The organism is Pseudomonas sp. LAIL14HWK12:I1, assembly GCF_003202095.1.
GTDB lineage: Bacteria > Pseudomonadota > Gammaproteobacteria > Pseudomonadales > Pseudomonadaceae > Aquipseudomonas > Aquipseudomonas monteilii.
This window is the reverse complement of sequence record NZ_QJKG01000002.1, coordinates 224,312-337,495: the sequence shown is the minus strand read 5'-3', so window position 1 is coordinate 337,495 and position 113,184 is coordinate 224,312. Positions and strand designations below refer to the sequence as shown.

Annotated in this window: 103 protein-coding genes, 1 other RNA gene and 1 pseudogene (2 of these 105 only partly in view); 48 read left to right on the top strand and 57 right to left on the bottom strand. The window is 63.4% G+C overall.

Annotated elements, in window-relative coordinates; all coding sequences use genetic code 11:
* Nucleotides 1–268, bottom strand: the start of a protein-coding gene (locus tag D906_RS06505; RefSeq protein ID WP_019098657.1) for a glutamine synthetase family protein. 1,091 nt of this gene lie to the left of the window's left edge; 268 of the gene's 1,359 nt are visible here — the first part of the coding sequence; the start codon lies at nt 266–268; its stop codon lies off the left edge, out of view.
* 574 nt (nt 269–842) lie between these two features.
* Between D906_RS06505 and D906_RS06495 the strand changes: the two genes are divergently transcribed.
* Complete coding sequence (locus D906_RS06495; RefSeq protein WP_016712594.1) at nt 843–2,219, top strand: glutamine synthetase family protein; 1,377 nt, start codon at nt 843–845, stop codon at nt 2,217–2,219.
* Nucleotides 2,220–2,308: 89 nt separating this feature from the next.
* On the opposite strand, the gene argA is transcribed toward D906_RS06495, so the two are convergent.
* Together argA and argE are read right to left on the bottom strand one after the other, a co-directional pair.
* Nucleotides 2,309–3,607, bottom strand: a complete 1,299-nt coding sequence (gene argA / locus D906_RS06490) for an amino-acid N-acetyltransferase (RefSeq protein WP_013974710.1) — start codon at nt 3,605–3,607, stop codon at nt 2,309–2,311.
* A gap of 123 nt (nt 3,608–3,730) precedes the next feature.
* A complete protein-coding gene (argE, locus tag D906_RS06485; RefSeq protein ID WP_019098659.1) occupies nt 3,731–4,873 on the bottom strand; it encodes an acetylornithine deacetylase in 1,143 nt (380 codons plus the stop codon).
* Between the two features lie 114 nt (nt 4,874–4,987).
* Here argE and D906_RS06480 point away from each other — a divergent pair, with 114 nt between their 5' ends.
* The gene (locus tag D906_RS06480; RefSeq protein ID WP_019098660.1) at nt 4,988–6,355 is read left to right on the top strand and encodes a CYTH domain-containing protein; all 1,368 of its coding nucleotides are present in this window, start codon (nt 4,988–4,990) and stop codon (nt 6,353–6,355) included.
* A 101-nt stretch (nt 6,356–6,456) separates the two neighbouring features.
* Here the strand turns inward: D906_RS06480 and D906_RS06475 are convergent, their stop codons facing one another.
* Nucleotides 6,457–6,927, bottom strand: coding sequence for an Lrp/AsnC family transcriptional regulator (locus D906_RS06475; protein ID WP_019098661.1), 471 nt, complete (start codon nt 6,925–6,927; stop codon nt 6,457–6,459).
* Nucleotides 6,928–7,053: 126 nt separating this feature from the next.
* On the opposite strand from D906_RS06475, the gene D906_RS06470 reads away from it, so the two are divergent.
* From D906_RS06470 to D906_RS06460, 3 genes are all read left to right on the top strand, one after another.
* On the top strand, nt 7,054–7,359 hold the full coding sequence (locus D906_RS06470) for a hypothetical protein (RefSeq protein WP_027614822.1): 306 nt from the start codon (nt 7,054–7,056) through the stop codon (nt 7,357–7,359).
* Nucleotides 7,360–7,455: 96 nt separating this feature from the next.
* Nucleotides 7,456–9,129 carry a GspE/PulE family protein gene (locus D906_RS06465; protein WP_019098662.1) on the top strand — a complete coding sequence of 558 codons (1,674 nt, stop codon included), beginning with the start codon at nt 7,456–7,458 and terminating at the stop codon, nt 9,127–9,129.
* Nucleotides 9,130–9,217: 88 nt separating this feature from the next.
* The gene (locus D906_RS06460; RefSeq protein WP_019098663.1) at nt 9,218–9,532 is read left to right on the top strand and encodes a DUF2388 domain-containing protein; all 315 of its coding nucleotides are present in this window, start codon (nt 9,218–9,220) and stop codon (nt 9,530–9,532) included.
* Between the two features lie 94 nt (nt 9,533–9,626).
* On the opposite strand, the gene gcvP is transcribed toward D906_RS06460, so the two are convergent.
* From gcvP to D906_RS06410, 10 genes are all read right to left on the bottom strand, one after another.
* On the bottom strand, nt 9,627–12,500 hold the full coding sequence (gene gcvP, locus D906_RS06455) for an aminomethyl-transferring glycine dehydrogenase (protein ID WP_027614821.1): 2,874 nt from the start codon (nt 12,498–12,500) through the stop codon (nt 9,627–9,629).
* Nucleotides 12,501–12,692: 192 nt separating this feature from the next.
* Complete coding sequence (gene gcvH / locus D906_RS06450) at nt 12,693–13,076, bottom strand: glycine cleavage system protein GcvH (RefSeq protein ID WP_027614820.1); 384 nt, start codon at nt 13,074–13,076, stop codon at nt 12,693–12,695.
* A 51-nt stretch (nt 13,077–13,127) separates the two neighbouring features.
* Entirely contained in the window at nt 13,128–14,210 is a 1,083-nt protein-coding gene (gene gcvT, locus D906_RS06445; RefSeq protein WP_025752162.1) for a glycine cleavage system aminomethyltransferase GcvT, read from the bottom strand.
* Between the two features lie 123 nt (nt 14,211–14,333).
* Nucleotides 14,334–15,956: an iron ABC transporter permease gene (locus tag D906_RS06440; RefSeq protein ID WP_027614819.1), complete on the bottom strand. Its 1,623-nt coding sequence runs from the start codon at nt 15,954–15,956 to the stop codon at nt 14,334–14,336.
* Between the two features lie 162 nt (nt 15,957–16,118).
* Nucleotides 16,119–17,120, bottom strand: coding sequence for an extracellular solute-binding protein (locus D906_RS06435; protein ID WP_025752158.1), 1,002 nt, complete (start codon nt 17,118–17,120; stop codon nt 16,119–16,121).
* A gap of 117 nt (nt 17,121–17,237) precedes the next feature.
* Nucleotides 17,238–18,455, bottom strand: a complete 1,218-nt coding sequence (locus D906_RS06430) for a 2-octaprenyl-3-methyl-6-methoxy-1,4-benzoquinol hydroxylase (RefSeq protein WP_174244656.1) — start codon at nt 18,453–18,455, stop codon at nt 17,238–17,240.
* 9 nt (nt 18,456–18,464) lie between these two features.
* Nucleotides 18,465–18,947, bottom strand: coding sequence for a DUF4442 domain-containing protein (locus D906_RS06425; RefSeq protein WP_019098102.1), 483 nt, complete (start codon nt 18,945–18,947; stop codon nt 18,465–18,467).
* The gene (ubiH, locus tag D906_RS06420) at nt 18,944–20,143 is read right to left on the bottom strand and encodes a 2-octaprenyl-6-methoxyphenyl hydroxylase (RefSeq protein WP_019098103.1); all 1,200 of its coding nucleotides are present in this window, start codon (nt 20,141–20,143) and stop codon (nt 18,944–18,946) included. The genes D906_RS06425 and ubiH overlap by 4 nt, the downstream gene beginning before the upstream one ends.
* Nucleotides 20,140–21,474, bottom strand: coding sequence for a Xaa-Pro aminopeptidase (gene pepP / locus D906_RS06415; protein ID WP_019098104.1), 1,335 nt, complete (start codon nt 21,472–21,474; stop codon nt 20,140–20,142). The genes ubiH and pepP overlap by 4 nt, the downstream gene beginning before the upstream one ends.
* Nucleotides 21,475–21,495: 21 nt before the next feature.
* Complete coding sequence (locus tag D906_RS06410; RefSeq protein WP_019098105.1) at nt 21,496–22,050, bottom strand: YecA family protein; 555 nt, start codon at nt 22,048–22,050, stop codon at nt 21,496–21,498.
* Nucleotides 22,051–22,231: 181 nt separating this feature from the next.
* Between D906_RS06410 and D906_RS06405 the strand changes: the two genes are divergently transcribed.
* The 4 genes from D906_RS06405 (at nt 22,232) to D906_RS06390 (ending at nt 23,618) form a co-directional block, all read left to right on the top strand.
* Nucleotides 22,232–22,414 (top strand): TIGR02449 family protein, encoded by a 183-nt coding sequence (locus D906_RS06405; RefSeq protein WP_029886233.1) that lies wholly within the window; start codon nt 22,232–22,234, stop codon nt 22,412–22,414.
* On the top strand, nt 22,411–22,731 hold the full coding sequence (locus D906_RS06400) for a cell division protein ZapA (protein ID WP_019098106.1): 321 nt from the start codon (nt 22,411–22,413) through the stop codon (nt 22,729–22,731). Before D906_RS06405 ends, D906_RS06400 begins: the two co-directional genes overlap by 4 nt.
* Nucleotides 22,732–22,748: 17 nt before the next feature.
* Nucleotides 22,749–22,928: non-coding RNA, 6S RNA (gene ssrS / locus D906_RS06395), on the top strand.
* Nucleotides 22,929–23,009: 81 nt separating this feature from the next.
* Nucleotides 23,010–23,618, top strand: a complete 609-nt coding sequence (locus D906_RS06390; RefSeq protein ID WP_025752146.1) for a 5-formyltetrahydrofolate cyclo-ligase — start codon at nt 23,010–23,012, stop codon at nt 23,616–23,618.
* A gap of 18 nt (nt 23,619–23,636) precedes the next feature.
* On the opposite strand, the gene D906_RS26595 is transcribed toward D906_RS06390, so the two are convergent.
* On the bottom strand, nt 23,637–23,792 hold the full coding sequence (locus tag D906_RS26595) for a hypothetical protein (protein WP_019098108.1): 156 nt from the start codon (nt 23,790–23,792) through the stop codon (nt 23,637–23,639).
* 179 nt (nt 23,793–23,971) lie between these two features.
* Between D906_RS26595 and D906_RS06385 the strand changes: the two genes are divergently transcribed.
* From D906_RS06385 to D906_RS06370, 4 genes are all read left to right on the top strand, one after another.
* Nucleotides 23,972–24,421 carry an EVE domain-containing protein gene (locus D906_RS06385; protein ID WP_025752145.1) on the top strand — a complete coding sequence of 150 codons (450 nt, stop codon included), beginning with the start codon at nt 23,972–23,974 and terminating at the stop codon, nt 24,419–24,421.
* Nucleotides 24,422–24,516: 95 nt separating this feature from the next.
* Nucleotides 24,517–25,476, top strand: coding sequence for an HlyD family secretion protein (locus D906_RS06380; protein WP_019098109.1), 960 nt, complete (start codon nt 24,517–24,519; stop codon nt 25,474–25,476).
* Complete coding sequence (gene rbbA / locus D906_RS06375; RefSeq protein ID WP_025752138.1) at nt 25,473–28,193, top strand: ribosome-associated ATPase/putative transporter RbbA; 2,721 nt, start codon at nt 25,473–25,475, stop codon at nt 28,191–28,193. Before D906_RS06380 ends, rbbA begins: the two co-directional genes overlap by 4 nt.
* Nucleotide 28,194: 1 nt before the next feature.
* Nucleotides 28,195–29,307, top strand: coding sequence for an ABC transporter permease (locus D906_RS06370; protein ID WP_019096508.1), 1,113 nt, complete (start codon nt 28,195–28,197; stop codon nt 29,305–29,307).
* A gap of 57 nt (nt 29,308–29,364) precedes the next feature.
* On the opposite strand, the gene D906_RS06365 is transcribed toward D906_RS06370, so the two are convergent.
* Nucleotides 29,365–29,769, bottom strand: a complete 405-nt coding sequence (locus tag D906_RS06365; protein ID WP_016712618.1) for a flagellar basal body-associated protein FliL — start codon at nt 29,767–29,769, stop codon at nt 29,365–29,367.
* A gap of 169 nt (nt 29,770–29,938) precedes the next feature.
* On the opposite strand from D906_RS06365, the gene D906_RS06360 reads away from it, so the two are divergent.
* Nucleotides 29,939–30,916 (top strand): NADPH:quinone oxidoreductase family protein, encoded by a 978-nt coding sequence (locus D906_RS06360; RefSeq protein ID WP_016712619.1) that lies wholly within the window; start codon nt 29,939–29,941, stop codon nt 30,914–30,916.
* Nucleotides 30,917–30,948: 32 nt separating this feature from the next.
* On the opposite strand, the gene D906_RS06355 is transcribed toward D906_RS06360, so the two are convergent.
* From D906_RS06355 to trxA, 5 genes are all read right to left on the bottom strand, one after another.
* Nucleotides 30,949–31,599, bottom strand: a complete 651-nt coding sequence (locus tag D906_RS06355; RefSeq protein WP_019096507.1) for a gamma-glutamylcyclotransferase — start codon at nt 31,597–31,599, stop codon at nt 30,949–30,951.
* 246 nt (nt 31,600–31,845) lie between these two features.
* The gene (locus D906_RS06350; RefSeq protein WP_019096506.1) at nt 31,846–32,814 is read right to left on the bottom strand and encodes a CDP-6-deoxy-delta-3,4-glucoseen reductase; all 969 of its coding nucleotides are present in this window, start codon (nt 32,812–32,814) and stop codon (nt 31,846–31,848) included.
* Nucleotides 32,814–34,280 (bottom strand): 4-hydroxy-3-polyprenylbenzoate decarboxylase, encoded by a 1,467-nt coding sequence (ubiD, locus tag D906_RS06345; protein WP_016489755.1) that lies wholly within the window; start codon nt 34,278–34,280, stop codon nt 32,814–32,816. Before ubiD ends, D906_RS06350 begins: the two co-directional genes overlap by 1 nt.
* Before the next feature lie 122 nt (nt 34,281–34,402).
* Nucleotides 34,403–35,662, bottom strand: a complete 1,260-nt coding sequence (rho, locus tag D906_RS06340; protein WP_003253661.1) for a transcription termination factor Rho — start codon at nt 35,660–35,662, stop codon at nt 34,403–34,405.
* Between the two features lie 227 nt (nt 35,663–35,889).
* The gene (gene trxA, locus D906_RS06335) at nt 35,890–36,216 is read right to left on the bottom strand and encodes a thioredoxin TrxA (RefSeq protein ID WP_016712622.1); all 327 of its coding nucleotides are present in this window, start codon (nt 36,214–36,216) and stop codon (nt 35,890–35,892) included.
* 256 nt (nt 36,217–36,472) lie between these two features.
* Between trxA and ppx the strand changes: the two genes are divergently transcribed.
* Nucleotides 36,473–37,975, top strand: a complete 1,503-nt coding sequence (ppx, locus tag D906_RS06330; RefSeq protein ID WP_016712623.1) for an exopolyphosphatase — start codon at nt 36,473–36,475, stop codon at nt 37,973–37,975.
* On the opposite strand, the gene ppk1 is transcribed toward ppx, so the two are convergent.
* Nucleotides 37,962–40,211 carry a polyphosphate kinase 1 gene (gene ppk1, locus D906_RS06325; protein WP_016712624.1) on the bottom strand — a complete coding sequence of 750 codons (2,250 nt, stop codon included), beginning with the start codon at nt 40,209–40,211 and terminating at the stop codon, nt 37,962–37,964. The genes ppx and ppk1 overlap by 14 nt on opposite strands.
* 213 nt (nt 40,212–40,424) lie before the next feature.
* Here ppk1 and D906_RS06320 point away from each other — a divergent pair, with 213 nt between their 5' ends.
* Nucleotides 40,425–41,069 carry a DedA family protein gene (locus D906_RS06320; RefSeq protein WP_161751315.1) on the top strand — a complete coding sequence of 215 codons (645 nt, stop codon included), beginning with the start codon at nt 40,425–40,427 and terminating at the stop codon, nt 41,067–41,069.
* 501 nt (nt 41,070–41,570) lie between these two features.
* On the opposite strand, the pseudogene D906_RS26750 reads toward D906_RS06320, so the two are convergent.
* Nucleotides 41,571–42,197 (bottom strand): annotated as a pseudogene (locus D906_RS26750) (sterol desaturase family protein); the annotation flags it as partial.
* A 112-nt stretch (nt 42,198–42,309) separates the two neighbouring features.
* On the opposite strand from D906_RS26750, the gene elbB reads away from it, so the two are divergent.
* Nucleotides 42,310–42,969 (top strand): isoprenoid biosynthesis glyoxalase ElbB, encoded by a 660-nt coding sequence (gene elbB / locus D906_RS06310; RefSeq protein ID WP_025752119.1) that lies wholly within the window; start codon nt 42,310–42,312, stop codon nt 42,967–42,969.
* Between the two features lie 65 nt (nt 42,970–43,034).
* Here the strand turns inward: elbB and D906_RS06305 are convergent, their stop codons facing one another.
* A complete protein-coding gene (locus D906_RS06305; protein WP_019096503.1) occupies nt 43,035–43,487 on the bottom strand; it encodes a YaiI/YqxD family protein in 453 nt (150 codons plus the stop codon).
* A 169-nt stretch (nt 43,488–43,656) separates the two neighbouring features.
* On the opposite strand from D906_RS06305, the gene D906_RS06300 reads away from it, so the two are divergent.
* Complete coding sequence (locus D906_RS06300) at nt 43,657–46,512, top strand: class I adenylate cyclase (RefSeq protein WP_027614817.1); 2,856 nt, start codon at nt 43,657–43,659, stop codon at nt 46,510–46,512.
* 32 nt (nt 46,513–46,544) lie between these two features.
* Here D906_RS06300 and rnk read toward each other — a convergent pair whose 3' ends face one another.
* The 3 genes from rnk to cyaY form a co-directional block, all read right to left on the bottom strand.
* Nucleotides 46,545–46,955 carry a nucleoside diphosphate kinase regulator gene (rnk, locus tag D906_RS06295; RefSeq protein WP_016712630.1) on the bottom strand — a complete coding sequence of 137 codons (411 nt, stop codon included), beginning with the start codon at nt 46,953–46,955 and terminating at the stop codon, nt 46,545–46,547.
* Nucleotides 46,956–47,101: 146 nt separating this feature from the next.
* Nucleotides 47,102–47,326, bottom strand: coding sequence for a DUF1289 domain-containing protein (locus tag D906_RS06290; protein WP_019096501.1), 225 nt, complete (start codon nt 47,324–47,326; stop codon nt 47,102–47,104).
* A 1-nt stretch (nt 47,327) separates the two neighbouring features.
* The gene (cyaY, locus tag D906_RS06285; RefSeq protein ID WP_016712632.1) at nt 47,328–47,660 is read right to left on the bottom strand and encodes an iron donor protein CyaY; all 333 of its coding nucleotides are present in this window, start codon (nt 47,658–47,660) and stop codon (nt 47,328–47,330) included.
* Nucleotides 47,661–47,850: 190 nt separating this feature from the next.
* Between cyaY and D906_RS06275 the strand changes: the two genes are divergently transcribed.
* The 6 genes from D906_RS06275 to D906_RS06250 are packed head-to-tail and all read left to right on the top strand — an operon-like array spanning nt 47,851 to nt 52,470.
* Nucleotides 47,851–48,063 carry a lipoprotein gene (locus D906_RS06275; protein WP_016712633.1) on the top strand — a complete coding sequence of 71 codons (213 nt, stop codon included), beginning with the start codon at nt 47,851–47,853 and terminating at the stop codon, nt 48,061–48,063.
* Nucleotides 48,064–48,072: 9 nt separating this feature from the next.
* The gene (lysA, locus tag D906_RS06270) at nt 48,073–49,320 is read left to right on the top strand and encodes a diaminopimelate decarboxylase (protein WP_019096500.1); all 1,248 of its coding nucleotides are present in this window, start codon (nt 48,073–48,075) and stop codon (nt 49,318–49,320) included.
* Nucleotides 49,321–49,324: 4 nt separating this feature from the next.
* Nucleotides 49,325–50,155, top strand: coding sequence for a diaminopimelate epimerase (gene dapF, locus D906_RS06265; protein WP_025752112.1), 831 nt, complete (start codon nt 49,325–49,327; stop codon nt 50,153–50,155).
* A gap of 13 nt (nt 50,156–50,168) precedes the next feature.
* Nucleotides 50,169–50,879 carry a DUF484 family protein gene (locus D906_RS06260; protein ID WP_016712636.1) on the top strand — a complete coding sequence of 237 codons (711 nt, stop codon included), beginning with the start codon at nt 50,169–50,171 and terminating at the stop codon, nt 50,877–50,879.
* The gene (xerC, locus tag D906_RS06255) at nt 50,879–51,778 is read left to right on the top strand and encodes a tyrosine recombinase XerC (protein WP_019096447.1); all 900 of its coding nucleotides are present in this window, start codon (nt 50,879–50,881) and stop codon (nt 51,776–51,778) included. The genes D906_RS06260 and xerC overlap by 1 nt, the downstream gene beginning before the upstream one ends.
* Nucleotides 51,775–52,470, top strand: a complete 696-nt coding sequence (locus D906_RS06250; RefSeq protein WP_025752109.1) for an HAD family hydrolase — start codon at nt 51,775–51,777, stop codon at nt 52,468–52,470. The genes xerC and D906_RS06250 overlap by 4 nt, the downstream gene beginning before the upstream one ends.
* Nucleotides 52,471–52,650: 180 nt before the next feature.
* Here D906_RS06250 and sutA read toward each other — a convergent pair whose 3' ends face one another.
* From sutA to glnK, 3 genes are all read right to left on the bottom strand, one after another.
* Nucleotides 52,651–52,980: a transcriptional regulator SutA gene (gene sutA / locus D906_RS06245; protein WP_016712639.1), complete on the bottom strand. Its 330-nt coding sequence runs from the start codon at nt 52,978–52,980 to the stop codon at nt 52,651–52,653.
* Nucleotides 52,981–53,410: 430 nt separating this feature from the next.
* Nucleotides 53,411–54,742 carry an ammonium transporter gene (locus D906_RS06240; protein ID WP_019096449.1) on the bottom strand — a complete coding sequence of 444 codons (1,332 nt, stop codon included), beginning with the start codon at nt 54,740–54,742 and terminating at the stop codon, nt 53,411–53,413.
* Nucleotides 54,743–54,788: 46 nt separating this feature from the next.
* Entirely contained in the window at nt 54,789–55,127 is a 339-nt protein-coding gene (gene glnK / locus D906_RS06235) for a P-II family nitrogen regulator (RefSeq protein WP_002555808.1), read from the bottom strand.
* Nucleotides 55,128–55,497: 370 nt separating this feature from the next.
* Between glnK and D906_RS06230 the strand changes: the two genes are divergently transcribed.
* The gene (locus D906_RS06230; protein WP_026020301.1) at nt 55,498–55,764 is read left to right on the top strand and encodes an accessory factor UbiK family protein; all 267 of its coding nucleotides are present in this window, start codon (nt 55,498–55,500) and stop codon (nt 55,762–55,764) included.
* The gene (locus D906_RS06225; RefSeq protein ID WP_019096450.1) at nt 55,765–56,118 is read left to right on the top strand and encodes a gamma-glutamylcyclotransferase family protein; all 354 of its coding nucleotides are present in this window, start codon (nt 55,765–55,767) and stop codon (nt 56,116–56,118) included.
* A gap of 1 nt (nt 56,119) precedes the next feature.
* Here D906_RS06225 and D906_RS06220 read toward each other — a convergent pair whose 3' ends face one another.
* Nucleotides 56,120–58,138 (bottom strand): DUF4034 domain-containing protein, encoded by a 2,019-nt coding sequence (locus tag D906_RS06220; protein WP_019096451.1) that lies wholly within the window; start codon nt 58,136–58,138, stop codon nt 56,120–56,122.
* A 257-nt stretch (nt 58,139–58,395) separates the two neighbouring features.
* Here D906_RS06220 and D906_RS06215 point away from each other — a divergent pair, with 257 nt between their 5' ends.
* Nucleotides 58,396–59,886: a YifB family Mg chelatase-like AAA ATPase gene (locus D906_RS06215; RefSeq protein ID WP_019096452.1), complete on the top strand. Its 1,491-nt coding sequence runs from the start codon at nt 58,396–58,398 to the stop codon at nt 59,884–59,886.
* Here D906_RS06215 and D906_RS06210 read toward each other — a convergent pair.
* The 3 genes from D906_RS06210 to D906_RS06200 all read right to left on the bottom strand — a co-directional run bounded on the left by D906_RS06210 (nt 59,883) and on the right by D906_RS06200 (nt 61,819).
* Nucleotides 59,883–60,320 carry a DoxX family protein gene (locus tag D906_RS06210; protein WP_016712654.1) on the bottom strand — a complete coding sequence of 146 codons (438 nt, stop codon included), beginning with the start codon at nt 60,318–60,320 and terminating at the stop codon, nt 59,883–59,885. The two genes, D906_RS06215 and D906_RS06210, sit on opposite strands and share 4 nt — an antisense overlap.
* A 141-nt stretch (nt 60,321–60,461) precedes the next feature.
* Nucleotides 60,462–60,830 (bottom strand): response regulator transcription factor, encoded by a 369-nt coding sequence (locus tag D906_RS06205; protein WP_174244657.1) that lies wholly within the window; start codon nt 60,828–60,830, stop codon nt 60,462–60,464.
* The gene (locus tag D906_RS06200) at nt 60,827–61,819 is read right to left on the bottom strand and encodes a response regulator (protein ID WP_016712656.1); all 993 of its coding nucleotides are present in this window, start codon (nt 61,817–61,819) and stop codon (nt 60,827–60,829) included. The genes D906_RS06205 and D906_RS06200 overlap by 4 nt, the downstream gene beginning before the upstream one ends.
* A gap of 240 nt (nt 61,820–62,059) precedes the next feature.
* Here D906_RS06200 and D906_RS06195 point away from each other — a divergent pair, with 240 nt between their 5' ends.
* Nucleotides 62,060–67,105, top strand: a complete 5,046-nt coding sequence (locus D906_RS06195; RefSeq protein WP_028614244.1) for an ATP-binding sensor histidine kinase — start codon at nt 62,060–62,062, stop codon at nt 67,103–67,105.
* Nucleotides 67,106–67,162: 57 nt separating this feature from the next.
* On the opposite strand, the gene ycaC (D906_RS06190) is transcribed toward D906_RS06195, so the two are convergent.
* Both ycaC (D906_RS06190) and D906_RS06185 read right to left on the bottom strand, forming a co-directional pair.
* Complete coding sequence (gene ycaC / locus D906_RS06190) at nt 67,163–67,789, bottom strand: isochorismate family cysteine hydrolase YcaC (RefSeq protein ID WP_016712658.1); 627 nt, start codon at nt 67,787–67,789, stop codon at nt 67,163–67,165.
* Nucleotides 67,790–67,861: 72 nt separating this feature from the next.
* The gene (locus D906_RS06185) at nt 67,862–68,224 is read right to left on the bottom strand and encodes an AraC family transcriptional regulator (RefSeq protein ID WP_016712659.1); all 363 of its coding nucleotides are present in this window, start codon (nt 68,222–68,224) and stop codon (nt 67,862–67,864) included.
* A 137-nt stretch (nt 68,225–68,361) separates the two neighbouring features.
* Here D906_RS06185 and D906_RS06180 point away from each other — a divergent pair, with 137 nt between their 5' ends.
* Both D906_RS06180 and D906_RS06175 read left to right on the top strand, forming a co-directional pair.
* Nucleotides 68,362–69,333, top strand: a complete 972-nt coding sequence (locus tag D906_RS06180; protein WP_016712660.1) for a GlxA family transcriptional regulator — start codon at nt 68,362–68,364, stop codon at nt 69,331–69,333.
* 156 nt (nt 69,334–69,489) lie between these two features.
* Nucleotides 69,490–71,277, top strand: a complete 1,788-nt coding sequence (locus tag D906_RS06175; RefSeq protein WP_019096455.1) for a monovalent cation:proton antiporter-2 (CPA2) family protein — start codon at nt 69,490–69,492, stop codon at nt 71,275–71,277.
* A 38-nt stretch (nt 71,278–71,315) separates the two neighbouring features.
* On the opposite strand, the gene D906_RS06170 is transcribed toward D906_RS06175, so the two are convergent.
* On the bottom strand, nt 71,316–71,576 hold the full coding sequence (locus D906_RS06170) for a HigA family addiction module antitoxin (RefSeq protein WP_027614815.1): 261 nt from the start codon (nt 71,574–71,576) through the stop codon (nt 71,316–71,318).
* A gap of 553 nt (nt 71,577–72,129) precedes the next feature.
* On the opposite strand from D906_RS06170, the gene D906_RS06160 reads away from it, so the two are divergent.
* Entirely contained in the window at nt 72,130–72,423 is a 294-nt protein-coding gene (locus tag D906_RS06160) for a hypothetical protein (RefSeq protein WP_027614814.1), read from the top strand.
* A gap of 95 nt (nt 72,424–72,518) precedes the next feature.
* Here the strand turns inward: D906_RS06160 and ycaC (D906_RS06155) are convergent, their stop codons facing one another.
* The gene (gene ycaC, locus D906_RS06155; protein ID WP_019096456.1) at nt 72,519–73,148 is read right to left on the bottom strand and encodes an isochorismate family cysteine hydrolase YcaC; all 630 of its coding nucleotides are present in this window, start codon (nt 73,146–73,148) and stop codon (nt 72,519–72,521) included.
* Nucleotides 73,149–73,283: 135 nt separating this feature from the next.
* Here ycaC (D906_RS06155) and D906_RS06150 point away from each other — a divergent pair, with 135 nt between their 5' ends.
* From D906_RS06150 to D906_RS06140, 3 genes are all read left to right on the top strand, one after another.
* A complete protein-coding gene (locus tag D906_RS06150) occupies nt 73,284–74,195 on the top strand; it encodes a LysR substrate-binding domain-containing protein (protein ID WP_016712663.1) in 912 nt (303 codons plus the stop codon).
* Between the two features lie 93 nt (nt 74,196–74,288).
* Nucleotides 74,289–75,551 carry an OprD family porin gene (locus tag D906_RS06145; protein WP_027614813.1) on the top strand — a complete coding sequence of 421 codons (1,263 nt, stop codon included), beginning with the start codon at nt 74,289–74,291 and terminating at the stop codon, nt 75,549–75,551.
* Between the two features lies 1 nt (nt 75,552).
* Complete coding sequence (locus D906_RS06140; protein ID WP_027614812.1) at nt 75,553–77,151, top strand: MFS transporter; 1,599 nt, start codon at nt 75,553–75,555, stop codon at nt 77,149–77,151.
* 70 nt (nt 77,152–77,221) lie between these two features.
* Here the strand turns inward: D906_RS06140 and D906_RS06135 are convergent, their stop codons facing one another.
* The 4 genes from D906_RS06135 to ycaC (D906_RS06120) all read right to left on the bottom strand — a co-directional run bounded on the left by D906_RS06135 (nt 77,222) and on the right by ycaC (D906_RS06120) (nt 81,287).
* Nucleotides 77,222–79,063 carry an amidohydrolase gene (locus tag D906_RS06135; RefSeq protein WP_161775520.1) on the bottom strand — a complete coding sequence of 614 codons (1,842 nt, stop codon included), beginning with the start codon at nt 79,061–79,063 and terminating at the stop codon, nt 77,222–77,224.
* A gap of 307 nt (nt 79,064–79,370) precedes the next feature.
* Nucleotides 79,371–80,189, bottom strand: coding sequence for an alpha/beta fold hydrolase (locus D906_RS06130; RefSeq protein ID WP_016712667.1), 819 nt, complete (start codon nt 80,187–80,189; stop codon nt 79,371–79,373).
* A 39-nt stretch (nt 80,190–80,228) separates the two neighbouring features.
* Nucleotides 80,229–80,537 carry a hypothetical protein gene (locus tag D906_RS06125; RefSeq protein WP_019096460.1) on the bottom strand — a complete coding sequence of 103 codons (309 nt, stop codon included), beginning with the start codon at nt 80,535–80,537 and terminating at the stop codon, nt 80,229–80,231.
* 120 nt (nt 80,538–80,657) lie between these two features.
* Nucleotides 80,658–81,287: an isochorismate family cysteine hydrolase YcaC gene (gene ycaC, locus D906_RS06120; protein WP_019096461.1), complete on the bottom strand. Its 630-nt coding sequence runs from the start codon at nt 81,285–81,287 to the stop codon at nt 80,658–80,660.
* A gap of 202 nt (nt 81,288–81,489) precedes the next feature.
* Here ycaC (D906_RS06120) and D906_RS06115 point away from each other — a divergent pair, with 202 nt between their 5' ends.
* A complete protein-coding gene (locus D906_RS06115; RefSeq protein ID WP_025754249.1) occupies nt 81,490–82,917 on the top strand; it encodes a mechanosensitive ion channel family protein in 1,428 nt (475 codons plus the stop codon).
* Between the two features lie 45 nt (nt 82,918–82,962).
* On the opposite strand, the gene D906_RS06110 is transcribed toward D906_RS06115, so the two are convergent.
* Together D906_RS06110 and D906_RS06105 are read right to left on the bottom strand one after the other, a co-directional pair.
* Nucleotides 82,963–84,249, bottom strand: a complete 1,287-nt coding sequence (locus D906_RS06110; RefSeq protein ID WP_019096463.1) for an FAD-binding oxidoreductase — start codon at nt 84,247–84,249, stop codon at nt 82,963–82,965.
* A 151-nt stretch (nt 84,250–84,400) separates the two neighbouring features.
* Nucleotides 84,401–85,891, bottom strand: coding sequence for an aldehyde dehydrogenase family protein (locus tag D906_RS06105; RefSeq protein ID WP_016712672.1), 1,491 nt, complete (start codon nt 85,889–85,891; stop codon nt 84,401–84,403).
* Between the two features lie 136 nt (nt 85,892–86,027).
* Between D906_RS06105 and D906_RS06100 the strand changes: the two genes are divergently transcribed.
* Both D906_RS06100 and D906_RS06095 read left to right on the top strand, forming a co-directional pair.
* Nucleotides 86,028–86,918, top strand: coding sequence for a LysR family transcriptional regulator (locus D906_RS06100; protein WP_027609979.1), 891 nt, complete (start codon nt 86,028–86,030; stop codon nt 86,916–86,918).
* Nucleotides 86,919–87,058: 140 nt separating this feature from the next.
* A complete protein-coding gene (locus tag D906_RS06095; protein WP_027609978.1) occupies nt 87,059–88,453 on the top strand; it encodes a VOC family protein in 1,395 nt (464 codons plus the stop codon).
* A 51-nt stretch (nt 88,454–88,504) separates the two neighbouring features.
* Here the strand turns inward: D906_RS06095 and D906_RS06090 are convergent, their stop codons facing one another.
* Nucleotides 88,505–89,431, bottom strand: coding sequence for a LysR substrate-binding domain-containing protein (locus D906_RS06090; protein ID WP_019097523.1), 927 nt, complete (start codon nt 89,429–89,431; stop codon nt 88,505–88,507).
* A gap of 157 nt (nt 89,432–89,588) precedes the next feature.
* On the opposite strand from D906_RS06090, the gene D906_RS06085 reads away from it, so the two are divergent.
* Nucleotides 89,589–90,977 carry a NorM family multidrug efflux MATE transporter gene (locus D906_RS06085; protein WP_019097522.1) on the top strand — a complete coding sequence of 463 codons (1,389 nt, stop codon included), beginning with the start codon at nt 89,589–89,591 and terminating at the stop codon, nt 90,975–90,977.
* 43 nt (nt 90,978–91,020) lie between these two features.
* Here D906_RS06085 and D906_RS06080 read toward each other — a convergent pair whose 3' ends face one another.
* Nucleotides 91,021–92,685 carry a bifunctional diguanylate cyclase/phosphodiesterase gene (locus D906_RS06080; protein ID WP_019097521.1) on the bottom strand — a complete coding sequence of 555 codons (1,665 nt, stop codon included), beginning with the start codon at nt 92,683–92,685 and terminating at the stop codon, nt 91,021–91,023.
* 296 nt (nt 92,686–92,981) lie between these two features.
* Between D906_RS06080 and rep the strand changes: the two genes are divergently transcribed.
* Together rep and D906_RS06070 are read left to right on the top strand one after the other, a co-directional pair.
* Nucleotides 92,982–94,991 (top strand): DNA helicase Rep, encoded by a 2,010-nt coding sequence (gene rep, locus D906_RS06075; protein ID WP_016712678.1) that lies wholly within the window; start codon nt 92,982–92,984, stop codon nt 94,989–94,991.
* 64 nt (nt 94,992–95,055) lie between these two features.
* The gene (locus D906_RS06070; RefSeq protein ID WP_003253535.1) at nt 95,056–95,628 is read left to right on the top strand and encodes a xanthine phosphoribosyltransferase; all 573 of its coding nucleotides are present in this window, start codon (nt 95,056–95,058) and stop codon (nt 95,626–95,628) included.
* A 121-nt stretch (nt 95,629–95,749) separates the two neighbouring features.
* Here D906_RS06070 and D906_RS06065 read toward each other — a convergent pair whose 3' ends face one another.
* From D906_RS06065 to dadA, 5 genes are all read right to left on the bottom strand, one after another.
* Entirely contained in the window at nt 95,750–97,606 is a 1,857-nt protein-coding gene (locus D906_RS06065) for an acetyl-CoA hydrolase/transferase C-terminal domain-containing protein (RefSeq protein WP_019097520.1), read from the bottom strand.
* Nucleotides 97,607–97,728: 122 nt separating this feature from the next.
* Nucleotides 97,729–98,133, bottom strand: a complete 405-nt coding sequence (locus D906_RS06060) for a cytochrome c5 family protein (RefSeq protein WP_033693936.1) — start codon at nt 98,131–98,133, stop codon at nt 97,729–97,731.
* Between the two features lie 154 nt (nt 98,134–98,287).
* Nucleotides 98,288–98,836, bottom strand: a complete 549-nt coding sequence (locus tag D906_RS06055) for a cupin domain-containing protein (RefSeq protein WP_019097519.1) — start codon at nt 98,834–98,836, stop codon at nt 98,288–98,290.
* Between the two features lie 109 nt (nt 98,837–98,945).
* Nucleotides 98,946–100,019, bottom strand: coding sequence for an alanine racemase (alr, locus tag D906_RS06050; protein WP_016712681.1), 1,074 nt, complete (start codon nt 100,017–100,019; stop codon nt 98,946–98,948).
* Nucleotides 100,020–100,163: 144 nt separating this feature from the next.
* Nucleotides 100,164–101,468: a D-amino acid dehydrogenase gene (dadA, locus tag D906_RS06045; protein WP_027614811.1), complete on the bottom strand. Its 1,305-nt coding sequence runs from the start codon at nt 101,466–101,468 to the stop codon at nt 100,164–100,166.
* Nucleotides 101,469–101,624: 156 nt separating this feature from the next.
* Between dadA and dadR the strand changes: the two genes are divergently transcribed.
* Nucleotides 101,625–102,113 (top strand): transcriptional regulator DadR, encoded by a 489-nt coding sequence (gene dadR / locus D906_RS06040; RefSeq protein ID WP_003258963.1) that lies wholly within the window; start codon nt 101,625–101,627, stop codon nt 102,111–102,113.
* 2 nt (nt 102,114–102,115) lie between these two features.
* Here dadR and D906_RS06035 read toward each other — a convergent pair whose 3' ends face one another.
* A complete protein-coding gene (locus D906_RS06035) occupies nt 102,116–102,469 on the bottom strand; it encodes a YkgJ family cysteine cluster protein (protein WP_027614810.1) in 354 nt (117 codons plus the stop codon).
* A gap of 141 nt (nt 102,470–102,610) precedes the next feature.
* Between D906_RS06035 and D906_RS06030 the strand changes: the two genes are divergently transcribed.
* Together D906_RS06030 and D906_RS06025 are read left to right on the top strand one after the other, a co-directional pair.
* Complete coding sequence (locus D906_RS06030; protein ID WP_080587340.1) at nt 102,611–103,597, top strand: RHS repeat-associated core domain-containing protein; 987 nt, start codon at nt 102,611–102,613, stop codon at nt 103,595–103,597.
* A gap of 74 nt (nt 103,598–103,671) precedes the next feature.
* Nucleotides 103,672–104,964, top strand: coding sequence for an FAD-binding oxidoreductase (locus D906_RS06025; RefSeq protein WP_019096656.1), 1,293 nt, complete (start codon nt 103,672–103,674; stop codon nt 104,962–104,964).
* A gap of 4 nt (nt 104,965–104,968) precedes the next feature.
* Here D906_RS06025 and D906_RS06020 read toward each other — a convergent pair whose 3' ends face one another.
* Nucleotides 104,969–105,199 carry a DUF1127 domain-containing protein gene (locus D906_RS06020; protein ID WP_016712685.1) on the bottom strand — a complete coding sequence of 77 codons (231 nt, stop codon included), beginning with the start codon at nt 105,197–105,199 and terminating at the stop codon, nt 104,969–104,971.
* A 178-nt stretch (nt 105,200–105,377) separates the two neighbouring features.
* On the opposite strand from D906_RS06020, the gene D906_RS06015 reads away from it, so the two are divergent.
* Both D906_RS06015 and D906_RS06010 read left to right on the top strand, forming a co-directional pair.
* A complete protein-coding gene (locus D906_RS06015) occupies nt 105,378–106,808 on the top strand; it encodes a PLP-dependent aminotransferase family protein (protein WP_161751322.1) in 1,431 nt (476 codons plus the stop codon).
* A 61-nt stretch (nt 106,809–106,869) separates the two neighbouring features.
* Nucleotides 106,870–108,423 (top strand): phospholipase D family protein, encoded by a 1,554-nt coding sequence (locus tag D906_RS06010; RefSeq protein ID WP_025754243.1) that lies wholly within the window; start codon nt 106,870–106,872, stop codon nt 108,421–108,423.
* Between the two features lie 38 nt (nt 108,424–108,461).
* On the opposite strand, the gene D906_RS06005 is transcribed toward D906_RS06010, so the two are convergent.
* Together D906_RS06005 and D906_RS06000 are read right to left on the bottom strand one after the other, a co-directional pair.
* Nucleotides 108,462–109,601 carry an MFS transporter gene (locus tag D906_RS06005; RefSeq protein ID WP_016712688.1) on the bottom strand — a complete coding sequence of 380 codons (1,140 nt, stop codon included), beginning with the start codon at nt 109,599–109,601 and terminating at the stop codon, nt 108,462–108,464.
* Nucleotides 109,602–109,701: 100 nt separating this feature from the next.
* Complete coding sequence (locus D906_RS06000) at nt 109,702–111,195, bottom strand: aldehyde dehydrogenase (protein WP_016712689.1); 1,494 nt, start codon at nt 111,193–111,195, stop codon at nt 109,702–109,704.
* Between the two features lie 196 nt (nt 111,196–111,391).
* Between D906_RS06000 and D906_RS05995 the strand changes: the two genes are divergently transcribed.
* On the top strand, nt 111,392–111,751 hold the full coding sequence (locus tag D906_RS05995) for a cupin domain-containing protein (protein ID WP_012274818.1): 360 nt from the start codon (nt 111,392–111,394) through the stop codon (nt 111,749–111,751).
* Between the two features lie 83 nt (nt 111,752–111,834).
* Nucleotides 111,835–112,038: a hypothetical protein gene (locus D906_RS05990; RefSeq protein WP_019096653.1), complete on the top strand. Its 204-nt coding sequence runs from the start codon at nt 111,835–111,837 to the stop codon at nt 112,036–112,038.
* Between the two features lie 66 nt (nt 112,039–112,104).
* Here the strand turns inward: D906_RS05990 and rpmG are convergent, their stop codons facing one another.
* Nucleotides 112,105–112,260 (bottom strand): 50S ribosomal protein L33, encoded by a 156-nt coding sequence (gene rpmG / locus D906_RS05985; RefSeq protein WP_003253507.1) that lies wholly within the window; start codon nt 112,258–112,260, stop codon nt 112,105–112,107.
* An 11-nt stretch (nt 112,261–112,271) separates the two neighbouring features.
* Nucleotides 112,272–112,508: a 50S ribosomal protein L28 gene (gene rpmB / locus D906_RS05980; RefSeq protein ID WP_003253504.1), complete on the bottom strand. Its 237-nt coding sequence runs from the start codon at nt 112,506–112,508 to the stop codon at nt 112,272–112,274.
* Between the two features lie 361 nt (nt 112,509–112,869).
* Here rpmB and D906_RS05975 point away from each other — a divergent pair, with 361 nt between their 5' ends.
* On the top strand, nt 112,870–113,184 hold the beginning of the coding sequence (locus D906_RS05975) for an ABC transporter substrate-binding protein (protein ID WP_019096652.1). 1,293 nt of this gene lie beyond the right edge of the window; only the first 315 of its 1,608 coding nucleotides appear in the window; the start codon lies at nt 112,870–112,872; its stop codon lies off the right edge, out of view.

The window sequence follows — 113,184 nt, the reverse complement described above, 5'->3', positions numbered from 1 at the left end:
GAAACACGGCCTTCTCGTCAGGGCGGCAGATCATGTCGATGTCTGCCGGATCGAGCAGTTCGTAATAGATGTCGTCGTCGACGTAGTCGCCGGTCACGGTCTGCAGCAGCACGCTCTCAGGCAGGCGCATGCCTTTTTCGGCGATGAATTTGTTGGTAGGCGAAATCTTGCCGCGCGTGATGCCGGTCAGGTCACTGATCATGCATTCGACTTCGGTAATCTTGTGCTCTTTCAACCAATCGGTGAGCTGGTCGAGGTTGTTACTCATAAATACCTCAGGAGGTAAGGTGGTCCACGCTCTGATTCTGGATGGAGTACATTGCTAAAGCAAAAACCCCCGCGCAGAGCCACAGTGGATACACTGAAAACAGCTGTGTCCGTAATGAGTTCGAAAGGCAGGAAGACGAAGCGAAGAGCGGCAAGCCGCTACGAGGGCGGGCCCGGGAGCGCCAAACGTCAATTATTGCGGCCAGGGCGGCCATGCCATTGACGAAGCTTGCAAAAACGGCGGAGATACCCGATGGCACTGCCCAGGCAGTGCTTTCAGGTCGCGGCAAGCGGACCATATGACCCTCGTATTATTGTGTTTTGGGTTGAAGCCGAGCTTAGCCTTGTTCATTTTTTTACACAACACCTCCGTAAAAAATAAAACACGGCGCGTCGGAGATAGCCCTTTACGCGGGAAATAGCGGATAATGGCTTGCCCCGATATGCAGCAAATCTGCCGTAGATGTGCCATTTCAGGGCATCATGGGGTTGGCTTGACATCAGTATGGCTTTTCGATTGACTGGTCCTGCAAGCCCCCCTTGATTGATATTTTTAACAACAAAGGTGTTGCATCATGTCGGTACCCCCGCGTGCCGTTCAGCTTAACGAAGCGAACGCGTTCCTTAAGGAACATCCTGAGGTTCTCTACGTTGACCTTCTGATTGCAGATATGAATGGTGTGGTGCGTGGCAAGCGCATAGAGCGCACCAGCCTCCACAAGGTTTACGAGAAAGGCATCAACCTGCCTGCCTCCCTCTTCGCCCTGGACATCAACGGTTCCACCGTCGAAAGCACCGGGCTGGGCCTGGACATCGGCGATGCTGACCGCATCTGCTACCCGATCCCTGGCACCCTCTCCAATGAACCCTGGCAAAAACGCCCGACTGCCCAGCTGCTGATGACCATGCACGAGCTGGAAGGCGAGCCGTTCTTCGCCGACCCGCGTGAAGTGCTGCGCCAGGTGGTGAGCAAGTTCACCGAAATGGGCCTGACCATCTGTGCCGCGTTCGAGCTGGAGTTCTACCTGATCGACCAGGAGAACGTGAACGGCCGCCCGCAGCCGCCGCGCTCGCCGATTTCGGGCAAACGCCCACAGTCGACCCAGGTGTACCTGATTGACGACCTCGACGAATATGCCGACTGCCTGCAGGACATCCTCGAAGGCGCGAAAGAGCAAGGCATCCCGGCCGACGCCATCGTCAAGGAAAGCGCCCCGGCGCAGTTCGAAGTCAACCTGCACCACGTGGCCGACCCGCTCAAGGCCTGCGACTATGCGGTACTGCTCAAGCGGTTGATCAAGAACATCGCCTACGACCATGAAATGGACACCACCTTCATGGCCAAGCCCTACCCGGGCCAGGCAGGCAACGGCCTGCATGTACACATTTCCGTGCTGGACAAAGATGGCAACAACATCTTCACCAGCGAGGATCCCGAGCAGAACGCCGCGCTACGTCACGCTGTCGGCGGTGTGCTCGAGACCCTGCCAGCGTCCATGGCGTTCCTCTGCCCGAACGTGAACTCGTACCGCCGCTTTGGCGCGCAGTTCTACGTACCGAACGCGCCGAGCTGGGGCCTGGACAACCGCACCGTGGCCTTGCGCGTGCCGACCGGCTCGCCGGACGCCGTGCGCATCGAGCACCGCGTGGCCGGTGCCGACGCCAACCCGTACCTGATGATGGCTGCCGTGCTGGCGGGCGTGCACCATGGCCTGACCAACAAGATCGAGCCGGGTGAGCCGATTGAAGGCAACTCGTACGAGCAGCTGGAGCAGAGCCTGCCGAACAACCTGCGCGATGCCCTGCGCGAGCTGGACGACAGCGAGATCCTGAACAAGTACATCGATCCGAAGTACATCGACATCTTCGTCGCGTGCAAGGAGAGCGAGCTGGAGGAGTTCGAACACTCGATCTCCGACCTCGAGTACAACTGGTACCTGCATACCGTGTAAACAAAAACGCCGCCCCCAAGGGCGGCGTTTTCGTTCAAGATCGGTGTCGCCTGCTTCGCGGGCGAGCCCGCGAGGAGGCCGGTACAGGCTTACAGAGGCTTCTCGAAGATTTTCGAATTGCGCTGGTAGTTGTACAGCGAAGCCCGCGCCGCTGGCAGCCGCTCGACCCCGCTCGGCGCAAACCCGCGTTCGCGGAACCAGTGCGCGGTACGCGTCGTCAGCACGAACAGGGTGTTCAACCCCAACTGCCGCGCCCGGCTTTCGATGCGCTCCAGCAGCTCGTCGCCACGCCCGCCATGTCGGTACTCCGGGTTCACCGCCAGGCACGCCAGTTCACCGGCGTCGGAGTCGGCAATCGGGTACAACGCCGCACAGGCGATGATCATGCCTTCGCGCTCGACCACGCTGAACTGCTCGATCTCCCGCTCCAGCACCTCACGCGAACGGCGCACCAGAATGCCCTGCTCTTCCAGCGGGCTGATCAATTCCAGCAAACCGCCCACGTCCTCGATGGTCGCCTCGCGCACCACTTCGAACTGCTCCTGCGACACCAGCGTGCCGCCACCGCCACGGGTGAACAGCTCGGTCAGCAAGGCGCCGTCCTCGGCATAGCTGACGATATGGCTGCGCGCCACGCCGCCTTTGCAGGCTTCGGCCGCGGCATCCAGCAATTCGCCCTGGTAATCACTGCCCAAACGCTGAAGATGTGGGGCAACCTGCTGTGGGCGCAGCTCGCGCACCAGCTTGCCATCTGCATCCAGCAGCCCCGGCTCTGCGCCGAACAGCAGCAGCTTGTCGGCGCCCAGCTCGATGGCAGCGCGGGTGGCCACGTCTTCGCAGGCCAGGTTGAAGATTTCACCGGTGGGCGAGTAGCCCAGCGGCGACAACAGCACGATGGAGCGCTCGTCGAGCAGGCGGCTGATGCCCTTGCGGTCGACCCGGCGCACTTCGCCGGTGTGGTGGTAGTCCACGCCTTCGAGCACGCCGATCGGCCGCGCCGTGACCAGGTTGCCGGACGCCACGCGCAAGCGCGAGCCCTGCATGGGCGAAGCGGCGATGTCCATCGACAGGCGTGCCTCGATGGCCAGGCGCAGAGCGCCGACGGCATCGATCACGCAATCCAGGGTGGCGGCATCGGTGATGCGCAGGCCACGGTGGTAGTGCGGGGTCAGGCCGCGATCAGCCAGGCGGCTTTCGATCTGCGGGCGCGAGCCATGCACCAGCACCAGGCGCACGCCCAGGCTGTGCAGCAGCACCAGGTCGTGGACGATGTTGCCGAAATTAGGGTGTTCCACCCCATCGCCAGGGAGCATGACCACGAAGGTGCAGTCGCGATGAGCATTGATATACGGGGAGGCATGACGCAGCCAGTTGACGTAGTCGGGCATGACAGGGCCTGTGGATAAGTGGACGGAGAACGGCGGTACAGGGGCGTTCAGGATCATCGTCGGAACAGGCTTGCGGTCACGCGCGGTCTCCTCTAGGCAGGAACGAATCAGCTCAATGGACGTTTAGTTCAGGCAATAGTGCCGGATCAGGTCACGCAATAGACGCACGGTAGGCTCGATTCGTGACATTTCAAGGTATTCGCCGGGCTGGTGGGCACAGGCGATGTCGCCAGGGCCCAGCACGATGGTCTGGCAGCCCAGCTGCTGAAGATAAGGCGCTTCGGTGCCGAACGCCACCGCTTCGGCGCGGTGGCCGGTCAGGCGCTCCGCCACTTGCACCAGCTCGGCATCGGCGGCCTGCTCGAACGGCGGCACCTCCGGGAACAGCGGCGCGTAGTCGATGCGCACATCATGGCGCTCGGCCACCGGCACCAGCTTCTCGCGGATGGCGGCGCGCAACTGCTCCACGTCCATGCCCGGCAACGGCCGCAGGTCGAACTCCAGGGCGCACTGGCCACAGATGCGGTTGGGGTTGTCACCCCCGTGGATACAGCCGAAGTTCAGGGTCGGCGTCGGCACTGTGAACTGCGGGTTGCGGTAGGTTTGCTGCCATTGCTGGCGCAGGCCCATCAGTTCGCCCATTACCGCGTGCATGGCCTCCATGGCGCTGCGGCCCAGGTTTGGGTCCGACGAATGGCCGCTGCGTCCGAGGATGTCGATGCGGTCCATGAGGATGCCCTTGTGCATGCGGATCGGTCGTAGCCCGGTCGGCTCGCCGATTACCGCCGCGCGGCCCAGCGGCTGGCCGGCTTCGGCTAGGGCGCGGGCGCCGGACATGGAGCTTTCTTCGTCGCAAGTGGCGAGGATCAGCAGCGGTTGCTTGAAGTCGTGCTCCAGCAGCGGGATGACGGCTTCGATGACCAGGGCGAAGAAGCCCTTCATGTCGCAGCTGCCCAGGCCGACCCAGCGGCCATCGACCTCGGTCAGCTTCAGTGGGTCGCTGGCCCACAGCTGTTCGTCATAGGGCACGGTGTCGCTGTGCCCCGCCAGCACCAGGCCGCCCGGGCCTGTGCCACGGCTGGCCAGCAGGTTGAACTTGCCGGGGCTGACCTGCTGGATGTCGCACGTGAAACCCAGGTCGCCCAGCCAGCCGGCCAACAGGTCGATGACCTGGCGGTTGGACTGGTCCAGCGCGGGCTGGGTGCAACTGACCGAAGGCGCGGCGATCAAGGCGGCAAACTGGTCTTTCAGCGTCGGCAACGGCATGCGCATACTCCTCGGAAGCGTTGCCCATCATAGGACTATCCGCTGTCTGGAATAAACCGTTGGCGGCGGACTGCTGTAGACTCTGCGTCAACCACGCCCCCCTTCGAGTCTGTGATGCACAAAGAAACCGAACTGAAGCTCCGCGCCAGCCGCGAGACCCTTGCCGCCCTGCGCGAGCACCCTCTGCTGAAAAAGCGCAACAAGTCCGGCTGGCAGACCCGCGAACTGCTCAACCAGTACTTCGACACCCCCGAGCGTGAGCTGTCCGCCGCCCGTGTTGCCCTGCGCCTGCGCCGCGACGGCGACGCCGTCATCCAGACCCTCAAGTGCCGCGGCACCAGCGTGGCTGGGCTGTCCGAGCGCAACGAGTACGAGTGGAACCTGGACAAGGTCAAGCTCGACCTGAAGAAGCTGGACGCCACCTGCTGGCCCGAGCAACTGGCCAACCTGGACAAGAAAACCATCAAGCCGCTGTTCACCACCGACTTCAGCCGTGAATACGCCGAAATCGCCTGGGGCCGTGGCAAGAGCAAAGTCGTGATCGAGGCTGCGTTGGACCAGGGCTTCGTGATCGCCGGCAAGCGCAAGGAAGAAATCTGCGAGCTGGAGCTGGAACTGCGCGAAGGTGAACCGCAAGCCCTGCTGGAGCTGGCCGCCGAGCTGGCCGCCAGCCTGCCCCTGATGCCCTGCGACATCAGCAAGGCCGAGCGTGGCTACCGGCTGCTGGAGCCGGACAGCTACGAGCTGGGCCTGCCGCACACCGAGCTGGACGCCGAAATGGCCGTGGACGATGCCTACGCCGCCCTGGCCTGGCAACTGCTGGGCAGCAGCCAGCGTCTGGCCGAGCAATACCGCCACAACGGCCACTGGCGCCTGCTGCAGGACTGGGTCGAGTGCCTGAGCGAGCTGCGCGCCATCACCGCCAGCCTGGGCCAGGCCGCGCCACGCGCCACTACCCGCGACCTGCGCAGCAGCCTGGACGCCCTGCTGGAAGACTGGCGCCCGCTGGTACAGGCCGGCAACGATGACGAAGACATCCGCCGCGCCGCGCCCGAGCAGTTCGCCGAAGAGCTGGAAGACGTGCGCTGGGGCCAGTTCTCGCTGGAAACTTCGCGCTGGCTGCTGGCCCGCGCCTGGACTGCCGAGCGCAAGGGCCGTGGCGAGCGTCAGGGCAAGGCGCAGCTGGCCAGCTGGCTGGGACACCTGCTAGGCGAGGAAGGCCGTGCGTTGAAGCTGCCGCTGTACACCCAGCGCCCGGAAGACCTGGCCGAGCAATTACCACGTATCGAACAGCTGCTGGCCTGGCTGCACCATGCCCGCCAGGCGCTCGAAGCGCCGCAGATGGACCGCCTGTATGGCGACCTGAAGAAGCTGCATGAGCTGGCTGAGCTGCCGATCAGCGATGAAGTGCTGGAGGCGCGTATCGAGCAGGCTCGGGCGGTAGACCAGAGCCGCGGCTGGAAGCATCTGCTCAAGGCGTGATAGCGCGTCGCCTTCTTCGCGGGCTCGCCCGCTCCCACAGGTACAGCGCAGGCCTCAGGCTTGGCGCAATACCTGTAGGAGCGGGCATGCCCGCGAATGCTTCAACGCGACAGTGGCAGGCTGGTGGTGGATTTGATCTCCGATAGTGCCACAATCGAATTCACTTCCTGAATACCCGGCACGTTCGACAGCTTTTCGAAGAAGAAGCGCTCATAGGCCTCGATGTCCGATGTGACGATCCGCAGCAGAAAGTCCACCGACCCCATCAGCACATAACACTCCAGCACCTCCGAGAACCCGCGAATCGCCTCGGTGAACTCGGTGAAGTTGGAGCGCCCGTGCGCATTGAGCTTCACCTCGGCGAAAATCTGCGTGTTCAGGCCGACCTTCTTGCGGTCCAGCAAGGTCACCTGCCCACGAATCACCCCCTCCTCCTTCAACCGCTGAATGCGCCGCCAGCACGGCGATTGCGACAGCCCCACACGCTCGGCGATCTGCGCGCTGGACAGCGAAGCGTCTTCCTGTAGCAACTCAAGAATGCGACGGTCGTAGGCATCCAGCTCGCTTTGCATTGATGATTCTCCAAATGGGTAATTTTCGAATAGATTTATTCGACAAATCCAAAAAACCACCAAATCATAGCGAAAAAATACCGCCCTCAACGTGCAAGAATTTCTCCCACATTCGCGGAGACCAGCATGAACGCACAACCTCGTACCGACACCTGGGCCGCCAGCAACGCCCACAGCACCGTGCACTACAGCCTGCAAGCGGAAGCCGAGCCCGACAGCCTGTGCCGGGTGCTCAACCTGTTTGCCCTGCAGTTCCTGACGCCGCACAGCGTGCAGGTCAGCCAGCAGGACGACTGGCTGAATATCGAAGTCGGCATTGGCGGGCTGAGCTGGCACCGGGCCGAGGTGATTGCGCAGAAACTGCGTAACCTGGTATGTGTGGGCGAAGTGAGCCTGACCAACCAGCAACGGGTGGAACTGGCGGTGGTCTGACAGCCACAGCAAAATCCCGAAACCCTTCAGCTTCGGTGCACCTCCCCCATCCGTCTAGCCTTGGTCAGGACTCCCTCATCAGGCACGGACGCCAACATGCACTCTCCCGAAAATCCAGCACTCGACCTCAAGCGCGTGCTCGCAGCCCTGCTCGCCGACCAGCACCTGCACGCCAACGACACCCTGCAAGTCCTCGAACACGCAACCGCCCACCCGGCAAGCCACCCGCTGGAGCTGATCGCCGCCTGCGGACTGCAAGACCGCCAACACCCCGGCCAGGTTCTGGACCTGGACCGCCTCTGCCAATGGCTGGCCGGCAAGGTCGGCCAGCCCTACCTGCGCATTGACCCCATGCAGCTCGACCTGCCCCAGGTAGCCGGCCTGATCTCCCCGGCCTTCGCCCAGCGCCACGGCATCCTCATTGTCGCCGCCGACGCGTCCAGCATCACCGTCGCCAGCGCCCAGCCCTACCAGGATGACTGGCAGGCAGACCTGGCCCGCAGCCTGGGCCGGCCAATCCGCCGCGTGCTGGCCAGCCCGGCGCAGATCCGCCAGTCAGGGCAATCGTTCCAGCGCTTGGCGCAGTCGGTGAAAGGCGCGCAACACCAGCAGTCGGCCAGTCTGGGCGAGCTCGAACAGCTATTGGAGCTGGGCAAGCGTCAATCCGAGGCCAGCGCGGACGACGCGCACATCGTGCATATCGTCGACTGGCTGCTGCAGTACGCCATCGAGCAACGCGCCAGCGATATCCACCTGGAGCCACGCCGCGAACAGGGCCAACTGCGCTACCGCATCGATGGCCTGCTGCATACCGTTTACACCTTTCCCGCCAATGTCACCCTGGCGCTGGTGAGCCGCCTGAAACACCTGAGCCGCATGGATGTCGCAGAAAAGCGCCGGCCACAGGACGGTCGCCTGCAAAGCCGGCAGCCGGGCGGCGGCGAGGTGGAGCTGCGGCTGTCTACCCTGCCGACCCCGTTCGGCGAAAAACTGGTACTGCGCCTGTTCGACCCGCACCAGGTGCACGAGGGCTTCGACCGCCTCGGCCTGGAAGGGCCGCAACTGGCCCGCTGGCAAAGCCTGCTGCGCCAGCGCCAGGGCATCATTCTGGTCACCGGCCCCACGGGTTCCGGCAAGACCAGCACGCTGTACGCCAGCCTCAAGCTGCTGGCCACGCCACAGGTCAACCTGTGCACCATCGAAGACCCGATCGAACGCCTGGAACCCGCCTTCAACCAGTTGCAGGTGCAGCCCGCGCTGGACCTGGGTTTTGCCAACGGGGTGCGCGCCATGCTGCGCCAGGACCCGGACATCATCATGATCGGTGAAATCCGCGATCGCGAAACCGCGCTGGTGGCAGTGCAGGCAGCCCTGACCGGGCACCTGGTATTGTCGACCCTGCATACCAACGATGCCTGTTCGGCCATCACCCGCCTGCAAGAGCTGGGTGTGGCCGATTACCTGATCAAGGCGACCCTGGTCGGGGTCATGGCTCAGCGCTTGGTGCGTACTGTGTGCACCGACTGCCAGGCCCATGCATCAGCAACCTGCCGAACCTGCCGTGGCACTGGCTTTCACGGGCGCACTGGGTTGTTCGAACTGCTGCAACCCAGCGAAAACCTGCGCGCCTTGATTGGCCCGAACGCCGATCTGACCGATCTACGGCGCCAGGCGCTGGCCGATGGACTGATTGACCTGCGCCGTTGCGGGGAGGCCAAAGTGGCTAGCGGGCAAACCCGCCCAGAGGAAGTGCTGCGCGTCTGCACCTGACGAAAAGTCCTTTGTATTCAAGGAACTTGCCTCACCGGAAAAGATCCAACGGCGCATCTTCAACCCTCACCCTTCGAGGTGTTTCAACATGCGTCTCAAAACCGCCATCGCCGCCGCTGCCTTGCTTTCTCTGCCTATTGGCTCGGCCATGGCCGATACCTTTTGGCGTAACGTGATGACTTCCGGTGCTACCACGGCATCGAGCTACCTGACCTCGCACGATCACAAGCTGGTAGTAGCGGCACAGGATGATGCCGGCAGCTTCGTGGCCAGCGAAGGCGCCATTCGCGGGCCGTTTCTGGAGGCGGCGTTGAAGCAGGTGCGGGCGGAGAACCCGGGGATGCAGGCTTCTGACATGGAGCTGGCGAATGCCATCCTGGCCAAGAATGCGGTAGCCGAATAACCGCGTCGCCCGCTCCCACAGGGATCGCGCGAGGTTTGAGCCCTGTGCAATTCCTGTGGGAGCGGGCATGCCCGCGAAGAATCCAACACCGATTTTAGCGATACGCCTCCACCGGCACACACGAACAGAACAGGTTCCTGTCCCCATACACGTTGTCGACCCGGTTCACTGCCGGCCAGTACTTGTGCTGGCGCACATGCGCACTGGGCGCCACCGCCTGCGCCAGGGTATAGGGCCGATCCCACACCCCCAACACATCTTCCAATGTATGCGGCGCATGCTTGAGCGGGTTGTTTTCCGCCGGCCAGTTGCCCTCCTGCACCTCGGCAATCTCCGCACGAATCGCCAGCATCGCCTCGACAAACCGGTCCAGCTCGGCCTTCGACTCACTCTCGGTCGGCTCCACCATCAGCGTGCCCGGCACCGGGAATGACATGGTCGGGGCATGGAAGCCATAGTCCATCAGGCGCTTGGCCACATCCTCTTCACTGATGCCGGTCTGCGCTTTCAGCGGCCGCAGGTCGAGGATGCACTCGTGCGCCACGCGCTGGTTGCGCCCGCGATAGAGCACCGGGAAGGCACCGCCCAGCTGGCTGGCCAGGTAATTGGCCGAGAGAATGGCCACCTCGCTGGCATCAGCCAACTGCGGCCCCATCATGGCGATGTACATCCAGCTGATCGGCAGGATGCTCGCGCTGCCCCAAGGGGCGGCGCTGACCGCGCTGTTGTTCGGGTCCAGGCCAGCCACCGGCACCACCGGGTGGCTGGCGACAAACGGCTTGAGGTGCGCGCGAATGCCGATCGGCCCCATGCCCGGGCCACCACCGCCGTGGGGGATGCAGAAGGTTTTGTGCAGGTTCATGTGCGAAACATCGGCCCCAATGTCCGCCGGGCGCGCCAGGCCTACCTGGGCATTGAGGTTGGCGCCGTCCATGTACACCTGGCCGCCGTACTGATGCACCACCTCGCAGATTTCCCGAATGCCTTCTTCGTACACACCATGAGTCGATGGGTAAGTGATCATCAGGCACGACAAGCGCTCGCCAGCTGCGTGGGCCTTGCCCTTGAGGTCGGCCAGGTCAACGTTGCCATGGTCATCGCAATCAACGATCACCACCTCCATGCCGGCCATCTGCGCCGAAGCCGGGTTGGTGCCGTGGGCTGACGAGGGAATCAGGCACAGTGTGCGCTGTGGCTGATGGCGGCTGTGATGATAGCGGGTAATGGCCATCAGCCCGGCGTATTCACCCTGGGCACCGGAGTTGGGCTGCATGCAGATGGCATCGAAACCGGTAATCGCGCACAACCAGCTTTCCAGCTCGTCGATCATCGCCTTGTAGCCCGTGGCCTGCCCTGCCGGGGCAAACGGGTGCAGCTGCGCAAAACCGGGCCAGGTGATAGGGATCATCTCGCTGGTGGCATTGAGCTTCATGGTGCAGGAACCCAGCGGGATCATCGACTGGTTCAGCGCCAGGTCCTTGTTCTCCAGCTGTTTGAGGTAGCGCAGCATTTCGGTTTCGCTGTGGTGCTGATTGAACACCGGGTGCGCGAGGAAAGGTGTACGCCGCACCAGGTTGGCAGGGATGCCTTCAGGCAGGGCCAACTGGTCGAGGGCGGCAATTTCCAGGCCGTGATCCACCCCCGCGAAAATGTCGAGCAAGCGCAGCACCGTCTGTTCGTTGCAGGTTTCGTCCAGGCTCACGCCCAAGTGCCCACGGCCGAGGATCCGCAGGTTGATCTGCGCAGCTTCGGCGCTTTCGATGATGGCCGCCTGGGCCCCGCCAACATCCAGGGTAAGGGTATCGAAAAAGTGCTGGTTGAGGCGCTTGATGCCTTTGGCCTCAAGCCCTGCCGCCAGGATAAAGGTCAGCCGATGCACACGCTGGGCGATGCGTTGAAGACCTTCCGGGCCGTGGTACACCGCATAGAAGCTGGCAATGTTGGCCAGCAGCACCTGGGCAGTGCAAATGTTGGAGTTGGCCTTCTCGCGGCGGATATGTTGCTCGCGGGTTTGCAGGGCCATGCGTAGCGCGGTGTTGCCACGGGCATCGCGCGACACGCCAATGATACGCCCCGGCATGGCCCGCTTGTAGTCGTCCCGGCAGGCGAAGTAGGCCGCGTGGGGGCCGCCGTAGCCCATCGGCACGCCAAAGCGCTGGGTCGAGCCCAACACCACATCGGCACCCAGCTCGCCGGGCGGTGCCAGCACTACCAGGCTGAGCAGGTCGGCGGCCACGCAGGCCAAGGCCTGCTGGCTGTGCAACTGGTCGATCAGCGGGCGCAGGTCGCGCACTTCGCCGTGGGTGTCGGGGTACTGCAACAAAGCACCGAACACCGCGTGTTTGCCAAGGTTGTCCACAGCGTCGACGATCAGCTCGAAGCCAAAGCCTTCGGCGCGGGTCTTCAACACTGACAAGGTTTGCGGGTGGCAGTGCTCGTCGGCAAAGAAGGCGTTGCTCTTGTTGCGCGCCACCCGCTTGGCCAGGGCCATGGCTTCGGCGGCAGCGGTCGCTTCGTCAAGCAGCGAGGCATTGGCCAACGCCAACCCGGTGAGGTCGATGACCATTTGCTGGAAGTTCAGCAGCGCCTCCAGGCGGCCTTGGGCGATTTCGGGTTGGTACGGCGTGTAGGCGGTGTACCAGCCGGGGTTTTCCAGCACGTTGCGCAGGATGACCGTAGGGGTGATGGTGCCGTGGTAGCCCATGCCGATCAGGCTGGTCCACACCTGGTTCTGTTCGGCGTAGGCGGCGAGCTTGGCCAAAGCGGCCTGTTCGTCCAACGCTGGCGGCAGGTCGAGGGGGCGGTTGAGGCGGATGTCGGGGGGGACGGTCTGCTCGATCAGCTCACTGCGGGTGGCAATACCCAGGGCGTTGAGCATGGCCTGCTGCTCTGCGGCATCGGGGCCCAGGTGGCGACGCAGGAAAGGGTTGAGCTCTTGCAGTTGATGCAGGGATGGCGACTGTGACATGACGACGCTCTCTTCCTAGACCGGGTCTCATGGAGACTTATAAGTCTAGGAAGGGATCGGGGATGCTGCGGGAAAACTTGTTTGCAGGCCCGGCCTCTTCGCGGCTAAAGCCGCTCCTACAGGGATCGCACCGGCTTTGGCTGCGGCGCAGTTCCTGGGAGCGGCTTTAGCCGCGAAGCAGGCGACGTGGTCTTACTCGCCGATAGCAGCGGCGTAACCGGCAGCATCCAGCAGCTTCTCCAGCTCGGCCGGGTTGCTTGGCTTCAGTTTGAAGATCCACGCACTGTAAGGCTCTTCGTTGAGCTGCTCCGGGCTGTCGGCCAGCTCTTCGTTGACCGCAATCACTTCGCCACCGATCGGGGCGTAGATGTCCGAAGCGGCTTTTACCGACTCGACCACACCAGCAGCGTCGCCTGCAGCGAACACCTTGCCAACTTCGGCAAGCTCGACGAACACCACGTCACCCAGGGCTTGCTGGGCGTGGTCGCTGATGCCCACGGTCACAGTGCCGTCGGCTTCCAGGCGAGCCCACTCGTGGCTTTCGGCAAAACGCAGGTCAGCGGGGATATTGCTCATGTGTTGAATTCCTCGATTGGCTCAGCGGTACGCCCGCCGGTTAAAAATGGTTCAGATCAGGATCTTGCCGTGGCGCACGAAGGTCGGTTTGACGACCCGCACCGGGTACCACTTGCCGCGAATTTCCACCTCGGCCCGGTCGCCGGTGGCCATGGGCACGCGCGCCAAGGCAATGGACTTGCTCAGCGTAGGCGAGAAACTACCACTGGTGATCTCCCCTTCGCCAATCCCGGCTACGCGCACCACCTGGTGGGCACGCAGCACGCCGCGCTCTTCCAGCACCAGGCCGACCAGTTTTTCCTGCACGCCGTGCTCGATTTCCGCCAGCAGGCCGCTGCGGCCGATGAAGTCGCGCTCGGCCGGCTCCCAGGCGATGCTCCAACCCAGGTTGGACGTCAGCGGTGTGTGGGTTTCATCGATATCCTGGCCGTACAGGTTCATGCCGGCCTCCAGGCGCAGGGTGTCGCGGGCGCCAAGGCCACTGGGCGCGATGCCAGCGCCGACCAGGTCGTTGAAGAAGGCTACGGCCTGCTCACCCGGGAAGATGATCTCCAGGCCGTCCTCACCGGTATAGCCGGTGCGGGCAATGAACCAGTCGCCTTCGCTGACGCCCTCGAACGGACGCAACTCGCGGATGAGTGCAGCGCGCGCAGGGCTGAGCAGCGCTGCGACTTTTTCGCGGGCATGTGGCCCCTGAATGGCGAGGATGGCCAAGTCGGGCCGGACCTGGAAGTCCACGGCAAAACCGGCTCGCTGCTGCTGCAACCAGTCAAGCACCTTGGCACGGGTGGCGGCATTGGTGACCAGACGGTAGCCGCTTTCTGTGCGGTAGACGATCAGGTCGTCAATAACCCCGCCCTGCTCGTGCAGCAACGGGCTGTACAACGCCTTGCCGGTGTCGTCGAGGCGGGCCACGTCGTTGGCCAGCAAGCGCTGCAGCCAAGCGGTGGCGTCGCTGCCGTCGACATCGATCACGGTCATGTGGGAAACATCGAAAACGCCGCAGTCACTGCGCACCTGGTGGTGCTCCTCGACCTGCGAGCCATAGTGCAGGGGCATGTCCCAGCCACCGAAATCGACCGTTTTGGCGCCTAGCGCCAGGTGCAGGTCATACAAAAGCGTGCGCTGTCCCATGGGTTTCTCCTTCCGGGCGTGGCGAAGCGGCGGCGGTCGATGACGTTGGTCGTCAGCTCTTGTTGTAAGGACCCGCCGCGCGAATGCCGCGCATTGTAGCCGCAAGGTCGCAAGCTGGCACCCTCAGTGACTGTGACCGGGTCGACGCGCCGAACGGCGGATCAGGCCGATGACCGGCAGCAGGCCCACCAGCACCAGCGTCAATGCTGGCAGCGAGGCGCGCGCCCACTCGCCCTCGCTGGTCATCTCGAATACCCGAACGGCAAGGGTGTCCCAGCCGAACGGTCGCATCAGCAAGGTGGCCGGCATTTCCTTGAGCACATCGACGAACACCAGCAGCGCGGCACTGAGCGCGCCCGGGACCAGCAACGGTAGATACACCCTGAAAAACAATCTCGCGCCACCGACGCCCAGGCTGCGGGAGGCCTCGGGCAGTGACGGGCGAATACGTTCCAGGCTGCTCTCAAGCGGCCCGTAGGCCACTGCGATGAAACGCACCAGGTAGGCCAGCAGCAGCGCCGAGAGGCTGCCCAGCAACAGCGGCTTACCGGCCCCGCCCAACCAACTGGACAGCGGGATCACCAGGTGGTTATCGAGGTAACTGAAGGCCAGCATGATCGACACGGCCAGCACCGAGCCTGGCAAGGCATAGCCCAGGTTGGCCAGGCCGACCCCGGCGCGAATGCCACCGGTCGGTGCCTGGCGGCGGGCAAAGGCCAGAAGCAGCGCCACGCACACCGTCACCAGCGCTGCCATGCCACCCAGGTACAGGGTGTGCAGCACCAAGCCGACATAACGCTCGTCCAGGTCGTGTCGGCCACGCAGCCAGAACCACGCCAGCAGCTGCAGCAGCGGGATGACGAAGGCGCAAGCGAACACCAGCAGACACCAGCCGCTGGCCAGCAGTGCCTTGAACCCACGTAGGTGATACAGCGCCTGCGCGCGCGGACGTTCGTTGCCGCTGCGGCTGGCACCGCGGGCACGGCGCTCGCCGTACAGCACCAGCATGACCGCGAGCAACAGCAGGCTGGCCAGTTGGGCGGCACTGGAAAGGCTGAAGAAGCCGTACCAGGTCTTGTAGATCGCGGTGGTGAAGGTGTCGAAGTTGAACACCGCCACCGCGCCGAAGTCGGCCAACGTTTCCATCAGGGCCAGGGCGACGCCGGCACCGATGGCTGGCCGCGCCATGGGCAGGGCCACGCGCCAGAACGCTTGCACCGGTGACAGCCCCAATACCCGTGCCGCTTCCATCAGGCCCTTGCCTTGGGCCAGGAAGGCCGTGCGCGCCAGCAGGTAGACGTAGGGGTAGAACACCAGCACCAGGACGATGATCACCCCGCCAGTGGAGCGCACCCGTGGCAGGCGCATGGGCCCGAATACCTCGCGCAGGGCGCTTTGCACCGGGCCGGCGAAATCCAGCAGGCCGACAAAGACGAACGCCAGCACGTAGGCCGGGATGGCGAATGGCAACATCAGCGCCCAGTCCAGCCAGCGCCGGCCGGGGAACTCGCAGAGGCTGGTGAGCCAGGCGAGGCTGACGCCCAGCACGGTGACGCCGATGCCGACGCCCACCACCAGCGTCAGCGTGTTGCTGAGCAGACGGGCCATCTGGGTGTCGAGCAGGTGCGACCAGATTTGCGTATCGATCGACTGCCAGGACAGCAGCAGCACGCTCAAGGGCAACAGCACCAGGGCGGAGATCAGGGAGACCGGGAGGTACCAGCGGCGTTGGAGGGTGTGGGGCAAGTTGACTGTCTCTGTGGCTGATTTGCGACCGCTTTGCGGTCGTTCGCGGGCAAGCCCGCTCCCACACGGACCGCACAAGGTCTGGACTCTGTGCAGTTCCTGTGGGAGCGGGCTTGCCCGCGAAAGGGCCCTCGCAGGCCCCGGAAGGATAAGGCCTGGCGCTTAGTTGTAGCCAGCGCGATCCATCAAACGAATGGCTTCAGCCTGGCGCTTGCCGGCGATTTCCACAGGAATGGTATCGGCCTTGAAGCTGCCCCAAGCGGCCACTTCCTCCGATGGCTTCACCTTCGGGTTGGCCGGGAATTCCTGGTTGATGTCGGCGAACAGTTTCTGCGCCTCTTCGCCGGTCATCCATTCCACCAGCTTTTTCGCGGCCTCCGGGTGCGGCGCGTGCTTGGTCAGGCCGATACCCGACAGGTTCACATGCACACCACGGTCTCCCTGGTTGGGCCAGAAGATCTTCACCGGCAACTTCGGGTTCTGCTTGTGCAGGCGGCCGTAGTAGTAGGTGTTGACCACCCCCACGTCGCACTGGCCGGCCTCGATGGCCTGGATCACCGCGTTGTCGTCGGAGAACACGTCGGTAGACAGGTTGTTGACCCAGCCTTTGACGATTTGCTCGGTCTTGGGCTCGCCATGGGTTTCGATCAGGGTGGCGGTGAGCGACTGGTTGTACACCTTCTTCGCCGTGCGCAGGCACAGGCGGCCTTCCCACTGTTTGTCGGCCAGGGCTTCGTAGGTGCTCAGCTCTTCGGGTTTGACCCGCTCGGTGGAGTAGATGATGGTGCGCGCGCGCAGGCTCAGGCCAGTCCAGTCATGGGACGAGGCGCGGTACTGCGACGGGATGTTCTGGTCGATGATGTCGGACTTGATCGGCTGCAGGATGCCCATCTGCTCAGCCTGCCACAGGTTGCCGGCGTCGACGGTCAGCAGCAGGTCGGCCACGCCGTTTTCGCCCTCGGCCTTGATGCGCTGCATCAGCGGGGCTTCCTTGTCGGTGATGAACTTGATCTTGACCCCGGTCTTGGCGGTGTAGGCATCGAACACCGGCTTGATCAGCTCGTCGATGCGCGAGGAGTACACCACCACTTCGTCCGCCGCCTGGGCGGCGCCGCCGAACAGGGTCAGGGCCAGGGCGGCCAGTAGGGGCTTGCGTGGCAACATGTGAAGCACTCCTCGGATCGTTTGAGAGGTGCAAATGGTAGTGAATCCCATTTTCTGGCTCATCTACCTAGCCGTTACCGGATGTTGCAGAGGGGCCGCTTTGCGGCCCCAACAATCTCAAGCCTTGGCCAGTTCCGGCAGGTCCCCGGAAAGCCCCAACGCTTGCCGCACAAACACCGCTTTGGCCTCTGGCATCTTCTCCACCAGCTTCAACCCGCTATTTCGCAACCAACGCAACGGCAGCGGATCAGCCTGGAACAACCGCTCGAAACCTTCCATGGCCGCCATCAACGCCAGGTTGTGCGGCATGCGCCGCCGCTCGTAGCGGCTCAACACCTTCACATCTGCCAGCCGTTCACCACGCTCGCAGGCATTGACCAGCACCTCGGCCAGCACCGCAGCATCCAGGAAGCCCAGGTTCACACCCTGCCCGGCCAGCGGGTGAATGGTGTGCGCGGCATCGCCGATCAATGCCAGGCCTTCATCCACATAGCGCTTGGCGTGGCGCTGGCGCAGCGGCACGCACACCCGAGGGTCGCCCTGCAGTACATCACCCAGGCGCCCCTCGAAGGCGCGCTCAAGGGCCTGCAAGAAGGCCGCTTCATCCAGCGCCATCAACTGCTCGGCATGCTCTGGCGTGGTCGACCACACAATCGAGCACCAGTCGTGCTGGCCGTTGCGGGTCAACGGCAGGAACGCCAATGGCCCTTCATCGGTGAAGCGCTGCCAGGCCGTGCCCTGGTGCCCGGCGCTGCAACGCACGCTTGTCACGATGGCATGGTGCAGGTAATCCCACTCGCGGGTTTCGCAGCCGGCCAGGCGCCGCACGGCCGAATTGGCGCCGTCGGCCGCGATCACCAGCGGCGCACGCAGCTGACGGCCATCAGCCAGGGTCAGCAGCCATTCGTCACCCGAGCGTCGAAGTTGCTCCAGACGCGCGTTGGGCAACAGGCCTATGTCACTGTCGTGCAGGCGCTCCAGCAGGCCGTCCTGCACCACCCGGTTCTCGACGATATGGCCGAGCACCTGTGCATGCACACTGGCGGCCGAGAAGTGGATCTGCCCAGTGCCACTGCCGTCCCACACATGCATGTCGGAATACGGTGTGGCACGCCGTTGGGCAATGCCGTCCCAGGCGCCAAGGCGTTCGAGAATACGCTGGCTGGCCGCCGAAAGCGCACTGACACGCGGCTCGAACGGGGCTTGCGCATCGAATGGCTTGACCGTGAGCGGCCCGCCATCGAGCAAGAGGATTTGCAGGCCACTGTGGCGCAATGCCAGGGCCAGGGCGCTGCCGACCATACCGGCACCGACAATCAACAGATCTGCACGCATTTCCATGCCTTACGCCAGCCTCGCTTGCGGCTTGAGCCGCACGTATAGGGTTTTATCGACCCGCGCCACCAGTTCCCCGGCACCATCGCGGATATCGACCTGCAAACGCGGCAGGCACTTCTTGCCAGTGGCGGTCTGCTGGCGAATGTCGGCCAGCAGCGCGTCATCGACGTGGAATTCGGCATACACCGGCCCTTTGCCCGGCGAGATGAAATCGATGCTGGCGGCTTTGTCCCAGACGATGTAGTCGCGGCCCAGCTGCTCGATCAGCAGCAACATGTAGAACGGGTCGACCATCGAATACAGGCTGCCGCCGAACTGCGTACCGACATAATTGCGGTTCCAGCGGGTCAGCTTCATCGCCACCTTGACGCTGCGCATGTCCGGGCTGATGTGCTGCACACGGATCCCGGCGCCCAGGTAAGGTGGGTAGAGGTTCAGCAGCCAGCGCAGCATGCGCGCCCGGCGCGCCAGTTTACGCGGGTTGCTCATGCCTGGCCCCGCGGATCGGGTCGGGTACCCAGGCCCATGGCCTGGCGGGCAAACCAGCTTTTGGCCGGCGGCAGCAGGTCTAGCCCGAGCAGGCCGAGGTTACGCCCGGCGGCCAGCAACGGCTGGTTGCTGCCGAACAGGCGCGTGACCTGGTCGGAAAAGCCGATGGTCATGGCTTGGTCCAGACGCTGGCGCTGGTGATAGGCCTGCAGCGTGGTCAGGTCGCCAGGCTGCTGCGGTCCGGCCAGCAGCGCGTCGGCAAGCGATTGCACATCGCGCAGCGACAGGTTGAAACCCTGGCCGGCAATGGGGTGCAGGCTGTGCGCGGCATTGCCCAGTACCACCAGGTGCGGCCGCACCTGCTCCTGGGCCTCGATCAGCGACAGCGGGTACAGGTGACGCGCGCCAACCTGGCGCAACGCGCCCAGGCGATAGCCAAACACGCCCTGCAGTTCACGCAGGAAGCTGCGCTCGTCGATGTCGGCCAGACGCCGTGCATCCATGCCTTGGCGTGTCCAAACCAGCGCGCAGCGGTTTTCCGGCAGCGGCAGCAGGGCCATGGGGCCTTCTTCTGTGAAACGCTCGAACGCCTGGCCGCCGTGGGCTTCACCCGGGGTGATGTTGGCGATCAAGGCGCTCTGTTGGTAAGGCGTGTGGCGTACGTGAATACCCAGTTGCTCGCGCAGGCCGGAACGGCCGCCGTCGGCCAGTACCGCCAGGTCGCATTCAAGCTGGGTATCGTCATTCAAGCGCAGGCGGTAACCACCTTCGATCGCCTGCATGGAGGTGACTTCCGCCGGGCAGCGCCAGCTCACCACCTCACTGTCCAACCCCTGCCACAGGCATTGGCCCAGCCAGGCGTTTTCCACCACGTAGCCCAACGCTGGAACGCCCTCTTCCAGGGCATCCAGGCGAGTGGCGCCAAAGCGGCCACGGTCGGACACGTGAATCTGACGGATCGGCTCTGCACGGTGACCAATGGCCTGCCACAGGCCCAGCTGCTGGTAGATCTGCCGGGTGCCGAACGACAACGCCGAAGAACGCGCATCGTAGCTGGGCTGGAAGCTGTCGCCGGGGGCGAACGGTTCGATCAGCAGGATCTTCCAGCCACGCGCCTTGGCCCCGGCTTGCAGGGCCAGAGCCAGGCTTGCACCAACCAGACCACCGCCGATGATCGCCAGGTTCACCCGGTTCATGCCGCGTCCTTGCGGGCGGCCTGCATCAGCGCCTCGATCTCGGCAACCGTGCGCGGCACGCCCGAAGTCAGGATTTCACAACCTTGCCTGGTCACCACCACGTCGTCCTCGATCCTTACACCAATGCCGCGCCACTTCCTGGCCACGGCCTGATTGTCGGCGCCAATGTAGATGCCCGGCTCGACGGTCAGCGCCATGCCGGGCTCAAGCACTCGCCACTCGCCCCCCACCTTGTACTCGCCCACATCGTGCACATCCATGCCCAGCCAGTGCCCGGCACGGTGCATGTAGAAGGCGCGGTAGGCCTCACTGTCGATCAGCGCCTGTACCTCACCGGTAAGCAGGCCCAATTCCACCAGGCCTTCGGTAATCACCCGCACGGTCGCCTCATGCGCGTGGTTCCAGTGCTTGCCGGGGGCAATTTCGGCAAAGGCCGCCGCCTGGGCCTTGAGCACCAGCTCGTAGATGGCCTTCTGCTCGGGCGAAAAACGCCCGCTAACCGGGAAGGTGCGGGTGATGTCGCTGGCGTAGCAGTCGATTTCGCAGCCGGCATCGATCAGCACCAGGTCGCCATCCTTGAGCAGGGCGTCGTTCTGCTGATAGTGCAGGATGCAGCCATTGCGCCCGGCTGCGACGATCGAGCCATAGGCCGGCATCTTCGCCCCGCCCTTGCGGAATTCGTAATCCAGCTCGGCTTCCAGGCTGTATTCGTGCAGCCCGGCCCGGCAGGCCTGCATGGCCCGCACATGGGCCCGTGCAGAAATGTCTGCCGCCGCGCGCATCACTTTTACTTCCGCCGCCGATTTATACAGACGCATGTCGTGCAGCAGATGATCCAGCGCAACGAACTCGTTCGGCGGCTGCGCGCCCAGGCGGGCCTTGGAGCGGATCACGTTGATCCAGTCCATCAGCCGGCGGTCGAACTCGGCATTGCTGCCCATGGCGCTGTACACCCGCTCGCGGCCTTCGATCAGGCCCGGCAGAATCTCGTCGATGTCGGTAATGGGGAAGGCATCGTCGGCGCCAAAATCGCGCACGGCGCCTTCCTGGCCGGCCCGCAGGCCGTCCCACAGCTCGCGCTCGGGGTTGCGTTCACGGCAAAACAGCACGTACTCGCCGTGCTCACGCCCGGGGATCAACGCAATCACTGCCTCCGGCTCCGGGAAGCCGCTGAGGTACTGGAAATCGCTGTCCTGGCGGTACACGTGCTCGACGTCGCGGTTGCGGATGGCAACTGCGGCGGCGGGCAGGATGGCGATGCTGTTGGGGACCATCTGCGCCATCAGCGCCTTGCGCCGACGGGCATACTCGGCCTTGGGAATGTGGCTCATGGGCAGACTACCCCCGGTTGATCAGTGCAGCGATGGCTTGGGCGCGGGTGCGGCCGGCTTGGCCAGCTCGGAAAACAGCAACAGCGGAGCCACGCGCAGGTATTCCATGACTTCCATGTAGTCGCTCTCGCCATCTTCGGACTCTTCGAGCGCTTCCTGCACCTGGGAAATGGCCACCAGGTCCTGCAGCACGTCCTTGGCTTCGTCGGACAGGTCCTTGCCACCGGCATTCAGGCCAAAACCGGTGATGAAGCCCTGGCACCACTGGCCCAGTGCGGTGGCGCGGTCGCCCAGTGCGGCGTCGTCGGAAGGCAACAGCAGGACAATGGCCATGTCGTCGCTGGTGAGCTCGCCCTTGACCATTTCCTGCAGGCCGACCAGGGCATTGCGCACGGTATCACCGGGCTCGGTTTCCAGCAGCTGGGCGGCATCTGCCAGCCAGCCGTCGGCGTCAAAGCCGGCACCGGCGCAGCTGCGGCCGATCAGCAGGCCGTGCAGCTCGGCCGGGGTAACAGGGTGGCCATTGCTCGAAAGCAGCATGGCGAAGGCGATGTAGGGCGATTGGGTATTGGGCATGGGCAGCTAGGCGCCAGACGGCGCAATGACTAGAATGGAGACCTTGTATCCTAGCACCGGCAGGCGCGCCAAGACCATCGGCACTGGCCGTCGCCGCCCAGGGAGAGGCATCATCGCCAGGTGACTCAACGACGGAGCGAATCGAGTGCAACCCACGCAAGAGAACGACCTGCAGGCACTGATGAGCCGATTCGAGTTGCTGATCGAACGCGTCGAGCAACTAAAACGGCAAAATGCACTCCTAGTAGCGCAGGAGAAATCCTGGCGCGAAGAGCGCGCCCACCTCATCGAAAAGAACGAGATCGCCAAGCGCAAAGTCGAGTCGATGATTTTACGCCTCAAGGCTCTGGAGCAAGACTCATGAGTTCAAGCAATAGCGTCACCGTGCAGATCCTCGACAAGGAATACTCGATCATCTGCCCGCCGGAAGAGCGCAACAACCTGGTCAGCGCCGCCCGCTACCTGGACGGCAAAATGCGCGAGATCCGCAGCAGCGGCAAGGTGATTGGCGCCGACCGTATCGCGGTGATGGCGGCCTTGAACATTACCCACGAGATGCTGCACCGCCAGGAAGACCGCAATGAAGCGCCGGCCGGCGGCACCACCCGCGAACAGGTACGCGACCTGCTGGAGCGGGTCGATCAGGCGCTGTCCGACGACACGGGTACCAAAATCGGCTGACATTGGTATACTGGCGCCACTCCCTGGGGGATGCGCCAGTCGGTTATGTCCCTGAGCCGATACGCACAACCACGGGGGTTGCACGCTGGGGCCGGTGTGCATGTCCGCCCGACGGAAAGCCTTAACGCCCCCTGCAATCTCCACCTTGAACTTTCGGGTTCAAGGGCTACACCGATAGCGGTCTTATCGGGGAGCCTGAATTTTCTTGCCCGCCCCTTCTGGCGGGCAATTCGTTTTGGCCAACAATGTCGGCCATCACTTCTGGGATCGCCCGTGCCATGACCGACACCGCGCCGCTCACCCGCCCCCAGCTCCGTCGCCTGCTTCGCAACGCCCGCCGCGCCCTTACCCCTGCCCAGCAACGCCAGGCCACCCTCGGCCTGTACCGCCAACTGGCGCAACACCCGCTGTTCCGCCGCGCCCGGCACATTGCCTTGTATTTGCCCAACGACGGCGAAATCGACCCCGGGCTGCTGCTGCGGGAAGCTCAACGCCGCGGCAAGCACACCTACCTGCCGGTGCTGCACGCCTGGCCACGTACACGCATGGTGTTCCAGCGTTTCGAGCAGGGCGAAAAGCTCAGGCCCAACCGCTTTCGTATTCCCGAACCGGTCACCGACCGCAAGCGCCAACGGCCGATCTGGGCGCTGGACCTGATCCTGCTGCCGCTGGTCGGTTTCGATGAAGTGGGCGGGCGCCTGGGCATGGGTGGCGGCTTTTATGATCGCAGCCTGGCCTACCAGGGGCGTCGCAAAACCTGGAAGAAGCCTTTGCTGCTGGGGCTGGCGCATGAATGCCAGAAGGTCGAGCGGCTGGCGCAGGCCAGTTGGGATGTACCGCTGCAGGGGACGGTCTCGGACCGTGGCTGGTACCTGGCGCCGCGTTGAGCGGCGCCAGCGAGGGCATCAACGTTGTGGTGGCTGGCTGGCGTCGACCGGCATCTGGTAGGCGTTGTCCAGCTTGCGCTCCCAGAACCCTTGCGCATAACCGGTAGTGACCACACCCAGGCCAAAAATGAACACCAGGATCCACAGCAGATCCGGCTTTTTACGTTGATTCATCGAAGAATGCCCCCCAGGCAAACTGTTCAGTGCGCGGCGATTTTCTGGGAATCGCCAGCGCATAGCGCTTTAAACGGGGCGCATTTTCCGACAACCTGCGTCCGCACGCAAACCTTGACGCCAACCGGCTGTCGGTTTCGTGCAACAGGTTATTTCAAACCTTTTCAGGAGCGACATCCATGGCCTATTGGCTGATGAAATCCGAGCCCGACGAGCTCTCCATCGAAGCCCTCGGCCGCTTGGGCGAAGCGCGCTGGGACGGCGTGCGCAACTATCAGGCGCGTAATTTCCTGCGGGCCATGAGCGTGGGTGACGAATTTTTCTTCTACCACTCCAGCTGCCCGCAACCGGGCATCGCCGGCATTGCCAGGATCACCCGCGCAGCATACCCCGACCCGACCGCGCTGGACCCGCAAAGCCACTATTACGATGCCAAGGCCACGCCCGAGAAAAACCCGTGGAGCGCGGTGGATGTGGCCCATGTGCAAACCCTGCCTCGGGTGCTGGAGTTGGGCTGGCTGAAACAACAAGCCGGCCTGGCCGAGTTGCCGCTGGTGCAAAAAGGCAGCCGCCTGTCGGTGATGCCGGTAACACCCGAACAATGGGCGGTGATTGTCGCGTTGCGTTGAATGTGCAGCTAAGGTCAAGGGTTTGACCGATATCAACACGCCATACAGGGCCGCGCGCCATGATGTGCTGTGCATGACCGCAAGGATGCAGAACGATGAACCGATATGCCCCCAGAATCTTCGCCACCGCACTGATCGCCCTGCTGGCAACAGCTGGTGGTCTGGGGTACTGGAAATCGCTCCACGACCAGTTGCCCGAAGGGCTGAGCATGGGAAATGGCCGCCTGGAGGCCACCGAAGTGCAGATCGCCAGCAAAATCCCCGGTCGCCTGGCCGAAGTGCTGGTCGACGAAGGCGACAAGGTCGCCCGCGGCCAGTTGCTGGCACGTATCGACACCCGCACCATGGAAGCCCAGCGCAGCCAGGCCGAAGCCGAAGTGCTGCGCGCCCGGGAAAACTACGCAGCGGCCCAAGCGTCCGTACAGTTGCGCCAGAGCGAATTGCTGCTGGCCAGCCAGGAACTCAAGCGCGTGCGCGAAATTTTCCAGCGCAAGTACGCCAGCCAGCAGTTGCTCGACCAACAGCAGGCGCGCTTCGACACGGCCAACTCGGCCGTGGTCGCGGCCCGCGCCCAGCTGGCAGCGATCAAGGCCGCCATCGGCGCAGCCGAAGCCCAGGTGGCCCAGCTCACCAGCGAAATCGACGACAGCAGCCTGCGTGCGCCCATCGCCGGCATTATCCAGTTGCGCCTGGCCGAGCCCGGTGAAGTGCTGGGTGCTGGCGGCCGCGTGCTGATGCTGATCGACCCCAGCGACCAGTACATGAACCTCTACCTCCCGGCTTCCACCAGCGGCCGGCTGACGGTAGGCGACCAGGCGCGGATCGTGCTCGACGCCCTGCCCGAGCGCGCCCTTGCGGCGAAAGTGGCTTTCGTTGCGGCCAAGGCCCAGTTCACCCCCAAACAGGTGGAAACCCGCGACGAGCGGCAGAAGCTGGTGTTTCGGGTAAAACTGCGCCTGACCGATCCGGGCACCGTGCCGCAGGCCAAACCGGGCATGCCTGGCGCCGGCTACGTGCGCACGGCTGAGGTGGACTGGCCGGCCAACCTGCAATGAACGCCCCGGCACTGCTGGCCGAGGGTATCAGCCACCGCTACGACGACCTGACGGCCCTGCATACACTGGGTTTCAGCCTGCCTGCCGGTACCCGCTGCGCACTGATCGGCCCTGACGGCGCGGGCAAATCGACCCTCCTTGGGCTGATCGCCGGCGTGAAGCGCCTGCAACAGGGCGAGCTGCAGGTGCTGGGCGGCTCGATCCGCCAGCGCCGTCATCGGGCGGCGCTGTACCCGAAGGTGGCGTTCATGCCGCAGGGGCTGGGCAACAACCTGTACCCGGAACTGTCGATCAGCGAGAACATCCGCTTTTTCGCCACCCTGTTCGGGCTGGGCCGGCGCGAGTGCGAGCAGCGTATGGCCAACCTGCTGCAAGCCACCGACCTGCAGCGCTTTGCCGAGCGGCCGGCCGGCAAGCTGTCAGGCGGCATGAAGCAGAAGCTGGGCCTGTGCTGCGCGTTGATCCACGAGCCGGACCTGCTGATCCTCGACGAGCCGACCACTGGCGTAGACCCGTTGTCGCGGCGGCGCTTCTGGGAGCTGGTCGAACAGGTACGCGCACAACGCCCCCAATTGACACTGTTGGTGGCCACCGCCTACATGGAAGAAGCCGAACAATTCGAGCATTGCCTGATGCTCGATGGCGGCCGCCTGCTGGCCGCAGGCCCCAGTCATGAGCTGGCCGCAGCCACCCCCAGTGGCAAGCTGGACGACGCCTTCACCCACTACCAGGGCGCAGGCAAGGCGCAGCATCAACCCCTGACCATCCCGCCGCGTGAGGCCAAGGACGGCCAGATCGCCATTGAAGCCCACGACCTGACCCTGCGCTTTGGCGACTTCACAGCCGTGAACAAGGTCAGCTTCGCCATCGGCCGTGGGGAGATCTTCGGCTTCCTCGGCTCCAACGGCTGCGGCAAGACAACCACCATGAAAGTGCTCACCGGCCTGATGCCGGCCAGCGAGGGCAGCGCCAGCCTGCTGGGGCGCCCGGTGGACGCCAGCGACCTGGCCACGCGCAAGCGGGTCGGTTTCATGTCGCAGAGCTTCTCGCTGTATGGTGAGCTCAGTACCCGGCAAAACCTGGCCTTGCATGCCCGCCTGTTCGACCTGCCCAAGGCCGAAAGCGCCCAGCGCATCGACGAATTGATAGAGCGCTTCGACCTCGCCGCTATCGCCGACCAGCCGTCCGGCGCCCTGCCGCTTGGCCTGCGTCAGCGCCTGTCGTTGGCGGTGGCGGTGCTGCACCGCCCGGAAGTGTTGATCCTCGACGAACCGACCTCTGGCGTCGACCCGGCCGCCCGCGACGACTTCTGGCGCCTGCTGGTAGAACTGTCCCGCGAGCAGGGCGTGACCATTTTCCTTTCCACTCACTTCATGAACGAAGCCCAGCGCTGCGACCGCATCTCGCTGATGCATGCCGGGCGGGTACTGGCCTGCGACACACCGGATGCCTTGCAGCGCCAGTACCACGGCGACACCCTGGAGGACGCATTCGTGCGCTGCCTGGAGCAAGCCCAGGCGCTGGCACCACAAGCCACGGACAACGCTGTGCTGGAGCAGACCGCCACGGCCGCGCCGCCGCTGCGCCGGGGCTTCAGCCTGCGCCGCCTGCTGGCGGTGGCCAGCCGCGAGGGCAAGGAGCTGCTGCGCGACAAGGTACGCCTGGCCTTCGCCCTGCTGGGTGCGCTGTTCATGATGGTGATCTTCGGCTACGGCATTTCGCTGGATGTGGAAAACCTTGCCTTTGCTGTACACGACCAGGACCAGAGCCCGCAAAGCCGGGCCTACCTTGAGGCCTTCCGTGGCTCACGGTATTTCGCCGAGCAGGCGCCGATCCGCGACAGCCGCGAAATGCACCAGCGCCTGCAACGCTCGGAAATCAAACTGGCGCTGGAGATTCCTCCCGGTTTTGGGCGTGACCTGTATGCCGGACGCCAGCCGGTGGTGGCAGCCTGGCTCGACGGCGGCATGCCGTTCCGTGCAGAAACCAGCCGCAACTACGTGGAAGCCGTGCACCAGGCCAACCTGGAGCAATTGGCAAGGGCCAGCCCACAGCCGCAGGCGCGGCAGGACCTGGTGCGTCTGGAAACGCGTTTTCGCTACAACCAGGACGTGGTCAGCGTGAATGCCATCGGCCCGGGCGTGATGGCACTGATCCTGGCCTTCATCCCGGCCATGCTTACTGCGCTGGGCATCGTCCGCGAGAAAGAGCTGGGCTCCATCACCAACTTCTATGCCACCCCCCTCACGCGCCTGGAGTTCCTGCTGGGCAAGCAGATGCCCTACCTTGCCGTGAGCCTGGTCAACCTGGCGCTGCTGGTGGCGATGAACCGCTGGCTGTTCGCCGTGCCGCTCAAGGGCAGCGTGCTGGCCCTGGCCTGCGGGGGTGTGGCCTACCTGCTGGCCACCACCAGCCTGGGCCTGCTGATCTCGGCGTTCACCCGCACCCAGATCGCGGCCATCCTGGGCACCATGATCATCACCAGCCTGCCAACGATCCAGTTTTCCGGGCTGATCGTGCCACGCTCGTCGCTGGACGGCGCAGCGGCGGTGATGGGCCAGCTGTTCCCGGCGGGCTATTTCCTCGATATCGCGGTCGGCACCTTCACCAAGGCACTGGGCCTGCGCGAACTGTGGCCGCAGTGCCTGATCCTGCTGGGCTTCTTTGCCGCGTTCACCGGCCTGAGCCTGGCCATGCTGAAGAAGCAGGAGGCCTGACATGTCGCGCCTGAACCACACCCTGCGCCTGGGCCTGAAAGAACTGACCAGCCTGCGCCACGACAGCGTCCTGCTGCTGTTCCTGCTGTATGCCTTCAGCGTGGCGATCTACATGCCGGCAGCCGGCTCGGTGATTGGCGTGCACAACGCCAGCGTCGCGGTGGTGGACGAAGACCACAGCCTGCTCTCACGCAAGCTCAGCGAAGCCTTGCAACCGCCGGAGTTCCAGCCCGCCGTGCCGCTGGCACCGGAGCACCTGGACCAGGCCATGGACAGCGGCCAGTACACCTTCGTGATCAATGTGCCGGTGAATTTCCAGAGCGACCTGTTGGCCGGGCGTTCGCCGGAGTTGCAGATCAATGTCGATGCCACGGCCATGAGCCAGGCGTTCATGGGCGCTGGCTATATCGGCCGCATCTTCGAGCGTGAACTGCTCGACTACAGTCAACGCGGCAATGTGCAAAGCCCAGTGCTGATCAACCCCAAAGCGCTGTTCAACCCCAACCTGGAGGGCGGTTGGTTTCTGGCGGTGATCCAGATCGTCAACAACATCACCATTCTGGCGATCATCCTCACCGGCACCGCGCTGCTGCGTGAGCGTGAGCACGGCACCCTCGACCACCTGCTGGTGCTGCCGCTGACGGCACTGGAAATCATGCTGGCGAAGATTGGCAGCAACGCGCTGGTAGTGGTGATCTGCACGTGGATTTCGCTGGTGGTGGTGGTGAAAGGTGCGCTGGGCGTGCCGTTGTCCGGCTCGATGGGGCTGTTCCTGGCCGTGACGGCGCTGTACCTGTTCGCCAGTACCGCGCTGGGCATCTTCCTCGCCACCCTGGCGCGCTCGACACCGCAGTTCGGCCTGCTGGCGATCCCGGTGATCATCCCGATGCTGTTGCTGTCAGGCGGCAGCACACCGCTGGACAGCATGCCGCAGTGGTTACAGTGGGTGATGCAGGGCTCGCCGTCGACGCACTTCGTCAGCCTGGGGGCTGCGATCCTGTTCCGGGATGCAGGCTGGGCGGTGGTATGGCCGGATATCCTGGCGCTGGGCCTGATCGGCCTGGTGTTCTTCAGCGTGGCGCTGGCGCGGTTTCGTCGGAGCCTGGCGTCCTGATAACGCAGGCACCGTGGAGGCATCTGTGGGAGCGGACACGCCCGCTCCCACAATTGATCACTGCACGATCAGGTTGTTGAACAGCAAGTCTTCAACAATCGGCTTGCCCTCTTCTGCTTCCAGCACCTGCTGCACCTGCTTCAGCGCCTCCTGGCGCAGATGTTCCTTGGCTTCGACGTTGCTCATGCTGTCCACCGTCTGCTGGGTGAACAGTGCCACCAGCTGGTTGCGGATCAGCGGTTCATGGTGCTGCACCGCCTTGGCGGCTTCATCGCCCGTCACGCGTAGGGCCACATCGGCCTTGTACACACGCAGCCGTGGGCCGCCGTCGAGGGCATAGTTGCCGACAAAGGGCGGGCTCAGGCTGATGTAGGCGACCTTGGGCGCCCCTTCCTTGGCTTCTTCGGCCATGGCCGCAGCCGGCAGCAGCAGCGCCAATACCATCAAGATCCACGCTTTCACGAATTCGCTCCTCAATACAGTTGGCGCCAGCTTACCCAGCACACCGCTCAAACCCAAGCCCGGGCTTATGCCGGCACTTATGCCTGCACATCAGGGCGGGCCATGCTCGTTGACCCGGCAGGTGGCCCTCCTACACTTATCGGCCACTACCCGCAAAGGAATAGCCCCGATGAAAGCTGTGTTATGCAAAACCCTGGGCCCGGCGCGCAACCTGGTGCTGGAAGACGTGGCCAGCCCGCTGCCGAAGAAGAACGAGATCCTGCTGGATGTGCAGGCCGCCGGGGTCAACTTCCCCGACACCCTGATCATCGAAGGCAAGTACCAGTTCCAGCCGCCGCTGCCATTCTCGCCGGGTGGCGAAGCAGCGGGCGTGGTGGCTGCGGTCGGAGAAAAGGCCGGTGCGTTCAAGGTGGGTGACCGGGTCATGGCGCTGACCGGCTGGGGCGCGTTCGCCGAACAGGTGGCGGTGCCGTTCTACAACGTACTGCCGATCCCGGCGAGCATGGACTTCACCACCGCTGCGGCATTCGGCATGACCTACGGCACCTCCATGCACGCCCTGCGCCAGCGTGGCCAACTGCAAGCAGGTGAAACCCTGCTGGTGTTGGGCGCTTCCGGCGGTGTTGGGCTGGCGGCAGTGGAAATCGGCAAGGCCATGGGTGCACGGGTGATCGCGGCGGCCAGCAGTGCCGAGAAACTGGCCGTGGCCAAGGCGGCCGGGGCGGATGAGCTGATCGACTATAGCCAGGCCAGCCTGCGCGACGAGATCAAGCGGCTGACCGGTGGCCAGGGTGTGGATGTCATCTACGACCCGGTCGGTGGTGAGCTGTTCGAGCAGGCCGTGCGCGGGCTAGCCTGGAATGGCCGGCTGCTGGTGGTGGGCTTTGCCAGCGGGACCATCCCGCAGTTGGCGGCCAACCTGGTGTTGCTCAAGGGCGCGGCAGTGCTGGGGGTGTTCTGGGGGGCGTTTGCACAGCGCCAGCCGGAAGACAATACGGCTAACTTCAAGCAGCTGTTTGCCTGGCATGCCGAGGGCAAGTTGAAACCGCTGGTGTCGCAGACTTATCCACTGGCTGAGGCTGGGGCTGCCATCGAGAAGTTGGGGCAGCGGCAGGCTGTGGGTAAGTTGGTGGTGCAGATGCACTGATTATTCTGGGGCCGCACAGCGGCCCCAAAAGCTCAGACTTCCCGCAGGTTATGACAGCGTCGGAACCGCGCCTCCAGGTTACGATCGGGCATCTGGTGGCTGCGCAAGGCATTCAACGTCTGCTCCACGTAGTCCCGCGTTGTGCCGTAACGCCCCTTGGCACTGGCCAGAATCTGGCTGAGCAAGGTATCTGGCAAGTTCCCCGCATAGCACGGCAAATGCCGCTCCAGCACAAAGCCTAAAGCCTGCACCTTGCTACCATCGCCCAGCCGGCAGGTGAGCCAGTGCGGTCGGTACGCCGGGTACGGCATCTCGCGCTGCCACAGGGCCATCAGCGAGTCGTCCAGGTTGCTTTCATCCAGCCGGTAGGCAAAGCCGCTACAGGAACCGCCACGGTCCAGGCCAAACACCAGCCCGGGAGTTTCCGGGGTACCGCGGTGTTCGTGCGACCACAGGTACAAGCCCCGATGGTAACCGTGCACCCGCGCGCGCTGGCGTTCTACCGAATTGCACTCCGGCCGCCAGATCAACGAACCATAGGCAAACAACCACACTGGCCCACCCTGATGGCGCGACATGGTCATCTTCATCGAGTTGAACAACTGGTCGTGAGTATGTTGCTGACCAAAGTCGAGTGCCGGAGGATATGAAACTTCCCAGGACATACTTTCAAGTGCCGACATAAGCTGCCGCCATTATCCCCGTGAACTACGGATGTAGCGAGATTCGATTACGCAGCGGCCCAAGGCCTCTATACCAAGGGCGCTTGCAGTAACCATAGGCCAGAACGGCAGGAATACTCAAGCCCTCGCGTCAGTGTTTCATGCGCGGTTCCGACGACTGGGGAGTACTGTTTCAACAGCGGTGAAAGTTATTAGCCAAGGCGGTAACAATTACCGCCTTATACCCACACTTTCAAACTTCGGTTATTAACCGCGCGGTGCGTAGGCAAACACATCCGCACGCATGCGGTGTGCATCCATGCCGGCTTCGACCAGGGCGTCGAGGGTGGCGTAGATCATGTTTGGGGAACCACTGGCATACACATGCACGGTGTTGAGGTCGACGATGTCCTCGCAAACCGCCTCGTGCAACATGCCGCAACGGCCTTCCCAGCCGCACAGGTCGCTGACAACCTGATGCAGGAACAGGTTGGGCAGACGCTGCCATTCATCCCAGTGCTCGATCTGGTAGAAGTCTTCGGGCCTGCGCACGCCCCAGTACAGGTGCACTGGGTGCTTGAAGCCCTTGGCCCGGCAATGCTCCACCAGGCTGTGCATCTGGCCCATGCCGGTACCCGCGGCGATCAGCACCAGCGGCCCATCCGGCAGCTCGGCCAGATGAGTGTCGCCGAACGGCATTTCGATGCGCGCCAAACCGTCACGCTTGAGTTGCTCGATCAGTTGCAGCGCACTGGGCTCACGCGCCAGCACATGCAGCTCCAGCTCACGACCGGCGTGAGGCGCGGAGGCCAGCGAGAAGGCCGCCTGCTTGCCGCCCTCGCGCTCGATCATCAGGTACTGCCCGGCGTGGTAACGCGGTGGCTTGCCGGCTGGCGCGCGCAAACGCACCCGCCACACGTCGCCACCGACGTCGACGCACTCACTGACGCTGCACGCCAGCTTGCGCACTGGCAGCTCGCCCAGGGCGAGCACACCGTCCCAGAGCAACACACAGTCCTCCAGCGGTTCGGCAATGCAGGTGAACAACTCGCCATGGTCGCGGACTTCGCCGTCCTGCCGTACCCGGCCTTCGACCAACAACGCGGCGCAGACATGGCAATTGCCATTGCGGCAGCTGTTCGGGCAGTCATAGCCCAGCCGCCGCGCTCCATCCAGGATCCGTTCCCCGGGTTCGAGCGCCAGCACCGCCCCGGACGGCTGCAACGTTACCTGCATCAATCTATTCCCAACTGATCCCACAGCTCATCGATACGGCGGGTGACGGCTTCGTCCTTGACGATGACCCGTCCCCATTCGCGTGTAGTCTCGCCCGGCCACTTGTGCGTGGCGTCCAGGCCCATCTTCGACCCCAGCCCCGATACCGGCGACGCGAAGTCCAGGTAGTCGATCGGCGTGTTGTCGATCATCACCGTATCACGCTTGGGGTCCATGCGCGTGGTAATGGCCCAGATCACATCGTTCCAGTCACGGGCGTTGATATCGTCATCGGTCACAATAACGAACTTGGTGTACATGAACTGTCGCAGGAACGACCACACACCCAGCATCACGCGCTTGGCGTGGCCTGGGTACTGCTTCTTCATGGTCACCACCGCCATACGGTACGAGCAGCCTTCCGGTGGCAGGTAGAAGTCGGTGATTTCCGGGAACTGCTTCTGCAGGATCGGCACGAACACTTCGTTCAACGCCACACCGAGGATTGCCGGCTCATCTGGCGGCCGACCGGTGTAGGTGCTGTGGTAGATCGGCTTTTGCCGGTGAGTGATGCGCTCGACGGTGAACACCGGGAAGCTGTCCACTTCGTTGTAGTAGCCGGTGTGGTCGCCGTACGGGCCTTCCGGGGCCATTTCGCCCGGGTGAATCACACCCTCCAGGATGATTTCGGCGGTGGCCGGCACCTGAAGGTTGCTGCCACGGCATTTGACCAGCTCGGTGCGGTTACCGCGCAGCAGGCCAGCGAAGGCGTACTCGGAGAGGGTGTCCGGTACCGGGGTCACGGCACCAAGGATGGTCGCCGGGTCAGCGCCCAGCGCCACGGCAACCGGGAACGGCTGGCCGGGGTTTTTCTCGCACCACTCGCGGTAGTCGAGGGCGCCACCACGGTGGCTGAGCCAGCGCATGATGACCTTGTTGCGGCCAATGACCTGCTGGCGGTAGATGCCCAGGTTCTGGCGGTCCTTGTTCGGGCCACGGGTAACGGTAAGGCCCCAGGTGATCAGCGGCGCCACGTCGCCGGGCCAGCAGTGCTGGATCGGCAGCGCGCCGAGGTCGACATCGTCACCTTCGACCACCACTTCCTGGCACACCGCGTCCTTGACCACCTTCGGCGCCATCGACACGACCTTCTTGAAGATCGGCAGCTTGGACCAGGCATCCTTCAGGCCCTTCGGCGGCTCGGGTTCCTTGAGGAACGCCAGCAGCTTGCCGATCTCGCGCAGTTCGTCGACCGACTCGGCGCCCATGCCCATGGCCACGCGCTCTGGCGTACCGAACAGGTTACCGAGTACCGGGATGTCGAAGCCGGTGGGCTTTTCGAACAGCAACGCCGGGCCCTTGGCACGCAAGGTGCGGTCGCAGACCTCGGTCATTTCCAGAACGGGGGAAATCGGAACCTGGATGCGCTTGAGTTCGCCGCGCTGCTCCAGGCCACGGATGAAGTCGCGCAAGTCGCGATACTGCATGCATGAGCCTCGTGTTGGCCGTATCGGTCGGGGTGCAGAGTGTAGCGCCGATAGGGCCGCAATAGCCAAAGTACAGATAGCAAAAAGCCGGGTTTCCCCGGCTTTTGCGTGGTACGACGATCTTACTTGCGCTTCATCGACAAGAAGAACTCGTCGTTGGTCTTGGTCTGCTTGAGCTTGTCGACCAGGAACTCGATGGCGGCGATTTCGTCCATCGGGTGCAGCAGCTTGCGCAGGATCCACATGCGCTGCAGTTCGTCGTCGGCGGTCAGCAACTCTTCGCGGCGGGTACCGGAACGGTTGATGTTGATGGCCGGGAACACGCGCTTCTCGGCGATGCGGCGGTCCAGTGGCAGCTCCATGTTACCGGTGCCCTTGAACTCTTCGTAGATCACTTCGTCCATCTTCGAGCCGGTTTCGACCAGCGCGGTGGCGATAATGGTCAGCGAGCCGCCTTCCTCGATGTTACGCGCAGCACCAAAGAAGCGCTTCGGCTTCTCCAGGGCGTGGGCGTCGACACCACCGGTCAGCACCTTGCCGGAGCTCGGGATCACGGTGTTGTAGGCACGCGCCAGACGGGTGATGGAGTCCAGCAGGATGACCACGTCCTTCTTGTGCTCGACCAGGCGCTTGGCCTTTTCGATCACCATTTCGGCAACCTGCACGTGGCGGGTTGGCGGCTCGTCGAAGGTGGAGGCAACCACTTCGCCGCGCACGGTGCGCTGCATTTCGGTCACTTCTTCCGGGCGCTCGTCGATCAGCAGGACGATCAGGTGGCACTCGGGGTTGTTACGGGTGATGTTGGCCGCGATGTTCTGCAGCATGATCGTCTTGCCCGCTTTTGGCGGAGCAACGATCAGGCCACGCTGGCCTTTGCCGATCGGGGCGCACAGGTCGATGACGCGACCGGTCAGGTCTTCGGTGGAGCCGTTACCGGCCTCCATCTTCAGGCGCTTGTTCGGGAACAGCGGCGTCAGGTTTTCGAACAGGATCTTGTTCTTCGCGTTTTCCGGGCGGTCGAAGTTGATGGTGTCGACCTTCAGCAGGGCGAAGTAACGCTCCCCTTCCTTAGGTGGGCGGATCTTGCCGACGATGGTGTCGCCGGTACGCAGGTTGAAACGGCGGATCTGGCTAGGCGAGACGTAGATATCGTCTGGGCCGGCCAGGTAGGACGCATCAGCCGAACGCAGGAAACCGAAACCATCCTGGAGAATCTCCAGCACGCCGTCACCCGAGATCTCTTCGCCGCTTTTCGCGTGCTTCTTCAGCAGGGCGAAAATCACGTCCTGTTTGCGCGAACGGGCCATGTTTTCGATGCCCATCTGTTCGGCCATTTCCAAAAGATCGGTAATCGGCTTTTGCTTGAGTTCAGTCAGGTTCATAAGGGGAGTGACGTAATCATGTAAGAAGGGAGAATTAAGCTTCTGGCTTAATGAGGCCGCGCCGCTAGATGGCGACAGGATCGCGTACTGATTCGAATTAGGGATGCTTCGGCGACGGCGTGTAGAGGGCACTGGAAAAGCAGTGCGAGGCCGAATGTAACACTTGCTTTTTTCTGCGTCTAGTGCTCTGAAAAAGAAAAGCCCCGCATTTGCGGGGCCTTTTCACATCACAGGTGGGCGTCAAGGAACGCGGCCAGCTGCGATTTGGACAGAGCGCCAACCTTGGTGGCTTCGACGTTGCCGTTCTTGAACAGCATCAGCGTCGGGATACCACGCACGCCGTGCTTGGCCGGGGTTTCCTGGTTCTCGTCGATGTTCAGCTTGGCGACGGTCAGTTTGCCCTCGTAGGTGGCAGCGATGTCGTCCAGAACCGGAGCGATCATCTTGCATGGGCCGCACCATTCAGCCCAGTAGTCGACCAGCACCGGGCCTTGAGCCTGCAGTACGTCGGCGTCGAAGCTGGCGTCGGTGACGTGTTTGATTTTGTCGCTCATGGAAATCTCCAAGGTCGTAAGCAATAAAAAACGTTGCCCATCATAGCCGCCCCTGCCGTCTACAGGAAGCTGCGGACGATTGAGTGTAACTATAGTTGTGCAAGACGCCGCGAATCGAAACTGTCATACAGCCGCCATAGAATCGAATGGCACATTGCCTTGCATCAAGGCCAGCACACCGGCTGCGAGTCACGCGTTGGCGACAGCCTGCTATCGTGGCACGATTGCCGGGTTAACGACCGAGAACAACCAGATCATGCCGCATACCATCGCGAAGAACCTGTCCCTGATCGCTGCCATCGACCTTGGCTCCAACAGTTTCCATATGGTCGTGGCCAAGGCCCACCATACCGAAATCCGCATTCTCGAGCGGCTGGGCGAGAAGGTTCAGCTGGCCGCCGGCATCGGCGAGGACCGCCTGCTTAGCGAAGAAGCCATGGAACGGGGCCTCGAATGCCTCAAGCGCTTCGCACAGCTGATCAACGGCATGCCGGCCGGCGCCGTGCGTATCGTCGGTACCAACGCCCTGCGCGAAGCGCGCAACCGTAATGCATTCATCCAGCGCGCCGAGGCCATTCTCGGCCACCCGGTGGAGGTCATCTCCGGCCGTGAAGAGGCGCGCCTGATCTATCTGGGCGTATCGCACACCCTGGCCGACACCCCTGGCAAACGCCTGGTGGCCGACATTGGCGGCGGCAGTACCGAATTCATCATCGGCCAGCGCTTCGAACCGCTGCTGCGCGAAAGCCTGCAGATGGGCTGCGTCAGCTTCACCCAGCGCTACTTCCGCGACGGCAAGATCACCCCGGCGCGTTATGCACAGGCCTACACCGCTGCACGCCTGGAGCTGATGAGCATCGAACACGCCCTGCACCGCCTGACCTGGGACGAGGCCATCGGCTCGTCCGGCACCATCCGTGCCATCGGCGCCGCCATCAAGGCCGGCGGCCTGGGCAATGGCGAGGTCAACGCTGAAGGCCTGGCCTGGGTCAAACGCAAGCTGTTCAAACTGGGCGAGGTCGACAAGATCGACTTCGACGGCGTCAAACCGGACCGCCGCACCATCTTCCCGGCGGGCCTGGCGATTCTGGAAGCGATCTTCGACGCCCTGGAGCTGCAGCGCATGGACCACTGCGACGGCGCACTGCGCGAAGGGGTGCTGTTCGACCTGCTCGGCCGCCACCACCATGAAGACGTGCGCGAACGTACGTTGAACTCGCTGATGGAGCGCTACCATGTGGACCAAGGCCAGGCCGCGCGCGTCGAGCGCAAGGCGTTGCACGCCTTCGACCAAGTGGCCGATGCCTGGGACCTGAAAGACGGAAACTGGCGCGATCTGCTTGGCTGGGCGGCTAAAGTGCACGAAATAGGCCTGGATATCGCCCACTACCACTACCACAAGCACGGCGCCTACCTGATCGAGCACTCCGACCTGTCGGGCTTTTCCCGCGAGGACCAGCAGATGATGGCCCTGCTGGTGCGCGGCCACCGCCGCAACATCCCCAAGGACAAGTTCGCCGAACTGGGTGAAGAAGGCGTCAAGCTGCTACGCCTGTGCGTGCTGCTGCGCTTCGCCATCCTGTTCCACCACATCCGTGGCAACCAGCAGATGCCGAAAGTTCAGCTCAAGGCTGCCGATGACAGCCTCGATGTCGCCTTCCCGGAAGGCTGGCTGGAACAGAACCAACTGACCCAGGCCGACTTCGCCAACGAGGCAGAGTGGCTGACCCGGGTCGGCTTCGTCCTCAGCGTACGTTGAGGACCGGGTTGCTCAGGCGCTCCAGCAGGGTTGCCTGGGCACTGCGCGGGTTCTGGTTGCCGGTTGGCGTGCTGCGCACGTAACGCCCGTCTGGCTGCAAGGTCCAGGCGTGGGTGTTGTCGGTCAGGTAGCCTTCCAGCTCTTTCTTCACCCGCAGCAACAGCTTCTTGCCTTCCACCGGGAAGCAGGTCTCCACACGCTTGTCGAGGTTGCGCTCCATCCAGTCGGCGCTGGACAGGTAGATCTGCTCTTCGCCGCCATTGAGGAAGTAGAACACCCGCGTGTGCTCCAGGAAGCGGCCGATGATCGAGCGCACCTGGATGTTGTGCGAAACCCCCGGAATGCCGGGGCGCAGGCAGCACATGCCACGCACCACCAGGTCGATCTTCACCCCTGACTGGCTGGCCTTGTACAGTGCCTTGATGACCTTGGCATCGGTCAGCGAGTTGAACTTGGCAATGATGTGCGCCGGCTTGCCTTCGAGGGCAAACTGGGTTTCCCGCGCGATCATGTCGAGCATGCCCTTCTTCAGGGTGAACGGCGCGTGCAGCAGCTTTTTCATGCGCAGGGTCTTGCCCATACCGATCAACTGGCTGAACAGCTTGCCGACGTCTTCGGTGAGGGCGTCGTCAGAGGTCAGCAGGCTGTAGTCGGTGTACAGGCGGGCGTTGCCGGCGTGGTAGTTGCCGGTACCCAGGTGCGCATAACGCACGATCTCGCCCTGCTCGCGGCGCAGGATCAGCATCATTTTGGCGTGGGTCTTGAAGCCGACCACGCCGTAGATCACCACCGCACCGGCCGCTTGCAGGCGGCTGGCCATCTGCAGGTTGGACTCTTCGTCAAAGCGCGCGCGCAATTCGATCACTGCGGTGACCTCCTTGCCGTTACGCGCCGCGTCCACCAGCGCATCGACGATTTCCGAGTTGGCCCCGGAGCGGTACAGGGTCTGGCGCACGGCAAGCACATGCGGGTCCTTGGCGGCCTGGCGCAGCAGGTCGATCACCGGGGTGAAGGACTCGAACGGGTGCATCAGCAGGATGTCCTGCTTGCCGATCACGCTGAAGATGTTGTCGGCGTTCTGCAGCAATTTGGGAATCGCCGGGGTGAACGGCGTGTATTGCAGCTCCGGGTGGCTGTCCAGGCCGGTGATGCTGAACAGGCGGGTGAGGTTGACCGGGCCATTGACCTGGTACAGCTCGCTTTCGCTGAGGCTGAACTGCTTGAGCAGGTAGTCCGACAGGTGTTTCGGGCAGGTGTCGGCCACCTCCAGGCGCACGGCGTCGCCGTAACGGCGCGAGAACAGTTCGCCGCGCAGGGCGCGGGCCAGGTCGTCGACTTCTTCGGAGTCCAGCGCCAGGTCGGCGTTACGGGTGAGGCGGAACTGATAGCAGCCCTTCACCTTCATGCCCTGGAACAGGTCGTCGGCGTGCGCGTGGATCATCGACGACAGGAACACGTAGTTGGCGCCTGGGCCACCCACCTCCTCCGGCACGCGGATCACCCGCGGCAGCAGGCGTGGGGCCGGGATGATCGCCAGGCCTGAATCGCGACCGAAGGCGTCGACACCTTCAAGCTCGACGATGAAGTTGAGGCTCTTGTTCACCAGCAGCGGGAACGGGTGAGTCGGATCGAGGCCGATCGGGGTGATGATCGGGGCGATTTCGTCGCGGAAATAGCGGCGCACCCAGGTCTTGAGCTTGGGCGTCCAGTAACGGCGGCGAATGAAGCGAATCTGGTGTTTTTCCAGCTCTGGCAACAGCACGTCGTTGAGGATCGCGTACTGGCGCTCTACCTCGATATGCACCAGCTCGCTGATGCGCGCCAGCGCCTGGTGCGGCTGCAGGCCGTCGGCGCCAGCCTGCTCACGGGCGAAGTTGATCTGCTTCTTCAGGCCGGCGACGCGGATCTCGAAGAACTCGTCGAGGTTACTGGAGAAGATCAACAGGAACTTGAGGCGTTCGAGCAGCGGGTAGCTCTCGTCCAGCGCCTGTTCCAGCACGCGGATGTTGAACTGCAGCTGCGAGAGTTCGCGATGAATGTACAGGCTGCTGTCGTCCAGGCCAGGGACGGCGATCGCCGGGGCGGGCGCGGGGGCAGGCACCGGGGCCACAGGCTCGGCCACCTGCTCCGCTACCGGCTCGGGCGCAGGCGGCAGGTCTGGGGGGGTCTGCACCATCTCTTCTGGGAGCTCCTGGGCATCCTTGATCGCGACAGGGGTGAGCACTTCGTTATTCATCTGGCGTTCCTGAGGACGTTAACGCCCTATCATCAATTGAGCGGCAAGATAAGCGCCCATTATGACGCCTGTGTTACACACCAGGGCAAGCCATGGCGCGTGGCTTCTGGCATTGTCTGAGTAGGGATTGTTCATGTCGAGACACATTTGGACACTTTCACGAACGCGCGCGAAGGGGTAGGCTGCGCGTTCATTTCGCCAGCACCTCAGAAAATGCTTCAACAATTCCTGCAGGATTTCGGCTACTTCGCCCTTTTTCTAGGCACCTTCTTCGAAGGCGAGACCATCCTGGTGCTTGCGGGATTCCTTGCGTTCCGCGGTTACATGGACATCAACCTGGTGTGCCTGGTGGCCTTCTTCGGCAGCTACGCCGGCGACCAGCTGTGGTATTTCATGGGCCGCCGCCACGGGCGCAGGATCCTGGCGCGCAAGCCGCGTTGGCAGGCCATGGGTGACCGGGCGCTGGACCACATCCGGCGCCACCCCGATATCTGGGTGCTGAGTTTCCGCTTCGTTTATGGCCTGCGCACCGTCATGCCGGTGGCCATTGGCCTGTCGGGCTACCCGCCGCGCCGCTACTTGCTGCTGAACGGCATTGGTGCAGCCATCTGGGCAATAGCCTTGGGCGCCGCTGCCTACCACTTCGGCGCCATTCTCGAAGGCCTGCTGGGCAACGTGAAGCGTTACGAGCTATGGGTGCTCGGTGGCCTGCTGGCGCTGGGTGGCCTGCTATGGCTGCGCCGGCGCTTCCGCACCCTGCGTGCGGAGCGCAAGGCGGCGGGCCAGGCCCAGGCCCCAGAGGCTGAGCAGGCTGTAAGCCACGAGCAGAAACCAGGCCAGCGGCGCGACCGCCGTTAAACCCAAAGCGCCGGCCAGGTACAATGCAGGCGCATTCAACAGCAGCCGCGCCAGCTCCAGGCGCGCAGCCCAGCGCCGGTTTTCCAGCAACGCCCCCAATACGAACAGACCAAACGCCATCAGCGACCAGCCGAGCACCAGCGCGGCGGCCGGCACACGGTCGGCCACGTCCATCAAGTAGCTGCCCAAGGCCACATAAACCACAAACTGCGCCGCCACGTAGGCTTGTTGCGCACGGCCCAAGGCAATCTCGAACTTGCGAAACAACGCCAGGTCCTGCTTGGCCTGCGGGTAGCGCGCAGCCACATCGGCCGGGCGCCAGCCGGTGGGCATGAACCAGATGCGCAGCTTGTCCCACAGGCTTGTGGTGCGCCTGGCGTCATGCCAGAGCTGGGCATAGAACTGCAGGTTGGCCCACAGCGGGTTCCAGCTGGCCAGCGGCGTGGTCACCCCGAACACCACCGGCTCGGCCGGGTCTTCCTCCTTGAAGGTGCCGAACAGACGGTCCCAGAGAATGAACACGCCGCCGTAGTTGCGATCCAAGTAAACAGGGTTTTGCGCATGGTGGACACGATGGTTGGATGGCGTGATCAGCACCCACTCAAGCCAACCGAGCTTGGGAATGTGCCGGGTATGTACCCAGAACTGGTACAGCAGGTTGAGCGAGGCCACAGTGACGAACACCAGCGGAGGCACCCCCAGCAGCGCCAGCGGCAGGTAGAAGATCCACGAGAAGATGAACCCGCTACTGGTCTGGCGCAGTGCGGTGGTCAGGTTGTACTCCTCGCTCTGGTGATGCACCGAGTGCGCCGCCCACAGCACATTGCGCTCGTGACCCAGGCGATGCAGCCAGTAGTAGCAGAAGTCGTACAGGACGAAGGCCAGCAACCACACCCACCAGGCATTGGGCGGCAAGCGCAGCACGGCCAGGTATTCGAAGGCCAGGGCATAGGTCACCAACCCCACGCCCTTGGTCAGCAACCCGGTGCTGGTCGACAGCGCGCCGGTGCTCAGGCTGTTGATCGAATCGGCCAGGGTGAAGTTGCGCTGGCCGCGCACACGGTCGGCCACCAGCTCCACGGCGATCAGCACGAAGAAGAACGGCACGGCCAGCAGTATCAGGTCCATGGGCGCGGTCTCAAGCGTAATCCCACCAGATTAGGCCGCTCCCGCAGGAAACCCTATGGCGACATCTGCCAAACTAGAGGACATTTAGCGCCTCGACTCAGGAGTAGTGAACATGACAAAAAAAGTGGCGGTGATTCTTTCCGGCTGTGGCGTGTATGACGGCGCCGAAATCCACGAAAGCGTGATCACCCTGCTGCGCCTCGACCAGCGCGGCGCTCAGGTGCAGTGCTTCGCGCCGAATATTGCGCAGATGCATGTGATCAACCACCTGACCGGCGAAGAAATGCCCGAATCACGCAATGTGTTGGTGGAGTCGGCGCGCATTGCCCGCGGTGAGGTCAAGGACATCCGCGAAGCCAAAGCCGAAGACTTCGATGCGCTGATCGTGCCTGGCGGTTTTGGTGCGGCGAAAAACCTGTCCAACTTTGCCGTGGAAGGTGCCAACTGCACCGTCAACCCGGACGTACTGGCCCTGGCCGAAGCTTTCGCCGACGCCTGCAAACCGGTCGGCCTGATTTGCATCTCGCCGGCACTGGCGGCGAAGATCTACGGGCCGGGCGTGGTCTGCACCATCGGTACCGACGCAGGCACTGCGGCGGCCGTGACGAAAATGGGCGGCACTCACGAAGAGTGCGATGTACACGATATTGTCGAAGATACCCAGCGCAAACTGGTGACGACACCGGCGTACATGGAAGCCAAGTCGATCAGCGAAGCGGCCGGCGGGATCTACAAGCTGGTGGACCGGGTGCTGGAGCTGACGCACGAATAGGTTGCTGCACACGCTCTGTGTGTAGGAGCGGCACAAGGCCGCTCCTACAGGAACTGCGTCAGCGTTCAGGATTTGGATAACCGGGCAATGATCCGGTCCAGCGCATTGGCAAACGCCTGCTTGTCGCGCTCGCCATAGGCCGCCTGCCCTCCCCCCACCTGGCCTTGCTCACGCAGCTCGGTAAACAGGTTGCGCGCCGCCAGGCGGTCGCCCATGTTGCGCTCGTCGAATTCGCGCCCGCGCGGGTCCAGCACCGCTACGCCCTTTTTCACCAGGCGGTCAGCCAACGGCACATCACTGCAGATCACCAGCTCACCCGGCACAGCGTGCTCGACCAGGTAATCGTCGGCTGCGTCCATGCCGCTTGGCACCACGATCAACCGCACGATCGAAAACGCCGGCTTGGCCACGGCCTGGCCCGCCACCATCACCACTTCGAACTGGCGCTTGAGGGCGAACTTGACGATCAGATCCTTGGCCGCCTTGGGACAGGCGTCGGCATCGATCCATACACGCATCGGACTACTCTTCATGAATTCAAGGCCCCCATCATGCCTCAAGCCCGGTGAAAACTGCAGTCGCCCGAAAAGCGCTGTAAATATGGCGCCAGTATTTCAATTGCCGCTTATCCGACCCCGCCACTCAGGCTAAACTCGCCACAGCTCCACTGGCCTGCCCGAGTGCGCAATGAACCACCCTCACGAAATCCGCCCAGACCTGGACGAAGGCATCGACCGCAAGGTCCTGGCGACGTTGCGTGCGCGCTTCCTGCGGCTGAACCAAGGGCGGCTGCAGCGGGCCATGGAAGGCCTGTCGACGCGCCAGCAACAGGTACTGACGCTGCTGCCCCTGCTGTTCCATGTGAACCACCCGCTGTTGCCGGGTTACGTCTCGGGCAGCACTCCAGCTGGCATATCGGGCTACGAGCCAGGCGCCGACCTGGTGGTCGAGGCCCAGCGCCTGGCCCGCTCGTTCACCTACAAGGCCCGCCATGGCAACCCGCCACGCCCGATCCACGGCCTGTTCCTGATGGGCAGCCTGGGCTCGCTGGCCCAGGCCGAGCAAAGCGACATGGACCTGTGGGTGTGCCACGCGCCCGGTTTACCCGAGCCGTTGCTGGAAGAGTTGCGCCGCAAATGCCAATTGCTGGAGGACTGGGCCGCAAGCCTGGGCGCCGAGGCGCACTTCTTCCTGATCGACACGCAAGGCTTTGCCCGGGGCCAGCGCGAGGGCCAGCTAGGCTCCGACGACTGCGGCACCACCCAGCACTACCTGCTGCTGGACGAGTTCTACCGCACCACCCTCTGGCTGGCCGGGCGCACACCGCTGTGGTGGCTGGTACCCGTCTACCAGGAACACAACTACCACGCCTACACCCAGACCCTTCTGACCAAGCGTTTCATCCGCAGCCAGGACGCCCTCGACCTCGGCAACCTGGCACACATACCGCCAGGCGAGTTCGTCGGCGCCGGCCTGTGGCAGTTGTTCAAGGGTATCGATTCACCCTACAAGTCGCTGCTCAAGCTGCTGCTGACCGAAACCTACGCCAGCGAACACCCCGCTGTGCGCTGCCTGAGCCTGGACTACAAACAAGCCGTATTCGCCAACCAGCTCGACCTCGACGAGCTGGACCCGTATGTGATGGTCTACCGCCGTATCGAGCGCTACCTGCTGCAACGTGGCGAGCCTGCGCGCCTGGAACTGGTACGGCGCAGCCTGTACCTGAAGGTGAACAAGAAACTCAGTGACCAGAGCCGCAATCAGGGCTGGCAGCGCCGCTTGTTGCAGCGCCTGGCCGACGAGTGGGGCTGGGACGAACGTCAGTTGGCCCTGCTGGACAGCCGCAGCCAATGGAAAGTGCAGCAGGTCGCCGCCGAACGCCGCGCACTGGTGGCCGAGCTGAACCATAGCTATCGCTTCCTCAGCGAGTTTGCGCGCACCCAGAACGCAAGCAGCCGCGCCGACCAGCGCGACCTCAATGTGCTGGGCCGGCGTTTGTATGCGGCCTTCGAGCGCCGTGCGGGCAAGGTCGAAGTGATCAACCCCGGCATCGCCCCGGACCTTGCCGAAGGCACCCTGACCCTGGTCCAGGCACCCAACCGCAGGGAGCCCGGCAGCTACCACTGGGAGCTGTACACCGGCAACCTGAATACCCATGACGTTGAACACTTCAACCCGATCAAACGCTGCCGCGAGCTGCTTGAACTGCTGGCCTGGGCACACCGCAACGGCGTGATCGACAGCAGCACGCGCCTGGCGCTGCACCCGGGCGTCAGCGACCTCACCGAGTACGAGCTGTTCAACCTGGTGGGCTGCCTGCAGCAGAGTATCCCTCTGCCCTTGCCGATCGTCGGCGAAGTGCGCCTGCTGCAACCCAGTGTTGCCGACGAGGTGCTATTGCTGGTCAACGTCGCCGTCGACCCGCTGCGCCACCACCGCGACCTGAACATCCTGATGACCACCGAGCGTACCGACGCCTTGAGCTATGCCGGCGTACGCGAGAACCTGGTTCTGACCCTGGACCAGGTCACCCTGAACAGCTGGAACGAAGTGCTGGTGCAGCGCTACGAAGGCGAACACGCGCTGGTACGCTGCCTGCGCGACTTCCTCAACAGCCCGGTGCTGCGCGGCCACCGGCCACGGGTGCGGGTGCGTTGCTTCTGCCAGAGCCGCGCCCAGGCCATCAGCCAGCGCGTGGAGGAAATATTCGATACCGTGCAGCTATTGCTGGACCAAGGCCTGAACCACCGCTATCTGCTCCAGGTAGCCCGGCACACCCATGTACTGGAGCTATTACCCGGACAGGTCAGCCTGACCACCCTGGGCGAGCACGATGCGCTGCTCGGCCACCTGGGCGAGGAGCGCAGTGCCTACAGCCCGCTGTACCTGGATGCCAACGCCCTGCTGGACCATGATCTGCGCCTGGTGCTGGAGCAAGGCCGGCCGGCGTGCATCCAGGTGTTCTACCGCCTGCAAGATGGCTTTGCCGACCTGTATGTGCTGGATGAATACAATGCCCTCTGGCAGCAACGCCTGCCCTTGCACGACGAAGCGCACCTGCTGCTGCCGCTGCAGCGCTTCCTGCGTTCTGTGGTGATGCGCCGCGATGCCCGCTTGCCGCTGGACACCCAGCGCGCGGCCTCGCTGGACATCCACTACGCACAACTGCTGCCTGCCGGCCCTGGCAAGGCGCGCAGCATCGAGCCATGCCCGGCCCCGGTCGAGGGTAGCGCTCAGCCGTACTACGAGGTGCAGGCCATCATCCAGGACGGCGTGGCGGGTACGGCCCATGTGACGCTGTACTGCGACCAGCAAGAGTTTTCCGAGCTGGAGCATGGTGACCAGCTGTATGCGGTGGTGGCCCGGCAGATCATCGGCCAGCGGCGTGGCGCGGGGCGGTACCGGTGCTACATCACCGACCTGGATTTGTCCGAGCTGCTGGATGACCGGCTGGGGGCGACGCAGGTGTACCTGAGCTACAAGCGGGTGCTGGAGCAGGCGTTGAATGAGGGTTTGGAGCAGGTTTTGGCGGAAGGCGCCTGAAATGCCGGGGCCGCTTTGCGGCCCCTTGACCCTTACAGGTCGAAATCGCCCGCCGCTTCCGGCTGGTATTCCACTTCCAGCAGCTTCAGCTTGAGGGTTTTGCCGCCCGGTGCCGGCCAGTCGATCTGCTCGCCCACCGACAGCCCCAGCAGCGCGCAACCGATCGGCGCCAGGATCGAAACCTTGCCTTCCGGCCCTGCATCCTTCGGGTACACCAGGGTCAGGTGGTAGTCCTTGCCACTGGCTTCCTCACGGCAGTGCACGCGGGAATTCATGGTCACCACGCCTGCCGGCACTTCCTCGTGACCGACCACCTGCTCGGCGCGGTCCAGCTCGTCCTGCAGGGCGAGCACACCCGGCGTACTCTCGTCGAGGCTGTCGATCAGACGCTCCAGACGCTGTACGTCCAATCGGGTGAGGATGAGGGAAGGTTTGGTGCTCATGATCCAGTCAGACTCCTTTGAACAGGCAGTTTTCAATGTGCAGATAAAGCAAAACCCCGCCCAAGGGCGGGGTTTGAGAAGGCTTTGGCGTCACCGACGCAGAACCCGACACTACCACAGCCGGGTAAATACTCAAGCCCCTGCGTTCAGTGTGCCTTAGCCTGCTCGCGCAAGACCTGGGCTTCGCGGCAGATCTGCCGGCGCCGTTCATCATCGGCCGAGCGCCACTCGCGGATGTGCTCGACATGCCGGTGGCAACCGGTGCACACCCGCTGTTCATCCAGCCGGCATACGCTGATGCACGGCGATGGCACCGCCGGGCTGATGTTGCTATAGAGCGGCTTGGGCGGCCGGGCCTGGGCACTGCTCATGTCAGATCTCGTCGAAGTCCAGCTTCTCGCCGGCCCGCTCCCAGACAATGCGCTCGAGCATTTCGCCCAACAGCTCTTCGCTCTTCTCGCATACCCACTTCTTGCTCTCTTCGTCGTAGTCGAAGTGGAAACCACCGGAACGGTCGGCCAGCCACAGCTGACGCAGTGGCTCCTGGCGGCTGAAGATCAGCTGGGCGCCGCCTTCGAACTTGACGGTGAGGACACCGGCGGAGTTCTCCATGTCCAGGTCCAGGCCGCTCTCGTCGAACAGGTCTTCCAGGGCCTGTTGGGTCGCGTCGACCAGATCATGGAAACGCGCTTCACTCAAACTCATTGCAGGAACCTCGAAATTGGCTGCGTTACAGGCAAGCCGGCCAAGATACGGGCGCTTGGCGCCGAATGCAAAGTTTAGCCATTGAAGGCGCCAAGAATAGCCCGCCCGGCGGACCGGCCCTTGCATAGGCAAGCCGCCGGTCGCTCGGTATACTCGGGCGCAATACTGCATTTTTCTAAGGATTTCACCCATGAAGCGCCTGATTTCCTCCTTCGCGGCGCTGGTCGCTGTTGCCTGCCTCGTTTCTGCCTGCGGCCAGAAGGGCCCGCTGTATCTGCCTGAAGACGGCGATAACGGCAAAGCGCACAAAGCACATCAGCACCAGCCAAAAGCCAAGCCGGCCCCGGTACAAGAACAGCAGCCCGAGCTGCAGTCCGAGCCCGAGCAGTCGCCTGCGCAGTAAGGAAACCAGATGAACGCTTTCAACTACCGCGACGGTGAGCTGTTCGCGGAGGGCGTGGCCCTGTCGGCCATCGCCGAACAGTTCGGCACCCCGACCTACGTGTACTCGCGCGCCCACATCGAGGCCCAGTACCGCAGCTACACCGACGCCCTGCAAGGCGCCGAGCACCTGGTGTGTTTCGCGGTCAAGGCCAACTCCAACCTGGGCGTGCTGAACGTACTGGCGCGCCTGGGCGCAGGCTTCGACATCGTCTCGGGCGGTGAGCTGGAGCGCGTGCTGGCCGCTGGCGGGCGCGCTGACCGCGTGGTGTTCTCCGGCGTTGGCAAAACCCGCGAAGACATGCGCCGCGCCCTGGAAGTGGGCGTGCACTGCTTCAACGTCGAATCCACCGACGAGCTTGAGCGCCTTCAAGTGGTGGCCGCCCAGATGGGCAAGGTGGCCCCGGTGTCGCTGCGGGTCAACCCGGACGTCGACGCCGGCACCCACCCGTACATTTCCACCGGCCTTAAAGAGAACAAGTTCGGCATCGCCATTGCCGACGCCGAGGCCATCTACGTGCGCGCCGCGCAGTTGCCGAACCTGGAAGTGGTCGGTGTCGACTGCCACATCGGCTCGCAGCTGACCACCGTGGAGCCGTTCCTCGACGCCCTCGACCGCCTGCTGGTGCTGGTCGACCGCCTGGCCGAATGCGGCATCCACCTGCGCCACCTGGACCTGGGCGGCGGTGTGGGCGTGCGCTACCGCGATGAACAACCGCCGCTGGTGGCCGACTACATCAAGGCCATCCGCGAACGCGTAGGCACGCGCGACCTGGCCCTGGTGTTCGAGCCGGGCCGCTACATCGTGGCCAACGCTGGCGTGCTGCTGACCCGAGTGGAATACCTCAAGCACACCGAGCACAAAGATTTCGCCATCATCGATGCGGCCATGAACGACCTGATCCGGCCGGCCCTTTACCAGGCCTGGATGGGTGTCAGCGCGGTCAAGCCACGCGCCGGTGAAGGCCGTGCCTACGACTTGGTCGGCCCGATCTGCGAGACCGGTGACTTCCTGGGCAAGGACCGAGTACTGAACCTGGCCGAAGGTGACCTGCTGGCCGTACAGTCCGCGGGCGCCTATGGTTTTGTCATGAGCTCCAACTACAACACCCGTGGCCGTTGCGCTGAAATCCTGGTCGACGGCGACCAGGCGTTCGAAGTACGCCGCCGCGAGACCATCGCCGAACTGTACGCTGGCGAAAGCCTGCTGCCGGAGTAAGCCCATGCTGCTGCGTTTTACCAAGATGCATGGGCTGGGCAACGACTTCATGGTCCTCGACCTGGTCAGCCAGCACGCGCACATCCAGCCCAAGCACGCCAAGCAATGGGGTGATCGCCACACCGGCATCGGCTTCGATCAGTTGCTGATTGTCGAGGCGCCGAACAACCCGGAAGTGGACTTCCGCTACCGCATCTTCAACGCCGACGGCTCCGAGGTCGAGCAGTGCGGCAATGGTGCCCGTTGCTTCGCCCGCTTCGTGCTGGACAAGCGCCTGACCGCGAAAAAGCGCATTCGGGTGGAAACCAAGAGCGGCATCATCGTGCTGGACGTGCAGAACGACGGCCAGGTGAGTGTCGACATGGGCCCACCGCGCTTCATCCCTGCCGAAATCCCCTTCATCGCTGACGAGCAGGCGCTGAACTACCCACTGGAAGTCGACGGCCAGCTGCATTCGATTGCTGCCGTGTCCATGGGTAACCCGCATGCGGTGCTGCGAGTCGACGACGTGCATACTGCCCCCGTGCATGAGCTGGGCCCGAAGATCGAAAACCACCCACGCTTCCCGCAGCGGGTGAATGCCGGCTTCATCCAGGTCATCGACCGCCACCGCGCCAACCTGCGCGTGTGGGAGCGCGGCGCGGGCGAAACCCAGGCCTGCGGCACCGGCGCCTGCGCCGCAGCCGTGGCGGCGATCAGTCAAGGCTGGATGGACTCCCCGGTGTCCCTCGACCTGCCCGGCGGCCGCCTGCACATCGAATGGGCCGGCCCCGGCAAGCCCGTGCTGATGACCGGCCCGGCCGTACGCGTCTACGAAGGACAGGTTCGTCTCTAAGCGAGTAAACGCCATGACCGATCAGCCCAAGGTTGTACCCACGCAGTCCGTCGAGCTCGATGCCGAGGCGGTGGTCGCCTACCTGCGCGCCCACCCCACCTTCTTCGCCGAGCATGACGAGCTGCTGATCGAGCAGCGCATCCCGCACCAGCGTGGCGACAGCGTTTCGCTGGTGGAGCGCCAGCTGAAGCTGCTGCGTGACCGCAACATCGAGATGCGCCATCGCCTGTCACAACTGATGGACGTGGCCCGCGACAACGACCGGCTGTTCGACAAGACCCGCCGGCTGATCCTGGACCTGCTCGATGCTGGCAGCCTGGAAGAAGTGGTGATGGCCGTCGAGGACAGCCTGCGCCAGGAGTTCCAGGTGCCCTTCGTCAGCCTGATCCTGTTCGGCGACAACGTCGCGCCGGTCGGGCGCTGGGTCAGCAACACCGAGGCGCAACAAGCCATCGGTGCCCTGCTGGGTGGTGGCAAGACGGTCAGTGGCAACCTGCGCGAGCACGAGCTGGCCTTCCTGTTCGGTGAGGAACAGCGCCGGGAAGTGGGCTCCAGCGCCGTGGCCACCCTTGAGTACCAAGGGCTGCATGGGGTGCTGGCAATCGGCAGCCGCGACCCGCAACACTACAAAAGCAGCGTCGGCACCCTGTTCCTCGGCTACATTGCCGAGGTGCTGGGCCGCGTTGTGCCACGGGTAACCCAAACCCTGCGCCCGGTACGCTGATGAAGCGCCAACTGGAGGCTTATTGCGCACACCTGCGCAACGAGCGCCAGGTGTCGGAGCACACCCTGCTGGGGTACCGTCGCGACCTGAACAAGGTCATGGCCTACTGCGAGGAGCACGGCATTACCGAGTGGCAAACGCTGCAAATCCAGCCGTTGCGCCAGCTGATCGCCCGCCTGCACCACCACGGCCAGTCTTCGCGCAGCCTGGCACGGCTACTTTCGGCAGTACGCGGCCTTTACCGCTACCTCATCCGCGAAGGCCTGTGCCAGCACGATCCGGCTTCCGGCCTGAGCGCGCCCAAAGGTGAGCGACGGCTGCCCAAGGTGCTGGACACCGACCGTGCCCAGCAGCTGCTCGATGGCGGCGTCGACGACGACTTCTTCGCCCGCCGTGACCACGCCATCCTGGAACTGCTCTACTCGTCGGGCCTGCGCCTGTCCGAGCTGACCAACCTCGACCTCGATCACCTCGACCTGGCCGCCGGCCTGGTACAGGTGCTGGGCAAAGGCGGCAAGGCACGCGTGCTGCCGGTGGGCCGCAAGGCCCGTGAGGCGTTGCAGGCCTGGTATCGCCTGCGCGGCATCGGTAACCCGCGCGATCGCGCGGTGTTCATCACCCGCCAGGGCAACCGCATCAGCCCCCGGGACGTTCGGCGAAGGGTGAAGGCAGCCGGCGAACGCGAGCTGGGCCAGCACCTGCACCCTCACATGCTTCGCCATTCCTTCGCCAGCCATATACTGGAGTCGTCTCAGGACCTGCGCGCGGTGCAAGAGCTGCTCGGCCATGCCGACATCAGCACCACCCAGATCTACACCCACCTGGACTTCCAGCACTTGGCCGCGGTGTACGACAGCGCCCACCCTCGGGCCAAACGCAGCAAAGGCACAGACTCATGAGCATCAAGCTGATCACCTTCGACCTTGACGACACCCTGTGGGACACCGCGCCGGTCATCGCCAGTGCAGAAGTCGTGCTGCGCGACTGGCTGGAAGCCAACGCCCCGATCCTGGGTGGTGTGCCGGTAGAGCACCTGTTTGCCATCCGCGAGCGCCTGGTGCAGGCCGAGCCCGGCCTCAAGCACCGCATCAGCGCCCTGCGCCGACGGGTGCTGTTCCATGCCCTGGAAGAAGTCGGCTACAGCGAAAAACACGCGCAGGAGCTGGCCAATGAAGGTTTTGAAGTGTTCCTGCATGCCCGCCACCAGGTAGAGATCTTCCCCGAGGTGCAGCCGGTGCTGGAGATGCTGCGCCATCAGTACACCCTGGGTGTGGTTACCAACGGCAACGCCGACGTAAGCCGGCTGGGGCTGGCGGACTACTTCCGCTTTGCCCTGTGCGCCGAGGACCTTGGCATCGGCAAGCCAGACCCGGCGCCGTTCCTGGAAGCCCTGCGCCGTGGTGAAGCGGACGCCAGAACGGCAGTGCATATTGGCGACCACCCTGGCGATGACATTGCCGGCGCCCAACGCGCCGGGTTGCGGGCGGTGTGGTTCAACCCGCAGGGTAAGCCCTGGGCGGGCGAACAGGCGCCGGATGCCGAGATACAGCGGCTGTCGCAGTTGCCCGACGTCCTTTCGCGCTGGCGCTGACAGGGGCCGCTACGCGGCCCATTCGCGGGCATGCCCGCTCCCACAGGGACATCGCAAGGCTTAGGCCTACGGTAATCTTGTGGGAGCTGGCTTGCCGGCGATAGGGCCAGTACAGGCAACCCGAATCTTGCAGACACAAAAAAGCCCGCAGCGACGGCGGGCTTTTTTGCGATCAGCCACTCAAATAGGGCGGCTGCCGTACTTGTTGTCCGGCTTCTTGGGCGGGTCGGCGACCACGTTGGCCTCGACTTCCTGCACCTTGCCACCGCGAGAAAGGAATTCTTCCATCGCCTTGGCCAATGCATCACGCTCTTTCTGCTTGGCTTCCATGCTCGGCATCTCGTCTACCGAGACCGCCGCCTTGGATTTGCCCTTGGCAGTGGGTGCCGGGCTGCTGTCGTCATCGCCAGCGTCTTCGGCGCCGTCGTCAGCTGCCACTTCGAGGCCTTCATCACCCTCGTCTTCGTCGCCTACTTCGAGGTCGTCGTTTTCCAGATCGTCGTCGCTCATGTTCTACCTCATGACTTGCGAAAAGCAGGTTAGTTATAGACCAGTGCAGCCGTAGACCGGCAGCCACCAGTGAAAATTCAACTGGCCGTGGGTTAGGCCACTGCCCTTGGGTCGGCGCTCCTGATGGGAGGCGGCACCCAGCAGGCCCTGCTCCTGGCAGGACCTGACAAAATCCATAAGCCCCTGCTGGCCACACGCTATTGGCAAGCCTAGCAAAGGCTGGAGAAGTGTGTGGACTACTCGTAAAACACCCTTCGGCGCGCATTCTAGCGCGCCCGTGGAAAAAGCAAAGCACCATAAATGCCCTACGACTTGTAAGTTTTCTACCTACGTCGCGAACGTGATGGATAAACCGTTTGCCATGCGGGAAATGCTAAAAATCTGGCAAAAAAATGCCCGGCAAGCCGGGCAAGTTTTTACCGCGTCGCAGTTACAGGTTGTAGCCGCGCTCGTTGTGTTGAGCCAGGTCGAGGCCGACCGACTCTTCTTCTTCGTTGACCCGCAGGCCCATCACCACATCCAGCACCTTGAGGATCACGTAGGTGACGATGGCGGTGTAGACCACGGTGAAGATCACGCCCTTGGCCTGGATCCAGACCTGCATGCCGATGTCGGTGACGGCGCCGAAGCCGCCCAGCGCCGGGGCTGCGAACACGCCGGTGAGAATGGCACCGATGATGCCGCCGATACCGTGCACGCCGAAGGCGTCCAGCGAGTCGTCATAACCCAGCTTGCGCTTGAGGGTAGTCGCGCAGAAGTAGCAGATCACACCCGAAGCCAGGCCAATCACCAAGGCGCCCATCGGGCCCACGGTGCCTGCAGCCGGGGTGATGGCGACCAGGCCGGCAACCACACCCGAGGCAATGCCCAGGGCACTTGGCTTACCGTGGCCGATCCACTCGGCGAACATCCAGCCCAGTGCCGCAGCGGCAGTGGCGATCTGGGTGACCAGCATGGCCATGCCGGCGGTGCCGTTGGCAGCAGCGGCGGAGCCTGCGTTGAAGCCGAACCAGCCGATCCACAGCATGGCCGCGCCCATCAGGGTGTAACCCAGGTTGTGCGGGGCCATCGGGGTGGTCGGGTAGCCCTTGCGCTTGCCCAGCACCAGGCAGCAGACCAGGCCTGCGATACCGGCGTTGATGTGCACCACGGTGCCGCCCGCGAAGTCCAGTACGCCCCAGTCCCACATCAGTGCACCGTCACCACTCCACACCATGTGCGCGATCGGCGCGTACACCAGGGTGAACCAGATGCCCATGAACACCAGCATCGCGGAGAACTTCATGCGCTCGGCGAAGGCACCCACGATCAGCGCCGGGGTGATGATGGCGAAGGTCATCTGGAAGGTGATGAACACCGCCTCAGGGAACAGCGCGGTGGCCGACGTCAGGTTCTCGGGCGTGACGCCACTGAGGAAGGCCTTGGAGAAGCCGCCGACGAAGGAGTTGAAGTTGAGCACGCCCTTTTCCATACCGGTGGTATCGAAGGCCATGCTGTAGCCGTAGACGACCCAGAGAATGCTCATCAGGCCGGTGATTGCGAAGCACTGCATCATCACCGACAGCACGTTCTTGGAACGCACCATACCGCCATAGAACAGGGCCAGGCCCGGAATGGTCATGAACAGCACCAGCGCCGTTGCGGTCAGCATCCAGGCGGTGTCGCCGGAGTTCAGCGCTGGGGCAGCTTCCTCTGCCAGGGCAAGCCCGGGCATTACGAGGGACAATAGGGCTCCTAGCCCTGCGATCTTACGCAGAGTCATGTTGTTTTCTCCTGGGGCTTTGGGTTTGGTGAGGCTTTGTTGCTGCTTAGATCGCGTCGGTATCGGTTTCGCCGGTACGGATACGGATCGCCTGCTCCAGATTCACCACGAAAATCTTGCCGTCACCAATCTTGCCGGTGTTGGCTGCCTTGGTGATGGCTTCGATTACCCGATCAAGGTCCTTGTCATCGATGGCGACATCGATCTTCACCTTGGGCAGGAAATCGACCACATATTCAGCACCGCGATACAGCTCGGTGTGGCCCTTCTGGCGACCGAAACCTTTAACTTCGGTGACGGTGATGCCCTGCACGCCGATTTCCGACAGCGACTCGCGCACGTCGTCCAGCTTGAACGGCTTGATGATGGCTGTGACTAGCTTCATGAAACTCTCTCCCGATTTGGTGGACTTGCCCCAGGAAAACAAACCCGTCTCAAGTCTAAGCGCAGCGGTTGGCTTTGTAACGCGTCGTCGGCATCCGGCTCCGCGTGCGCACTGCCTGGTCACAAGGAACTGCATCAGTGCATGGCTCGTACAGGTCTTTGCAGAAACCTTGCCAGTTCCGGCAAAGCACCGGAAAACAGTGGGTTATGCAAATCAGTCGGGATTGGCCAGTCGCCAGCATGGAAAACATGCACAATTTCGGTGCGCACCGGCAGGGCGCGTTGCGCGAAAAACGTGCAGGCGTGTGGCCCAAGCCGCGTAATGGCCCGTGCTACACTGCCGGCCATTCTCAGTTTCAGTGGACAGCCCCATGCTCGCGCCAAAAGCCCTTCTCGATGCCCTGAGCGACCAGGCCTCGCGCCTGTTCAGCGGCGATACCGCCCAGCCCCGCGCAGAGCTGGAAAGCCAGTTCAAGGTGCTGATGCAAGGTGCCTTCAGCAAGCTGGACCTGGTCAGCCGCGATGAATTCGACAGCCAGATGGTCGTGCTGGCGCGCACCCGCGCACGCCTGGAGGCCCTGGAAAAACAAGTAGCCGAGCTGGAAGCACGGCTGAACCCGACCCCACAGGATGAGTGAATGCAGCCCTCCAGCGCCTACCCGGTATTGCTGTTTTCCTACGGCACCTTGCAGGACAAGGCCGTGCAACTGGCCAACTTCGGCCGTGAGCTGAACGGCCAGGCCGACCGCATGCCGGGCTACCGCCAGGACTGGGTCGAGATCACCGACCCGGCCGTACTGGCGGCCAGCGGCAAATCCCGTCACCCCATCGTTTCCCCCAGCAACCAGGCCGACGACAGCGTGGCCGGCATGGTCTTCCAGATCAGCGAAGAAGAGCTGGCGGCGGCAGACCGCTATGAAGTCGCCGACTACAAGCGTGTCGCCGTCACCCTTGCCTCGGGCCTGACGGCCTGGGTTTATGTGCGCGCCTGAATCAGGCCGAGGCCCGTAGTCGAGGTAGCCGGGACGGCGCTTGTTTCGGCGGCAGCTCACTGGCATGCAGGGTGCCGCGAAACAGGGCCGCACCGCACTGCGTGAACAGGGTTTTCACCCGGTTGTGTGAATTGAGTATCTCGGCCTGGATATCCTCGATGGCCGAGTCCCCTGGCTGCAAAGCGGCCGCACGGTTGGCCCATTCGATGGCGGCAAAACGGCTCTGCTTGCGGGTGCCGCGCCCTTGCATCCAGGCCAACCCCAGTTCGGCGCTGGCGCGCCCGGCAATCCACGGGTCCGGGTGCTCGACCAGGCTCGACAGGTAGGCGACCGCTTCGGCCCGTTCCTGCGTTTCGCCAAACTGGCGCAACAGAATCCCCAGGTGCAAGCGCGCGCGTGCATTGGTTTGTGCATTGCCCAGCGCGTCGACCAGCAGGCGCCTGACGGCCAGCATGGCACTGCGCTCGTTGAGGTCCTCATCACCCTCCATGCGCAAGCAGGCCAGGTTGTACTTGGCTTGCCGGCTTCCTGTTTCCACCGCACGCAGCAGCCAGTGCTCTGCCGCCTCGTCATCCAGATAGTGCGACGGGGTGTTGCCAAGGCCGCCGCTGTGCAGCTCGTACAGTCCCAGGGCAGCCCCCGGCAGGTTCAGCTCGGCACAGCGCTCATACAGGTAACAGGCCAGCTCATGCCGGTTGGCAGCCCACAGCAGCCGCGCCGCCCCAAGCACCTCGAGGCCCGATACCTGGCCCGCGCGCTGGAGTTTCACTGCCACCTGCGACCATACCCTTGCCTGCTCGGCCGAGCGCAGCATCCCCCAGAGGCCGAAACGATGCCCGACAGCACGCAGTGCACAGGCGCCAGCATGCGAGCGACCTTCACACAGGCGCTCGATGGCGGTGCGCAACAGCTGTTGTTCATCTGCCACGCCATCGCGCAGTATCAGCTCGACCAGACAGCGAAACGGAACGCCCATGGCGCGGATTGCGCCGTGATCGGCGTTGCACGCAAAGCTCGCGGTAAAGTCGCGCATACCACCGACAGGGTCCTGCAAGGCACTGCTGCGCAGCGCGGCTCGCCAAGCCAGCACGACAGCGCGCTCCCTGGGCCTTAGCAGGCGTTGCAACCAGGCGTCGAACAGCTGCTGCCAATCCGCGACGGCCTGCACCTGGTCGCCTTGGGGCAGTTTCAGCCGGTCTTCGACGGCCATCCAGCGCAACGCATTACGCAACGCTTCGTCCCACGCCTCGCATAACGGTCCATTGGCCAATAGCTCCAGCGCATCGAAGCTGGCGCCCCAACGGGGCAGCAAGTATTCGGCGAGGGCCTGGATCGCTTCGAAGCAACCCGGGCGGGCGACCAGCGCATGGCGCAGCCAGTAATAGCGGGGGGCGTCGTTCTCGTGATCGACCCGCCTGCTCAGGCATGCCGGCAATGCCCGTGGCAATTCGGCCAGGGGCAGCAGCCCATGCTTCACCAGCAATGGGGCCGCAGCCTCCTGCACTTCCACATCGGTATGGGCACTGGGCCTGTAGCGGGCGGGCTGCCCCTGGAACAGCTCGACCAACCAGCCGGGCTCGCGCAATTGCGCACTGATGCGCAGCATACCAATGGCCGCTGCCACAGGCTGGGCAGAACGGTCCATGGCACGTAGCAAGTGCGCCGTCGCGCGTTCACAAATCTGCTCCACGGCCAGCACGCGCGCCGCGTTGCTTTGGCCGCCGCCCTGCACCTGACAGGCGCGGTGGAAGCAATGCAGGCCCATTACCACCTGCGGGTGGTAGGCCTTGGGGCAGGCATCGATCCAGGCTTTGAGCACCTGGCTCAGCGCCCTGTCGCCTTGGCTACCCTGGTCGACCAGCATGTGCCCCTCGAGGGCCGCCATGTAGGCGGGAAACTCGCCGGGCGGGGCTTGGTGCCATTGCGCCTCTAGGCTGTCGAAAAAGCGGGTGAGTTCTATGAATGAATTGGCCTGCACCAGTTTGCGGATAACCTGGCGCGTGCGGGCGAGCGTTTGCACGGCGCAATACCTCAAGTCCATTTGAAAGAAGCCGCAGTACCATCCCATGGCAACGGCAGTTGCCCAACAACACTAAGTCATAGCAGGCGCCTGCGCAAAGGCAATTGGATCCATTCTTGCCAATCTGCCTGAAAATACAGGGAAAGTCCCTCCCCTGAAAAACCATGACGCACACTTCTTGCGCCACCCAGGCACGGCGCTGGCTATCCTTGCCCCAGCCGCAGGAAGCGGCCCTTTCCAGCGACAACGGAGCGTCCATGTCCCTAGCCCTCGTCCATAGCCGCGCCCAGGTGGGTGTGCAGGCACCGGCAGTCAGCGTCGAAACCCACCTGGCCAATGGCTTGCCCCATCTCACCCTGGTCGGCTTGCCGGAAACCACCGTCAAGGAAAGCAAGGACCGGGTGCGCAGCGCCATCGTCAACTCCGGGCTGAACTACCCGCAGCGGCGCATTACCCAGAACCTCGCCCCTGCCGACCTGCCCAAGGATGGCGGGCGTTACGACCTGGCCATTGCCTTGGGCATCCTGGCTGCCGACGGCCAGGTGCCGGTTGCCACCCTCGCCGAGGTCGAATGCCTGGGCGAACTGGCGCTGTCGGGCAAACTGCGCCCGGTGCAGGGCGTGCTACCCGCTGCACTGGCAGCGCGAGAGGCAGGCCGGGCGCTGGTGGTACCACGGGAAAATGCCGAGGAAGCCAGCCTGGCGGGTGGATTGGTGGTGTATGCAGTGGGGCACCTGCTGGAGCTGGTCGCCCACTTGAATGGCCAGGTGCCACTGCCACCGTACGCTGCCAATGGCCTGATCCTGCATCAACGCCCCTACCCGGACCTGAGCGAAGTGCAGGGCCAACTGGCAGCCAAACGGGCTTTGCTACTGGCAGCGGCCGGGGCACATAACCTGTTGTTCACAGGCCCCCCAGGCACCGGCAAGACCTTGCTCGCCAGCCGCCTGCCCGGGCTGCTGCCACCGCTGGACGAGCACGAGGCACTGGAGGTGGCGGCCATCCAGTCGGTCAGCGGGCATGCACCGCTGAACAGCTGGCCACAACGACCGTTCCGCCACCCTCATCACTCCGCCTCCGGCCCGGCACTGGTCGGAGGCAGCAGCCGGCCGCAACCGGGCGAAATCACCCTGGCCCACCATGGTGTGCTGTTTCTGGATGAGCTGCCAGAGTTCGAACGGCGCGTGCTGGAAGTGCTGCGCGAGCCACTGGAGTCGGGCGAAATCGTGATTGCCCGGGCCCGCGACAAGGTGCGCTTCCCGGCACGCTTTCAGCTGGTGGCCGCCATGAACCCCTGCCCTTGCGGCTACCTGGGCGACCCCACGGGCCGCTGCCGGTGCAGCACCGAGCAGATCGCACGGTACCGCAACAAGCTGTCCGGGCCGCTGCTGGACCGTATCGACCTGCACCTGACCGTGGCCCGCGAAAGCACCACGCTGAACAACCAGCCCTGCGGCGAGGCCAGTGCCGATGTGGCCGTCAGGGTGGCTGAAGCACGAGAACTGCAGCACCGGAGACAAGGGTGCGCAAATGCGTTTCTCAACCTCGAGGGGTTGCGCCGCCACTGTGAGTTGACTCCAGCAGACCAGGCCTGGCTGGAGGGTGCCTGTGAGCGATTGACCTTATCGTTGCGGGCGGCACACCGCTTGTTGAAGGTGGCACGAACGTTGGCAGACCTGGAGGGTTGCGAGGCGATTGGCCGGGCTCATCTAGCCGAGGCCCTGCAGTACCGGCCGGGGAGCAGTTAGATTGCCGGGGCTGCTTTGCCCCGCCAGAAATACCCGGAAACCGAATACGCCCCAGGCCCAGTCAACGCCAACCCGCCGTAAAGTGCCACCAGCAACCAGGCAAACTGCCCCTGCTCTAGCGTCCAGTCCGGGTGCACCACCACCAGCGCCACCAGCAACACTGCCAGCACCGGCAGGCAAGCCAGGCGCGCGGCAACACCCAAAAGCAGCAACAGTGGGCAAACCACCTCGGCAAAAACCGCCAGCCCCAAGGTCAGCGGTGCGCCCAACCCGAATGGGTCTTCTATGCGCTGCAATTCACCGCTCCAGTCCAGCAGCTTGGGGAGCCCATGGATAAACAGTAATAGCAAGGCGGCCATTACCCGCATGAAGAGCAGGCCGGTGGCGCTCAAGCTTGGGGATTGGGGGTCGAGGAAGGTTTTCAGGCGGGGCATGGCAAGGGGCTCGCTAAACGATTACCACGGGAGCATTGCCCGAATCCCCGGTGATTGATTGCGCAAGTGTGCTGAGATGGATGTTAAGGCTACTGGCCTCTTCGCGGGCGAGCCCGCGAAAGGGCCGGCAAAGGCAGCACATCACTGCCCGCCCGCCAATGCCTCTTCAACCACTCTTAGCAGCACCTCTTCAGAAAAAGGCTTGCCCAGGCAGGCCAATGCCCCAAGGCTCATCGCCGCATGCACCGCGTCATCATCCCAGTGTGCCGACATGCAGATCACCGGCAACCGCCACTGCTGCCAGGCCAGCTCACGCTGCACCGCCAACCCGCTCATCCCAGGCATTTTCAGGTCGAGCAGCACACAGCCCGCCTGCCGCGCCAGCTCCGACCCCAGGAATACATCCCCCGCAGCGAACGACAACGTCTCGAACCCGGCCGAACGCAGCAGGTTGGCCAGGCTTTTGCGCACCGAAGCATCGTCGTCGACGATGCACACCCATCTGCTCATGCGCTGGCCAGGCCCTCTACCCGCGCCTCGATGACGTTGTGCATGGCCACCAGTTCCACCAGCGAGCGGGACTGCATCTTGTTCATGATGTTTTTCTTGTGCACCTTGGTCGTCACTTCGCTGGTGCCGATCTGCCTGGCGATCTGCTTGTGCGACAGGCCATCGACCACCAGCGAGAACACCTGGCGCTCACGCTGGGTCAGGCGTTGGTACTTTGCCTCGACCTGCCGCGCATGGTGCCATTTGCGCCCATCGACCACAGCCCGGGTACGCACGGCCTGCAGCAGCGTCAGCAACTGGTCTTCATCAAATGGCTTGGTCAGGAACTCCACTGCCCCCGCACGCATGGCCTGCACCGTCATCGGGATGGTGCCGAAACCGGTCATGAACACGATCGGCCAAGGCAGCCCCAGCTGGCGGAGGGCGTGCTGCACCTCAAGGCCAGTGGTATCGGGCAGGTGCATGTCGAGCAGCAGGCAGGCGCAGGGGGTTTCCAAGTGGGCTTCGAACAACGCCTCGGCACTGGCGAACAACTGATGCGGGATATCCTGCGAGCGCAGCAGGCGGCCCAGCGCCGTACGCACCGAGGGGTCATCGTCCACCACCAGCACCGGTACGTTCGCACTGTCTTTCAAGGGTTCAAACATGTCAGCACCGGCACCCAGCGTCGGGTGGCCCGGCGCCAGGCAAGGCACATCAAGGCTTATCTCGGCAGCCAGGCGGTAGCCCCGGCGGGGTACGGTCTGAATCAGCCCACGGTCGCCAAAGGCCTTGCGCAGCAAAGACACCTGCACCTGCAGGTTGTTGTCCTCGACCACCGTGCCGGCCCACACCTGGCTGAGCAGTTCGTCCTTGCCGACCACCCGGCCCTTGGCCTTGATCAACGTGGCCAACACCTCGAATGCGCGGCCACCCAAGAGGATCGGCTTGCCGTCTAGAAACACTTCTCGCCGCTCCAGCGACACTTGGGCATTGCCTATTCGGATCATGGCTTCCTCACGCGGGCACGGGCGTTTACGCAGCCCCGGGCAGGCTAGGCCAGCGTACGCGTTCACACAATTATCCCGAGGGATAGGTTGCCCTCGGGACTATACAAAAGCCCGTCTGCCCGCAGGGTGCGATAACGGACAACAGCGTGCCCGTTCCGGCCAGGCAGGCTACAAGCCGCATCCTTACTGGGCCCGCTGCGTATACTCGCGCCTCAGGATGTCGCTAGCAGGGGGTGTTTTATGCTCGATGAACGCCTTGCCCACAGGCCCATCGAATACGACCAGTCGGTCGACGAGGGCTGGCTGAACCGGTGCGACATCAGCGCGCTGGGCCAGGAAGGCGAGCTCAGCTACTTTCGCCTGCGCGACCCGACCACCCATCAGGCCTGGATCGCCGTTCGCGCCCCGCTCGAGGCCCCCGCCGCCTGTCAGCGCCTGGAAAGAGACTACCGCCTGCAACTGGACCCGCAGTGGGCGGTGATCCCGTCTGCGTTCGTGCGTTCGGCCGAAGGCCCGCTGCTGGTGTACCCGGCTGGCCACTCAATCGCCGACCTGATCGCCGAAGGCCCTGCAGCCCTGACGCCATTTCTCGATATCGCGGTAAATGCGGCCAATGCCTTGGCACAGGCTCACGCACGCAATGTGCTGCATGGCGCGCTACAGCCCGAGTACGTGTGCCTGTACGCCAACCAGCGGGTGCGGCTAGGTTGTTTTCGCGCCGACCTCGCGCAACTGATTGGCGAACACGGCGCTCCGCTCGGCAACTGGTCGTACCTGGCACCGGAACAGGTCTGCCCGCACGGCAGCAGCAGCGACCAGCGCAGTGACATCTATGCCCTGGGTGCGATCCTGTACCAGTTGCTGCTGGGTGAACTGCCGCTGGCGGGGCGCGACACTCAGCACTGGCGCCAGCTGCATGCCGGCGTGCAGCCAAGGGCGGCCTGCGAAGTGGACAGCAACGTGCCACAGCCGCTCAGCCGGGTGCTGGCCAAGGCGCTGGCCAAGGAGCCCGACGCCCGCTATCAGAGTGCTCGCGCCCTGGCGGTAGACCTGACCCACTGCCAGCGGCAATGGGTCGCCAGCAAGACCATTCAGGACTTCGAGCCAGGCTGCGCCGACCCCGTCACGCCTGGCCACGAACGCCTGTATGGCCGCTGCGCCGAACAGAAGGCCATCGCCCTGCTGCTCAAGGCCCCGCGCCGCGACAGCAAGCCGCAAGCCCTGTTCATCAACGGCGCTACCGGCATGGGCAAGTCGACCCTGGTCGAGGCAGCACTCAAAGCCAACGCCCAAGGTTACTGGGCCATCGGCAAGTGCAACGGCGTTGCCCAAACCGTCCCCTACGCACCCTGGGTCGACATTCTCGGTGCGCTGACCACCCAGTTGCTGGCCAAGAACAGCCAGGCCCTCGACAGCCTGCGCCGCGAGATCCTGCGCCGCATCAAAGGCCATGGCCGGCTGCTCGGCAAGCTGGCACCAGACCTGCAACTGATCCTTGGCCCCTTGCCCGAGTTGCCGGCCAAGCCCACGCGCCTGGCACTGCAGAAGGAGCTACGGGCGATCATCGAGTTCTTGCAGGTGTTCAGCCGCCCCGGCCAGCCGCTGGTGCTGTTCTTCGATGACCTGCAGTGGGTCGACCAAGCCAGCCAGCAACTGTTGACGCAACTGCTGACTCACGCACCTGGCAACCTGCTGTTGATCTTCGCCCGGCGCAATGATGCGCCAGCCAGCAGTGCCCCCCTTACCCTACCCACAACGGTGCGCAGCACCACGCTGAACCTGCGGCCTCTGGCCGTGGGCGCCGTGTCCGAGCTGATCGGCGAGCGCTACCACATCGGCCCCGAGGAGGCATTGCCGGTGGCCGTGCTGGTGCACGACAAGACGGCGGGCAACCCGTTCTTCATCCATCAGATCCTCCGGGCCATGGTCGAGGACCAGCTGTTCACCTTCGACACCCAGGCCATGCGCTGGTCATGGTGCCTGCAGGCCGTGGCCCGCCACCGCTATTCCGACAACGTCGCCGACCTGATGATCCACCGCCTGGCTCGCCTGCCGATGCCCCAGCGCGACCTGCTACGGGTGGCCAGCGCGGCGGGCAGCCGCTGCGATGAACGCTTGCTTCAGCAGGTCCTTGCCCAGGCCCCTGGCGAACCGTTGAAAGCCTTGATTGGCGCGGGTTTCCTGCAACAGGGCCAGAACGGCCTGGGCTTTGCCCATGAGCGGGTGATGGAAGCCGCGTACGCGCTAACGCCCATACGCGCGCGTACCCAACTGCATGCACGTATTGCCCTGGCCATGCGACAGGCCTGGCCAAGCCACCTGCACGAAGCACTGTTCGAGCTCGCCAACCAGCTGCAACGCGCCAGCCCCTGCCGGTTTGCAGCGGATGACTGCGAAGCGTTCCTGCAGCTTTTGCGCGAAGCAGCAGCACGCGCACGCGACGGTGGCGCCTTCGAGCAGACCGCAGGCTACCTGCACACCGCCGAGCAGCTTCTGCAGCACGGCGCCACGCTGGAAAGCCGCGCCACACATGGCTTTGCCATCGCCTGCATGGCGGCGGAGTGCGACATGCAACTGTCGCGAATGATCGCAGCCGAAGCCCGGATCACCGAATGCCACCAGCGCGCACGTTCGACGCTGGACCAGGCGCGGGTGTGCCGCCTGCAGGCACTGCTGCATACCTTGCGCGGCGACTATCAGGCGGCCATCGACAGCGCCATATCCGGCCTGGACTTGCTGGGTATAAGCCCGGTACGGGGCATCGACTGGCAACAGGTCGAGGCAAGTCATGCCCATGTGCAGGCCTTGATCGAACAGAAAGGGCGGCACTGCCTGGAGTCGCTGCAGCGCACCGATTCTGAAGAGGTGACGGTTGCCGTCAGCTTGCTGGCCACCCTGTCGTCGTCGTTTTTTGTCAAGGACGACATCTGCTTCCTGCACCTGGCCAAGCTCATGGAGCTGTCGCTGCTGCACGGTGCTGCCCCGGGCAGCACTTATGGCATGGCCTGGTACGGGGTGATGATTGCCGAGCGTTTCGGCGCTTACCATGATGGCCACGCCTGCTGCCTGGCCGCACTCAAGCTGATCGAACGGCACGGCTTCGACGCTGACCTGACCAGCGCGCTGCTGGCCCTGGACCAGGTCAGCGCCTGGACCTCGCCCATGGAGTTCGCCCGCCGTACCGCGCTGGATGCGGTCGATTCAGGGCGCCTGAGCGGCGACCTGGCGATGAGCTGCTACGCCTGCAACCACCTGGTTTCCGACTCGCTGTTCATGGGGCGTTACCTGCCAGACGTAGTCGAGGAATTGGCGCAAGGCCTGGCCACCGTACGTCGCTACGGTTACCGCGACGTCGAGCTGATCCTGCTAGCCCAGCAAGCGTTCGTCACCCGCTTGAGCGGCACGCCCTGCCCAGCCTCGGCCACAGCCTCGAAGTCGCCCACGACGCGGTTCTTCCAGTACCTGTTCGCCGGCATGTGCGACTTCTACCTGGGCAATATCCCACAGGCGATGGGCAACCTGGCACTGGCCGCAGACAACACCTGGGCAGTGCCGGCGCACATCAACCTGGCCGACTTTCACCTGTTCCGCGGCCTGGCCCTGGGCAGCCCCGAGGCCGCTGGCAGCGTTGCCGACAAGCTGCGCGAGCTGCAGGCGCTGCGCGAGCGCTTCGGCCGCTGGGCCGGTTTCAACCCGGCCACCTTCCGCAACAAGCTGTTGCTGATCGAAGGCGTGATCGCCAAGCTCGAAGGCGACGGCCTGACCGCCATCCGCTGCTTTGACCAGGCGCAGATCGCTGCCGCCGCTGCCGGCTTCATCCACGAACAGGCCCTGGCCCATGAACAGCTGGCCGAGGTGTGTATCCCCAGCGGCCTGATTTCCGGTGCCAACCTGCACCTGCGCATTGCCCGCGACTGTTTCCATATCTGGGGGGCAACCGGCAAGGTGCATCAGCTGGAGGCGTTGCACCCCTTCTTGCGCACCCAGCCGATCCAGGAAGCCTGCCACACCGACCACCAGGCCAAGCTGGACCTGGAAGCGGGCATAGAAGCGGCGCGCGCGTTGTCCGAGGAAGTACTGCTCGAAGGCCTGATCGAAACCCTGATGGGCCACCTGACCCAGCATTCAGGTGCCGACCATGGCGCGCTGCTGATCGTCAGCGGTGCCGAATTCCAGATGGCTGCCCTCGCCTACATCGACGATGCCGGGCTGCACGTGAGCATGGACAACTGCCAGAAGTTCATGACCCAGGCACCACTGTCGGTCATCAACGCCACCATGCGCACCCGCAAGCCACTGGTGCTCAACGATGCCCAAAGCGACTGTCCCGAAGCCTTTCGCCATGAGCTGCAGGCGCGCAATGCCCGCTCGGTGCTGTGCCTGCCGCTGGTGATCCAGGGCGTGCTGATCGGCCTGGTGTACCTGGAAAACCGCCTGGTGCCCAACCTGTTCGGCAACCAGCGCCTGGCCATGCTGGAGATCCTCGCCTCGCAGGCGGCGGTGTCGCTGCAAACCGCCAAGTTCTATACGCGCCTGGCCGAAGACAACCAGAGCCGCGCGCAGATGGAGGCCGAGCTGCGCCGCTCTCGTGCGGAGTTGGCCCGCAGTGCCCACCTGCAGGTGATGAACGAGCTGTCGGCGTCGATCGCCCACGAGATCAGCCAGCCGTTACTGGGGATTGCCTCCAACGCCGCCGCCAGCCTGCGCTGGCTCAAACGCGCCAAGCCCGATCTGGAAGAGGCGATTGCCGGCCTGGAAGACATCCGCAACGACAGCGAGCGTGCGGCCAACATCGTGCGCGCGCTGCGTTCGCTGGCCAAGCAATCGCCGGTGCAGCTCAAGGCGGTGAAGCTGGATGAGCTGATCCGTGAGGTCGTGCGCCTGACCTCGGCCGATGCCGCCAAGGGCACGGTGGACGTGCAGACACGGTTGCAGGCAGGGGTGAGTGTGATGGCCGACCCGGTGCAGTTGCAGCAATTGGTGTACAACCTGATCAACAATGGGCTGGAGGCGCTGGCGGGGTATCGCGGTGACGGGGTGCTGCGGATTGCTTCGGCTGTCGTCGGGGATGCGGTGGAGATTTGCGTGGACGACAACGGGCCGGGGATTGCGCCCGAGGAGCGGGAGCAGGTGTTCGGGGCATTCTACACCACCAAGAGCGATGGTATGGGGATGGGGCTGGCGATCTGCAGTTCGGTGGTGCAGGCCCATGGTGGGCAGTTGCAGGCACTGGCATCCGAGCTGGGTGGTTGCCGGATTCGCTTCACTCTGCCGGTGAATCCTTAATAGCCTGTACCGGCCCTTTCGCGGGTAAAACCGCGAAGAGGCCGGTACAGGGTTACATTAACGCGAAGTCAACGCCGCATAGCTGTTCATCAAATTGCGGTAGTTGGGAATACGCTGCGACAGCAGGTTACCCAGCCCTTCGATATCGTTGCGCCAGTCACGGTGCAGCTCACACGCCACCGAGAACCAGTTCATCATCTGCGCGCCTGCCTGGGTCATGCGTACCCACGCCGCTTGCTGCACGGTTTCGTTGAAAGTGCCCGAAGCATCGGTCACCACAAACACCTCAAAGCCTTCAGCCAGCGCCGACAGGGTCGGGAACGCCACGCATACATCGGTCACCACGCCGGCGATGATCAGCTGCTTGCGGCCAGTGGCCTTGATCGCCTTGACGAAGTCTTCGTTGTCCCAAGCGTTGATCTGGCCGGGGCGGGCAATGTACGGCGCGTCCGGGAACATTGCTTTCAGCTCGGGCACCAGCGGGCCGTTCGGGCCTTGTTCGAAGCTGGTGGTGAGGATGGTCGGCAAGCCGAAGAACTTGGCCAGATCACCCAGAGCCAGCACGTTGTTCTTGAACTCATTGGGCGAGAAGTCCTGCACCAGCGAGATCAGGCCGGTCTGGTGGTCTACCAGCAGGACCACGGCGTCGTCTTTGTTCAAGCGCTTGTAATCAGGTTGGCTCATGGGGTGACTCCTTGGGTTGGGATGACGGTCCGGCACTGTCCGCAAGGGACTATACCGGTGGATAGATACGGCTTAAGAAATGGCCTGCGCCTGTCGCCAGGCCTTGGGCGGCTGGCCAACCAGGCGGCTGAAGGCGCGGGTGAAATGGGCCTGGTCGCAAAAGCCGCATTCCAGGCTCACATGGGTAATCGGTGCTTCGGTGGCGAGCAGGCGCTTGGCCTTTTCCATGCGTGCCAGCAGGCGCCAGGCCTGGGGTGAAAGGCCGGTATTGACCTTGAAGGCACGGGAGAAATGGCTGCGGGTGAGGTTGCACACGCTGGCGATCTCGATGATCGACAGCGAACTGCGCAGCATTAGTTCCTTGGCCTGGCGTAACCGCGCGGGCGTCAGTGCGCCCGGGGGGTGCAGCGGCTCTTGGGGGGTGCCGGGGTGCATGGCGACTCTCCTGTTGAATGCAGAAAGTCTCGCCCCCGGCACATGACAAAGTCCTGAGCCAAACCTGAATTGTTCTTAATTGTGCGCGGGGGTATACCGTAAGATGCACGTTGTATTCAGCTAACGAGCGAAGAAGCATGCAAGTAAACGCTCACCGCACCGTGGCCATGGTGCTTTTCAACGATGTGCTCTTGCTGGATGTGACCGGACCCATGGATGCGTTCGCCATCGCCAACCGTTTTTTGCCGGCAGAGCGGCAATACCGGCTGCTCACCCTGGCCGAAGGGCAAGCAGCGGTGCGCGGCTCCTGTGGGCTGAAAGTGGTGGCCGACCTGCGCCTGGAAGACTTGCCGGACGCCGTCGACCTGTTGCTGGTGCCCGGCGGCCCGGGCGCGTATGACATTGCCGTGCCAGCGCTGGAGCGCTGGTTGCCGCAGGCGGTGCGCAGCGCCAAGCGCTTTGGTGCCATTTGTACCGGGGTGTTCCTGCTGGGCCGGGCGGGGTTGCTGGATGGCTACCGCTGCACCACCCACTGGAATTACGTGGAGCGCCTGGCGCGGGCGTTTCCTCAGGCCAAGGTTGAGACCGAGCAGATCTATGTGATCGACCGCTGCCTGATTACTTCGGGCGGGATCACTGCGGGTATCGACCTGGCGCTGGCGGTGGTGGCCGAAGACCACGGCAAGGCGCTGGCCCTGGAAGTGGCCAAGGTGCTGCTGGTCGCCCGTCATCGCCAAGGCGGGCAGACCCCGTACGGGCCGTTGCTGGCGGCGGTGCCGCGTGATGATTCGCCGATTGCCCGGGTACAGGCGCACATCGTCGACCATATCGAACAGACGTTTACCGTGCAGAAGATGGCCGACCTGGTGGCCATGAGCAGCCGTAATTTCGCCCGCACGTTCCAGCGCGAGGTGGGGATAACGCCGTTGCAGTACCTGCAAAATGCGCGGATCGACCGAGCGCGCAAGCTGCTGGAGGGCAGCGACCTGCCGTTGAAGGTGGTGGCGGCGCAGTGCGGGTTTGGCAGTGACCGGCATATGCGCAAGGTGTTCTGCGAGCGGATTGGCATGACGCCGGCACAGTATCGGGCGCAGTTTGGTGGGGCTTGAGTCAGCCGACTCCCGCCAAGAGGCCAGCACAGGTTGTCTCAGTTTTCAGGACAATCTTTCTCCCTGAAAGCAGATTGTCTACCCCCCTCTCATTCCCCAGAATTGTCGGCCAAACTGTTCAAATGCTGCCCCGGCAGCTCATGGAGTACGAGCCAAATGCCACACGAAGGCAGCCTGCTGCAAACCGCCGTCATCTTCCTGCTCGCCGCAGTCCTCGCCGTCCCCCTGGCCAAACGCCTGCAGCTAGGCGCCGTACTTGGCTACCTACTCGCCGGCGTTGTCATTGGCCCGCAGGCACTGGGCCTGATCCGCGACACCGAAAGCGTGGCGCACATTTCCGAACTGGGTGTGGTGCTGCTGCTGTTCATCATCGGCCTTGAACTGTCGCCCAAGCGCCTGTGGCTGATGCGCAAATCGGTGTTCGGCGTCGGCAGCGCCCAGGTACTGCTGACCGGTGCGCTGATCGGTGCCATCGCCCTGTTCGGCTTCAGCCAGACGCTGCCGGCGGCCATCGTGCTCGGCCTGGGCCTGGCGTTGTCGTCCACCGCCCTCGGCCTGCAAAGCCTGGCCGAGAGCAAGCAATTGAACGCCCCGCACGGCCGCCTGGCCTTCGCCATCCTGCTGTTCCAGGACATCGCCGCCATCCCGCTGATTGCCCTGGTTCCGTTGCTGGCCGCCAGTGGCCCAGACACCAGCCACGGCGATAGCCTGCAACATGGCCTGAAGGTATTCGCCAGTATCGCCGTGGTCATCATCGGCGGCCGCTACCTCCTGCGCCCGGTCTTCCGCACCGTAGCCCGCACCGGCCTGCCCGAAGTGTCCACCGCCACCGCGTTGCTGGTGGTGATCGGCACCGCCTGGCTGATGGAAGAAGCCGGTGTGTCCATGGCCTTGGGCGCCTTCCTCGCCGGCCTGCTGCTGGCCGACTCGGAATACCGCCACGAGTTGGAATCGCAGATCGAACCGTTCAAGGGCCTGCTGCTGGGGCTGTTCTTCATCAGCGTCGGCATGGGCGCCAACCTGCGCCTGTTGCTGGAAATGCCGCTGGTGCTGCTGGGCCTGACCCTGCTGCTGGTGGCATTGAAGCTGGTGTTGCTGATTGGCGTCGGCCGCCTGGTCGGTGGTCTGAACAGTGCCAGCGCCCTGCGCCTGGGCATGGTGCTGGCCGCTGGGGGCGAGTTCGCCTTCGTGGTGTTCAAGCTGGGCAAGGACCAGGGCTTATTCGACACCCAGACTTACGATTTGCTGTTGATGACCATCACCCTGTCCATGGCCATCACCCCACTGATGATGCTGGGCTGCGCCCGCGCCCTCAAGCGCCCGCAGCCTGTGCGGGAAGTGCCTGAGCAGTACAAGCAGATCCAGACTGATACGCCGCGGGTGGTGATCGTCGGCATGGGCCGCATGGGCCAGATCGTCGCGCGTATCCTGCGGGCACAGAAAATCCCGTTCATCGCACTGGAAACCTCGGTGGACACCATCGAGATGACCCGCATGTTCGAACAGGTGCCGGTGTTCTACGGCGACCCGCTGCGCCCTGAGGTGCTGCATGCGGCCAAGGTGGGTGAGGCGGAGTACTTCATCATCACCATCGATGACCCGGAAGCCGCCATTCATACCGCTGAACGGGTGAAACGCCTGTACCCGCACTTGAAGGTGCTGGCCCGCGCACGTAACCGCCAGCATGTACACAAGTTGGTGGATGTGGGCGCCGAGCCGATTCGCGAGACGTTCTACTCCAGCCTGGAGATGACCCGCCGGGCATTGGTGGGGTTGGGCTTGAGTGATGAACAGGCGGCGGACCGGATTGCGCGGTTTACCCAGCATGACGAAGAGGTGCTGGTGGCCCAGGGGCAGGTGCGTGATGACCGGGCCAAGGTGATGCAGACGGCCAAGGAGGCGCGGGTGGAGTTGGAGCGGTTGTTTGATTCGGATGCGGATTGAGGGCCTTCGAGTATTTGCCGTGAGTATTGCAGTGCCTTTCACGGGTGCTCACGGTGGGCAGCCTCCCATATGTCATAAGCTGCCTGCTCGGCGAGGTATTGCCGCGCAGGTCCGAGGCCTGCCAACTCAAGCCGATCCGCTAGATCGGCTGAAATGGCAGCACGCCCATTGAGTACAGCGGCCAATTGCATCTGCGGATAATCAAGCTGCCGGGCTAAGTCCGAAATACTCACTCCGATTGCTGGAAGCACGTCGTAGAGCAACGACTCTCCCGGATGTGGTGGGTTGTAAAGGGGAATTTCAGGTCTCCTGGATAAGCACTCCCAATGTTCTTCCCTTTCCTTGCTATTCATCAGGTCGCAACGGCTGATCGGATTGTCAGAATTCTCCTGTTCTATCTCATCACTGGGGCTGCTATGCAGCCCTTCGCGGGCACGCCCGCTCCCACAAGTACTGTGCCGCCTGGCAGGTTTGCGCTATTCCTGTGGGAGCGGGCTTGCCCGCGAAGGGCCGCGTAGCGGACCCAACATCCCGACTTCTCAGTAGCGTCCTACTTTCTTCCAAGCCATTTCCTACGTGAACGCATGGACTGAAGAATTATCCTACACACCGTGTCGACGCCCGTCTGATTGTCCGGGGAAGGCCTGCTCTCTAGGCTGACCAGGTCGCTGTCGGTTCAGCGATCGGGTGTGGAAACCCGGATGTGATGAAGGGCTGCCGTTATGGCAGTTGTGCGCGTGAGGCCTTTTGGCCTACCGGCTTGCCTTCTCACCGGTTTTCCACCCCGCGCACAACTGCCGCCTTCTGCGTGGAAACGGGTGGTTGCAGTTCAATCCTAGAGAAGGAATTGCTATGAAAAAAATCGTTCCCGATCCACCCCTTCCCGAAACCACACAACGCCCCTTCAGCCGCTGCGATGCCGGCCATCCCCCATTGTTCACAGTAAACCCAGGCGTATCCGCCCACGACGCACTGGTGCATGTCGCCCAGTACCTGCGCGGTGCCTATGACTGTGGCTATAAAGCCCTGGAGCATCTGGATGACACTGGCAAAAGCCTGTTCTGGAGCAACCTGAATGCACTCGAGATGGCAGAAGGGTTGGTTGAGGCATTGCTGGATGGGATTGAGTCGCAGCCTATGAATTGATGCTGCCTGTACCCGCGAAAGGGCCGGTACAGCAAACAAAAAAGGCCGGCTCCCTACAGAGGGAGCCGGCCTTTGTACGCACTGCTACTGATTAATTACTTACCCGCAGTCAGCGCGTTGTAGCTAGTCATCAGGTTCCGATAATCCGGAATGTGGTTGGAGCACAGCGCCGCCAGCCCTTCGATATCGTTGCGCCAGTCGCGGTGCAGCTCGCACGCCACGCCGAACCAGGTCATCAGCTGGGCACCTGCCCGGCTCATGCGGTCATGGGCAGCATCACGGGTCATTTCGTTGAAAGTGCCGGAAGCATCGGTCACCACGAACACATCGAACTCTTCTTCCAAGGCCGCCAGCGCCGGGAAGGCCACACAAACCTCAGTCACCACACCGGCAATGATCAGTTGCTTCTTGCCAGTGGCCTTCACCGCCTTCACAAAGTCCTCGTTATCCCAGGCATTGATCTGGCCAGGGCGAGCGATGTACGGCGCATCCGGGAACAGGGCTTTCAGCTCTGGCACCAGCGGGCCGTTGGGGCCTTGCTCGAAGCTGGTGGTGAGGATGGTCGGCAGGTTGAAGAACTTGGCCAGGTCAGCCAGGGCCAGCACGTTGTTCTTGAACTTGTCCGGTTCGATGTCACGCACCAGCGACAGCAGACCAGCCTGGTGGTCGACCAGCAGGACGGCGGCGTCGTCTTTGTTCAGGCGGTTGTAGGTGAATTTGCTCATGGTCTGTGCTCCTAAGGTTTATGAATTCTTCAGCTATTCGGGGTGTTTCGCGTTGATGGGCACAGATTAAAATCATCACCTTTGCTGCACTAGACTGCGAAAATCGCCCTTAGCGTTCCGTTTGGAGAACGATCATTGGAAGACCTCAATTCCCTCTATTACTTCACCCAAGTTGTAGAGCACGGGGGTTTCGCCCCGGCAGGCCGAGCGCTGGACATGCCCAAGTCGAAGCTCAGCCGGCGCATCGCCGACCTTGAGGACCGCCTGGGCGTGCGCCTGCTGCACCGCACCAGCCGGCACTGCTCGCTCACCGAAATCGGCCAGGCCTATTACAACCGCTGCCTGGCCATGCGCGTGGAGGCGGAGGGTGCGGCGGAGATCATCGAGCGCAACCGTAGCGAGCCGCGCGGGCTGGTGCGTATCAGTTGCCCTACCACCCTGCTCAACTCGTGGGTCGGGCCGATGCTGACTCGCTACATGCTCAAGTACCCGCAGGTGGAGTTGTTCATTGAAAGTACCAACCGCCGCGTCGACCTGCTGCACGAAGGCTTCGACATTGCGCTGCGGGTGCGCTTTCCACCATTGGAGAACACCGACATGGTGATGAAGGTGCTGAGCAACAGCACCCAGTGCCTGGTGGGCCAGCCGCAGTACCTGGAGCAACTGCCCAAGGGCTTCGATCCGCTGCTGCTCGGCACGCTGCCGAGCCTGCATTGGGGCAGCGCACAGCGTGAGTACCAGTGGGAGCTGTTCCAGGGTGAAGACAGCAGCCGCAGCATTGTCATCCCGCATACGCCGCGCATGGTGACTGACGATTTGTTTGCCCTGCGCCATTTCGTGGTGGCTGGGGTGGGGATTGCGCATTTGCCGCGAGTGGCAGTACGCGAGGACCTGGCGGCGGGGCGGCTGGTGGAGCTGATTCCAGACTGGCACCCGCGCTGTGGCATCGTGCATGCGATTTTCCCGTCGCGAAGGGGGTTGCTGCCTTCCGTGCGGGCGCTGATCGATCATCTGGCTGAGGAATTCGCCATTAGCGACATGGCTTGAGTGCTGAACAGGTAAACCAGATCCCAGCACACCCTTACAAGACCCCTGGCCTATCCTTGCTCCACAGTCCCGGATCATCCCCCGGAGCTCTCCATGATCCGCGCCACACACGGACCAGGCCGCGCCCTGCTCGCCACGCTCGCCCTCTGCCCGGCGCTCAGCCAGGCGGATGAGTCCGGCTGGTCGTTGCTCAGCCGCAACTACTTCCTGCACAGCGACTTTCGCTCGCCCTCTGCCAGCGGCCAGAACTACCGCCAGGAATGGGCACAGGGTTTCATCGGCGAGGTCCGCTCGGGCTTCACGCAAGGCACGGTTGGCGTGGGCATCGATGCCCACGGTTTTCTTGGCCTGAAGCTCGACGGCGGCCGTGGCCATGCCGGCACCGGTTTGCTGCCACGCGATAGCAATGGCCGCGCCGAATCCGACTACTCCAGCGCCGGCGCCGCGCTCAAGCTGCGCCTGGGCAACACCCAGTTGCGCTACGGCGAAATGAACGTGGAAACCCCGGTGTTCGACACTGGCGACAAACGCCTGCACCCGGAATACGCCACCGGCTGGTTCGTGGAAAACACCGACCTGCCCGACTGGCGCCTGCAGGCCGGGCGTTTCACCGCCTTCAACAACCAGGACAACAGCGCCACCCGCGATGATTTCAGCGGCTACGGCGTCACCACCCACAACCGCGCCATCAGCCTGGCCGGCGCCACCTTCGCGCCCACTGGCCCGTTTGGTGGCGCGCTGTATGCCGGGCAACTGCAAGACACCTGGCGCCAGGCCTACCTCAACCTGAACCTGGCCGAAGGTAACTGGCGCGTGGACGGCAATCTCTACAAAACCCGCGACACCGGCAACGCCAGTGGCGGGGCAATCGATACCCTCGCCTACAGCCTGCTGGCCAAGTACAGCTTCGGCGCCCAGGCGCTGAGCCTGGCCTATCAGAAGGTCGAGGGCGACACCCCGTTCGACTTCGTCGGCGGCGATTCCATCTACCTGGCCAACTCGATCAAGTACGCCGACTTCAACGGCCCGGGCGAGCGTTCGTGGCAACTGCGCTACGACCTCAACTTCGCCACCCTCGGCCTCCCCGGCCTGAGCGTGATGGGCCGCTACGTCAGCGGCCGGGGCATCGACGGCAGCCATGCACCAGCCAGCGGCGCCTACGTTGGCCAGTACGGCGACGGCGGCAAGCACTGGGAGCGCGACGTCGACCTGAAATACGTGGTGCAGTCAGGCGCCGCCAAGGACCTGAGCCTGTCGTTCTCCCACGTAAGCCATCGCGCCAACCAGGCCCAGGCCGGCGATGACATCGACCGTATCTACCTGATTATCGAATACCCACTCAAAGGCAGCTTCTGACATGAGCACATCCCCTTCAGGCGCCTGGAGCCCGTTGCGCAACACCACCTTCCGCATGCTATGGATCGCCACCATCGCCTCCAATATCGGCACCTGGATGCACGAGGTGGGCGCCGGCTGGTTGATGACCACACTGTCGGCCAGCCCGCTGCACGTGGCGCTGATCCAGGTGGCCGGCTCGCTGCCGATGTTCTTCCTGGCCCTGCCAGCGGGCGCAGCGGCGGATATCGTCGACAAGCGCCGCTACCTGTTGCTGGTGCAGCTGTGGATGTCTGCCGTGGCCGTGGTGCTGGCAGCCCTGACCCTGCTTGGGCTGATGAACGTGACCTTGCTGCTGGTGCTGACCCTGGCACTGGGTATCGGGACGGCGTTGATGATGGCGGCCTGGAGCGCACTGACACCGGAGTTGGTGGGCAAGGAAGACCTGGCCAACGCGGTGGCCATTTCCAGTGTGGGCATCAACGTGTCTCGCGCCATTGGCCCGGCCTTGGCCGGCGTGGTGGTGAGCATGGTCGGCCCATGGCTGACCTTTGCCTTGAACGCGATTTCGTTTGCCGGGGTGATCCTGGTGTTGTTCCTGTGGAAACGCGAGGTGAAGGAGCCACTGCTGCCAGCCGAGCGCTTCGTGGGCGCCATGCGCACCGGCCTGCGCTTCGCGCGCAGTGCCAAACCCTTGCAGGCCGTGCTGCTGCGGGCCGTGGCGTTCTTCTTCTGTGCCAGCGCCGGCACCTCGCTGCTGCCGCTGATCGTGCGCGGCGAAATGCACGGCACTGCTGCCGACTTCGGCTTGCTGCTGGCGGCCATCGGCATTGGCGCGGTGGCCGGCGCCACCCTGCTGCCGCGCCTGCGCGAACGCATCAGCCGCGACCGCCTGGTGCTGTTCGCCAGCCTGCTGTATGCGCTGTTCCTGCTGGCGCTGGCGCTCGTGCGCAACTTCTATGTGCTGCTGCCGGCGATGCTGCTCAGCGGGGCGGCGTGGATCGCGGTGCTGTCCAACCTGCAGGTGGCGGCGCAAACCTCGGTGCCGGCCTGGGTGCGGGCGCGGGCGTTGTCGGTGTACATCCTGATCTTCTTTGGTGCCATGGCGTGTGGCGGGTTGCTGTGGGGCACGCTGGCCAGCCATGCGTCGATCACCTTGAGCCTGCTGCTGGCGTCGGGTGGTCTGGCCCTGGGCACGTTGCTGACCTGCAAGGTAACCCTGCCGGAAACCGAAGCCGAAGAACTGACACCGTCGTTGCACTGGCCTGTTCCGGTGCTGGGCGATGACATGGACAAGGAAAGCGGGCCGGTAATGGTGACGGTGGAGTATCACATCGACCCGACCAAGGCCGAGGCGTTTCAGCTGGCGACGCGGGAGCTGGAAGCCATGCGCAAGCGCAATGGGGCACTGTCCTGGGGATTGATGCGCGACAGTGCAGACCGGGCGTTGTGGCTGGAGTTTTTCTTCGAAGAGTCGTGGCTGGAGCATTTGCGGCATCACCATCGGGTGACCCGAGGGGAGCTGAAGATCGAGGCGCGGGTGCGGATGCTGCAGACGGAGGGGGTGGAGGTGAAGATTCGGCATTTGTTGGCGGGTGGTGAGCACAAGGCTCACCCTTGATGCCGGCGATAGGGCCAGGACAAGCAACACAAAAAAGGGGCCAAAAAACTGGCCCCTTCTTCACATCAGCTCAGAACGCAAAGCACGAACAACCCAACGCGCCCCAGAAGCCCTGGAAGTCGTTGACTGGCACACTCGACTGCCGGGCCTTTTCATGGCTGTGCGCATGCACCCCACAAGGCCCGACGCACTGGTGCGCCATTGCCGCCAGCGACGGCGTACCCACGCGCCAGTGCCCCGGCACCTTGGCCACCGGCGACCATTCCGGCAGTACCGGCACCTGTGGTGGACCAAGGCGATCAAATTCGCCGGCAGCGTACACAATTTTGCCATCGACAATCGTCAGCACCGACTCGATACCCTTGATCGCCTCTTCATCAACACTGAAGAAGTCCAGCGACAGTGCAGCCAGGTCGGCCAGCTGGCCCACCTTGATCTGGCCTTTCTTGCCCTGCTCGCTGGAGAACCAGGCGCTGCCTTGGGTGAACAGTTGCAGCGCGGTGTCGCGGCTGAGGCCTTCGGGGTACAGCTCCATGCCGCCAACGGTCTTGCCGCTGACCAGCCAGTACAGCGAGGTCCATGGGTTGTAGCTGGACACGCGGGTGGCGTCGGTACCGGCACCTACCGGCACGCCCATGTCGAGCATGCGCTTGATCGGCGGCGTCTGTTCTGCCGCCTTGGCGCCGTAACGGTCGACGAAGTATTCACCCTGGAAGGCCATGCGGTCCTGAATGGCGATACCACCGCCCAGGGCACGCACGCGCTCGATGTTCTGTGGGGTGATGGTTTCGGCGTGGTCGAAGAACCACGGCAGGCCGTTGAACGGGATGTCGCGGTTGACCTTCTCGAACACGTCGAGCATGCGCGTGATCGATTCGTTGTAGGTGGCGTGCAGGCGGAACGGCCAGCGCTGCTCGACCAAGTGGCGCACCACCGGTTCCAGTTCTTCTTCCATGGTTTGCGGCAGGTCCGGGCGCGGTTCGAGGAAGTCCTCGAAGTCGGCAGCGGAGAACACCAGCATTTCACCCGCGCCGTTGTGGCGCAGGAAGTCGGTGCCGCTGTGCAGCTTGACGCTGGAGGTCCACTTCTTGAAGTCGTCCAGCTCTTCTTTGGGCTTCTGGGTGAACAGGTTGTAGGCGATGCGCACGGTCAGCTGGTTATTGTCGGCCAGCTCCTGGATCACCGAGTAGTCGTCGGGGAAATTCTGGTAGCCGCCGCCAGCGTCGATGGCGCTGGTCAGGCCCAGGCGGTTGAGCTCACGCATGAACTGGCGGGTGGAGTTGACCTGGTATTCCAGCGGCAGCTTCGGCCCTTTGGCCAGGGTGGCGTAGAGGATCATCGCGTTGGGGCGGGCGATGAGCATGCCGGTCGGGTTGCCGAACTTGTCACGCTGGATCTCGCCACCCGGCGGGTTCGGCGTTTCCTTGGTGTAGCCGACGGCCTTGAGCGCGGCGCGGTTGAGCAGCGCGCGGTCATACAGGTGCAGCAGAAACACCGGGGTATCGGGCGCGGCCTGGTTGATTTCTTCCAGGGTGGGCATGCGCTTTTCGGCGAACTGGAATTCGTTCCAGCCACCCACCACACGCACCCACTGCGGGGTCGGCGTGCGCGCGGCCTGGTCCTTGAGCATGCGCAGGGCATCAGCCACCGATGGCACGCCTTCCCAGCGCAGTTCCAGGTTGTAGTTCAGGCCACCGCGGATCAGGTGCAGGTGCGAGTCGTTCAGGCCGGGGATGACCGTGCGCTGCTTGAGGTCGACGATTTGCGTGGTGGCGCCCTTGTGGGCCATGGCCTCGGCGTCGTTGCCCACGGCGATGAAGCGGCCATCCTTGATGGCGACGGCGGTCGCAGTAGGCTTTTCGCGGTCAACGGTGTGCAGTTTGCCGTTGAACAGAATCAGGTCGGCGGTCATGGAACCTCCTTGGGTGGATGCGTGAGCGGAACCGGCTTGGCCGGTGAAGGGCAATGCGGACCAGAGCGCGCCTGCTGCACCGAGCACGGTGCTGGTGGCGAGGAACTGGCGACGGGTCTTGTCGTTGCGGTCCTGGGACATGAGCTTCTCCGACTGGGGCCGGCAGGGGCGACTGCGAAGCATGCCGGTTGATGCAAGGTCAGGGCTTGGATGGATGTGCGGTGGGTTGAAGAAGGTTAGCCCTGATCAACATTTGTGCTGCCTTGGCTGGCCACTTCGCGGGCAAGCCCGCGAATGCCTCCCACGGTTACTGCTGGAGGAACGCCAGCAAATCCTCATTCAGCTGCTGCGCATGGGTCACCGCAAACCCGTGCGGCGCACCGGCATACACCTTCAGCTCAGCCCCGCGAATCAGCTCTGCCGCCCGCTTGCCAGTGGTTTCGAACGGCACGATCTGGTCGTCGTCGCCATGAATCACCAGCGTCGGCACATCGACCTTGGCCATGTCCGGGCGGAAGTCGGTTTCGGAGAACGCCGTCACGCAATCCAGAGTGCCCTTGATCGAGGCCATCAGCGCGATGTTCAGGGTTTGCGTCTGCACGCCCTGGGACACCTGCTGCCCATGGTTCAGGCCATAGAACGGCGTGGCAAAGTCGGCGATGAACTGGGCGCGGTCGGCACGCAGGCCGGCACGGATACCCTCGAACACTGACAGGTCGACACCCTCAGGGTTGTCGTCACGCTTGCCGAATACTGGCGTCACAGCCCCCAGCAACACCAGCCCGGCCACACGCTCGCTGCCGTGGCGGGCGATGTAGCGGCTGACATCACCGCCACCCATCGAGAAGCCCACCAGGGTGACGTCGCGCAGGTCGAGGTGTTCGATCAGCTGGGCAATGTCATCGGCAAAGGTGTCGTAGTCGTAACCGTTCCACGGCTGGCTCGAACGGCCGAAGCCCCGGCGGTCGAAGGCGATGGTGCGGTAGCCGCGGCTGGCCAGGAACTCCATCTGCGAATCCCACATGTCGGCATCCAGCGGCCAGCCGTGGCTGAACAGCACGGGCTTGCCGCTGCCCCAGTCCTTGAAATAGATCGAAGTGCCATCGCGGGTAACGAAGGTGCTCATAACGGTATCTCCTTGAAAGTGTCGAGGTGAAGGCGTGGCTCAGCCGCGCAGCCAGTTGGCGCAGCGGCGGGTTACCCAAGGCATGATGTAGAACACCACGGGCAGGATGACGAACAGGTTGACGATGAGGTTGCCGGTGATCGGGCCGCCCAGCTGCGGGAAGCGTGCGAACAGCGGCGCCAGCAGTTGCGGAATGACCATGGTCATCGGGCAGATCACCAGGTAGGTCAGCAGCGCCTGCTTCCAGCGCGGGGGTTGTGCAACCGGGGTGCTCGAAGCGGTGTCGATCACCTGGTGTTGCAGGCATACGGTCACCACATCGCGGTTGTCTTGGGTTGCGGTGTTCATCGGCGTTCCTTGGGATGAGCTTGCCCGCATCCACTGTGCAACGGCGGACGGGCGGAGGATTGGATGGGTGTGCTGCCCTGGGCGGGCACCGACTGGCGGTGCCCGGGGCGGCGGTTTGGCTTACTTGCCGGCGTTGAAGGCGTTGTAGCTGGTCATCAGGTTGCGGTAGTCCGGGATGTGGTTGGAGCACAGCGCCGCCAGCCCTTCGATATCGTTGCGCCAGTCGCGGTGCAGCTCACAGGCCACGCCGAACCAGGTCATCAACTGCGCGCCTGCCTGGCTCATGCGGTCGTGGGCAGCGTCACGGGTCATGGCGTTGAAGGTGCCGGAGGCATCGGTGACCACGAATACGTCGAACTCTTCTTCCAGGGCCGACAGGGCCGGGAAGGCTACGCACACTTCAGTCACCACGCCGGCGATGATCAGTTGCTTCTTGCCGGTGGCCTTCACGGCCTTGACGAAGTCTTCGTTGTCCCAGGCGTTGATCTGCCCTGGGCGGGCAATGTACGGCGCATCCGGGAACAGGGCTTTCAGCTCTGGCACCAGCGGGCCGTTGGGGCCTTGCTCGAAGCTGGTGGTGAGGATGGTCGGCAGGTTGAAGAACTTGGCCAGGTCAGCCAGGGCCAGCACGTTGTTCTTGAATGCGTCCGGCTCGATGTCGCGGACCAGAGACAGCAGGCCAGCCTGGTGGTCGACCAGCAGGACAGCGGCGTCGTCTTTGTTCAGGCGGTTGTATTTGAAGTTGGTCATGGTCGTTGCTCCTAAGGGTTTTGATGTTCAGTAAGTGGGGTGTTTCGCGTTGATGGGAGAAGATTAAAACCATCACCTTTGGAGCGGTAGATAGCTGATTTTGGCTTTAGCGTTCTATTTAAGGAACGACAAATTGGCAGTGGATTTGCTGGGCTACCTGCTCTATTACTACCCACAGCCCTTCTCCCACCCCGAGACCACCATGCTGGCGTTCATCCAGTCGTCCCCGTTATTGCTCGGTACTGCCCTGCTCCTGCTGGATCTCGTGCTCTGGCAACTCATCCCCATCCAGCGCCGCGCCTGGCGCATCGGCACGCGCCTGGTGATATTCCTGCTGTTCAGCTCGGTGCTGGTGGCCGCTGGCATGAGCCCGCTGCAACCGCCGCCCTGGCCCGACGATGTGTCGCGCAACCTCATGGCCACGGTATTGGCGATCGGTTGGTGGCTGTTTGGCGCACGCACGGTCACGGTGGTGTTTGGCCTGCTGTTGGTGGCCCGTGGCAGCCATGGCGGGCGGTTGCTGCAGGATGTGCTGGGGGCGTTGATCTTCCTCGCCGCTGTGGTGGCTGCCGCCGGCTATGTGATGCAGCTGCCGGTCAAAGGCCTGCTGGCTACCTCCGGGGTGATGGCCATCGTCATCGGCCTGGCGCTGCAAAGCACCCTGGCCGACGTATTCAGCGGCATCGTGCTGAACACCACGCGGCCCTACCAGATTGGTGACTCCATTTCCATCGACGGCACAGAAGGCAAGGTGCTGGACATCGACTGGCGCGCCACACGCCTGCTGACCGGCACTGGCAGCCTGGCGGTGATCCCCAATTCGGTGGCGGCCAAGGCCCGGCTGCTCAACCACAGCCGCCCGGCCGATGTGCATGGGGTGTCGATCAGCGTGGTGGTGCCGGCCAAGGTGCGGCCCAAACGGGTGTTCGATGCACTGGAAAAGGCCCTGCAGGGCGTCAGTGCCATTCTTGAGACCCCAAAGCCGAAAGTGACGGTGAAGGCCTCGACACTGGAATCCGTGGAGTACGAGGCCAGCGGTTTCGTGGCCGAAGCAGGCGCCAAGGGCGACGCGCGCAACCAGCTGTTCGACCTTGCGCACCGCCACCTGGAGGCCAGCGGGGTGATGTGGAACGTGGACCTGGCCCTGCCGCCGCGCAGCCGCCAGCGCGAAGTACTGGACGAGGTGCGGGTGTTCCGCTCGCTAAGCGATGAAGAGCGTGATGCGCTGAGCCAGCGCATGACGGCGGTGGAGTACCTGGCGGATCAGGTGATCCTGGGCGTTGGCGAGCATTCCGATCACCTGTTGGTGATTGGCAGCGGGGTCATCTCGGCATCGGTGCGCGATGGCGACAAGTTGGTCGAAGCCGGGCGCATGGGGCCGGGTGAGGTGCTGGGGATCGAGGGCATCATCGATGAAGAGGATTCGCTGGCCGAGTTCCGCACGCTGACCAGTTGCGTGCTGTACCGGATCGACAAGGAACAGGTGAAGAGCTGCTTGCAGCAGCGTGGCGAGGTGCAGACGGCGCTGAGCAAGTTGCAGCGGTTCCGGCGCCAGAGCCGGGAGTCGTTGTTGCTGCAGAAGCCGGCCCTGATCAAGAAAGGCGGCTTCCTTAGCTGGTTGCACAAGTAAGCCTGACCGGCCTCTTCGCGGGCTCGCCCGCGAAGAGGCCAGAACTTACAACACAACTCTCAAGCATTGCCCCGCGTGGTACAGCGAGAACCCGGACTCATAGAAAGCGGTACGCAGCGAAGGTGCACTCACACCGGTCATCGGCGAGAACGGAATCGGCAGGCTATCCGCCTCCCCCTTCAGCAGGAACTCGGCAAACGCCCGGCCAATCACGGTGCCGGTGGTGTTACCTCGCCCGTTATAACCGGTCACCGCCACCAGCCCCGGCGCTGGCTCGAACAGGCGCATCAGGTGGTCCGGGGTGAAGTCGATGCAACCGGTCCAGTGCATTTCCCACTCGACCTTGCCCAGCTCCGGGTAGTAGTGGCTCTGGATCCGGTCTGCCCAACTGCGCACGAACCACGCCGGCTTGTTGTCGACCCGGCCCAGGCTGCCGAGCAACAGGCGGCCTTGGTCGTCACGGCGGATGCTGCTAAGCACGGTGCGGGTGTCCCACGAGCCTTGGCCGTGCGGCAGCACCTTGTCGGCTGCTGCGCCCTGCAACGGCTTGGACGCCACTTGGTAGTAGTATCCACGGAAGAACTGCTTCTGCAGGTTGCTCCAGTCGCCTTCGGTGTAGGCACCGGTGGAAATCACCACCTTGTCGGCGCGCACCGAGCCGCGGGCGGTCTTCACCCGCCAGGCATCGCCGTCACGCTCCAGGCCTTCGACCGAAGACTGCTGGAACAACTTGCCGCCCAGACGGGCCACGGCAGCCGCCAGGCCCTGGGTGTAACCCATGGGGTTGATGGTGCCGGCGCGGCGGTCGAGCAGCGCGGCGGAAATCTTGTTGGTACCGCAGTATTCCTGGCACTGGGCGCCGGTCAACAGCTCTACGTCGGCACCGCGGCGGCGCCATTGTTCGTGACGGGCCTCAAGGTCGGCGAGGCCGGTGGCGTTGTGCGCCATATGCAGCGTGCCTTTGTGCTGGGCCTGGCAGTCGATGCCCAGGCGCTCGATCATGGCGAACACTTCAGCCGGGGCTTCGCCGAGCACTTTGTTCAGGCGGCTGCCTTGCTTCTGGCCGAGGGTGGCCTCGACGTCGTCAGGGCGGATCCAGGTGCCGGCGTTGACCAGTCCCACGTTGCGCCCGGAGCCGCCGTGACCGACCTTCCAGGCCTCCAGCAGAATCACCGACTTGCCCTGTTCGAGCAGGTGGATGGCTGCAGACAGGCCGGTAATGCCGCCACCGATCACGCAGACATCGGCCTTGTGCTCACCGGCCAGGGCCTGGGCGGCAACGGTTGGTTTGCTGACGAATTCCCACAAGCATTCTTGACGCAGTTCGGACATGGCCCGGCTCCAGCAATTTGTTCTTGTTGGGGCTGCTTTGCAGCCCATTCGCGGCACAAGGCCGCTCCTACAGAAGGTCGCGATGCCTGTGTAGGAGCGGCCTTGTGCCGCGAACCGGGGGCATAGTCCCCGGCCATGCAGCATCAAACCATCAGTCGAACACGATACCCTGCGCCAGCGGCAGCTCGCGCGAGTAGTTCACGGTGTTGGTCTGACGACGCATATAGCCTTTCCAGGCATCCGAACCCGACTCACGACCACCGCCGGTTTCCTTCTCGCCACCAAACGCACCGCCGATCTCGGCGCCGCTGGTGCCGATGTTGACGTTGGCGATGCCGCAGTCGCTGCCCGAAGCACTCTGGAAGCGCTCGGCCTCACGAATGTCGGTGGTGAAGATGCACGACGACAGGCCTTGTGGCACTTCGTTGTTCAGGCGCAGGGCCTCTTCGAAGTCGTCGTAGGCCAGCACGTACAGGATCGGGGCGAAGGTTTCGTGGCGCACCACGTCGCTCTGCGCCGGCATTTCGGCAATGGCAGGCGACACGTAGTAGGCGTTCGGGTACTGGTCGGCCAGCTGACGCTCCCCACCAAACACCTGACCACCTTCGTCGCGGGCCTTGGCCAGCGCGCCCTGCATGGCATCGAACGACAGCTTGTCGATCAGCGGGCCGACCAGGTTGTCCTTGCGTGGGTCGCCGATGCGCACTTTGCCGTAGGCGGCTTTGACGCGGGCAACCACTTCGTCCTTGATCGAGCGGTGCACGATCAGGCGGCGCAGGGTGGTGCAACGCTGGCCGGCGGTGCCGACAGCCGAGAACAGGATGCCGCGCACGGCCAGGTCCAGGTCGGCGCTCGGGGCCAGGATCATGGCGTTGTTGCCACCCAGCTCGAGGATGCTGCGGCCAAAGCGGGCAGCAACACGTGGCCCCACTTCGCGGCCCATGCGGGTGCTGCCGGTGGCGCTGACCAGCGGTACGCGCGGGTCGTCGACCATGGCTTCGCCAGCTTCGCGGCCACCGATGACCAGTTGCGCCAGGCCAGCCGGGGCATCGCCGAAGGCTTTCAGGGCTTTTTCGAACAGCGCCTGGCAAGCCAGGGCGGTGAGCGGGGTTTTCTCAGACGGTTTCCACACCACCGAGTTACCGGCCACCAGGGCCAGGGCGGTGTTCCAGGCCCAGACGGCGACCGGGAAGTTGAAGGCGCTGATCACGCCGACCACGCCCAGCGGGTGCCAGGTTTCACGCATGTGGTGGCCCGGGCGCTCGGAGGCGATGGTCAGGCCGTACAGCTGACGCGACAGGCCAACGGCGAAGTCGCAGATGTCGATCATTTCCTGTACTTCGCCCAGGCCTTCCTGGGTGATCTTACCGGCTTCGATCGATACCAGCTCGCCCAGGTCGGCCTTGTGCTCACGCAGCACTTCGCCAAACAGGCGCACCAGTTCGCCACGGCGCGGGGCCGGCACAGTGCGCCAGGCTTCGAAGGCGCTTTGGGCCTGGTCGATGCGGGCGATGGTCTCGGCCTTGCCGAGCAGTTTCACCGAGGCGATCTGGCTGCCGTCGATCGGCGTGTGAACAGGGTAGTCGCCCTGGGTGTAAGCCTCGGCAGCAACGCCAAGGCGCTCGAGCAATCCAGCAACCATTTGTGCATCTCCTACATCGGGTGATGGGGTGGAAAAATGATGTGGATCAGTATTAATCCGATCACATAGGTACAACAAACGACCTTTATTCCGCATATCATTCCGCCAGGTAATGATTTGAGCCGCAGAGACCGCTATGTCCAAACGCCTGGTGCCCTCCATGACCGCCCTGCAGTGCTTTGAAGCTGCAGCCCGCCATTTGAGCTTTACCCGTGCCGCCGAAGAGCTGCACCTGACCCAGAGCGCGGTCAGCAAGCAGGTGGCGCAGCTTGAAGACATGCTGCGCCACCACCTGTTTCTGCGCATTCGCAGGCGCCTGCAATTGACCCCGGCCGGCAGCCTGTACCTGGCCGAGGTCAACAAGATCCTCACCCAGGTGGACATGTCCAGCCGCTACGTACTCACCTACGGCGAGCAGACCGAGATATTGAAGGTAGCCACTCAACCGAGTTTTGGCGTGCGCTGGCTGATCCCGCACCTGAAAGGTTTTGGGAAGCGGCACAGCAATATTCACCTCGATATCCGCAACGAGATGGAGCCGTTTGCCCTGTTGCAGGGCTCGGCGGACGTGGTGTTTTTCTACGGCCAGGGCACCTGGCCGGGGGCCACCTGCGTGGAGCTGTTCCGCGAAGAGGTGGTGCCGGTGTGCGCGCCGGAGCTACTGGCCGGGCGCACACTGGGCGATGCCGCAGAGCTTGCCGACCTGGTGCTGTTGCAGAGCACGTCGCGGCCGGAGGCGTGGCATGAGTGGTTCCTGGAGCAGGACCTGCAGAGCGTCAGCGCTTACCACGGGCCACGCTTCGATACGTTCTATATGGCCTTGAGCGCGGCGCAGGCCGGGTGCGGGGTGGCGCTGGTGCCGCGTTACCTGGCGGCGAAAGAGTTGGCGGACGGGAGCCTGGTGGTGCCTTGGAACCATGCGATGCGCAGTGCCGGAGCGCATTATCTGGCGTATGCCGAGCATGCGGCGGAGGTGCCCAAGGTCAGGGCATTGGTGGAGTGGATTCACGAGCAGCTTCAGGCTTGAGGGCCTCTTCGCGGGTGAACCCGCGAAAGAGCCCTGAAGGTCGATCAAAAAAGGAATGACACACTCACTTTTTTTCGCTTGTGAGCCAAGTGCATTCCCAGCTTTCATGTAAGCGTCCGAACCCAACCAGGAAGCTAGCGATGCCCGCCCACGATTTCGTCAGCCCAGACAGCATTCGCGCGCAGTTCTCTGCCGCCATGTCGCTCATGTACAAACAGGAAGTGCCCCTGTACGGCACGCTGCTGGAGCTGGTGAGCGAAATCAACCAGCAGGTCATGGCCCAGCAGCCCAAGGTTGCCGAGGCCCTGCGCTGGACCGGGGAAATCGAGCGACTGGACCAGGAACGCCATGGCGCCATCCGCGTTGGCACCGCCGAAGAGCTGGCCACCATCGCCCGCCTGTTTGCCGTCATGGGTATGGAGCCGGTCGGCTACTACGACCTGAGCTCTGCTGGCGTGCCGGTGCACTCCACCGCCTTCCGTGCCGTGCATGAACAGTCGTTGCATGTCAGCCCGTTCCGTGTGTTCACCTCGCTGCTGCGCCTGGAGCTGATCGACAACCCGCAACTGCGCGAGCTGGCACAGGGCATCCTGGCCAAGCGCCAGATCTTCACCAGCCGCGCCCTCGAACTGATCGCCCAAAGCGAGCGCGATGGCGGGCTGAACGCCGCAGATGCCGGGGCGTTCGTGCAGGAAGCGTTGCACACCTTCCGCTGGCACCATGACGCCACCGTCACCGCCGAGCAGTACCAGCAGTTGCACGACCAGCACCGCCTGATCGCCGATGTGGTGGCCTTCAAGGGCCCGCACATCAACCACCTGACCCCACGTACCCTGGACATCGATGCGATCCAGGTCGGCATGCCGGCCAAAGGCATCCCGCCGAAGGCCGTGGTCGAAGGCCCGCCTACCCGTCGCCACCCGATCCTGCTGCGACAGACCAGCTTCAAGGCCTTGCAGGAAAAGGTCGCGTTCAGCGACCAGCAGGGCAGCGAAGGCAGCCACACCGCCCGTTTCGGCGAGATCGAACAACGCGGTGCGGCGCTGACGCCGAAGGGTCGCCAGCTGTACGACAAGCTGCTCGATGCCACCCGCGCTGCCCTGGGTGGCGCACCGGTCGAGGCCAACGCCGAGCGCTACATGTCGCTGCTGAAAGAAACCTTTGCAGCATTCCCGGACGACCTGGCGCAGATGCGTGAACAGGGCCTGGCATACTTCCGCTACTTCGCCACCGAGAAAGGCCTGGCTGCGCGTGACCAGGAAGGCCGCCCGACCACCCTGCAAGGGCTGATCGACGCAGGCCATGTGCACTTCGAGGCGCTGGTGTACGAGGACTTCCTGCCGGTGAGCGCGGCGGGCATCTTCCAGTCCAACCTGGGCGACGATGCGCAGGCCGAATATGGCAGCAATGCCAACCGCGATGCGTTCGAGGCAGCGTTGGGGTTGCAGGTGCAAGATGAGCTGGCGCTGTATGCGCAAAGTGAACGCCGGTCGCTGCAAGCCTGTGCGCAGGCGTTGAACCTGGGCTCGATGTAATGCATTGCGGCCCTTTCGCGGGTTTACCCGCGAAAGGGCCGGTACAGGCGATCAAAGAGGCGGCAGGATTTCCACATTCGGCAAGTCCATCGCCGCCACCTCGTCTTCCAGAAAAGCACTCAGCCGCCGCAACCGCTCCCCCCCTGGCCGGGTACGCGGCCACACCAGGTAATAATCCATTCCACTGGGCACCGCCGTCGGCCATGGCAGGCTCAAGCGCCCCTGCGCCACATCCTCGGCCACCATCAGCAAATCGCCCATGGAAATCCCATAGCCGCGCGCCGCCGCAATCATGCCCAGCTCCAGGGTATCGAACACCTGCCCGCCCTTGAGCGAAACCTTGTCGCTCAACCCCATGCGTTCCAGCCACTCCCGCCAGTCGCGCTTGTCCACCGTGGGGTGCAGCAGCTCGATAGAGGCCAGCCGGTGCTCGTCCCACGGCACTTTTTCCAGCAGGTCTGGCGCCCCTACGGGTATCAGCAACTCCGGGAACAGCTTGCGCACTTCCCAGTCCGGCGGGAACACCCCGTCGCTGAGCAACACCGCGCAATCGAACGGTTCCTGGTTGAAGTCCACATGGTCAACGTCCATCCAGGCACTGGTCAGCTGTACTTCATTGCCTGGCTGCAGGTGACGGAAACGGCTCAAGCAAGCCAGCAACCAGCGCATGGTCAGGGTCGAGGGGGCCTTCATGCGCAGGATGTCGTCTTCACCGCGCAAGGTATCGCAGGCCCGCTCCAGCGCCGCGAAGCCTTCGCGAACGCCTGGCAGCAATACCCGTGCGGCCTCGGTCAGTTGCAGGTTGCGGCCACTGCGCACGAACAGGCGGCAGGCGAAGTGATCCTCCAGCGTGCGGATATGCCGGCTGACCGCACTCTGAGTGATCGACAGTTCCTCACCGGCACGGGTGAAGGAACTTAGCCGTGCGGCGGCTTCGAATGCGCGAAGGGCATACAACGGTGGAAGCTGACGGGACATGAGGCACCTGCCATACGGGGCTGTGGAGCGGATCACCAAGAAGCATATATACATGAGTCAGACTCATGCCAATGATCGCTTTTATCCTTTTGTGCAAAGTTGACCAAAGCCTCAGAATCGCCCTTCGTTCATCACCTCAGGAAGAAGGACAGCCCTCATGCACGTCGCGCCCACCACAGAACTCAAGGCTTTGCTGCGCCTGGCCGGGCCGCTGATTGCCTCGCAGTTGGCGCACATGCTGATGGTGCTGACCGACACCCTGATGATGGCCCGCATCAGCCCGCAGGCCCTGGCCGGTGGCGGTCTAGGTGCAGCCAGCTACTCGTTCGTGTCGATCTTCTGCCTGGGTGTGATCGCCGCAGTCGGCACCCTGGTGGCGATTCGCAAGGGTGCCAACGATATCGAAGGCGCGACCCGACTGGCGCAGAGCGGCCTGTGGCTGGCCTGGGGCCTGGCACTGTTCGCCGCGCTGGTGCTGTGGAACCTGGAGCCGGTGCTGCTACTATTCGGGCAAAAGCCCGAGAACGTGGCCTCGGCGGCCGAATTCCTCACGCTGCTGCCACTGGCACTGCCCGGCTACCTGACGTTCATGGCGTTGCGCGGTTTCACCAGTGCGCTGGGGCGCTCGACCCCGGTGATGGTCATCAGCCTGGCCGGCACGGTGCTCAACTACCTGTTCAACGTGGCGCTGATCGAGGGCATGTTCGGCCTGCCCAAGCTGGGCCTGATGGGCATCGGCCTGGTCACCGCGGTGGTGTCGATGGGCATGGCTATCGCGCTGGCGCTGTATATCCGCTGGCACTCGGCCTATGCCGCCTACCCGCTGCGCCAGGGCCTGTCGCGCCCGTCGCTGCCAGCACTGCGCGAGCTGTGGCGTCTGGGGCTGCCAATTGGCGGTACCTACATGGTGGAAGTGGGCCTGTTCGCCTTCGCCGCGCTGTGCATGGGCGTGCTGGGCAGTACCGAGTTGGCCGCGCACCAGATCGCCCTGCAGATCGTGTCCACGGCATTCATGGTGCCGACAGGGCTGTCGTATGCGGTGACCATGCGGGTGGGCTTGTATTACGGCGCTGGCAACCTGCTGGCGGCGCGCAGCGCCGGGCGCGTGGGCATTGGCTTCGGGGCGATGATCATGTTTGCCTTCGCCGCGCTGTTCCTGCTGCTGCCCGAGGCGCTGGTGGGGCTGTTTATCGACCGTAACGACCCGGCCTTTGCCGCGATCTTCCAGGTGGCCGTGCAGTTGCTGATGGTGGCGGCGTGGTTCGAGCTGTTCGATGGCATGCAGACGATTGCCATGGGCTCGATCCGCGGGCTGAAGGATGCCAAGACCACCTTCCTGATCGGGCTGGTGTGCTACTGGCTGGTGGGTGCGCCGAGTGCGTGGCTGTTCGCGTTCAACCTGGGCGCCGGCGCGGTCGGGATCTGGTGGGGCTTGGCGCTGGGGCTGGCGTGTGCGGCGGTGGCGCTGACGTTTGGCTTTGAGTGGCGGATGAAGCGGCTGCTGGGGAAGGCCGGTTCACCTGACAGGTCTGTGGTGTCTGTTTGATTGTTGGGGCCGCGAAAGGAGGGCGAAGCCCTCCCCTGCTATCTCAAACGCTAACCAGCTTCGGCCTGCTGCAATCCAGCAAAAATTCGATCAATTCCCCCACCGGCAGCGGCTTGCTGACCAGGTAGCCCTGCACCTGATCGCACCCAAACCCTCGCAACAAGGCCAGTTGCGCTTCACTCTCCACCCCCTCGGCCACCACCTCCAGGTTGAGGTTATGCGCCAGGTTGATCATGGCATGCACCAGCTTGCGGTTTTCCTCGCGCATTTCCATTTCGGCCACAAAGCTGCGGTCTACCTTGAGCAAGGTGATCGGCAGGCTGTTGAGGTGCACGAACGAAGAGAACCCGGTGCCAAAATCGTCGAGCGAGAAGCGCACACCCAGGCGGCCGAGGGCATCCATGGTCTGGCGTACCAGTTCGTTGCGGCGCATCACTGCCGTTTCGGTCAGCTCGAACTCCAGCCAACGGGCATCCACACCATGCTCGATGATCAGGCGGCTCAGGGTGGCCAGCAGCTGGCTGTCCTGGAACTGGCGGAAGCTGAGATTAACCGCCATGTGCAGCGGTTCCAGGCCGCGCTCGCACAGCGCCTGCATGTCGCGCAGCGCCCGGGAAATCACCCAGTAACCCAGCGGCACGATCAGGCCACTTTGCTCGGCCAACGGCACGAACTCGCTGGGCGGCAGCAGCCCGCGCTCGGCATGGCGCCAGCGCACCAGCGCCTCCAGGCCAACGATGCGTCCGTCCGCCAGGTCAAGCCGTGGCTGATAGTGCAGCTCCAGCTCATCACGGCGCAGGGCGCGGCGTAGCTCGCTTTCCAAATCGGCCAGGCTACGGGCGTTGCGGTTGATGCGCTCGTTGAACACATGGAAGGTGCAGCCTTGGCTACCCTTGGCCTGGCGCATGGCGATGTGGGCGTGCCACATCAAAGGGTCGGCCCCCGCTTGGGCGCGGGCATGGGCCAGGCCCAGGCTGCAGCCCAGCAGCAGGCTTTCGCCGTCGATGAAGTAGGGTTCGGCCAAGGCTTCGACGATACGCTCGGCAATCCATTCGGCGCGGTTGGCGTCGCGGCGGGTGTCGATCAGCAGGGCAAACTCGTCGCTGCCCAGGCGGGCCAGCTGGTCACCCGCCTCCAGCTGGTTTTGCAGCCGCGCCACCACCTGCAAAATCAGCCGGTCGCCGCTCTGGTGGCCGAGGGCATCGTTGACGTGGCGGAAGTTGTCCAGGTCCAGGTGGCCCAAGGCAACGCCACGGCCTTCGTTTTCGGCCAGGCGCGCAGTCAGCAAGGCCTGGAAACCTTGGCGGTTGGCGATGCCGGTCAGGGGGTCCTGCTCAGCCAGGCGCTGCAAGGTGGCCACCAGCACTCCACGCTCACGTACATGACGCAGCGAGCGGCGCAAGGTATCGGCATTGAGCTGGCCGCGTACCAGCCAGTCGCTGACGGCCGTGGGCGCCACCTCGGGCTCGTGGTCGAGCAGCAGGATGGTCGGCAGGTCGCAGCGCCCGGGCACGGGCTGCAGGGCCGGGGTTGCCAGCACCACAGCCTGGCGATCATTGCTGAACAGGCTGTCGACGGATTCCCAGTTCGGGGCGGTAAGCAGCACGGCGCTGCCGCTCAGGGCAGGCATGCAAGCGTGCAACAAGGCGGCCCATTCCGGCTCATCAGCCAACAGCAGCAAACGCAAAGGTTCGACAGGCGTGGACAAGCGGACTCCTTAGGGCTTCACGGTGCAACGATAACTGGCGGGTATGCTACTGCATTTAATGAAAATGATTTTCACTTTTATACATGTTTTTACGGGTGTAGCATCCCGACGTATTTTGTCGTGCATCCTGCTCGAAACGAGCCGAACCGGCAAATATGATTTTTTCAGGTGCTAGGATTAGTCCCACTAATAGTAGGCCGGATAAAAGTCTGACTCAGACGTCAGACGGTCGCGCCATAACGGCCCCATGCCTGTTAGAATGCGCGGCTATTTTCTGGCGACCCCCGGTTTCTAGCATGTCCCGACTCAATCCCCGGCAGCAGGAAGCCCGTGACTACGTCGGCGGCCCTCTTTTGGTGCTCGCCGGTGCAGGTTCGGGCAAGACCAGCGTGATCACGCGCAAGATTGCCCACCTGATCCAGAACTGCGGCATCCGTGCCCAGTACATCGTGGCGATGACCTTTACCAACAAGGCCGCGCGCGAGATGAAGGAACGTGTCGGCACCTTGCTGCGCCCGGGGGAAGGCCGTGGCCTTACGGTGTGTACCTTCCACAACCTGGGCCTGAACATCATCCGCAAGGAGCACGAGCGCCTGGGCTACAAGCCGGGCTTCTCGATCTTCGACGAGTCCGACATCAAGGCGTTGCTGTCGGACATCATGCAGAAGGAATACTCCGGCGACGACGGCATCGACGAGATCAAGAACATGATCGGTGCCTGGAAGAACGACCTGATCCTGCCGCCCGAAGCCCTGGAAAAGGCGCGCAACCCGCGCGAGCAGACCGCCGCCATCGTCTACACCCACTACCAGCGCACACTCAAGGCGTTCAACGCGGTGGACTTCGACGACCTGATCCTGCAGCCGGTCAAGCTGTTCCAGGAGCATCCCGAGGTGCTGGAACGCTGGCAGAACCGCGTGCGCTACCTGCTGGTGGACGAATACCAGGACACCAACGCCAGCCAGTACCTGCTGGTGAAGATGCTGATCGGCATGCGCAACCAGTTCACCGTGGTAGGCGACGACGACCAGTCGATCTATGCCTGGCGCGGTGCCCGTCCCGAGAACCTGATGCTGCTCAAGGAGGACTACCCCTCCCTGAAGATCGTCATGCTGGAGCAGAACTACCGCTCCACCAGCCGCATCCTGCGCTGTGCCAACGTGCTGATCGCCAACAACCCGCACGCGTTCGAGAAGCAACTGTGGAGCGAGATGGGCGTGGGCGACGAGATCCGCGTGATCCGCTGCAAGAACGAGGAAGCCGAGGCCGAGCGCGTGGCCATGGAGATCCTCACCTTGCACCTGCGCACCAACCGCCCGTACAGCGACTTCGCCATCCTTTACCGTGGCAACTACCAGGCCAAGCTGATCGAGCTGAAGCTGCAGCACCACCAGGTGCCATATCGCCTGTCGGGCGGCAACAGCTTCTTCGGTCGCCAGGAGGTCAAGGACCTGATGGCGTACCTGCGCCTGCTGGTGAACCCGGACGATGACAACGCCTACCTGCGCGTCATCAACGTACCGCGCCGGGAAATCGGCTCCACCACCCTGGAAAAGCTCGGCAACTATTCCACCGAGCGCGGCATTTCGATGTACGCCGCCAGCGAGGAGCTGGGCCTGGGCGAGCACCTGGATGCCCGCTACACCGAGCGTTTGCAGCGTTTCAAGCACTGGCTGGACGGGGTACGCCAAAAGGTTGCCCTGGAAGACCCGATTGCCGCGCTGCACGAGATGATCCGCGACATCGACTACGAGAACTGGATTCGCCAGCAGACCGCCAGTGACAAAGCTGCCGATTTCCGCATCAGCAACGTCTGGTTCCTGGTCGAAGCGCTGAAGAACACCCTCGAGAAGGATGAAGAGGGTGACATGACCATCGAGGACGCCATCGGCAAGCTGGTGCTGCGCGACATGCTCGAGCGCCAGCAGGAAGAGGAAGAGAACGCCGAAGGTGTGCAGATGATGACCCTGCACGCCTCCAAGGGCCTGGAGTTCCCCTACGTGTTCATCATGGGCATGGAAGAGGAAATCCTCCCGCACCGCTCCAGCATCGAGGCCGACACCATCGAAGAGGAACGCCGCCTGGCCTACGTGGGCATCACCCGCGCACGCCAGACGCTGGCCTTCACCTTCGCTGCCAAGCGCAAGCAGTACGGTGAAATCATCGACTGCACGCCCAGCCGGTTCCTCGACGAACTGCCACCGGACGACCTGGCCTGGGAGGGCCTGGACGATGCACCGGTCGAGGTGAAGGCCGCACGCGGCAATAACGCCCTGGCCGATATCCGGGCAATGCTCAAACGCTGATCAACCATTACTCTTAAACTTTGCCGCTATTTGCGGCCACCTTTGCTACATCGAGGAAAACAAAGTGGAAGCACTGCATCAGAAGATTCGCGAAGAAGGCATCGTGCTTTCCGACCAGGTTCTTAAAGTCGACGCGTTTCTCAACCACCAGATCGATCCGGCGCTGATGCAGCTGATCGGTGACGAGTTCGCCCGCCTGTTCGCTGACGCGGGCGTGACCAAGATCGTCACCATCGAAGCCTCGGGCATTGCCCCGGCGGTGATGACGGGCCTGAAGCTGGGCGTGCCGGTGATTTTCGCCCGCAAGCACCAGTCGCTGACCCTGACCGAGAACCTGCTGACCGCCTCGGTGTATTCCTTCACCAAGCAGACCGAAAACACCGTGGCCATCTCGCCGCGCCACCTCAACAGCAGCGACCGCGTGCTGGTGATCGACGACTTCCTGGCCAACGGCAAGGCGTCGCAGGCGCTGATCTCGATCATCAAGCAAGCCGGCGCCACCGTGGCGGGCCTGGGTATCGTCATCGAAAAGTCGTTCCAGGGCGGCCGTGCCGAGCTGGACAGCCAGGGCTACCGCGTTGAATCGCTGGCCCGGGTGAAGTCGCTGGAAGGTGGTGTGGTCAGCTTCATCGAGTAAGCACCATTGGGGCCGCTTTGCGGCCCTTTCGCGGCACAAGGCCGCTCCTACAGGCGATCGCATTCTCACTGTAGGAGCGGCCTTGTGCCGCGAAAGGGCTGCAAAGCAGCCCCGGCAATCTTCAGGTCGCCGCCAGTCCCGCCAGCAGCAGCCGCTGATAAAGCTCCTCCTTTAGCCCATGCGGCTGATCCAATTGCATCCTCGTCAGGTGCCCCTCATACCCCTCCGGCCCCGGCGCATCCAGCGCTGCCTTGCCCAACTCCAGCACCTCGCTCAGCTTGAACTTGCTTTTCAACCAGGTCAGCGCCCGCAGCAGGTCACGCTCTTCGGCCGTAAAATCCGTCCCCATCGGGTACTCCGGGAACAACCGCGCATGCCGCGCCCGGATTGCCTCCAGACGCTGTGGCGTATTGTCAGTAAACCGCGCATCCAGCTGAAAATCCCTGGGCAGCTTGCCGGCCTCTTTCGCCTGCTCGGTCAGCCCCTGCTGGAACCGCGAATCGCACACTGCCAGTAACCGCGCAATCACCTCGCTGTCGGTCTGCCCGCGAAGGTCGGCAATGCCGTACTCGGTCACCACGATATCGCGCAGGTGCCGGGGGATGGTGCAGTGGCCATAGGTCCAGAACAGGTTAGAGGTCACCTCCCCGCCCGACTCACGCCAGCTGCGCAGCAGCAAAATCGAGCGCCCACCCTCCAGTGCATGAGCCTGGGCGACGAAGTTGTACTGCCCACCCACGCCGCTGAGCACACGGCCATCTTCCAGCTGATCGGCCACCCCGGCACCGAGCAGCGTCATGCCGAACGCCGTGTTGATGAAGCGCGCATCGCGCCGCTGGTGCCGCTTGAGTTCTTCCTGCCCGTACAGCTCGTTGATGAAGCTGATACGGGTCATGGCAAACCGTGCGCGCTGCTCAAGCGGCATCTCCCTCAGCCGCTGGTAGAACGCTTGAGGCCCGAGGAAAAAGCCACCATGCAACAACGGCCCCTGCTCATCGGCCGAGCGCCGTAGCAAGCCCGCTTCGGCCAGCACCAACAGGCCGTTAACGAACATTTCGCTGCAGCCGTACAGGCCTTCGGCAAAAGTCTCCAGCCCCCCTTCCCGCTCAATCAGCGCCTGCCACGGGCCGATATCCAGCTCGTCGAGCAGGGCCCGGTAGCCCGCGTTGTCGCCCTGGCGCGCCAGCAACGCTGCAGCGACTGCATCCCCCATGGCACCGATGCCGATCTGCAAGGTGCCGCCGTCACGCACCAGCGTGCTGGCGTGCAAACCAATGCAGTGATCCTGGGTGTTGACCGGCATGTTCGGCGTGGAGAACAACCGGCGCTGCTCGGCTTCATCGATCAGCAGGTCGAACGCATCGATGGGCAATTCCGCATCGCCGGGCATGTACGGCAGTTCGGTATGTACCTGGCCAAGCATCAGGATGGTTTCGCCGGCCGCACGGCGCTTGGCGATCATTGGCAGCAGGTCGAGGGTGATGTCGGGGTTACAGGCCAGGCTGAGGTGGACGGGCTTCTCGGGAGTGGCAGCGACCAGTTGCGCGATCAGGTTCAGGCCCTTGGCATTGATGTCACGGGCGGCGTGGCTGTAGTTGCTGCTGATGTAGTCCTGCTGGGCCGATTCGCTGTGCAGCAGGCTGCCGGGCTGCATGAAAAACTGCTCTACGCGGATGTTTGGCGGCAGGCTGTCGTTGCGCAGGTCGGCGAGGTAGGTGAGCTCTTCGTAGTCGGCGAAGACGCGCTCGACGAAGGGTTCGAGAAAGCGTCGTTGCAGGCCGTCGCCCAGTGGTGGTCGGCCGAGGGTCAGCGCGGTGTAGATGGTCAACTGCCGCTCTGGCAGATCGCGCACCCGGGCATAGAGGGCGTTTACGAAAGCGTTAGGCTTTCCCAGACCCAAGGGCAGGCCCATGTGGATATGGGCTGGCAGCCGGGACAGGACCTGCTCGACAGCCTGGTCGATGGCGCAGAGGTGCATCGGGGCCTCCTGAGACATGGGTTCAGGGGTTGGACACAGGCCTACGGCAATTGGTTGCCTGCACTGGAGCCCATAAACAAAACCCGCCATCAAAGGCGGGCTTCGTGCAATTCAGCTGTAGATCACAGCCCGGACATTTTCTTGATCGCGCCTTTCAGGTCGTCATCCGAGCAGTCCGCGCAGGTGCCTTTCGGCGGCATGGCGTTGATGCCGGTAATGGCCTTGGCCAGGATGCCATCCAGCCCGCCCTGGTGGTCGGCGCGTTCTTTCCACGCGGCGGTGTCGCCAATTTTCGGCGCGCCGAGCAGGCCGGTGCCATGGCAGGCATTGCAGTGCTTGGCGATGATGTCATCCGGCGTTTTGGCGCCCCCGCCCCCCGCCGCTGCAGCCACTTCCATGCCTTTGCATTCCTGGCCCTGGACACACACCTGGCCGACCGGCTCCAGGCGCTTGGCAATGTCGTCGTTGGTCGCAGCGGTTGCGCTCATTGCCCAGAGGGCGAATACGGCTGCTGGTACGGCCAGCATCTTCTTGATTTGGTTCACGCGAACACCCTCATGGTGGCTAATCACGCTCGCGGCCACGAAACGGCGAGCGTTGAAAAGTATAGCGGGAACCCAGAGGCCGTGAAACGACCCTACACGGGAAAGGGGTATTGCCGAATCAATGCACTGCGCTGGATCAAAAGTTTGAAGGCGTCGCTGCGCTGATCAACCGCGCGGGCTGGTCGAAGGGGTTGCGAAAACGGTGCGGGCGGGTGCTTTCGAAGTAATAGCTGTCGCCTTCTTCGAGGATGAAGATCTCGTTGCCGACCACCAGTTCCAGGCGGCCTTCCAACAAGATGCCGGTTTCCTCGCCGTCATGGGTGAGCATCTCGGCACCGGTGTCGGCACCCGGCGGGTACACCTCGGTGAGAAAGGCGATGGCGCGGTTGGGGTGCGACTTGCCGACCAGCTTCATGGTCACCGCACCGTCCGAGATGTCGATCAGCTCGTGGGCCTTGTAAACGATCTGCGTGGGGCTTTGAGGTTCCAGCTCGACCGAAAAGAACTCGACCATGGACATGGGGATGCCGCTCAGCACCTTGCGCAGCGAGCTGATCGAGGGGCTCACACTGTTCTTCTCGATCATCGAGATGGTGCTGTTGGTCACGCCGGCACGCTTGGCGAGTTCACGCTGGGACAGGCCCTTGAGCTTGCGGATGGCTTGCAGTCGTTCGCCGACGTCCAAAGCTGGAGCCTCCTGAAACGGTGGAATGGGGGGTGGATGTGAACGATATCATGGCAATGCCGTTCAGTATTTACAACACACCGCCCCTCAACCTGTCCGCTTCAGCGTGTCATTCGCCGATGTAGTCCCGCGGTACGCGCTTCAGGTTGCAGAAGATCTGGTAAGGAATGGTGCCCGCGTGTGCGGCCACTTCACTGGCCAGCACCTGCTTGCCCCACAGCTCGACCGGGCTGCCGACAGTGGCTTGTGGCACGTCGGTCAGGTCGACGCTGAGCATGTCCATCGATACACGGCCAATCAGCTGGGTGCGCTGGCCGGCAACCAATACCGGGGTGCCGTTGGGCGCCTGGCGCGGGTAGCCGTCGGCATAGCCCATGGCAACCACGCCAACGCGGGTTGGCCGGGGGCTGACGAACTTGGCGCCATAGCCCACCGGCTCGCCGGCAGGCAGCTCGCGCACGCTGATGACCCGCGATTGCAAGGTCATGACCGGTTGCAGGCGTTGGGCCTGGGCCTGGGCCACTTCGAACGGGGTGGCGCCATACAGCATCAGGCCTGGGCGTACCCAATCGCTGGGGGCTTGTGGCCAGCCCAGCACGCCGGGGGAGTTGCGCAGGCTGCATTCGGCGGCCAGGCCCTGGCGGGCAGCCTCGAACACGGCAATCTGCTGGGCAGTGGCGTCGGCATCCAGCTCGTCGGCGCGAGCGAAGTGGCTCATCAGCACGATGCGAGAAACCTTGCCACTGGCCAGCAGGCGCCGGTAAGCCTCGTGGTAATCCTTGGGGTGCAGACCGACACGATGCATGCCACTGTCGAGCTTCAACCAGACAGTGAGCGGCTTGTGGACCTGGGTCTGCTCGATGGCTTCGAGCTGCCACAACGAATGCACCACACACCACAGGTCGTGCTCGGCGATCAGCGCCAGCTCGCTGACTTCGAAAAAGCCTTCCAGCAGCAGCACCGGGGCCTTGATACCGGCGGCGCGCAGTTCCAGCGCCTCTTCAATGCAGGCCACGGCAAAACCGTCGGCTTCGGCCTCCAGGGCCAGGGCGCAACGCACGGCGCCATGGCCATAGGCGTCGGCCTTGATCACGGCGAGGGCTTTGGCACCGGTCAGTTCACGGGCCAGACGGTAGTTGTGGCGCAGGGCCTGGAGGTCGATCAGGGCGCGGGCGGGACGCATGGCGGCTGCCTTATGGTGGTTCGGGTTGAAATCGGTGTTGGATTCTTCGCGGGCTCGCCCGCTCCCACAAGTACTGCACAGCTTTCAAAAGCTGTGAAATACCTGTGGGAGCGGGCGAGCCCGCGAAAGGGCCGGTACAGGCAATTACTGCTGGTGAGCCGGCGCAGTCTGCCCGTGCTTGGCCACTTCCGGGCTGTTGCCATAACGGGAAATGTCCAGGCCTTCGGCACTGATCTGCGGATTCTTGCGCGCAATCAGGTCGGCCAGCAGACGACCGGAGCCGCACGCCATGGTCCAGCCCAAAGTACCGTGACCGGTGTTCAGGAACAGGTTGCGGAACGCGGTCGCACCCACAATCGGCGTACCGTCCGGGGTCGCCGGGCGCAGGCCGGTCCAGAAGCTGGCCTGGCTCAGATCACCGCCGCGAGGATAAAGGTCGTTGACGATCATCTCCAGCGTTTCGCGCCGACGCGGGTTCAGCGACAGGTCAAAACCGGCGATTTCAGCCATGCCACCAACGCGGATGCGGTTGTCGAAACGGGTGATCGCAACCTTGTAGGTTTCATCAAGAATGGTCGACGTCGGGGCCATGTCGCCGTTGGTGATCGGCACGGTCAGCGAGTAGCCTTTAAGCGGATAAACCGGGGCCTTGATGCCCAGCGGCTTGAGCATCTGCGGCGAATAGCTGCCCAGCGCCAGCACGTAGCGGTCGGCAGTTTCCAGCTTGCCGTCGATCCACACGCCATTGATGCGGTCGCCAGCGAAGTCCAGGCGCTGGATGTCCTGGCCGAAGCGGAACTCCACGCCCAGCTTCAGCGCCATGTCGGCAAGCTTGGTGGTGAACAGCTGGCAGTCGCCAGTTTGGTCGTTAGGCAAGCGCAGGGCGCCGGCCAGGATGTCTTTCACACCCGCCAGGGCAGGTTCCACGCGGGCAATGCCGTCGCGGTCGAGCAATTCGTAAGGCACGCCGGACTGTTCGAGCACGGCAATGTCCTTGGCCGCAGCATCTACCTGAGCCTGGGTACGGAACAGCTGGGTAGTGCCCAGGCTGCGGTTTTCGTAATTGATGCCGGTTTCAGCGCGCAGCTCGTCGAGGCAGTCACGGCTGTACTCGGACAGACGCACCATGCGCTCTTTGTTCACCGCGTAACGGCTGGCGGTGCAGTTGCGCAGCATCTGTGCCATCCACAGGTACTGGTCGACGTCGCCGGTGAGCTTGATGGCCAGGGGGGCGTGGCGCTCCAGCAGCCACTTGATGGCCTTCAGCGGCACGCCAGGTGCGGCCCAGGGCGAGGCATAGCCGGGCGAGATCTGACCGGCGTTGGCAAAACTGGTTTCCATGGCCACCGCCGGCTGGCGGTCGACCACCGTCACTTCGAAACCTTGCCGGGCCAGGTAGTAGGCACTGGCGGTTCCGATTACGCCGCTACCAAGTACCAGAACTCGCATCGTTATATCCCTCACACGCGGCACGCCGCAGACTTTTATTGAAATGGCATGAATGGGGGCAGTATAGGAATTTGAGACCAGTGCAATTCACTATATAAAAGCCTATTATTGGCGAGAATTCTCGGCAAAATCGCCTTTCACGGAGGGGCATCCCCTATGAGAACCCAGCACCAGAGCAAGCGTGAACTGGACAAGATCGACCGTAACATCCTGCGCATCCTGCAGAATGACGGGCGTATTTCCTTCACCGAACTGGGCGAGAAAGTTGGGCTGTCCACCACCCCTTGCACCGAGCGGGTTCGCCGCCTGGAGCGCGAGGGCATCATCATGGGCTACAACGCCCGCCTGAACCCGCAGCACCTCAAGGGCAGCCTGCTGGTGTTCGTGGAAATCAGCCTGGACTACAAGTCGGGCGACACCTTCGAGGAGTTCCGCCGCGCGGTGTTGAAGCTGCCCCATGTGTTGGAGTGCCACCTGGTGTCGGGCGACTTCGACTACCTGGTGAAAGCGCGTATTTCGGAGATGGCGTCGTACCGCAAGCTGCTTGGCGACATCCTGCTGAAGCTGCCGCACGTGCGTGAGTCGAAGAGCTACATCGTGATGGAGGAGGTAAAGGAGAGCCTCTGCCTGCCAATTCCGGACTGAAGTCAGACCAACACCTGGCGGGTGGTGGCAATGAACTGATGGACCAGCTGCTCGGCGGCAGGGTCGATCATCGGTTCAGGGCCACGACCACGCGGGCAGGGCATGCGCGGCGTGGTGCCGAACAGGCGGCAGATCATGGGCCGCTCTTCATACACCGTGCAGCCGTTGGGGCCGAGGTGCACACAGTCCAGGCGCTCCAGAGCGGCGTCCTGTTCGGCCTGGGACTTGCGCGGGAGGCGGGCCATTTCTTCTGCCGAGGTGGTGACCGGGCCGCAGCAGTCGTGGCAGCCGGGTTCGCACTCGAATGAGGGGATGAGTTCGCGCAGGAAGTGGATTTTGTGGCGGTTGCAGGACATGGCGAAGATGGCTGTTTTATCCGGATAACGCTTGTGCTCGGTAAAGGTAGCGGACCTAGTAGTTCTGACAGTTGTGGGTAAGCCTACTTGCTACACACACTGACGAGACAGCGACCCAGTCCAGCTAATCGAGCCTAGCGAATGAAGAACCATATTCTACTCTTCTACAGCCGAAAGAAGCTTGTTGTGCTGAAAGGCACCCAGGATACGCTTCGCATCGTTCAGGCACTGGACCTCCCTCTCGCCGAAAGGAAAACCGCGGGTGTTGCCTTGGTCGCTCTAGATCAAAGACGAACGCCCGTAATGATCGGATCGAGTAAAACTCACCACTCTTTTGCATTTACTCCTTTTGGCCATATGCCCACTGCAATCTCAGTGAGCATTGGATTCGTCGGGGAGCGGTTGGATCTTGCCAGTGGTTGCTATCTACTCGGGGCGGGTCATCGCAGCTACAGTCCTGAATTGATGCGCTTCCATAGCCCCGACTCACAAAGCCCGTTCCTCAGAGGCGGGATCAATACTCATGCTTACTGCTCGAACGATCCGGTCAACTACTCGGACCCGTCGGGGCGAGTCAGGTTGCGTGACCTCCGCAAAGCTCCGCAAAGCCTTATTCATTCAATCTTCCAAGACAACCGTAATCAGCCTCCGGCACAGCCTACGCTGCCTCACTATTCACCAGCCGCCCCCGGAGCAGTAGTCACAGGTAAAAGCCCGGCCCCACCAACGTACTTTGGTTGGGGCGAGCCACCGCCGCCGTACGATCCAAATGCGCCGCTGAAATCCAACGGCAATCAGACAAGGCCGTATCACGTAACCCCAATGAATGGGGAGCAAGTTCTGGAAATGCACAATGGCAATATAAGGGTGGTCAACTCACTTATTGAGCTTACGCGGGCAAACGCTCAAGCCGGGAACAGAGCACTCCCGGCGGCTGTGTCTTTGAGGGCAACCAACACTCTGTTACGGATGAGTAAAAACAAGCTGCCCACACAAACCGACAACGGGATTCTTGCTGCGGTAGCTACAGCTCACCAGCTTTACGACATCCGTGGCGCCGGTACCATGGATGCGCCCGACCCAGCGCAATCTCTACCGTTGACGGTTGGGATAACAAGACAGACCTGAATAGCCGCTTGGTTGCCCCCTCTTGGTCCCGAGCTTATCCTCCATGCTTTGTCGATAACCTCGGGACCTGCACAATGATTCACAGCGCGCAGCACGCCGCCTCCTACTACGCCGCCAGCAGCGCGCCACACCCTGACTACGCCTTCCTGCAAGGCGCACACAGCGCCGATGTGTGCATCGTCGGCGGGGGCTACTCGGGCCTGAACACTGCCATCGAACTGGCCGAACGCGGCTTCTCGGTCATCCTGCTGGAAGCACGCAAACTGGGCTGGGGCGCCAGTGGGCGCAATGGCGGGCAGTTGATCCGTGGCGTTGGTCATGGCCTTGAACAGTTCCTGCCGGTAATTGGCGAGGACGGCGTGCGCAGCATGAAGCTGATGGGCCTGGAGGCCGTGCAGATCGTGCGCGAGCGGGTGGAAAAGCATGCCATCGCCTGTGACCTGACCTGGGGTTACTGCGACCTGGCCAACAAACCCGCCGAATTGCTGGGCTTTGCCGAGGACGCCGAAGAACTGCGCAGCCTGGGCTACGCGCATGAACTGCGTCTGGTCGGCAAAGATGATATCCACAGTGTGGTCGGCGCCGACTGCTATGTGGGTGGGTTGGTCGACATGGGCTCGGGGCACCTGCACCCGCTCAACCTGGCCCTGGGCGAAGCCGCCGTGGCAGCCCGCCTAGGCGTGAAGCTGTTCGAGCAGTCCGAGGTCACCCGTATCGACTATGGTCCCGAGGTTCAGGTGCATACTGCCCAAGGCCGGGTGCGCGCCAAGACCCTGGTACTGTGCTGCAACGCCTATCACAACAACCTCAACCGCGAACTGGGCGGCAAGGTGCTGCCAGCCGGCAGCTACATCATCGCCACCGAGCCGCTGGGTGAGGAACGCGCGCGCAGGTTGCTGCCGAAAAACATGGCGGTGTGCGACCAGCGTGTGGCGCTGGACTACTATCGCCTGTCTGCCGACAACCGCCTACTGTTCGGTGGGGCCTGCCATTACTCGGGCCGCGACCCGAAGGACATTGCCGCCTACATGCAGCCGAAGATGCTCAAGGTGTTCCCTGAGTTGGCCGACGTGCGCATCGATTACCAGTGGGGTGGCATGATCGGCATCGGCGCCAACCGCCTGCCCCAGGTAGGCCGCCTGGCCAGCCAGCCGAACGTGTATTACGCCCAGGCCTATTCAGGCCATGGGCTCAACGCCACCCACCTGGCCGCGCGCCTGCTGGGCGAAGCCATCAGCGGCCAGCAGAGCGGGCGTTTCGACCTGTTCGCCAAGGTGCCACACATCACCTTCCCTGGCGGCAAGCACCTGCGCTCGCCGCTGCTGGCATTGGGGATGCTGTGGCACCGGCTTAAAGAACTGGTCTAACGCCTCAATCTTTCCAGAAGGGCTTACGCCCTTCTGTCCGGGCCTGCTCCCAGCTCAGCCCGACATCGCGCAGCTCGTCATCCGTCAACTGCAGCAGCGCCCTGCGGGTGTGCCAGCGATGCAGCATCAGCCCCCAACGCCCCAAACCCTCCGGCGCGTTGAATACCTTGGCCTGCTGCCCGACTTCCAGCTCCCTGGCCAACAGTTGCAAGCGCACATCGCTCATGCCACCCATCGCTGCGTACTCCCGTTCGATTGATACCGTGGAGAAAGCATGCGCGTCGGCAGCACCGGCAATACAGATCCAATACAGCCTTATTATTCCCATACAGAATTGGCTGAAGATCGACTGAATGCTGTATTTTCAACCCAACTGTACCGGTCGTTATGCCAATGCAGCGCAGGAGTATGCCGTGACCCTCTACCTGAACCTCGCCGAACTGCTCGGCGCCCGCATCGAACAGGGCCTGTACCGCCCCGGCCAGCGCCTGCCGTCGGTGCGCGCCCTGAGCGTGGAGCATGGCGTCAGCCTGAGCACCGTGCAGCAGGCCTACCGCACGCTCGAAGACAGCGGCATGGTCTCGCCACGGCCCAAGTCCGGCTACTTCGTCAGTGACCACCGCCTGCTGCCAGCCCTGCCCGCCGTCAGCCGCCCGGCCCAACGCCCGGTGGACATCTCGCAGTGGGAACAGGTGCTGGAACTGGTGCGCAGCACCCCACGCAAGGATGTGGTCCAGCTCGGCCGCGGCATGCCCGACATCGACAGCCCCACCCTCAAGCCGCTGCTGCGCAGCCTGGCGCAGTTGAGCCGGCGGCAGGACATGCCAGGCCTGTACTACGACAACATCCACGGCAACCTGGCCCTGCGTGAACAGGTTGCCCGGCTGGTGCTCGATTCCGGTTGCCGCCTGGGCCCGGCTGACCTGGTGATCACCACCGGCTGCCACGAGGCGCTGTCGTGCAGCATCCGCGCCGTGTGCGAGCCGGGCGACATCGTTGCCGTCGACTCCCCCAGCTTCCACGGCGCCATGCAAACCCTGAAGGGCCTGGGTATGAAGGCGCTGGAAATCCCCACCGACCCGGTCACCGGCATCAGCCTGGAGGCGCTGGAGCTGGCCCTGGAGCAGTGGCCGATCAAGCTCATCCAGATCACCCCCAGCTGCAACAACCCGCTTGGCTACATCATGCCCGAGGCACGCAAGAAGGCCTTGCTGAGCCTGGCCCAGCGCTACGACGTGGCAATTCTGGAGGATGATGTCTACGGCGACCTGGCCTACACCTACCCGCGCCCGCGCACCCTCAAGTCGTTCGACGACGATGGCCGCGTGCTGCTGTGCAGTTCGTTCTCCAAAACCCTTGCCCCTGGCCTGCGAGTAGGTTGGGTGGCCCCTGGGCGCTATCTGGAACGCGTGCTGCACATGAAATACATCAGCACCGGCAGCACCGCCTGCCAGCCCCAACTGGCCATCGCCGACTTCATCGCCGCCGGGCACTATCAACCCCACGTCCGGCGTATGCGTAGCCAGTACCAACGCGGCCGCGACCTGATGAGCGACTGGGTGACCCGCTACTTCCCGGCAGGCACCCGGGTGAGCCGGCCCCAAGGCGGCTTCATGCTCTGGGTAGAATTGCCCGAACATTTCGATACGCTACGCCTGAACCGGGCTTTACTGGAGCAGGGCGTGCAGGTTGCCGTCGGCAGTATCTTCTCGGCCTCGGGCAAGTTCCGCCACTGCCTGCGCATGAACTTCGCAGCGCGGCCAACGCCGCAGATCGAAGCCGCCGTGCGCAAGGTTGGTGAAACCGCCCTTCGTCTACTGGATGAAGAAAGCGCCGACGCGTAACTTTGCGCCGCCCGCCACGGTCCAACCCCCTAAAGCCCTTGCTGCACAGGACGATCCACCCTTGAGACTCCAGCGAGCCTTGCCTCTGCTGCTGGTACTGTCGCTCGGCCTTACCGGCTGCGCCAGTGTCAGTGTGCCCCGCGAAACCAGCCAGGCGTTACCCGCCAACGACTCGGCCTTCGGCCGCTCGGTGCTGCGCCAGGCCGCGCCCTACGGGGGGCGCTCGGGCTTTCGCCTGCTGCCCAACAGCAACGAGGCATTCCGCGCCCGTGCCGAACTGATCCGCAACGCTCAGGCAAGCATCGACCTGCAGTATTACATCGTCCACGACGGCCTCAGCACCCGCGCACTGGTGCATGAACTGCTACGCGCCGCCGACCGTGGCGTGCGTGTGCGCATCCTGCTGGACGACACCACCAGCGATGGCCTGGATACCATCATGGGCACCCTGGATGCCCACCCGAACATCCAGATTCGCGTGTTCAACCCGCTGCACCTGGGCCGTAGTACAGGCGTGACGCGCGCCGTGGGCCGGCTGTTCAACCTGTCGCGCCAGCACCGGCGCATGCACAACAAACTGTTCCTGGTGGACAACAGCATGGCCATCGTGGGTGGCCGCAACCTGGGTGACGAGTATTTCGATGCCGAACCCAACCTCAACTTCACCGACATAGACCTGCTGGGTGTAGGCCCGGTGGCTGAACAGCTTGGCCACAGTTTCGACCAATACTGGAACAGCGCCCTGAGCCGGCCGATTACCGACTTCCTCTGGCGTGCTCCGGATGCCAATGACCTGCACGCCAGCCGCCATCGCCTGGAGGTGTCCCTGGCCGAAGCCAGAACCCGGCGCAAGGCCCTGTACGACCGCCTGATGGCCTACCAGTCGCAGCCGCGCCTGGATGTATGGCGCAACGAGCTGATCTGGGCTCATGCCCAGGCGTTGTGGGATGCACCGAACAAGGTGCTGGCCGATGACGAACCCGACCCACAGCTGTTGCTGAGCCAGCAACTGGCACCGGACCTGGCCAACGTGCGCAGCGAGCTGATGCTGACATCGGCGTACTTCGTGCCGGGTGAACCGGGGTTGCTGTACCTGACCGGCCGCGCCGACGCCGGTGTTTCGGTGAAGCTGCTGACCAACTCGCTGGAAGCCACCGATGTACCGGCGGTGCACGGAGGCTACGCGCCCTATCGCCGGGCCTTGCTCGAGCACGGGGTGCAGCTGTACGAGCTGCGCCGCCAGCCCGGCGACCCCAGCGCGGGGCACCTGAGTTTCCGTGGCAGTTCGGATTCGAGCCTGCACACCAAGGCGATCGTGTTCGACCGGCGCAAGACCTTCATCGGCTCATTCAACTTCGACCCGCGTTCAGTGCTGTGGAACACCGAGGTAGGCGTGCTGGTGGACAGCCCGGAGCTGGCCGAATACACCCGCGAACTGGCCCAGCAAGGCATGGCGCCTGCGTTGAGTTACCAGGTGAAACTGGTGGGTAACAAATTGGTATGGGCGACCGAGGACAATGGTCAGCGGCACATGCTGACATCAGAGCCAGGTGGGATGTGGCGGCGGTTCAATGCCTGGATCAGCAAGGCCGTTGGCTTGGAGAAGATGTTGTAGCGGCAATTTCTGGGGCTGCTTTGCAGCCCCAAATCCCATCAGGCAGACACTGCCTCGAAAGCCCCACGCCGCTGGGTCAACACCACCAGCCCGGCAGCCCCGGCCGCCATCAGGAACAGCAATGCATGTCCGCTGATCCACTGGCTGCCGGCCCCCGCCAGCAACGGCCCGAGCAGGCAGCCAATACCCCAGAGCTGCGCCACATGGGCATTGGCCCTTACCAGCTCATCATCGCGGTAGCGCTCACCGATCAGCACCAGCGACAGGGTGAACAAGCCACCAGCACTGGCCCCGAACAGCACCCACAATGGCCACACAACCGGGGTATGCAGCAGCAGGGGAATCGCCAGGCTGGACACCAGCAGCGTTACCGCACACCCCGTGAACAATGCACGTCGCGACATATGGTCGGCCAGCGCGCCGATAGGCAGCTGCAGCACTGCATCACCCACCACCACGGTACTGACCATGAACAGGGCGATTTCAGTGGTAAAGCCTTGCTGCAGGCAATACACCGGCAGCAAGGTAAGGATCATCGCCTCGAACGAGGCGAACAGGGCGATGGCCCAGGCAATCACAGGCAAGCGCCGGCAGAAGGCGAACAAGTCGCGGAAGGTAACGCTGCAGGCCTCTGTGCTCGGCGCTCCGCCACGCCCCAACAGCACCAGCGGTGCCGCCAGCAGCAGGCCGGTCGCGGCCCAGAAGCCGAAGTCGTCATCCGAGCCGAGAAAACCCAACACCAACGGCCCGGCCAGCTGGCTCAGGGCATAGCTGCTGCCGTACAAAGCCACCAGCCGGCCACGCCACTGCTCGACTACCAGCTGGTTGATCCAGCTTTCGCCGAGGATGAACACCACAGTGAGGGACATACCGATCATCAGCCGCAGCAACAGCCACAGCGGGTAGCTGGGCAGCAGCGCGACCAACCCGATCGACAGCGCCCCGCCCCACAGGCACAAGCGCATGGCCGACGGCACGCCGACCCAGCCGGCCAGTCGGCTGGCGATACTGGCGCCAGCCAGAACACCCAGCGCTGGCATCGCAGCCATTACGCCGATGGCGAAGCTGCCGTAGCCCCAAGCCTCCAGGCGCAGGGATACCAGCGGCATGCTTACGCCAAGGGCCAGCCCGACACTGAGTACGGATGCCAGCACGGCGAAATAGGTACCCCAACGCATTGCAGCCTCCCAGGCAGAGTTCTTGAACAGCAAAAACGACAAAGCCGGGGCAGCGTGAGCCGACCCGGCTATTGTTGGGGCTGCTCTGCAGCCCCGGCGATTACAGCTTGATCCAGGTCGCCTTCAGCTCGGTGTATTTCTCCAGCGCATGCAGCGACTTGTCACGGCCGTTGCCCGACTGCTTGAAGCCACCGAACGGTGCGGTCATGTCGCCGCCGTCGTACTGGTTGACCCACACGCTACCTGCGCGCACGGCACGGGCAGTCTTGTGGGCCTTGGAAATGTCCGACGTCCAGATGCCCGCCGCCAAGCCATACGGCGTGTCGTTGGCAATGGCGATGGCTTCTTCGGCGGTGTCGAAGGCAATCACCGACAGCACTGGGCCGAAGATTTCTTCCTGGGCAATGCGCATGGCGTTGGTCACGCCGTCGAAGATGGTCGGCTCCACGTAGGTGCCACCCGTCTCCTCCAGGGTACGCTTGCCGCCAGCCAGCAGCTTGGCGCCGTCCTGGTGGCCGGCCTCGATGTACGACAGTACGGTGTTCATCTGCTGGGTGTCGACCAGGGCACCGACCGTGGTCGCCGGGTCCAGCGGGTTGCCTGGCTTCCAGCCTTTCAGGGCCTCGACCACCATTGGCAGGAACTTGTCCTTGATCGAACGCTCGACCAGCAGGCGCGAACCTGCGGTGCACACTTCGCCCTGGTTGAAAGCGATAGCGCTGGCAGCCGCTTCGGCAGCTGCTTGCAGGTCTGGCGCGTCGGCGAAGACGATATTCGGGCTCTTGCCGCCGGCTTCCAGCCAGATGCGCTTCATGTTCGACTCGCCCGCGTACACCATCAGCTGCTTGGCGATCTTGGTCGAACCGGTGAACACCAGGGTGTCGACGTCCATGTGCAGGGCCAAGGCCTTGCCCACGGTGTGGCCGTAGCCTGGCAGCACGTTCAGCACACCCGCCGGGATACCGGCTTCGATCGCCAGCTGGGCGATACGGATGGCGGTCAGCGGCGACTTTTCGGACGGCTTGAGCACCACCGAGTTACCGGTGGCCAGCGCCGGGCCGAGCTTCCAGCAGGCCATCAGCAGCGGGAAGTTCCACGGTACGATGGCACCGACCACACCCACCGGCTCACGGGTCACCAGGCCAAGCTGGTCGTGCGGGGTCGGGGCGACTTCGTCGTAGACCTTGTCGATGGCTTCGGCAGTCCAGTGAATGGCTTGCGCAGCCCCCGGGATGTCGATGCTGGAGGAGTCGCCGATCGGCTTGCCCATGTCCAGGGTTTCCAGCAGCGCCAGCTCTTCAACGTTCTTGCGCAGCAGGTCGGCGAAGCGGATCAGCTTGGCCTTGCGCTTGGCCGGGGCCAGCTGCGACCACACGCCCGAATTGAAGGTAGCGCGGGCGTTTTCCACTGCGCGGTTGGCATCGGCCAGGTCGCAACTGGCAACCTTGGCCAGGAAGCGTCCGTCGACCGGGCTCAGGCACTCGAAGGTTTCACCGGATGCGGCATCGGTGTATTCGCCGTTGATGAAGGCGCGGCCTTCGATCTTCAGTTGCTGGGCACGTTGTTCCCAGTCCGCACGGGTCAGGGTGGTCATACGAAACTCCTCCTCTTGTTTAGGTGCAACGCCGCACTGAGGACTCACAGGCGTTGTCAGAATTCTGGCCGGGCGACACGCGCACACGGGCAACCGATACCCTAAACCAGCCGGTGTAAACTATCAATATATTTGACACGCAGGGCTCAAAAGCCTACTGATGTTCATTTTATTAAACAACAACAGGAGCCGCACCATGAGAATAGACAGCATCATCGACTTCGCGCAGGTCATCACCGAGGCCGAACGCTACCGCCCGGCGGCGGAAAAAATCCTCAAGGGCGAGCCTGACCAGGCTGTCTACAACCATTATTCCAGCCCGTGCGGCCAGTTTGCCGCAGGCGTGTGGGAAGGTGAGGTGGGCCAGTGGACGGTGAACTACACCGAACACGAATACTGCGAAATCGTCCAGGGCGTTTCGGTACTGCGCGACCAGGACGGCGGGGCGAAAACCCTGCGTGCCGGCGATCGGTTCGTGATTCCGGCCGGCTTCAAAGGCACCTGGGAGGTGCTGGAACCGTGCCGCAAGATCTATGTGATGTTCGAACAGAAGTAACTATGTAGTGCAGGCAGCCTGCTGGCGTGCGTGAGGATGGCCCTGCCCATGTCGGGCCATCCAACTTCAACAGGAAGATCACCATGACCAACGAAGACGTTCTGAAAACCCTCGCCCACTTGGTCGGCACCCCCTACTCGCCGGCAATCAAGGACACCATCTGCACCCTCACCGGCCGCACCCGGGTAGTCGGCCCCGACGAGATGTGCACCCGCGAGTACGACATCGAGCGCATCCAGATCAAGGCCGGCACCGACCTGTTGATCCAGGGCTTCAACTTCAACTGACCGTAATGCAGGCATAAAAAAACCCGCGTCCTTTCGGATGCGGGTTTTTTTCAGGTCGCCGATCAATTACTTGATCTTGGCTTCCTTGTACACCACGTGCTTGCGAACAACCGGATCATATTTCTTGATCTCGATTTTGTCCGGGGTGGTGCGCTTGTTCTTGTCGGTGGTGTAGAAGTGGCCGGTACCGGCACTCGAAACCAGACGGATCAATTCACGCATGATGCTCTCCCTTAAACCTTGGCGCCAGCTTTACGGATGTCAACCAGAACGGCGTCGATGCCGCGCTTGTCGATGATACGCATGCCTTTGGCGGAAACGCGCAGACGCACGAAACGCTTCTCGGATTCAACCCAGAAACGGTGGTGCTGCAGGTTCGGCAGGAAACGACGACGGGTTTTGTTGTTTGCGTGGGAAATGTTGTTCCCGGTTACTGGACCCTTACCAGTAACTTGACAGACTCTCGACATGACTCAGCCCTCTAAAACCTCATGCCCAACCCGGCATGGGTTGGCCGCTTAATCTCTCAGTCTTTGGCGCCTGGGCGCCGTGATTCTGGAGGTCTTATCGACCGGATCCGCTTATGCGACAGGCCGAGCCCCTAGAAAAGAGCGCTGCTTTATACCAGAAAGACTTGGCTGCAACAACAGTAGATGCACATTGCCGCAAGCTAGAACACGCCGGGCCAGCATAGCGGCAGGCCCCGCCAGCCGTCGACCGCTCGTCGCCAGATTTGTAAAAAAGGGTGTGGTCATTTGCCGGCGGGCGCACTAGGGTAAGCCTTTTCCAGACTGCACAGGCAGATGGGCCACTGACTGCCAAGGAGCCACCATGCGTGTAGCCGCCCTTTCCTTATTGTTCAACTCTCTGTTCGCCGCCGGCGCTCTGTTCGCTACCGCCGTTGCCCAGGCCGCCCCGCTGAGCGTTTGCAGCGAGGCCAGCCCCGAAGGCTTCGACGTGGTGCAGTACAACTCGCTGACCACCACCAACGCCACGGCTGACGTGCTGATGAACCGTCTGGTGGAGTTCGACGCGGCGCAAGGCAAGGTGGTGCCGAGCCTGGCGGCCAGCTGGACGGTATCGGCCGACGGCCTGGTGTATGACTTCACCCTGCGCGATGACGTGAAGTTCCACAGCACTGCCTAC

Excerpts from the sequence above, each read along its gene's own strand:
- D906_RS06495 (WP_016712594.1), top strand. The coding sequence starts at position 843 with ATGTCGGTACCCCCGCGTGCCGTTCAGCTTAACGAAGCGAACGCGTTC.
- argA (WP_013974710.1), bottom strand. The coding sequence starts at position 3,607 with ATGCCCGACTACGTCAACTGGCTGCGTCATGCCTCCCCGTATATCAAT.
- argE (WP_019098659.1), bottom strand. The coding sequence starts at position 4,873 with ATGCCGTTGCCGACGCTGAAAGACCAGTTTGCCGCCTTGATCGCCGCG.
- D906_RS06480 (WP_019098660.1), top strand. The coding sequence starts at position 4,988 with ATGCACAAAGAAACCGAACTGAAGCTCCGCGCCAGCCGCGAGACCCTT.
- D906_RS06475 (WP_019098661.1), bottom strand. The coding sequence starts at position 6,927 with ATGCAAAGCGAGCTGGATGCCTACGACCGTCGCATTCTTGAGTTGCTA.
- D906_RS06470 (WP_027614822.1), top strand. The coding sequence starts at position 7,054 with ATGAACGCACAACCTCGTACCGACACCTGGGCCGCCAGCAACGCCCAC.
- D906_RS06465 (WP_019098662.1), top strand. The coding sequence starts at position 7,456 with ATGCACTCTCCCGAAAATCCAGCACTCGACCTCAAGCGCGTGCTCGCA.
- D906_RS06460 (WP_019098663.1), top strand. The coding sequence starts at position 9,218 with ATGCGTCTCAAAACCGCCATCGCCGCCGCTGCCTTGCTTTCTCTGCCT.
- gcvP (WP_027614821.1), bottom strand. The coding sequence starts at position 12,500 with ATGTCACAGTCGCCATCCCTGCATCAACTGCAAGAGCTCAACCCTTTC.
- gcvH (WP_027614820.1), bottom strand. The coding sequence starts at position 13,076 with ATGAGCAATATCCCCGCTGACCTGCGTTTTGCCGAAAGCCACGAGTGG.
- gcvT (WP_025752162.1), bottom strand. The coding sequence starts at position 14,210 with ATGGGACAGCGCACGCTTTTGTATGACCTGCACCTGGCGCTAGGCGCC.
- D906_RS06435 (WP_025752158.1), bottom strand. The coding sequence starts at position 17,120 with ATGTTGCCACGCAAGCCCCTACTGGCCGCCCTGGCCCTGACCCTGTTC.
- D906_RS06430 (WP_174244656.1), bottom strand. The coding sequence starts at position 18,455 with ATGCGTGCAGATCTGTTGATTGTCGGTGCCGGTATGGTCGGCAGCGCC.
- D906_RS06425 (WP_019098102.1), bottom strand. The coding sequence starts at position 18,947 with ATGAGCAACCCGCGTAAACTGGCGCGCCGGGCGCGCATGCTGCGCTGG.
- ubiH (WP_019098103.1), bottom strand. The coding sequence starts at position 20,143 with ATGAACCGGGTGAACCTGGCGATCATCGGCGGTGGTCTGGTTGGTGCA.
- pepP (WP_019098104.1), bottom strand. The coding sequence starts at position 21,474 with ATGAGCCACATTCCCAAGGCCGAGTATGCCCGTCGGCGCAAGGCGCTG.
- D906_RS06410 (WP_019098105.1), bottom strand. The coding sequence starts at position 22,050 with ATGCCCAATACCCAATCGCCCTACATCGCCTTCGCCATGCTGCTTTCG.
- D906_RS06405 (WP_029886233.1), top strand. The coding sequence starts at position 22,232 with ATGAGCCGATTCGAGTTGCTGATCGAACGCGTCGAGCAACTAAAACGG.
- D906_RS06400 (WP_019098106.1), top strand. The coding sequence starts at position 22,411 with ATGAGTTCAAGCAATAGCGTCACCGTGCAGATCCTCGACAAGGAATAC.
- D906_RS06390 (WP_025752146.1), top strand. The coding sequence starts at position 23,010 with ATGACCGACACCGCGCCGCTCACCCGCCCCCAGCTCCGTCGCCTGCTT.
- D906_RS26595 (WP_019098108.1), bottom strand. The coding sequence starts at position 23,792 with ATGAATCAACGTAAAAAGCCGGATCTGCTGTGGATCCTGGTGTTCATT.
- D906_RS06385 (WP_025752145.1), top strand. The coding sequence starts at position 23,972 with ATGGCCTATTGGCTGATGAAATCCGAGCCCGACGAGCTCTCCATCGAA.
- D906_RS06380 (WP_019098109.1), top strand. The coding sequence starts at position 24,517 with ATGAACCGATATGCCCCCAGAATCTTCGCCACCGCACTGATCGCCCTG.
- rbbA (WP_025752138.1), top strand. The coding sequence starts at position 25,473 with ATGAACGCCCCGGCACTGCTGGCCGAGGGTATCAGCCACCGCTACGAC.
- D906_RS06370 (WP_019096508.1), top strand. The coding sequence starts at position 28,195 with ATGTCGCGCCTGAACCACACCCTGCGCCTGGGCCTGAAAGAACTGACC.
- D906_RS06360 (WP_016712619.1), top strand. The coding sequence starts at position 29,939 with ATGAAAGCTGTGTTATGCAAAACCCTGGGCCCGGCGCGCAACCTGGTG.
- D906_RS06355 (WP_019096507.1), bottom strand. The coding sequence starts at position 31,599 with ATGTCGGCACTTGAAAGTATGTCCTGGGAAGTTTCATATCCTCCGGCA.
- D906_RS06350 (WP_019096506.1), bottom strand. The coding sequence starts at position 32,814 with ATGCAGGTAACGTTGCAGCCGTCCGGGGCGGTGCTGGCGCTCGAACCC.
- ubiD (WP_016489755.1), bottom strand. The coding sequence starts at position 34,280 with ATGCAGTATCGCGACTTGCGCGACTTCATCCGTGGCCTGGAGCAGCGC.
- rho (WP_003253661.1), bottom strand. The coding sequence starts at position 35,662 with ATGAACCTGACTGAACTCAAGCAAAAGCCGATTACCGATCTTTTGGAA.
- trxA (WP_016712622.1), bottom strand. The coding sequence starts at position 36,216 with ATGAGCGACAAAATCAAACACGTCACCGACGCCAGCTTCGACGCCGAC.
- ppx (WP_016712623.1), top strand. The coding sequence starts at position 36,473 with ATGCCGCATACCATCGCGAAGAACCTGTCCCTGATCGCTGCCATCGAC.
- ppk1 (WP_016712624.1), bottom strand. The coding sequence starts at position 40,211 with ATGAATAACGAAGTGCTCACCCCTGTCGCGATCAAGGATGCCCAGGAG.
- D906_RS06320 (WP_161751315.1), top strand. The coding sequence starts at position 40,425 with ATGCTTCAACAATTCCTGCAGGATTTCGGCTACTTCGCCCTTTTTCTA.
- elbB (WP_025752119.1), top strand. The coding sequence starts at position 42,310 with ATGACAAAAAAAGTGGCGGTGATTCTTTCCGGCTGTGGCGTGTATGAC.
- D906_RS06305 (WP_019096503.1), bottom strand. The coding sequence starts at position 43,487 with ATGCGTGTATGGATCGATGCCGACGCCTGTCCCAAGGCGGCCAAGGAT.
- D906_RS06300 (WP_027614817.1), top strand. The coding sequence starts at position 43,657 with ATGAACCACCCTCACGAAATCCGCCCAGACCTGGACGAAGGCATCGAC.
- rnk (WP_016712630.1), bottom strand. The coding sequence starts at position 46,955 with ATGAGCACCAAACCTTCCCTCATCCTCACCCGATTGGACGTACAGCGT.
- D906_RS06290 (WP_019096501.1), bottom strand. The coding sequence starts at position 47,326 with ATGAGCAGTGCCCAGGCCCGGCCGCCCAAGCCGCTCTATAGCAACATC.
- cyaY (WP_016712632.1), bottom strand. The coding sequence starts at position 47,660 with ATGAGTTTGAGTGAAGCGCGTTTCCATGATCTGGTCGACGCGACCCAA.
- D906_RS06275 (WP_016712633.1), top strand. The coding sequence starts at position 47,851 with ATGAAGCGCCTGATTTCCTCCTTCGCGGCGCTGGTCGCTGTTGCCTGC.
- lysA (WP_019096500.1), top strand. The coding sequence starts at position 48,073 with ATGAACGCTTTCAACTACCGCGACGGTGAGCTGTTCGCGGAGGGCGTG.
- dapF (WP_025752112.1), top strand. The coding sequence starts at position 49,325 with ATGCTGCTGCGTTTTACCAAGATGCATGGGCTGGGCAACGACTTCATG.
- D906_RS06260 (WP_016712636.1), top strand. The coding sequence starts at position 50,169 with ATGACCGATCAGCCCAAGGTTGTACCCACGCAGTCCGTCGAGCTCGAT.
- xerC (WP_019096447.1), top strand. The coding sequence starts at position 50,879 with ATGAAGCGCCAACTGGAGGCTTATTGCGCACACCTGCGCAACGAGCGC.
- D906_RS06250 (WP_025752109.1), top strand. The coding sequence starts at position 51,775 with ATGAGCATCAAGCTGATCACCTTCGACCTTGACGACACCCTGTGGGAC.
- sutA (WP_016712639.1), bottom strand. The coding sequence starts at position 52,980 with ATGAGCGACGACGATCTGGAAAACGACGACCTCGAAGTAGGCGACGAA.
- D906_RS06240 (WP_019096449.1), bottom strand. The coding sequence starts at position 54,742 with ATGACTCTGCGTAAGATCGCAGGGCTAGGAGCCCTATTGTCCCTCGTA.
- glnK (WP_002555808.1), bottom strand. The coding sequence starts at position 55,127 with ATGAAGCTAGTCACAGCCATCATCAAGCCGTTCAAGCTGGACGACGTG.
- D906_RS06230 (WP_026020301.1), top strand. The coding sequence starts at position 55,498 with ATGCTCGCGCCAAAAGCCCTTCTCGATGCCCTGAGCGACCAGGCCTCG.
- D906_RS06225 (WP_019096450.1), top strand. The coding sequence starts at position 55,765 with ATGCAGCCCTCCAGCGCCTACCCGGTATTGCTGTTTTCCTACGGCACC.
- D906_RS06215 (WP_019096452.1), top strand. The coding sequence starts at position 58,396 with ATGTCCCTAGCCCTCGTCCATAGCCGCGCCCAGGTGGGTGTGCAGGCA.
- D906_RS06210 (WP_016712654.1), bottom strand. The coding sequence starts at position 60,320 with ATGCCCCGCCTGAAAACCTTCCTCGACCCCCAATCCCCAAGCTTGAGC.
- D906_RS06205 (WP_174244657.1), bottom strand. The coding sequence starts at position 60,830 with ATGAGCAGATGGGTGTGCATCGTCGACGACGATGCTTCGGTGCGCAAA.
- D906_RS06200 (WP_016712656.1), bottom strand. The coding sequence starts at position 61,819 with ATGATCCGAATAGGCAATGCCCAAGTGTCGCTGGAGCGGCGAGAAGTG.
- D906_RS06195 (WP_028614244.1), top strand. The coding sequence starts at position 62,060 with ATGCTCGATGAACGCCTTGCCCACAGGCCCATCGAATACGACCAGTCG.
- ycaC (WP_016712658.1), bottom strand. The coding sequence starts at position 67,789 with ATGAGCCAACCTGATTACAAGCGCTTGAACAAAGACGACGCCGTGGTC.
- D906_RS06185 (WP_016712659.1), bottom strand. The coding sequence starts at position 68,224 with ATGCACCCCGGCACCCCCCAAGAGCCGCTGCACCCCCCGGGCGCACTG.
- D906_RS06180 (WP_016712660.1), top strand. The coding sequence starts at position 68,362 with ATGCAAGTAAACGCTCACCGCACCGTGGCCATGGTGCTTTTCAACGAT.
- D906_RS06175 (WP_019096455.1), top strand. The coding sequence starts at position 69,490 with ATGCCACACGAAGGCAGCCTGCTGCAAACCGCCGTCATCTTCCTGCTC.
- D906_RS06160 (WP_027614814.1), top strand. The coding sequence starts at position 72,130 with ATGAAAAAAATCGTTCCCGATCCACCCCTTCCCGAAACCACACAACGC.
- ycaC (WP_019096456.1), bottom strand. The coding sequence starts at position 73,148 with ATGAGCAAATTCACCTACAACCGCCTGAACAAAGACGACGCCGCCGTC.
- D906_RS06145 (WP_027614813.1), top strand. The coding sequence starts at position 74,289 with ATGATCCGCGCCACACACGGACCAGGCCGCGCCCTGCTCGCCACGCTC.
- D906_RS06140 (WP_027614812.1), top strand. The coding sequence starts at position 75,553 with ATGAGCACATCCCCTTCAGGCGCCTGGAGCCCGTTGCGCAACACCACC.
- D906_RS06135 (WP_161775520.1), bottom strand. The coding sequence starts at position 79,063 with ATGACCGCCGACCTGATTCTGTTCAACGGCAAACTGCACACCGTTGAC.
- D906_RS06130 (WP_016712667.1), bottom strand. The coding sequence starts at position 80,189 with ATGAGCACCTTCGTTACCCGCGATGGCACTTCGATCTATTTCAAGGAC.
- D906_RS06125 (WP_019096460.1), bottom strand. The coding sequence starts at position 80,537 with ATGAACACCGCAACCCAAGACAACCGCGATGTGGTGACCGTATGCCTG.
- ycaC (WP_019096461.1), bottom strand. The coding sequence starts at position 81,287 with ATGACCAACTTCAAATACAACCGCCTGAACAAAGACGACGCCGCTGTC.
- D906_RS06115 (WP_025754249.1), top strand. The coding sequence starts at position 81,490 with ATGCTGGCGTTCATCCAGTCGTCCCCGTTATTGCTCGGTACTGCCCTG.
- D906_RS06110 (WP_019096463.1), bottom strand. The coding sequence starts at position 84,249 with ATGTCCGAACTGCGTCAAGAATGCTTGTGGGAATTCGTCAGCAAACCA.
- D906_RS06105 (WP_016712672.1), bottom strand. The coding sequence starts at position 85,891 with ATGGTTGCTGGATTGCTCGAGCGCCTTGGCGTTGCTGCCGAGGCTTAC.
- D906_RS06100 (WP_027609979.1), top strand. The coding sequence starts at position 86,028 with ATGTCCAAACGCCTGGTGCCCTCCATGACCGCCCTGCAGTGCTTTGAA.
- D906_RS06095 (WP_027609978.1), top strand. The coding sequence starts at position 87,059 with ATGCCCGCCCACGATTTCGTCAGCCCAGACAGCATTCGCGCGCAGTTC.
- D906_RS06090 (WP_019097523.1), bottom strand. The coding sequence starts at position 89,431 with ATGTCCCGTCAGCTTCCACCGTTGTATGCCCTTCGCGCATTCGAAGCC.
- D906_RS06085 (WP_019097522.1), top strand. The coding sequence starts at position 89,589 with ATGCACGTCGCGCCCACCACAGAACTCAAGGCTTTGCTGCGCCTGGCC.
- rep (WP_016712678.1), top strand. The coding sequence starts at position 92,982 with ATGTCCCGACTCAATCCCCGGCAGCAGGAAGCCCGTGACTACGTCGGC.
- D906_RS06065 (WP_019097520.1), bottom strand. The coding sequence starts at position 97,606 with ATGCACCTCTGCGCCATCGACCAGGCTGTCGAGCAGGTCCTGTCCCGG.
- D906_RS06060 (WP_033693936.1), bottom strand. The coding sequence starts at position 98,133 with ATGCTGGCCGTACCAGCAGCCGTATTCGCCCTCTGGGCAATGAGCGCA.
- alr (WP_016712681.1), bottom strand. The coding sequence starts at position 100,019 with ATGCGTCCCGCCCGCGCCCTGATCGACCTCCAGGCCCTGCGCCACAAC.
- dadA (WP_027614811.1), bottom strand. The coding sequence starts at position 101,468 with ATGCGAGTTCTGGTACTTGGTAGCGGCGTAATCGGAACCGCCAGTGCC.
- dadR (WP_003258963.1), top strand. The coding sequence starts at position 101,625 with ATGAGAACCCAGCACCAGAGCAAGCGTGAACTGGACAAGATCGACCGT.
- D906_RS06035 (WP_027614810.1), bottom strand. The coding sequence starts at position 102,469 with ATGTCCTGCAACCGCCACAAAATCCACTTCCTGCGCGAACTCATCCCC.
- D906_RS06030 (WP_080587340.1), top strand. The coding sequence starts at position 102,611 with ATGAAGAACCATATTCTACTCTTCTACAGCCGAAAGAAGCTTGTTGTG.
- D906_RS06025 (WP_019096656.1), top strand. The coding sequence starts at position 103,672 with ATGATTCACAGCGCGCAGCACGCCGCCTCCTACTACGCCGCCAGCAGC.
- D906_RS06020 (WP_016712685.1), bottom strand. The coding sequence starts at position 105,199 with ATGGGTGGCATGAGCGATGTGCGCTTGCAACTGTTGGCCAGGGAGCTG.
- D906_RS06005 (WP_016712688.1), bottom strand. The coding sequence starts at position 109,601 with ATGCGTTGGGGTACCTATTTCGCCGTGCTGGCATCCGTACTCAGTGTC.
- D906_RS06000 (WP_016712689.1), bottom strand. The coding sequence starts at position 111,195 with ATGACCACCCTGACCCGTGCGGACTGGGAACAACGTGCCCAGCAACTG.
- D906_RS05995 (WP_012274818.1), top strand. The coding sequence starts at position 111,392 with ATGAGAATAGACAGCATCATCGACTTCGCGCAGGTCATCACCGAGGCC.
- D906_RS05990 (WP_019096653.1), top strand. The coding sequence starts at position 111,835 with ATGACCAACGAAGACGTTCTGAAAACCCTCGCCCACTTGGTCGGCACC.
- rpmG (WP_003253507.1), bottom strand. The coding sequence starts at position 112,260 with ATGCGTGAATTGATCCGTCTGGTTTCGAGTGCCGGTACCGGCCACTTC.
- rpmB (WP_003253504.1), bottom strand. The coding sequence starts at position 112,508 with ATGTCGAGAGTCTGTCAAGTTACTGGTAAGGGTCCAGTAACCGGGAAC.